Annotated in this window: 103 protein-coding genes (2 of these 103 cut by a window edge); 51 read left to right on the top strand and 52 right to left on the bottom strand. The window is 60.5% G+C overall.

The features are described 5' to 3' along the window. Positions 1–400, top strand: partial view of an SDR family NAD(P)-dependent oxidoreductase gene (locus tag BK667_RS30655; RefSeq protein ID WP_123511447.1) — the 3' portion only. Its footprint begins 398 nt before the window's first position; 400 of the gene's 798 nt are visible here — the last part of the coding sequence; its start codon lies off the left edge, out of view; it ends in the stop codon at positions 398–400. A gap of 28 nt (positions 401–428) precedes the next feature. Continuing rightward, on the top strand, positions 429–839 hold the full coding sequence (locus BK667_RS30660) for an SRPBCC family protein (RefSeq protein ID WP_123511449.1): 411 nt from the start codon (positions 429–431) through the stop codon (positions 837–839). A gap of 257 nt (positions 840–1,096) precedes the next feature. Here BK667_RS30660 and BK667_RS30670 read toward each other — a convergent pair whose 3' ends face one another. Together BK667_RS30670 and BK667_RS30675 are read right to left on the bottom strand one after the other, a co-directional pair. After that, a complete protein-coding gene (locus tag BK667_RS30670; protein WP_123511453.1) occupies positions 1,097–2,491 on the bottom strand; it encodes a sensor histidine kinase in 1,395 nt (464 codons plus the stop codon). Further along, positions 2,469–3,152: a response regulator transcription factor gene (locus BK667_RS30675; protein WP_123511455.1), complete on the bottom strand. Its 684-nt coding sequence runs from the start codon at positions 3,150–3,152 to the stop codon at positions 2,469–2,471. Before BK667_RS30675 ends, BK667_RS30670 begins: the two co-directional genes overlap by 23 nt. 200 nt (positions 3,153–3,352) lie before the next feature. Here BK667_RS30675 and BK667_RS33760 point away from each other — a divergent pair, with 200 nt between their 5' ends. The 6 genes from BK667_RS33760 (at position 3,353) to hcnC (ending at position 8,856) form a co-directional block, all read left to right on the top strand. Continuing rightward, entirely contained in the window at positions 3,353–3,655 is a 303-nt protein-coding gene (locus tag BK667_RS33760; protein ID WP_123599920.1) for a YdcA family protein, read from the top strand. Positions 3,656–3,865: 210 nt separating this feature from the next. After that, on the top strand, positions 3,866–4,804 hold the full coding sequence (locus BK667_RS30685) for a hypothetical protein (protein WP_123511457.1): 939 nt from the start codon (positions 3,866–3,868) through the stop codon (positions 4,802–4,804). 299 nt (positions 4,805–5,103) lie between these two features. Then, on the top strand, positions 5,104–5,643 hold the full coding sequence (locus BK667_RS30690) for an FUSC family protein (protein WP_123511459.1): 540 nt from the start codon (positions 5,104–5,106) through the stop codon (positions 5,641–5,643). Positions 5,644–5,883: 240 nt separating this feature from the next. Then, on the top strand, positions 5,884–6,198 hold the full coding sequence (gene hcnA, locus BK667_RS30695) for a cyanide-forming glycine dehydrogenase subunit HcnA (protein ID WP_123599830.1): 315 nt from the start codon (positions 5,884–5,886) through the stop codon (positions 6,196–6,198). Continuing rightward, positions 6,195–7,604, top strand: coding sequence for a cyanide-forming glycine dehydrogenase subunit HcnB (gene hcnB, locus BK667_RS30700; protein ID WP_123599831.1), 1,410 nt, complete (start codon positions 6,195–6,197; stop codon positions 7,602–7,604). The genes hcnA and hcnB overlap by 4 nt, the downstream gene beginning before the upstream one ends. Continuing rightward, the gene (hcnC, locus tag BK667_RS30705) at positions 7,597–8,856 is read left to right on the top strand and encodes a cyanide-forming glycine dehydrogenase subunit HcnC (protein WP_123599832.1); all 1,260 of its coding nucleotides are present in this window, start codon (positions 7,597–7,599) and stop codon (positions 8,854–8,856) included. The genes hcnB and hcnC overlap by 8 nt, the downstream gene beginning before the upstream one ends. Positions 8,857–9,097: 241 nt before the next feature. On the opposite strand, the gene BK667_RS30715 is transcribed toward hcnC, so the two are convergent. After that, positions 9,098–10,909, bottom strand: coding sequence for a monovalent cation:proton antiporter-2 (CPA2) family protein (locus BK667_RS30715; protein WP_123511467.1), 1,812 nt, complete (start codon positions 10,907–10,909; stop codon positions 9,098–9,100). A 417-nt stretch (positions 10,910–11,326) separates the two neighbouring features. On the opposite strand from BK667_RS30715, the gene BK667_RS30725 reads away from it, so the two are divergent. Next, positions 11,327–12,241 carry a LysR family transcriptional regulator gene (locus BK667_RS30725; RefSeq protein WP_123599834.1) on the top strand — a complete coding sequence of 305 codons (915 nt, stop codon included), beginning with the start codon at positions 11,327–11,329 and terminating at the stop codon, positions 12,239–12,241. Here BK667_RS30725 and BK667_RS30730 read toward each other — a convergent pair. From BK667_RS30730 to BK667_RS30745, 3 genes are all read right to left on the bottom strand, one after another. Then, entirely contained in the window at positions 12,231–13,001 is a 771-nt protein-coding gene (locus BK667_RS30730) for a substrate-binding domain-containing protein (protein ID WP_123599835.1), read from the bottom strand. The two genes, BK667_RS30725 and BK667_RS30730, sit on opposite strands and share 11 nt — an antisense overlap. Positions 13,002–13,028: 27 nt before the next feature. Continuing rightward, positions 13,029–14,321 carry an MFS transporter gene (locus BK667_RS30735; RefSeq protein WP_123599836.1) on the bottom strand — a complete coding sequence of 431 codons (1,293 nt, stop codon included), beginning with the start codon at positions 14,319–14,321 and terminating at the stop codon, positions 13,029–13,031. A 689-nt stretch (positions 14,322–15,010) separates the two neighbouring features. Continuing rightward, a complete protein-coding gene (locus BK667_RS30745) occupies positions 15,011–15,616 on the bottom strand; it encodes a DJ-1/PfpI family protein (RefSeq protein WP_123599838.1) in 606 nt (201 codons plus the stop codon). A 149-nt stretch (positions 15,617–15,765) separates the two neighbouring features. Between BK667_RS30745 and BK667_RS30750 the strand changes: the two genes are divergently transcribed. Continuing rightward, positions 15,766–16,074: an RcnB family protein gene (locus tag BK667_RS30750; protein ID WP_123599839.1), complete on the top strand. Its 309-nt coding sequence runs from the start codon at positions 15,766–15,768 to the stop codon at positions 16,072–16,074. Between the two features lie 36 nt (positions 16,075–16,110). Here BK667_RS30750 and BK667_RS30755 read toward each other — a convergent pair whose 3' ends face one another. Further along, positions 16,111–17,184 carry a sensor domain-containing diguanylate cyclase gene (locus BK667_RS30755; protein ID WP_123599840.1) on the bottom strand — a complete coding sequence of 358 codons (1,074 nt, stop codon included), beginning with the start codon at positions 17,182–17,184 and terminating at the stop codon, positions 16,111–16,113. A 173-nt stretch (positions 17,185–17,357) separates the two neighbouring features. Between BK667_RS30755 and BK667_RS30760 the strand changes: the two genes are divergently transcribed. From BK667_RS30760 to dmeF, 3 genes are all read left to right on the top strand, one after another. After that, positions 17,358–17,696, top strand: coding sequence for an FKBP-type peptidyl-prolyl cis-trans isomerase (locus BK667_RS30760; protein ID WP_123511482.1), 339 nt, complete (start codon positions 17,358–17,360; stop codon positions 17,694–17,696). Positions 17,697–17,942: 246 nt separating this feature from the next. Beyond that, on the top strand, positions 17,943–18,218 hold the full coding sequence (locus BK667_RS30765) for a metal/formaldehyde-sensitive transcriptional repressor (protein WP_054054437.1): 276 nt from the start codon (positions 17,943–17,945) through the stop codon (positions 18,216–18,218). 10 nt (positions 18,219–18,228) lie between these two features. Next, the gene (gene dmeF / locus BK667_RS30770) at positions 18,229–19,155 is read left to right on the top strand and encodes a CDF family Co(II)/Ni(II) efflux transporter DmeF (protein ID WP_123599841.1); all 927 of its coding nucleotides are present in this window, start codon (positions 18,229–18,231) and stop codon (positions 19,153–19,155) included. A 292-nt stretch (positions 19,156–19,447) separates the two neighbouring features. Here dmeF and BK667_RS30775 read toward each other — a convergent pair whose 3' ends face one another. Next, the gene (locus tag BK667_RS30775; protein WP_123599842.1) at positions 19,448–20,551 is read right to left on the bottom strand and encodes a cytochrome P450; all 1,104 of its coding nucleotides are present in this window, start codon (positions 20,549–20,551) and stop codon (positions 19,448–19,450) included. A gap of 82 nt (positions 20,552–20,633) precedes the next feature. Here BK667_RS30775 and BK667_RS30780 point away from each other — a divergent pair, with 82 nt between their 5' ends. Beyond that, positions 20,634–21,392 (top strand): ArsR/SmtB family transcription factor, encoded by a 759-nt coding sequence (locus BK667_RS30780; RefSeq protein WP_123599843.1) that lies wholly within the window; start codon positions 20,634–20,636, stop codon positions 21,390–21,392. Here BK667_RS30780 and BK667_RS30785 read toward each other — a convergent pair. Further along, positions 21,338–21,679 carry a hypothetical protein gene (locus tag BK667_RS30785; protein WP_123511492.1) on the bottom strand — a complete coding sequence of 114 codons (342 nt, stop codon included), beginning with the start codon at positions 21,677–21,679 and terminating at the stop codon, positions 21,338–21,340. The two genes, BK667_RS30780 and BK667_RS30785, sit on opposite strands and share 55 nt — an antisense overlap. A gap of 158 nt (positions 21,680–21,837) precedes the next feature. Here BK667_RS30785 and BK667_RS30790 point away from each other — a divergent pair, with 158 nt between their 5' ends. Continuing rightward, entirely contained in the window at positions 21,838–23,058 is a 1,221-nt protein-coding gene (locus BK667_RS30790) for a putative DNA modification/repair radical SAM protein (RefSeq protein WP_123511494.1), read from the top strand. Continuing rightward, a complete protein-coding gene (locus tag BK667_RS30795) occupies positions 23,055–23,906 on the top strand; it encodes a TIGR03915 family putative DNA repair protein (RefSeq protein ID WP_123599921.1) in 852 nt (283 codons plus the stop codon). Before BK667_RS30790 ends, BK667_RS30795 begins: the two co-directional genes overlap by 4 nt. Positions 23,907–24,011: 105 nt before the next feature. On the opposite strand, the gene BK667_RS30800 is transcribed toward BK667_RS30795, so the two are convergent. The 5 genes from BK667_RS30800 to BK667_RS30820 all read right to left on the bottom strand — a co-directional run bounded on the left by BK667_RS30800 (position 24,012) and on the right by BK667_RS30820 (position 30,230). Continuing rightward, positions 24,012–25,031, bottom strand: coding sequence for a branched-chain amino acid aminotransferase (locus BK667_RS30800; protein ID WP_123508694.1), 1,020 nt, complete (start codon positions 25,029–25,031; stop codon positions 24,012–24,014). Between the two features lie 242 nt (positions 25,032–25,273). Further along, positions 25,274–26,656: a dihydrolipoyl dehydrogenase gene (gene lpdA, locus BK667_RS30805; RefSeq protein ID WP_123599844.1), complete on the bottom strand. Its 1,383-nt coding sequence runs from the start codon at positions 26,654–26,656 to the stop codon at positions 25,274–25,276. 3 nt (positions 26,657–26,659) lie between these two features. Next, on the bottom strand, positions 26,660–27,934 hold the full coding sequence (locus BK667_RS30810; protein ID WP_123599845.1) for a dihydrolipoamide acetyltransferase family protein: 1,275 nt from the start codon (positions 27,932–27,934) through the stop codon (positions 26,660–26,662). Next, a complete protein-coding gene (locus BK667_RS30815; RefSeq protein WP_123599846.1) occupies positions 27,935–28,993 on the bottom strand; it encodes an alpha-ketoacid dehydrogenase subunit beta in 1,059 nt (352 codons plus the stop codon). A gap of 1 nt (position 28,994) precedes the next feature. Further along, a complete protein-coding gene (locus BK667_RS30820) occupies positions 28,995–30,230 on the bottom strand; it encodes a 3-methyl-2-oxobutanoate dehydrogenase (2-methylpropanoyl-transferring) subunit alpha (protein ID WP_123508690.1) in 1,236 nt (411 codons plus the stop codon). Positions 30,231–30,416: 186 nt separating this feature from the next. Between BK667_RS30820 and bkdR the strand changes: the two genes are divergently transcribed. Continuing rightward, positions 30,417–30,902 carry a Bkd operon transcriptional regulator BkdR gene (gene bkdR / locus BK667_RS30825; protein WP_123408806.1) on the top strand — a complete coding sequence of 162 codons (486 nt, stop codon included), beginning with the start codon at positions 30,417–30,419 and terminating at the stop codon, positions 30,900–30,902. A 136-nt stretch (positions 30,903–31,038) separates the two neighbouring features. Here bkdR and BK667_RS30830 read toward each other — a convergent pair whose 3' ends face one another. Then, the gene (locus BK667_RS30830; protein WP_123599847.1) at positions 31,039–31,902 is read right to left on the bottom strand and encodes an MBL fold metallo-hydrolase; all 864 of its coding nucleotides are present in this window, start codon (positions 31,900–31,902) and stop codon (positions 31,039–31,041) included. 104 nt (positions 31,903–32,006) lie between these two features. Between BK667_RS30830 and BK667_RS30835 the strand changes: the two genes are divergently transcribed. The 5 genes from BK667_RS30835 (at position 32,007) to nahK (ending at position 38,413) form a co-directional block, all read left to right on the top strand. Then, positions 32,007–32,342: an ArsR/SmtB family transcription factor gene (locus tag BK667_RS30835; RefSeq protein WP_123508688.1), complete on the top strand. Its 336-nt coding sequence runs from the start codon at positions 32,007–32,009 to the stop codon at positions 32,340–32,342. A gap of 40 nt (positions 32,343–32,382) precedes the next feature. Next, the gene (locus tag BK667_RS30840; protein WP_123599848.1) at positions 32,383–33,627 is read left to right on the top strand and encodes an NAD(P)/FAD-dependent oxidoreductase; all 1,245 of its coding nucleotides are present in this window, start codon (positions 32,383–32,385) and stop codon (positions 33,625–33,627) included. A gap of 9 nt (positions 33,628–33,636) precedes the next feature. Then, positions 33,637–34,443, top strand: coding sequence for a sulfite exporter TauE/SafE family protein (locus BK667_RS30845; RefSeq protein ID WP_123508686.1), 807 nt, complete (start codon positions 33,637–33,639; stop codon positions 34,441–34,443). A gap of 243 nt (positions 34,444–34,686) precedes the next feature. Then, the gene (gene nosP, locus BK667_RS30850) at positions 34,687–35,850 is read left to right on the top strand and encodes a nitric oxide-sensing protein NosP (RefSeq protein ID WP_123599849.1); all 1,164 of its coding nucleotides are present in this window, start codon (positions 34,687–34,689) and stop codon (positions 35,848–35,850) included. Further along, positions 35,819–38,413: a hybrid sensor histidine kinase/response regulator NahK/ErcS' gene (nahK, locus tag BK667_RS30855; RefSeq protein WP_123599850.1), complete on the top strand. Its 2,595-nt coding sequence runs from the start codon at positions 35,819–35,821 to the stop codon at positions 38,411–38,413. Before nosP ends, nahK begins: the two co-directional genes overlap by 32 nt. A gap of 120 nt (positions 38,414–38,533) precedes the next feature. On the opposite strand, the gene BK667_RS30860 is transcribed toward nahK, so the two are convergent. From BK667_RS30860 to pedA1, 6 genes are all read right to left on the bottom strand, one after another. Continuing rightward, the gene (locus BK667_RS30860; protein WP_123508683.1) at positions 38,534–39,199 is read right to left on the bottom strand and encodes a response regulator transcription factor; all 666 of its coding nucleotides are present in this window, start codon (positions 39,197–39,199) and stop codon (positions 38,534–38,536) included. Between the two features lie 56 nt (positions 39,200–39,255). Further along, positions 39,256–39,813: a PQQ-dependent catabolism-associated CXXCW motif protein gene (locus BK667_RS30865; protein ID WP_123599851.1), complete on the bottom strand. Its 558-nt coding sequence runs from the start codon at positions 39,811–39,813 to the stop codon at positions 39,256–39,258. Positions 39,814–40,035: 222 nt separating this feature from the next. After that, positions 40,036–40,827 carry a lanthanide ABC transporter permease protein PedC gene (gene pedC, locus BK667_RS30870; RefSeq protein WP_123508681.1) on the bottom strand — a complete coding sequence of 264 codons (792 nt, stop codon included), beginning with the start codon at positions 40,825–40,827 and terminating at the stop codon, positions 40,036–40,038. Then, positions 40,824–41,555 carry a lanthanide ABC transporter ATP-binding protein PedB/LutE gene (gene pedB, locus BK667_RS30875; RefSeq protein WP_123599852.1) on the bottom strand — a complete coding sequence of 244 codons (732 nt, stop codon included), beginning with the start codon at positions 41,553–41,555 and terminating at the stop codon, positions 40,824–40,826. Before pedB ends, pedC begins: the two co-directional genes overlap by 4 nt. Beyond that, on the bottom strand, positions 41,552–42,511 hold the full coding sequence (locus BK667_RS30880; protein WP_123508679.1) for a YVTN family beta-propeller repeat protein: 960 nt from the start codon (positions 42,509–42,511) through the stop codon (positions 41,552–41,554). The genes pedB and BK667_RS30880 overlap by 4 nt, the downstream gene beginning before the upstream one ends. Positions 42,512–42,550: 39 nt before the next feature. Beyond that, entirely contained in the window at positions 42,551–43,735 is a 1,185-nt protein-coding gene (gene pedA1, locus BK667_RS30885; protein ID WP_123508678.1) for a lanthanide ABC transporter ABC transporter substrate-binding protein PedA1, read from the bottom strand. A gap of 240 nt (positions 43,736–43,975) precedes the next feature. Here pedA1 and pedF point away from each other — a divergent pair, with 240 nt between their 5' ends. The 12 genes from pedF (at position 43,976) to BK667_RS30955 (ending at position 57,310) form a co-directional block, all read left to right on the top strand. Further along, entirely contained in the window at positions 43,976–44,437 is a 462-nt protein-coding gene (gene pedF / locus BK667_RS30890) for a cytochrome c-550 PedF (protein ID WP_123599853.1), read from the top strand. 3 nt (positions 44,438–44,440) lie between these two features. Then, positions 44,441–45,316 carry a substrate-binding periplasmic protein gene (locus BK667_RS30895; protein ID WP_123599854.1) on the top strand — a complete coding sequence of 292 codons (876 nt, stop codon included), beginning with the start codon at positions 44,441–44,443 and terminating at the stop codon, positions 45,314–45,316. Further along, on the top strand, positions 45,316–46,077 hold the full coding sequence (locus tag BK667_RS30900; protein ID WP_123599855.1) for a quinoprotein dehydrogenase-associated SoxYZ-like carrier: 762 nt from the start codon (positions 45,316–45,318) through the stop codon (positions 46,075–46,077). The genes BK667_RS30895 and BK667_RS30900 overlap by 1 nt, the downstream gene beginning before the upstream one ends. Before the next feature lie 15 nt (positions 46,078–46,092). Next, positions 46,093–47,034 (top strand): quinoprotein relay system zinc metallohydrolase 1, encoded by a 942-nt coding sequence (locus BK667_RS30905; protein ID WP_123599856.1) that lies wholly within the window; start codon positions 46,093–46,095, stop codon positions 47,032–47,034. 246 nt (positions 47,035–47,280) lie between these two features. Then, positions 47,281–49,059, top strand: a complete 1,779-nt coding sequence (locus BK667_RS30910; protein ID WP_123599857.1) for a PQQ-dependent methanol/ethanol family dehydrogenase — start codon at positions 47,281–47,283, stop codon at positions 49,057–49,059. Between the two features lie 360 nt (positions 49,060–49,419). Further along, the gene (gene exaC, locus BK667_RS30915; RefSeq protein ID WP_123599858.1) at positions 49,420–50,940 is read left to right on the top strand and encodes an acetaldehyde dehydrogenase ExaC; all 1,521 of its coding nucleotides are present in this window, start codon (positions 49,420–49,422) and stop codon (positions 50,938–50,940) included. Positions 50,941–51,148: 208 nt separating this feature from the next. Then, positions 51,149–51,220 (top strand): pyrroloquinoline quinone precursor peptide PqqA, encoded by a 72-nt coding sequence (pqqA, locus tag BK667_RS30920; RefSeq protein WP_003253598.1) that lies wholly within the window; start codon positions 51,149–51,151, stop codon positions 51,218–51,220. Positions 51,221–51,275: 55 nt separating this feature from the next. Beyond that, a complete protein-coding gene (gene pqqB, locus BK667_RS30925) occupies positions 51,276–52,190 on the top strand; it encodes a pyrroloquinoline quinone biosynthesis protein PqqB (RefSeq protein WP_123599859.1) in 915 nt (304 codons plus the stop codon). Positions 52,191–52,317: 127 nt separating this feature from the next. Next, positions 52,318–53,070 (top strand): pyrroloquinoline-quinone synthase PqqC, encoded by a 753-nt coding sequence (gene pqqC, locus BK667_RS30935; RefSeq protein WP_123599860.1) that lies wholly within the window; start codon positions 52,318–52,320, stop codon positions 53,068–53,070. Then, the gene (gene pqqE, locus BK667_RS30940; RefSeq protein WP_123599861.1) at positions 53,067–54,200 is read left to right on the top strand and encodes a pyrroloquinoline quinone biosynthesis protein PqqE; all 1,134 of its coding nucleotides are present in this window, start codon (positions 53,067–53,069) and stop codon (positions 54,198–54,200) included. Before pqqC ends, pqqE begins: the two co-directional genes overlap by 4 nt. Before the next feature lie 235 nt (positions 54,201–54,435). Continuing rightward, positions 54,436–55,599 (top strand): alcohol dehydrogenase-like regulatory protein ErcA, encoded by a 1,164-nt coding sequence (ercA, locus tag BK667_RS30950; protein WP_123508668.1) that lies wholly within the window; start codon positions 54,436–54,438, stop codon positions 55,597–55,599. Then, on the top strand, positions 55,583–57,310 hold the full coding sequence (locus BK667_RS30955) for a PAS domain-containing hybrid sensor histidine kinase/response regulator (protein WP_123599862.1): 1,728 nt from the start codon (positions 55,583–55,585) through the stop codon (positions 57,308–57,310). Before ercA ends, BK667_RS30955 begins: the two co-directional genes overlap by 17 nt. On the opposite strand, the gene BK667_RS30960 is transcribed toward BK667_RS30955, so the two are convergent. The 4 genes from BK667_RS30960 to BK667_RS30975 all read right to left on the bottom strand — a co-directional run bounded on the left by BK667_RS30960 (position 57,307) and on the right by BK667_RS30975 (position 61,673). Next, positions 57,307–58,173, bottom strand: a complete 867-nt coding sequence (locus tag BK667_RS30960) for an aldose 1-epimerase (RefSeq protein ID WP_123599863.1) — start codon at positions 58,171–58,173, stop codon at positions 57,307–57,309. The two genes, BK667_RS30955 and BK667_RS30960, sit on opposite strands and share 4 nt — an antisense overlap. Before the next feature lie 116 nt (positions 58,174–58,289). Next, positions 58,290–59,180, bottom strand: a complete 891-nt coding sequence (locus tag BK667_RS30965; protein ID WP_123599864.1) for an SMP-30/gluconolactonase/LRE family protein — start codon at positions 59,178–59,180, stop codon at positions 58,290–58,292. A gap of 26 nt (positions 59,181–59,206) precedes the next feature. Further along, entirely contained in the window at positions 59,207–60,025 is an 819-nt protein-coding gene (locus tag BK667_RS30970) for an NAD-dependent epimerase/dehydratase family protein (RefSeq protein WP_123599865.1), read from the bottom strand. Positions 60,026–60,377: 352 nt separating this feature from the next. Continuing rightward, the gene (locus tag BK667_RS30975) at positions 60,378–61,673 is read right to left on the bottom strand and encodes an OprD family porin (protein WP_123508663.1); all 1,296 of its coding nucleotides are present in this window, start codon (positions 61,671–61,673) and stop codon (positions 60,378–60,380) included. Positions 61,674–61,963: 290 nt separating this feature from the next. Between BK667_RS30975 and BK667_RS30980 the strand changes: the two genes are divergently transcribed. After that, complete coding sequence (locus BK667_RS30980; protein WP_123599866.1) at positions 61,964–63,628, top strand: MFS transporter; 1,665 nt, start codon at positions 61,964–61,966, stop codon at positions 63,626–63,628. Then, positions 63,625–64,770, top strand: coding sequence for an HlyD family secretion protein (locus BK667_RS30985; protein ID WP_123508661.1), 1,146 nt, complete (start codon positions 63,625–63,627; stop codon positions 64,768–64,770). The genes BK667_RS30980 and BK667_RS30985 overlap by 4 nt, the downstream gene beginning before the upstream one ends. Positions 64,771–64,878: 108 nt before the next feature. On the opposite strand, the gene copD is transcribed toward BK667_RS30985, so the two are convergent. Next, on the bottom strand, positions 64,879–65,733 hold the full coding sequence (gene copD / locus BK667_RS30990; RefSeq protein WP_123599867.1) for a copper homeostasis membrane protein CopD: 855 nt from the start codon (positions 65,731–65,733) through the stop codon (positions 64,879–64,881). A gap of 3 nt (positions 65,734–65,736) precedes the next feature. After that, on the bottom strand, positions 65,737–66,090 hold the full coding sequence (gene copC / locus BK667_RS30995; protein WP_123508659.1) for a copper homeostasis periplasmic binding protein CopC: 354 nt from the start codon (positions 66,088–66,090) through the stop codon (positions 65,737–65,739). 146 nt (positions 66,091–66,236) lie between these two features. Here copC and BK667_RS31000 point away from each other — a divergent pair, with 146 nt between their 5' ends. Continuing rightward, positions 66,237–66,857: a TetR/AcrR family transcriptional regulator gene (locus tag BK667_RS31000; protein ID WP_123508658.1), complete on the top strand. Its 621-nt coding sequence runs from the start codon at positions 66,237–66,239 to the stop codon at positions 66,855–66,857. A 110-nt stretch (positions 66,858–66,967) separates the two neighbouring features. Here BK667_RS31000 and preA read toward each other — a convergent pair whose 3' ends face one another. From preA to hydA, 3 genes are all read right to left on the bottom strand, one after another. Beyond that, positions 66,968–68,242, bottom strand: a complete 1,275-nt coding sequence (gene preA / locus BK667_RS31005; protein WP_123508657.1) for an NAD-dependent dihydropyrimidine dehydrogenase subunit PreA — start codon at positions 68,240–68,242, stop codon at positions 66,968–66,970. Then, positions 68,243–69,610 (bottom strand): NAD(P)-dependent oxidoreductase, encoded by a 1,368-nt coding sequence (locus tag BK667_RS31010; protein ID WP_123599868.1) that lies wholly within the window; start codon positions 69,608–69,610, stop codon positions 68,243–68,245. It abuts the gene before it with no gap. 158 nt (positions 69,611–69,768) lie between these two features. Continuing rightward, positions 69,769–71,208: a dihydropyrimidinase gene (gene hydA / locus BK667_RS31015; RefSeq protein WP_123599869.1), complete on the bottom strand. Its 1,440-nt coding sequence runs from the start codon at positions 71,206–71,208 to the stop codon at positions 69,769–69,771. Between the two features lie 621 nt (positions 71,209–71,829). Between hydA and BK667_RS31020 the strand changes: the two genes are divergently transcribed. Then, a complete protein-coding gene (locus BK667_RS31020) occupies positions 71,830–73,314 on the top strand; it encodes an NCS1 family nucleobase:cation symporter-1 (RefSeq protein WP_123508654.1) in 1,485 nt (494 codons plus the stop codon). A gap of 132 nt (positions 73,315–73,446) precedes the next feature. Continuing rightward, complete coding sequence (locus tag BK667_RS31025; protein ID WP_123599870.1) at positions 73,447–74,730, top strand: Zn-dependent hydrolase; 1,284 nt, start codon at positions 73,447–73,449, stop codon at positions 74,728–74,730. A gap of 52 nt (positions 74,731–74,782) precedes the next feature. Here BK667_RS31025 and BK667_RS31030 read toward each other — a convergent pair whose 3' ends face one another. The 3 genes from BK667_RS31030 to BK667_RS31045 form a co-directional block, all read right to left on the bottom strand. After that, entirely contained in the window at positions 74,783–75,547 is a 765-nt protein-coding gene (locus BK667_RS31030; RefSeq protein ID WP_123508652.1) for a hypothetical protein, read from the bottom strand. A gap of 23 nt (positions 75,548–75,570) precedes the next feature. Next, complete coding sequence (locus BK667_RS31035; RefSeq protein WP_123599871.1) at positions 75,571–77,070, bottom strand: metallophosphoesterase family protein; 1,500 nt, start codon at positions 77,068–77,070, stop codon at positions 75,571–75,573. A gap of 396 nt (positions 77,071–77,466) precedes the next feature. Beyond that, complete coding sequence (locus tag BK667_RS31045) at positions 77,467–78,369, bottom strand: NmrA/HSCARG family protein (RefSeq protein WP_123599873.1); 903 nt, start codon at positions 78,367–78,369, stop codon at positions 77,467–77,469. Positions 78,370–78,548: 179 nt separating this feature from the next. On the opposite strand from BK667_RS31045, the gene BK667_RS31050 reads away from it, so the two are divergent. The 3 genes from BK667_RS31050 to BK667_RS31065 all read left to right on the top strand — a co-directional run bounded on the left by BK667_RS31050 (position 78,549) and on the right by BK667_RS31065 (position 81,651). Further along, complete coding sequence (locus BK667_RS31050) at positions 78,549–79,472, top strand: LysR family transcriptional regulator (RefSeq protein WP_123599874.1); 924 nt, start codon at positions 78,549–78,551, stop codon at positions 79,470–79,472. A 239-nt stretch (positions 79,473–79,711) separates the two neighbouring features. Then, on the top strand, positions 79,712–81,208 hold the full coding sequence (locus BK667_RS31060; RefSeq protein ID WP_123508648.1) for a helix-turn-helix transcriptional regulator: 1,497 nt from the start codon (positions 79,712–79,714) through the stop codon (positions 81,206–81,208). A gap of 194 nt (positions 81,209–81,402) precedes the next feature. Continuing rightward, positions 81,403–81,651, top strand: coding sequence for a DUF1652 domain-containing protein (locus tag BK667_RS31065; RefSeq protein WP_123508647.1), 249 nt, complete (start codon positions 81,403–81,405; stop codon positions 81,649–81,651). Between the two features lie 721 nt (positions 81,652–82,372). Here BK667_RS31065 and BK667_RS31075 read toward each other — a convergent pair. The 3 genes from BK667_RS31075 to BK667_RS31085 all read right to left on the bottom strand — a co-directional run bounded on the left by BK667_RS31075 (position 82,373) and on the right by BK667_RS31085 (position 85,620). Next, positions 82,373–83,488, bottom strand: a complete 1,116-nt coding sequence (locus BK667_RS31075; protein WP_123599876.1) for a Gfo/Idh/MocA family protein — start codon at positions 83,486–83,488, stop codon at positions 82,373–82,375. A gap of 271 nt (positions 83,489–83,759) precedes the next feature. Further along, positions 83,760–84,527: an SDR family oxidoreductase gene (locus tag BK667_RS31080; RefSeq protein ID WP_054047414.1), complete on the bottom strand. Its 768-nt coding sequence runs from the start codon at positions 84,525–84,527 to the stop codon at positions 83,760–83,762. Between the two features lie 25 nt (positions 84,528–84,552). Further along, positions 84,553–85,620: a phosphotransferase family protein gene (locus tag BK667_RS31085; RefSeq protein ID WP_123508644.1), complete on the bottom strand. Its 1,068-nt coding sequence runs from the start codon at positions 85,618–85,620 to the stop codon at positions 84,553–84,555. 190 nt (positions 85,621–85,810) lie between these two features. Between BK667_RS31085 and BK667_RS31090 the strand changes: the two genes are divergently transcribed. Beyond that, a complete protein-coding gene (locus BK667_RS31090; RefSeq protein ID WP_054047418.1) occupies positions 85,811–86,203 on the top strand; it encodes a DUF4280 domain-containing protein in 393 nt (130 codons plus the stop codon). 143 nt (positions 86,204–86,346) lie between these two features. Here BK667_RS31090 and BK667_RS31095 read toward each other — a convergent pair whose 3' ends face one another. The 11 genes from BK667_RS31095 to tssB all read right to left on the bottom strand — a co-directional run bounded on the left by BK667_RS31095 (position 86,347) and on the right by tssB (position 99,368). Continuing rightward, positions 86,347–86,889, bottom strand: a complete 543-nt coding sequence (locus tag BK667_RS31095) for a toxin-antitoxin system YwqK family antitoxin (RefSeq protein ID WP_123599877.1) — start codon at positions 86,887–86,889, stop codon at positions 86,347–86,349. A 14-nt stretch (positions 86,890–86,903) separates the two neighbouring features. After that, positions 86,904–88,913, bottom strand: coding sequence for a type VI secretion system Vgr family protein (locus BK667_RS31100; RefSeq protein ID WP_123599878.1), 2,010 nt, complete (start codon positions 88,911–88,913; stop codon positions 86,904–86,906). A gap of 84 nt (positions 88,914–88,997) precedes the next feature. Further along, positions 88,998–89,579 carry a hypothetical protein gene (locus BK667_RS31105; RefSeq protein ID WP_123599879.1) on the bottom strand — a complete coding sequence of 194 codons (582 nt, stop codon included), beginning with the start codon at positions 89,577–89,579 and terminating at the stop codon, positions 88,998–89,000. Positions 89,580–89,896: 317 nt separating this feature from the next. Then, complete coding sequence (locus tag BK667_RS31115) at positions 89,897–90,886, bottom strand: hypothetical protein (protein WP_123599881.1); 990 nt, start codon at positions 90,884–90,886, stop codon at positions 89,897–89,899. Positions 90,887–90,954: 68 nt separating this feature from the next. Continuing rightward, positions 90,955–93,498: a type VI secretion system ATPase TssH gene (gene tssH, locus BK667_RS31120; RefSeq protein ID WP_123599882.1), complete on the bottom strand. Its 2,544-nt coding sequence runs from the start codon at positions 93,496–93,498 to the stop codon at positions 90,955–90,957. A gap of 2 nt (positions 93,499–93,500) precedes the next feature. Then, positions 93,501–94,526 (bottom strand): type VI secretion system baseplate subunit TssG, encoded by a 1,026-nt coding sequence (gene tssG / locus BK667_RS31125; RefSeq protein WP_123599883.1) that lies wholly within the window; start codon positions 94,524–94,526, stop codon positions 93,501–93,503. After that, positions 94,490–96,283, bottom strand: coding sequence for a type VI secretion system baseplate subunit TssF (gene tssF, locus BK667_RS31130; RefSeq protein ID WP_123599884.1), 1,794 nt, complete (start codon positions 96,281–96,283; stop codon positions 94,490–94,492). The genes tssG and tssF overlap by 37 nt, the downstream gene beginning before the upstream one ends. Beyond that, entirely contained in the window at positions 96,267–96,710 is a 444-nt protein-coding gene (gene tssE, locus BK667_RS31135; RefSeq protein ID WP_123599885.1) for a type VI secretion system baseplate subunit TssE, read from the bottom strand. Before tssE ends, tssF begins: the two co-directional genes overlap by 17 nt. Before the next feature lie 15 nt (positions 96,711–96,725). Next, positions 96,726–97,223, bottom strand: a complete 498-nt coding sequence (locus tag BK667_RS31140; protein WP_018929664.1) for an Hcp family type VI secretion system effector — start codon at positions 97,221–97,223, stop codon at positions 96,726–96,728. Positions 97,224–97,300: 77 nt separating this feature from the next. Beyond that, positions 97,301–98,782: a type VI secretion system contractile sheath large subunit gene (gene tssC, locus BK667_RS31145; RefSeq protein ID WP_123508632.1), complete on the bottom strand. Its 1,482-nt coding sequence runs from the start codon at positions 98,780–98,782 to the stop codon at positions 97,301–97,303. Positions 98,783–98,810: 28 nt separating this feature from the next. Continuing rightward, complete coding sequence (gene tssB / locus BK667_RS31150) at positions 98,811–99,368, bottom strand: type VI secretion system contractile sheath small subunit (RefSeq protein WP_123599886.1); 558 nt, start codon at positions 99,366–99,368, stop codon at positions 98,811–98,813. Positions 99,369–99,594: 226 nt separating this feature from the next. Here tssB and BK667_RS31155 point away from each other — a divergent pair, with 226 nt between their 5' ends. Genes BK667_RS31155 through tssA form a run of 5 tightly spaced genes read left to right on the top strand, consistent with a single transcriptional unit; the run spans position 99,595 to position 107,110 of the window. Then, positions 99,595–100,044 carry a type VI secretion protein gene (locus tag BK667_RS31155; protein ID WP_177332704.1) on the top strand — a complete coding sequence of 150 codons (450 nt, stop codon included), beginning with the start codon at positions 99,595–99,597 and terminating at the stop codon, positions 100,042–100,044. 57 nt (positions 100,045–100,101) lie between these two features. Next, on the top strand, positions 100,102–101,433 hold the full coding sequence (tssK, locus tag BK667_RS31160; protein WP_123508629.1) for a type VI secretion system baseplate subunit TssK: 1,332 nt from the start codon (positions 100,102–100,104) through the stop codon (positions 101,431–101,433). An 18-nt stretch (positions 101,434–101,451) separates the two neighbouring features. Beyond that, positions 101,452–102,219 carry a DotU family type IV/VI secretion system protein gene (locus tag BK667_RS31165; protein ID WP_123599887.1) on the top strand — a complete coding sequence of 256 codons (768 nt, stop codon included), beginning with the start codon at positions 101,452–101,454 and terminating at the stop codon, positions 102,217–102,219. Continuing rightward, positions 102,216–106,034 (top strand): type VI secretion system protein, encoded by a 3,819-nt coding sequence (locus BK667_RS31170; RefSeq protein ID WP_123599888.1) that lies wholly within the window; start codon positions 102,216–102,218, stop codon positions 106,032–106,034. The genes BK667_RS31165 and BK667_RS31170 overlap by 4 nt, the downstream gene beginning before the upstream one ends. After that, on the top strand, positions 106,031–107,110 hold the full coding sequence (tssA, locus tag BK667_RS31175; RefSeq protein ID WP_123508626.1) for a type VI secretion system protein TssA: 1,080 nt from the start codon (positions 106,031–106,033) through the stop codon (positions 107,108–107,110). The genes BK667_RS31170 and tssA overlap by 4 nt, the downstream gene beginning before the upstream one ends. A gap of 667 nt (positions 107,111–107,777) precedes the next feature. Here tssA and BK667_RS31200 read toward each other — a convergent pair. From BK667_RS31200 to BK667_RS33175, 5 genes are all read right to left on the bottom strand, one after another. Next, complete coding sequence (locus BK667_RS31200; RefSeq protein WP_123508625.1) at positions 107,778–108,743, bottom strand: 2-hydroxyacid dehydrogenase; 966 nt, start codon at positions 108,741–108,743, stop codon at positions 107,778–107,780. A gap of 214 nt (positions 108,744–108,957) precedes the next feature. Continuing rightward, on the bottom strand, positions 108,958–109,575 hold the full coding sequence (locus BK667_RS31205; RefSeq protein ID WP_123599922.1) for a TetR/AcrR family transcriptional regulator: 618 nt from the start codon (positions 109,573–109,575) through the stop codon (positions 108,958–108,960). Between the two features lie 80 nt (positions 109,576–109,655). Next, on the bottom strand, positions 109,656–110,576 hold the full coding sequence (locus BK667_RS31210; RefSeq protein ID WP_123599889.1) for a DMT family transporter: 921 nt from the start codon (positions 110,574–110,576) through the stop codon (positions 109,656–109,658). A 37-nt stretch (positions 110,577–110,613) separates the two neighbouring features. Then, complete coding sequence (locus tag BK667_RS31215) at positions 110,614–110,997, bottom strand: tautomerase family protein (protein WP_123508623.1); 384 nt, start codon at positions 110,995–110,997, stop codon at positions 110,614–110,616. 68 nt (positions 110,998–111,065) lie between these two features. Then, on the bottom strand, positions 111,066–111,407 hold the full coding sequence (locus BK667_RS33175) for a hypothetical protein (protein ID WP_148060180.1): 342 nt from the start codon (positions 111,405–111,407) through the stop codon (positions 111,066–111,068). 369 nt (positions 111,408–111,776) lie between these two features. On the opposite strand from BK667_RS33175, the gene BK667_RS31225 reads away from it, so the two are divergent. From BK667_RS31225 to BK667_RS31235, 3 genes are all read left to right on the top strand, one after another. After that, positions 111,777–112,907: an EAL domain-containing response regulator gene (locus BK667_RS31225; protein ID WP_259698284.1), complete on the top strand. Its 1,131-nt coding sequence runs from the start codon at positions 111,777–111,779 to the stop codon at positions 112,905–112,907. A gap of 160 nt (positions 112,908–113,067) precedes the next feature. Continuing rightward, positions 113,068–113,694: a response regulator transcription factor gene (locus BK667_RS31230; protein WP_123508620.1), complete on the top strand. Its 627-nt coding sequence runs from the start codon at positions 113,068–113,070 to the stop codon at positions 113,692–113,694. Position 113,695: 1 nt separating this feature from the next. Beyond that, positions 113,696–115,343, top strand: partial view of a transporter substrate-binding domain-containing protein gene (locus BK667_RS31235; RefSeq protein ID WP_123599891.1) — the start only. Its footprint extends 2,003 nt past the window's final position; the window shows 1,648 of its 3,651 coding nt (coding positions 1–1,648); the start codon lies at positions 113,696–113,698; its stop codon lies off the right edge, out of view.

Consider the following 115,343-nt stretch of genomic DNA (forward strand, 5'->3'; position numbering starts at 1 on the left):
GGGCCGGGTGATCTTCCTGTCCTCGGAATCCGGGGTGGCGATCCCGGCCGACATGATCAACTATGGCGTGACCAAAAGCGCCAACCTGGCGGTGTCCCATGGCTTGGCCAAACGCCTGGCCGGCACCGGCGTCACCGTCAATGCGATCCTGCCCGGCCCGACCTTCACCGACGGCTTGGAACAGATGCTCAAGGACGCCACCGCCGAGTCCGGCCGCAGCGCCCGGGAAGAAGCCGACGCCTTCGTGCGCAAGGCCCGCCCGAGCTCGATCATCCAGCGTGTTGCCGATGTCGAAGAAGTCGCCAACCTGGTGGCTTACATCGCCTCGCCACTGTCCTCGGCCACCACCGGCGCGGCGTTGCGGGTGGATGGCGGCGTCGTCGACAGCATGGCAATCTGAACCTGAATTCATAGAGAGAAATTAATTCATGGCAACTGCATCAGCATCTATCGACATCCCGGCCTCGGCCGATGACGTGTGGCAATTGATCGGCGGCTTCGACTCGCTGCCGGATTGGCTGCCGTTTATTGTCAAAAGCGAATTGAGTGAAGGCGGACGCGTGCGCAGCCTGCAAACCGCAGATGGCGCGGCGGTGATTGAGCGTCTGCAAGCGTTCGACAATGCTGCGAAAACCTACAGCTACTCGATTGAACAGGCACCGTTCCCGGCGACTGATTACCTGGCGACATTGCGCGTAGAAGCCCAAGGACAGGGCGCACGAGTGACCTGGTCCGGTCGGTTTACCGCCAAAGGCGTGACCGATGAAGAAGTGGAAGCGCTGTTTGACGGCATCTACAAGGGCGGCCTCGAAGCCCTGCGGGCCAACTACCCAGCCTGAGCCAAAGCACCACAAAACCCGGTGGGGGCGGGCTTGCTCGCGAAAGCGGAGTGTCAGGCAATAAAGATGTCGGCTGACACACCGCATTCGCGAGCAGGCTCGCTCCCACATTGGTTCAGTGCCATACACAATGATCGTTCCCACGCTCTGCGTGGGAATGCCTCAAGGGACGCTCCGCGTTCCAGGTCTGGAAAGGGACGCGGAGCGTCCCGGGCTGCATTCCCACGGGTCGCGTGGGAACGATCAGGTCAAGTGAGTCAGGTCTGCGGGATCAGGCTCTGCCGACAATCCAGCGCCAACCGCGCACCACCGTTATCGCTGGTGCCAACGTCCAGGCTAAACCCGTGCAGGCTGACAATCGCCGCAACAATCGAAAGCCCCAAGCCAAACCCGCTCTGTTGATTACCACCTTCAGCCCGATAAAACCGCTGAAACACGGCTTCCCGTTCAGACGGTGGAATCCCCGGCCCTGAGTCGAGTACTTCGATCCGCGTATGCCCGCCCTGATTAACCCCGCGCAAGATCACTTGGCCACCGGGCGGGGTGAATTTGATCGAGTTGCTCAGCAGGTTGGCAATCGCTTCGAACAGCAACGCCCGATCACCATTCAGCGACGGTAAGGACTCAGGCAGTTGCAGCTGAAAAACCAGTTCGCCTTCTTCCGCCAGCGGTAGGTAAAAGTCATGCAGCTCGCGTAGCAACGGCACCGGATCAAGCTGCACAAAACCCGAACGGCGCTGACGATCCTCCAGCTCGGAAATCCGCAGCAACCCACGAAACCGCGCCATCAAGGTATCGGCCTCGGCCAGCACCGAATCCAGTTGTTGCGACAGCGGCGAACCATCGTCGGCCTGTTGCTGGATCCGGTATAGCTGCGCCCGCAGGCGGGTCAGCGGGGTGCGCAGGTCATGGGCAATGTTGTCGCACACGCCTTTGACTTCGTTCATCAAGCGCTCGATGCGTTCGAGCATGGCGTTGACGATGGCGGCGAGCATGTCCAGTTCGTCGCGGCGGTTGGACAGCGGCAGACGGTGGGTCAGGTCACCGGCGACGATGGCTTCGGCGCTGGCCTGGATCGCGCGGATGCGCCGCAGCGGGCGGCGGCGCAACAGATGCCAACCGGCGATGCCGGGGAGGATGGTCAGGGACACGCCCCAGAACAATGCGTGGAGGATGATCTGGGTCACGGCAAACAACGAACCGTTGTCGCGTACCAGCACCAACCAGCGGCCGTCGAGGGTCGGGGTGGCCACGGCGTCGCAGCTGTCGGCGGGCAGGGTCGGGTCGTCGGACTCGGCGCAGTTGTCGAGCATGTGAATGCGGCCATCCAGCGGCAGGTCCGCCGGGATATCGCGCAGGGCGCCACTGAGGTAGCGATGCTGGGCGTCGAACAGGCCATAGGCGTCGATGCCACGGATGTCGAAGGTCATGCTGGCGGCGAGGGCGTCCACCAGTTGTTCGCCCTGGAAGCGCGAAAACAGGTGCTGGCGCTGCATCAGCGAATGTTTGGCCAGGTTGTCCAGGTAGCCGGAGACCTCGTAATACATGACCCCCATCAGGATCGCGGACCAGGCCACGAACAGTGAACTGTAAAGCGCCAGCAAACGGCTGCTGGAAGAGCGCCAGCCTTTAGAAGGGTTCAGCAATGACATACCCCGAGCCTCGCACAGTCCGGATCAGTGGGACGTTGCCGGGTGGGTCGATCTTCTTGCGCAAGCGGCCGATGTGCACGTCAATCAGGTTGGTGCCGGGGTCGAAGTGATAACCCCAGACCTCTTCGAAAATCATCATCCGTGAAAGGATTTGCCCGGTGTTGCGCATCAGGAATTCCAGCAATTTGTATTCGGTGGGCAGCAGTGTCAGCAATTCACCGTCGCGGCTGGCTTCGTGGCTGATCAGGTTCAGCTCAAGATCCGCCACCCGCAACGTGGTGGCCTGGGCGCTGACGGTGTTCTGGCGGCGCAGCAACACTTCCACCCGCGCTGCCATTTCATCGGTAGCGAAGGGTTTGGTCAGGTAATCGTCGCCGCCGGCACGCAGGCCACGCACGCGCTCGTCGACGTCGGAGAGGGCGCTGATCATCAGGATCGGTGTGACCACGCCCATGGTCCGCAGCGTGGTGACGATGGCCAGGCCATCGAGCTCCGGCAGCATGCGGTCGAGGGTGATCAGGTCGTAGTCCCCGCTCACGGCCCGCGCCAGGCCTTCACGGCCATTGTCGACCCAATCCACATCCAGACCGTGGCTGCTCAATTCAGCCACAATCTCCCGGGCGGTCACGGCGTCGTCTTCGATGGTCAAGATGCGGGTCATAGGGCGGGCCTGCTATTCGGTTCGTTACAGAATGAGGGCATTTTGCCAAGAAATGCGCGCGGCTTATTAAATTAACTTTCATGTTGGTTCAGGAACCTTGCGCGTGCGGCGTTTATTTGCGCGGAAGGTTGATATCATCGGGCCATGATTTTGAGAGGAGCTGCACCGTGCGTACGTTGATTCGTCGTGGCTGGATGCCGATGTTTGTACTGTTGCTGAGCGTTATCAGTTCCGCCACCTGGGCCGGCAATACCCCGTGCTCAGGGAAGAAGGGTGGCATTGATCGCTGCGACGGCGAGTTGTTTCTATGTAATGACGGCTCAATCAGCGCTTCAAAGAAGAGCTGTTCGGCGATGTATGGCGGCCAAAACCAGGCGCGGCCCCAGTCGTTTTTGCAGAACAGTGACGGTTGCGCATGCGGCACCAGCTCGTTTTGCACCGGCCCTCGAGGTGGCGCGTATTGCCTGACGCCAAGCGGTAATAAAAGCTACAAACGCAAGTAACCCGGCGAACGCCAAACGGACGTATTGAGCTCAATGCATAAAACCCGCTGATATTCAGCAGCTATTGCAAAATGCATGGTCCTAGGAAATTTAGGATTTTTAACCAATTGATTTAGAACGATTTATTAAAAGTCAGCGACTGGCACGGTGCCTGCAATTCCTCCCTCGAAGAGTTGTAACACCATCTTTCATGCCTGGAGCTGAACAATAATGAATAGATCCTCTGAGGGTTTTTATCCTGCCGCAGAAGAATCAAGCACGCTCTCGGGCGTGTCCTGGGGCGCGATCTTCGCCGGGGCTGCTGCCGCAGCGGCGTTGTCGCTGATTCTGGTGTTGCTCGGCTTCGGCCTGGGCTTTTCGGCTGTCTCACCGTGGGCCAACGAGGGCGTCAGCGCCAAGGGCCTGGGCATTTCCACGATTATCTGGCTGGCCGTGACGCAAATCGTCGCTTCGGGGCTTGGCGGTTACATTGCCGGTCGCTTGCGGGTGAAGTGGGCCAACATGCACGGCGATGAAGTCTATTTCCGTGACACGGCCCATGGCTTCCTGGCCTGGTGCGTAGCAACCCTGGTGACCGCGACCCTGGTGGTCGGCTCGGTCAGCAGCATCGTCAGTGGTGGTGTGCAGGCCGGGGCGAGTGTCGCCGGTGGCGCTGCAACGGCCATGACTGCGGCTGCCGGCACGGCCGCCGCCAACACCAACAGTGACCAGTACGGTTATTTCGTCGACAGCCTGTTCCGTGACGATCGTCCAGCCGCCGTCAGCGATGACGCCGCCCGTGGCACCGTGACTCGCATCTTTGCGCGCAGCCTGAGCAATAACGGCTTGTCCGCTGACGACCGGACCTACCTCGCGCAAATGGTCGCCCAGCGCACCAACCTGACTCAGGCTGATGCCGAGCGTCGTGTGGATGAGGTCTACGCCCGTACCCAGAAAGCCATTGCCGACGCCAAAGTGGCCGCTCAACAAGCCGCTGACACCGCCGCCAAAGTCGCTGCCTGGACCGCGTTGTGGATGTTCATCGCGCTGCTGGCCGGTGCGTTCTTCGCCAGCCTTGCCGCCACCTATGGCGGTCGTCGTCGGGATGCCGTGGTGTATCTGGAATCGGATGCCTACGTGACCACTACCACTCTGCCACCTGTTCGCTAACCCGGGAGAATCATCATGCGCTCATTACTTCTGTTCTTTCTTGGTGTGCCAATCCCGATCATTATTTTGATCGCCCTGTTCATGCACTGATCCCTCTGAGGCTCACGCCTCTGCCGCTTCTGCCTTTGGTAGAAGCGGCGTTTTGCTTTCTGGGGCAATATGTAACGCGATTTGTACCTGTGGGAGCGAGCCTGCTCGCGAAAGCGGTGTGTCAGTCAGCATTAATGTTGAATGTTGCATTGCTTTCGCGAGCAGGCTCGCTCCCACATTAACGTTGTGTTGTAACAGGGAGAATTGAGTTGGATAAGAAGGAAATCAAACGGCAAATCGTGGCGATGCTCGATGCCGGGCGCTCGAAAACCGAGACGTTCAAGACGTTCTCCGGCGGGGCGATCAAGGATCGGGTGCTGGCTTACTGGATCGGCTCGCACTCGGACCCGGCGCGTACCGCGCAGCATCAGGGCAAGATCAAGACGCTGCTCGGGCTGACCATCGCTCAAGCTGTGCTCGGGGCTGTGGCGGGGTTCTTTCTGGGCTCGATGATCGGGCCGAAAGCGACGCTGTTTTTCACCCTGTTCGCCGGGCTGGTTCCTCTGTGGTTCGCATACGGTTTTTACAAGAATCTGGCCCAGTTCTACACCGTCTACGTCATCCTCTCTCTCAGTCAATTCCCGCGACTGTTCAAAGACTTTGCCGAGGACCCGGTGACGACGCTGATCGGTGCCGCGATCACCTTGGGCATGGTGTTTTTCGTGGCTTACTTGAAGACGCTATTGTTCCCGGACCTGGGTTTTATCGGTCCGAAAAAAATCAAGGGCCAGTTCGTCTTTTCCAACTGATGCACGGTGTAGCGCCGGGGGGGCTTTCACTGGCGTGGATCAATATTTCATTCTGAAATATCGCTTAACTTAAAAGTTCGAAGCCCTCGCTGCGGTATCGACTAAAGTGCTTCGGCGCGCCGCCCGTGCGCTGCCGAAGACCCCGTGCAGACCTCCTCATTGTTGAGTACCAGTTGGCCCGCAAGGTTAGTGCAGCATGGAGCTGACGAACCCACTTGAATCTTTCACGGAAGAATCGCAATGCAACGCTTAGACAGACCTTTCGATATCCAGCCGCTGGTTCGGGCGGATATGACCGTGCAAATCAATGGCCAACCGGTCAGCGCCGCGATCGGCGAAACCGTCCTTACGGTCATTCAATCCCTTGGCCTGCGTCAGGTCGCTCGTAACGATCACGATCAAATCAGCGGTGCCTATTGCGGCATGGGCGTGTGCCAATGCTGCCTGGTGAAAATCAACGGACGGCACAAGCGTCGCGCCTGCCAGACCCTTGTGCGCGACGGCATGATCGTCGAAACCCAGGTCAATCGCATCGCCGAGCAGGAGGTCTTATGAGCCTGCATCCGGTGATCGTCGGTGGCGGGCCGGCGGGCATGGCCGCGGCCATTGAGCTGGCCCGGCATGGCGTGCGCTGCACCTTGCTGGAAGAAGCTTCGCGACTCGGCGGTGTGGTCTATCGCGGGCCGTTGCGCGATGGCGTTCAGCTCGACTATCTGGGGCCGCGCTATTCCGAAATCCTGAGTCGATTGCACGGGGAGTTTCAGGAGCAGTCGGGGCTGATCGATGTGCGACTCAATCATCGCGTGGTCGGTGCCGAAGGTACGCGCGCGCTGGTGGTGCTGGATGCTGATGAACGCTTGCACGAAATCGAATATCCGCAACTGCTGTTGGCGGCGGGCTGCCATGAACGCAGCGTACCGTTTCCGGGCTGGACCTTGCCCGGCGTGATCCTGCTGGGCGGGCTGCAGCTGCAAATCAAGAGCGGCGTGGTCAAGCCCCAGGGGCCGGTGGTCATTACCGGCACCGGCCCGTTGCTGCCGCTGGTGGCGTGTCAGTTGCACGCCTCTGGCGTCACTGTCGCCGGAGTTTACGAGGCCTGCGCGTTTGGCAAAATCGCCCGGGAAAGCCTGGCGCTGTTGAACAAACCGCAGCTGTTTCTCGACGGCTTGAGCATGCTGGCGTTCCTGAAACTGCACGGCATCCCCATGCATTACGGCTGGGGCGTGGTTGAGGCCCAGGGCGATGGCGAGTTGAAGTCGGTCACCGTGGCGCCGTATTCCCGCACCTGGGAGCCGGACCTGAGCCGCGTACAAACCATTACCGCCCAGACCCTGGCGGTCGGCTACGGTTTTATCCCGCGCACCCAACTCAGTCAGCAAATGGGCCTGAACCACGGCTTCAGCGACGACGGCTACCTGCGGGCCAACGCCGATATCTGGCAACAAAGCAACGAGCCCCACGTGCACCTGGCTGGGGATATGGGCGGGATTCGCGGTGGCGAAGCCGCGATGCTTGCCGGGCGGATCGCGGCGCTATCGATCCTGTTGCAACGGGATGTACTGGATACGGAGCTGGCACTGGTCAGGCGTGACCGCTACCTGTCGAAACTCAAAGCGATTGTGCGCTTTCGGGCCGCAGTCGATCGCTACACCGAACGCGGCGCCGGGCAGACTGCATTGCCCGCCGCCGACACGGTGATCTGCCGTTGCGAACACGCGACCCGCGCCGACATCGACCGGGCGCTGGAGCAGGGCGTGCAAGACATGGCCAGCCTGAAAATGCGCACCCGCGTCAGCATGGGCGACTGTCAGGGGCGGATGTGCGTCGGCTATTGCAGCGATCGCCTGCGTGAAGCCACCGGGCGCCAGGACGTGGGCTGGTTGCGCCCGCGCTTTCCCATTGATCCGATCCCGTTTTCAGCTTTCCACAATGCCGCCACGGAGGCCGCCAATCATGAGTAAGTTCTATGACGTGGTCATCGCCGGTGGTGGCGTGATCGGGGCGTCCTGCGCTTATCAATTGTCCAAGCGCAAAAACCTCAAGGTGGCGCTGATCGACTTCAAGCGCCCGGGCAATGCGACCCGGGCCTCGGCTGGCGGTTTGTGGGCTATCGGTGAGTCGGTGGGGTTGGGCTGCGGGGTGATTTTCTTTCGGATGATGTCGGCCAATCGCAAGCGCGAAGCCCACGGCTCGGCGGTGGTAGTGGACTCCAGCACGCCGCACATCCTGCCGCAGTCGTTCTTCGATTTCGCCTTGCAGTCCAACGCCATGTACCCGGCGCTGCACAAGGAGTTGCAGGACAACCACGGAATGGATTTCAAGTTCGAGAAGACGGGGCTGAAGTTCGTGATCTATGACGACGAAGACCGGCTCTACGCCGAGCATATCGTCGCCTGTATTCCCCACTTGGCCGATCAAGTGCGCTGGCTCGACCAAGCGGCATTGCGCGTAGCCGAGCCGAGTGTCAGCCATGAGGCGAGGGGGGCGCTGGAGTTTCTTTGTGATCACCAGGTCAGCCCGTTCCGCCTCGCCGACGCTTACACTGAAGGCGCTCGGCAAAATGGTGTGGACATGTACTTCAATACCAACGTCACCGGGGTGCTGCACCACGGTTCGCGGGTCACCGGCGTACAAACCGCCGAGGCCGGAGTGTTTCACTGCGACACCCTGATCAACGCGGCGGGTGCCTGGGCGGCAGACCTGAGCGAACAAGCGACCGGCATTCGCATACCGGTGAACCCGGTGAAGGGCCAGATCCTGCTGACCGAACGCATGCCGAAGATCCTGCGTGGTTGCCTGACCACCAGCGATTGCTACGTGGCGCAGAAAGATAATGGCGAAATCCTGATCGGCAGCACTACCGAGGACAAAGGCTTCGACGTCACCACCACCTACCCGGAAATCGCCGGGCTGGTGCAAGGCGCGGTGCGTTGCATTCCAGAACTGGCTGACGTCAACCTCAAGCGCACCTGGGCCGGGTTGCGTCCGGGATCGCCGGATGAGTTGCCGATTCTTGGGCCGATGAAGGGGGTGGAGGGCTACCTGAATGCTTGCGGGCATTTCCGTACCGGCATCCTGACGTCGGCGATTACCGGGGTGTTGCTGGATAAGCTGGTGAACAATGAACCGTTGCCGCTGGATATCACCCCGTTTTTGGCGGATCGGTTTGAGGTCAAGGCCGGGGTAGAGGTGAAGGCGCTGGAAATGGCGTAACCATTGTGGGAGCGAGCTTGCTCGCGATAGCGGTGGGTCAGATAACGATGATGCTGACTGATTCTCCGCCATCGCGAGCAAGCTCGCTCCCACATTTGATCGGGGTTGACTCAGGTATTGATCGTTCCCACGCTCCGCGTGGGAATGCAGCCCGGGACGCTCCGCGTCCCTTTCGAGAGCTGGAACGCGGAGCGTCCCTTGAGGCATTCCCACGCGGAGCGTGGGAACGATCAGGTCAGGATCAAACCTTCCCCGATTCCTGCTCTTCCAGCTGATCCGCCTCAAACAACTTGGCCAGTTCTGCCCGGGCTTCCTGCGCCGTCTGCAAGACTTTCGCCGCATCGTCATAAACCGCATGCTGCGCCTCCAGCACCTGTTCATCGTGATGTTTGAAGCGTTTGATCCGCGCATCAGCCTGGGCCTGGGTCAACCCCAATCCCACCAACGTACGACGGCTCATTTCAAGACTGGAGTAATAGGTTTCCCGAATCGCTTCGGCGCCCAGGTCCACCAACCGGTGAACGTGCTGGCGGTTGCGTGCCCGGGCGATGATTTTGATGTGCGGGTACAAGCGGTGCACCACTTCGGCGGTCTTGATGTTGGTGTCCGGGTCATCGGTGGCAATCACAAAGTATTCCGCCTGCTCGACCTTCGCCGCGCTGAGGATTTCCGGGCGCATCGGGTCGCCGTAGAACACCGGCACACCGCCGAAACTGCGGGACAGCTCGATGGTTTCCACCGAGGTGTCCAGCGCGACGAACTTGATGTTCTGTGCCCGCAAAATCCGCGCAACGATCTGGCCCATCCGGCCCATGCCGGCGATCACCACACGTGGGGCGTCAGTGTCGATATCGCGGAATTTTTCCGGCACCACCACCGGTTGTACTTTCGGCGTATACAGCCGCGCGCACAGCAGCAGCAACAGCGGCGTGACAGCCATGGACAAGGTAATCGTCAGCACCAGCAAGTCGTACAGGCGCGGTTCGAACAAGCCTTGGTCGCGGCCGATCTTGAACACCACAAATGCAAACTCACCACCGGCCGCGAGCACGATACCAAGGCGAATCGCGCTGACCTTGCCCAAACCACCGGCCAGGCGCCCGACGACAAACAGCAGCGGCAACTTGATGGCGATCAGCAGCAACGTCAGCCCCAGCACCGTGATCGGTGCGCTCAGCAGCAGACTCAGGTTGGCGCCCATGCCGACGCTGATAAAGAACAGCCCCAGCAGCAAACCCTTGAACGGTTCGATCTGCGCTTCCAGTTCGTGACGGTACTCGGAGTCCGCCAGCAGCAACCCGGCGAGGAACGCGCCCAACGCCATGGACACGCCGACCAGGTCCATCAGCCACGCGGTGCCGATTACCACCAGCAATGCGGTGGCGGTGGAGACTTCCGGCAGGCCGGTCTTGGCCACCACTCGGAACACGGGTCGCAGCAGGTAACGTCCGCCGATCACCACCACGGCAATGCTGCCCAGGACACGCAAACCGTGGTTCAAGTCCTCGGCGGCGCTGGTGGTGTGATCACCGCCGGCCAGCAGCGGCACCATGGCAATCAACGGGATTGCGGCGATGTCCTGGAACAGCAGAATCGCGAACGCCAACCGCCCGTGGGGGCTGGTCAGTTCCTTGCGTTCCGCCAGGCTTTGCAGGCCAAACGCGGTGGACGACAACGCCAGGCCCAGGCCCAGCACAATTGCGCTGTTCAGCGACTGGCCGAACACAAACAACGCCAGCACGCCAATCACCGAACCGGTCAACAGCACTTGCGCAAGGCCAACGCCGAACACCGATTTGCGCATCACCCACAAGCGTCGCGGTGACAACTCCAGACCGATGATAAACAGCAGCAACACCACCCCCAGTTCGGAGATATGGCTGACGCTTTGCGGATTGCCGATCAATCCCAGCACCGACGGTCCGATGATCACACCGGCAAACAGATAACCCAGCACCGCGCCCAATTGCAGGCGTTTGGCCAAAGGCACGGTGAGCACCGCCGCGAACAGAAACACGACAGCGGCTTGCAACAGGTTGCCTTCATGGGGCATGGCGAAACTCCATAGACTCGGTTCGGCGGGGGTGACAAGGATAAAGGCTGGGGCTGCGTGCGTCAGCCAGGCAGATGAAATGAGATTGCCTGACACACCGCTTTCGCGAGCAGGCTCGCTCCCACAGGGAGATCAATGTCGTATACAAAATCGGTGTACGACACAAATCTACGGTGGGAGCGAGCCTGCTCGCGAAAGCGCCGGGTCAGGCAACAGAGATGTTGAATGAGATAGCCTCTTCGCGAGCAAGCTCGCCCCCACATTGGATCTTGGTTGTACCCAAGTTCTGCATCCACTAAAGAGCCCTGTGGGGGCGAGCCTGCTCGCGAACGCGGACTGGCAGTTAGTTACATTTAGCATCAATTGGTTACACTCATAGGATAAGCTGATCAATCACCCGTCCCACGAGCGCGCCCGATGGCCATCAATTTCGACCTGAACGATCTGCAAGCCTTTCGCGCCGTGGTCGAGCAGGGCAGCTTTCGCAAGGCCGCCGACACGGTGCGCATCTCCCAGCCCGCCCTGAGCCGGCGCATCGAAAAGCTCGAAGACGCCCTCGGTGTAAAACTCTTCGAACGCACCACCCGCAAAGTCAGCCTGACCCAGGCCGGACGCGGTTTCATTCCCAGCGTCGAACGCCTGCTCGACGATCTGGACGTGGCGTTGCTCGGCATCAGCGAAGTCGCCTCGACCCGACTAGGCCATGTCACCGTCGCCTGCGTGCCGTCGGCGGCGTACTACTTCATGCCGCGAGTGATCGCGCACTATCACCGGCAATTTCCTCGGATCAAGGTCAAGGTGTTGGATTCCAGCGCTCACGATGTCCTCAGCGCTGTGGTCAACGGCGAGGCGGATTTCGGTCTGAGTTTCATGGGCACCCTCGAAGCCGAGGTCGACTTTGAACCCTTGGTGCAGGAAGGTTACGTGGTGGCCTGTCGCCGCGATCACCCGTTGGCCGGGCGTAGCAGCGTGACCTGGGATGAGTTTTACCAGCAGGACTACATCTCGCTCGACAAGACCTCGGGTAATCGCTTCTTGCTGGATCAAGCGCTGGCCGGCGTGGTGCCGCAACGGCCAAGTATCTGCGAAACCCGTCACGTCACGACGATGATCGGGTTGGTGGAGGCCGGGCTGGGCGTGGCGGCAGTGCCGTTGATGGCGATGCCGGCGCAAGATCACCCGATTCTGACCCGAGTGCCACTGACCGATCCGCAAGTGATGCGCAGTGTCGGGCTGATCAAGCGCCGGGGTCGCACCTTGACCCCGGCAGCCCTGGAACTGGAGCGGCTGGTGGTGGAAATGAAAGTCCAGCCGCCGACGGTCAACGGCTGACCGAGTCCAGCCCTGTGGCTTGCACCTGTGGCTGAACGGCCGGGGAGGCCAGGTAAGTCAGCAACGCCCTGGCCTCGGCCGGGTGTTGCGCGCCTATCGGGATGCCCGCAGCGAACCGCGTCACCGACTGCACCGACTCGGGAATTTTCGCGACGAAGCTCACCCCAGGCACCGGAAGCAACTCGCTGACCTGCTGGAAGCCCAGTTGATAGTCGCCCGTGGCAACCACCGAGCCCACGGGGATTTTCGGGATCATCTTCGACTTCGGCTTGAGCTGGTCTTCGATGCCCAAGCGCTTGAACAACTGCTGCTCGATGTACACGCCGCTGGCGCTGTCGGAGTAGGCCACCGACTGCGCGCCAAGCAAGGTCTTTTTCAAACCCTCCACCGAGCTGATGTCGGGTTTCGTTGCGCCTTCGCGCACCACCAGGCCGATCCGTGAATCCGCCAGTTCCACCCGTGAAGCGGGGTCTACTTTGCCTTGTTTGATCAGGTCGTCGAGGGCATAGCCGACCATGATCACCACGTCGGCTTTTTCACCGTTGGCCAAGCGATTGGGGATCGCTTCCGGCGCCTTGCCCATCGACGGGCCGAGGGCGGTGCTCAGGGTGTTGCCAGTGGCTGCGGCGAATTCAGGGCCGAGGATTTTATAGGCCGCAGTGAAGCCACCGGAGGTCATCACGCGAATTTCTTCGGCCTGGGCGAAGGTGCTCAAACTCGCGATGAGAACCAGCGCGGCATAGTTGAAAAGCTTTTTCATCGAATAGGTCTCGCAGTCAAAGGTCGGTCACGAAAGGGCCGGTTGCAGGCGGCCGGTTGAGCGGCGATACAGAAACAGCGTCGCGCACAGGGCACAGAGCGCCGCGAAACTCATCCAGTAACCGGGTGCAGCCTTGTCGCCGGTGTACTGGATCAGGAAGGTCGACATCGCCGGGGTAAAACCACCAAACACCGCCGTCGCCAAGCTGTACGCCAGGGAGAACCCGGCGACCCGCACTTCCACCGGCATGATCTCGGTGAGTGCGGCGACCATCGCGCCGTTGTACAAGCCATAGATGAACGACAGCCACAGCAACACCAGCAGCATGTTGATAAAACTCGGCGCGTTGACCAGATAAGTCAGCGCCGGATACGCCGTGGCCAGGGTCAGCAACGCCATGGCAATCAACACCGGACGGCGGCCGATGCGATCGGACAAGGCACCGCCAATCGGCAGCCAGAAGAAATTGGAAACGCCGACCAGTAGCGTGACCAGCAACGCATCGGAAGTGCTCAGGTGCAGCACGGTTTTACCGAAGGTCGGCGCGTACACGGTGATCAGGTAAAACGCGGTGGTGGTCAGGGCGACCATCATCATTCCGGCGAACACGATCACCCAGTTCTGTGCCAGGGTGCGGAACACATCGCCCATGCTCGGACGGTGTTTGCGCGCGGCGAACTCGGCGGTTTCTTCCAGGTTACGGCGCAGGAAGAAGATAAACGGCACGATCATGCAACCGACGAAAAACGGAATCCGCCAGCCCCAATCGGCAATCATTGCCGGCGCCATCCATTGGTTCAGGCCATAGCCCAGCGCTGCTGCGACGATGATCGCCACTTGCTGGCTGGCCGACTGCCAACTGGTGAAAAAGCCTTTGTTGCCCGGCGTGGCGATCTCCGAGAGATACACCGAGACACCGCCCATTTCCGCACCGGCCGAGAAGCCTTGAAGCAAGCGGCCGATCAACACGATGGCGGGGGCGAACAGGCCAATGGTTTCGTAACCGGGCACCAGAACGATAAGAATCGTGCCGCTGGCCATGATCGACAGCGTGACGATCAGCCCTTTGCGCCGGCCCACATCATCGATGTACGCGCCCAGTACCACGGCGCCCAGCGGACGCATCAAGAACCCGGCGCCGAACACCGCGAAGGTCATCATCAGGGAGGCGAATTCGCTGCTGGCCGGGAAGAAAACGGCAGCGATTTGTGTGGCATAGAAGCCGAAAAGGAAGAAGTCGAACTGTTCCAGGAAGTTACCCGAGGTCACCCGGAAAATCGCACTGGCCCGGGAACGCCCGGAGGGAAGTGATGCTGTCATTGACCTGTACTCCACCGCTTTTATGACGTGCGCCGCGTGGGGGCTGCGCACGGTTCTTATTGGGGCGGATAGTGGGGCAGGGGCATCGATATGTTAATTGCATTGTCGGCATGCATTGATGCGTGGGGTGGATCAATGTGCTTGGGGATTGATATTGCCTGACACACCGCCATCGCGAGCAAGCTCGCTCCCACAGGGTTCTCTGGTGGATGCAAAACTTGGGTACAACCGAAATCCCATGTGGGGGCGAGCCTGCTCGCGAAGAGGCCATCCAATTCAGCATCGATGTCGCCAGACACACCGCCATCGCGAGCAAGCTCGCTCCCACAGGGTTCTCTGGTGGATGCAAAACTTGGGTACAACCGAAATCCCATGTGGGAGCGAGCCTGCTCGCGAAGAGGCCATCCGATTCAGCATCGATGTCGCCAGACACACCGCTTTCGCGAGCAAGCTCGCTCCCACAGGGTTCTCTGGTGGATGAAAAACCTGGGTACAACCGAAATCCCATGTGGGAGCGGGCTTGCTCGCGAAGAGGCCATCCGATTCAGCATCGATGTCGCCAGACACATCGCTTTAGCGAGCAAGCTCGCTCCCACAGGGTTCTCTGGTGAACGCAAAATCTGGGCATACCGAGATCCATTGTGGGAGCGAGCTTGCTCGCGATGGCGCTCGAACAGTCAACCCATCCGTCAGATGTACGCCTCGATATGCGCCATCCCCCGAGCCACATATTCGTCTTTCTCACCCACCGGCGCGAAGTAGTGCAGCACCTCCCGCGCCGCTTCAACGCCCTTGAGCCGCGCCAAAAACCACGCCGACAAGTATTGCGATGAGAAGCAACCACCCGCCGTGGCAATGTTGCCGTTGGCGTAAAACGCCTGATTGACGATATTGACCCCAGCCGCCTGCACCCAAGGCTTGCTCGTGGTGTCAGTGCACGCCGGGGCATCACCGAGCAGGCCGAGTTTGGCCAGCAAAAACGTGCCGGAGCATTGCGCCCCCAGCAATTGCCGCGCCGGGTCGAATTTGAGTTGAGCCATGATCGTCGGATCGTCGGCCACGTCGCGAGTCTTCCTGCCGCTACCGAACAGCACCGCATCGGCGCCACAGGCTTGCTGCAGATTGATGTGCGAATCGATGGTCAAGCCGTTCATCGACGTCACCCGAGGCGTCGGCGACGCGATGCTCACCTGCCAGCCCTGGTCCCCCAGCAGCGAAATCCGGCTGAGCATCCCATAGGCGATCAGCGAATCCAGTTCGTTGAAGCCGTCGAAGGTCAGAATGGCGATGTGCATGGCGAATCCCGCTGGTTTTTTCGCAGACTACGCCGACCCGGCGCGACACCTCCGGTACAGTCGGTCGCAGAATCATCGCTACAGTAAGGAATGATTCGCCACCCGCGCAGTCGGAACTCAGTAGTTACGACATCCCAAGAGGTTCACCGATGAACAGCAAAACCCTTATCGCCAGCCTCGCCCTTGTCGCCGGCATCGCCGCAATCAGCCCCGTCGTCCAAGCCGCCGAAACAGCGCAGAAAACCGTCCAGCCCGGCGCCAACAACGCCCGCAGCCTGGTGAAAGGCGACCGCGCGCCGGAGGTTTATCAACGCAGTGAAAAGGCTGTGAAGAACTGGAAGGCGAGAGGTCTGAAGGCCCCGGAGTCTGACGCGCAGTGGGTGCAAATCAATGACAAGTACATGATGGTGTTGATTACCAGCGGCACGATTGTGGATGTCACGCCGGTGGAGCGTTGAGTCGTAGAGCTGGTTTCCTGGAACGCGCTCGGGGAGTTACTCGCTATGAACGCGCGCCGGGCTAGTGGTCCCCAACCGATACTGATTATTCCCACTGCGCTTGGCCTCATACATCGCCAGATCCGCGATATGAATCAACCGATCCATGCTCGGCGCATGATCCGGGAACACCGCCACCCCAAGGCTGGTGCCAATGTGCCGCTGATCATTGCCAATCGTGACCGGCGGTGAGAGCTCGACGAAGATTTTCTGGCAGATACTGCGTGCTTCGTCCTGCAGGTTGATGCCTGGAGGCAAGCCTTGCAGGATCACCACGAATTCGTCGCCGCCAATCCGGGCGACGGTGTCGGTTGAGCGCAGGATGCGCTTGAGTCGTGTGGCCGTGGTGACCAGCACCCGGTCGCCAGCCGCATGACCGTAATGGTCGTTGATCGCCTTGAAACCATTGAGGTCGACAAACACCAACGCCACTCTGGTTGCACTGACCCGCGCCTGCTCAAGCGCCTCGGACAGGCGTTCTTCCAGCACCAGGCGATTGGGCAGGCCGGTCAGCGGGTCGTAGTGGGCCAGGTGTTGCAGGTAACTGGCGGAGGCTTTTTCTTCGGTGATGTCGCGTACCACGCCCATCATTTTGATCGTGGTGTCGTGGTCGTTCTTCACCACATTGCCGGTCTCGCGCAACCAGCGCAGGGTGCCGTCGGGCCAGACCACGCGGTATTCCTCGTCATGGTTCTCGCCGGTTTCCAGGCAACGCAACTCACCGGCGCGGACCTTGGCCCGGTCGTCCGGGTGTACGCAGGAACAGAACAAGGCGTAGGAGGGCGTGACTTCGCCGATCTTGAACCCGAACATGCCGTAGATCGCCTCCGACCAATAGAGCTTGTCGGTGTCCACATCCCAGTCCCATGTACCGATGCGAGCGAAATACTGACTGCGCTTGAAGCGCTCGGCGTCACCGTCCAGGTGAATGTTTTGTCCTTTGGACAGACTGGCAATCAGCGCGCGGCATTCGGTGAGCTGCTGTTGCAGGGAATACTGGCGACAGAGCAGCGCGACCAGCAGGGCAAGCATCACGGAGCCAATGACAGCGCTGATCCAGAGGAAACTCATTCAGGGATGGCCGTCATGGCGTATTTAACCGTCGGGGTAATGCTGCTTATCTTAGTTCACGCTTACGACCGGAAACAGAGCTAAACCGCGCCGAACGGTTGCCAATGGCTCGCAATTCTGGGAAAACGACGCCCATGAGCCCTTGCGGGGGAGTGAACAGACGAGTGCATGTAATGAATGATGAGCTTCAGGTAATCGACCTTGAACCGGGTGACGGTAAAGCCGCGGTCAAAGGCGCGTTGATCACTACTCAATATCGCGGGTGGCTGGAGGACGGCACCGAGTTCGATTCTTCCTACAGCCGAGGGAAGCCTTTTCAGTGCGTGATCGGGACTGGCCGGGTCATTAAAGGCTGGGATCAAGGAATCATGGGCATGCAGGTGGGTGGCAAGCGCAAGCTATTGGTGCCGGCGCACCTGGCGTATGGCGAGCGGACGATGGGCGCGATTGCGCCGAATTCGAATTTGATCTTTGAGATTGAGTTGTTGGAAGTGCTGACGCGGGATGATTGATTGCTCGCATGAGGTTTAAACGACGAACCCCGTCGTTATATCCCGAATCATGCGTTGTTTGTCAGGCCGTCTTCGCGAGCAGGCTCGCTCCCAAATTGGGTCGGCGTGAACACAAGTCCCTTGTGGGAGCGGGCTTGCTCGCGAAGAACGATCACGCGGTCCACCTGAAGAAACCTGAAGCCACTCCTTGCTACCTCGGACACTATCAGCGACGATGCTCGCCATATAGGGGTAGGGGGTATAGGTATGTCGCACATTCACGAACACAAAGACGATCTGCTCAACCGCGTCCGGCGCATTGCCGGGCAGGTGCAAGCGGTGGAAAAGGCCCTGGAATCCGACGCTGATTGCGCCAAGACTTTGCACTTGGTCGCGGCGATCCGGGGCGCAGTCAATGGTTTGATGGATCAGTTCATCGACGCCCACGCCCGTGAGCACGTGGCCCATCCCGACCTCAGCAACGAACAACGCGCCCAAGGCGTGGAAGAGTTGCTGCAAGCCATCCGCCGTTATTCCAAGTAGACCGAACACCATGACACTGACACCCCAGGCTTCATCCTTTGCCCACGACCACATGTTCCTCGGCGCTTCCCATGATGAAAATGGCCGCCGCACGTTATGGGTGGTGGCGCTGACCTTCGTGATGATGATCGGCGAAATTGCCGCCGGTTACGTGACCGGTTCCATGGCGCTGCTGGCCGACGGTTTTCACATGGCGACCCACGCCGTGGCCCTGGGAATCGCGGCGGCGGCCTACGGGTTTGCCCGACGCCACGCCAATAATGAGCGATTCAGTTTCGGCACTGGCAAGGTCGGTGATCTGGCCGGGTTTGCCTCGGCCATGGTGCTGGGGCTGGTGTCGCTCGGGATTGCCGGCGAGTCGATTCTGCGGCTGTTCCAGCCGACCACCGTGGCCTTCACCGAAGCCACGATCATTGCCGTGGTGGGGTTGGCGGTGAACATCGTCAGCGCCTTCCTACTGGCGGGCAATCATGGGCATCACGGGCATGATCACGGCCACAGCCACGACCATGCTCATCATCACGACAACAATCTGCGTTCAGCCTATGTCCACGTACTGGCCGATGCGTTGACCTCAATCCTCGCCATCGCCGCGTTGCTGGCCGGTCGCTATCTGGGGTGGGTCTGGCTCGACCCGGTGATGGGCATCGTCGGCGCCGTCGTCATCGCGAAATGGGCCTATGGCCTGATGCGCGACAGTGCCGCCGTGTTGCTCGACACCACGGACGAACACGTGGCCGAAGAAATCCGCGAGCTGCTGGAAACCCCCGGCGACGTGACCATCAGCGACCTGCACGTCTGGCAGGTCGGCCCCGACGCCCGGGCGGCGATCGTCAGCGTAGTAGCAGCGGCCAACGTGACCGCCGACGCCATCCGCGAGCGTCTGGCGCCGGTGCACGAGTTGTCTCACCTGACAGTGGAACACCGCACTGCGTAAGCAATCAGGCTTGAGCCGACGAGTCAGGTGAACATCGCAATGTCATCAAGTGTGTCGGCAACGGTTGCTTCAAGTGTGGGGAATGTCTTCTTCGCTGTATTTCACACCTGTAAAGGATGTCCCCGGTTTCTACCCGAGCAAGCCCGCTCCCACAGGGGATTGGCGGTAGTAGCAAGATTTTCGACCCACACTGGACACTGTGGGAGCGGGCTTGCTCGCGAAGAGGTCGGCACATCCAGCATGGATATCGATTGACACTCCGCCATCGCGAGCAAGGGTTTTGTGTCGGTCGTTAGGCCTCGACGATCAGCGGAATCCGGCCATTCAGGGAAGGGCGGTAGTGCCACGTCAAACCGTGCAATGCGGGATTCATCGCCAGTATCTGCGTCAATGTTGCGCTGGCGATGCTCAAGGCCAGTGTCTGCCCCGGACATTGGTGGCGGCCGCTGCCAAAGGTAAAACTGCGACGATTTGGGCGGTCCAGGATGAACGCGTCAGGGGCGTCGTTAAGCTGCGGATCGCGATTGGCCGAAGCCAGCAACACCAGGATTGTGTCGCCAGGGTTCAAGCGAATGCCGTCGATTTCACACGCCGCGGCAACGAAGCGGCGGGTGTTCTGAACTGAAGGATCGAAGCGTTGGACTTCGGCCAGAAACGAATCAACGTTGCCCAGCAACAGCGGATCGCGAATCAACGTCACCAAAGCATTTCCAATCAACCCCGCCGTGGCTTCATAGGTCTGCGAGCACAGCCCGATCAGGTTGGCGATCAGCCTTTCACTGTCCGAAGAAGCGAACCGCTGTTTGATGCCGTTCAACAATGAACTGTTCAAGTCCGGGTCATCCAGCAACTCAATGAAGTAACCCCGCAACTGTTCCGCCGCCCCATGCGCTGCGTCCAATTGAGCCTGATGACTCAGGGGCGACAGGCAAGCCACAAAATCAGCGGTCAGCTCGCTGACGACTCGGGCCTGAGCCGGGGAGAACCCCAGCAACGCTGCGACCACGCACACCGGGCCGCGAAACATCGCTTTGGACAAACCCTCGGCGTCCGGGGTGATCAATCGCGCACTGACCAACGCTTTCACTTCATTCACATCAATCAACGCCAACTCCGGTTCAATCGCCGACCGAGGGCAGTGCTGCCGTTCGCCTTCATTCATGCGCATCAAGCGACCGAACACCTCGCCGGCCAAACCATCGGCAATCGCCTTGGGCACCGGTTCACCCAAAGGACGCACATGGCAATCAGGATGCCCCAACACCGCCGCCACAGCCGCGGCACTGCTGGCCACCCACAGATTCAGACCTTGATGAAAAACCAGTCCACCCTCGGCGCGTAGTTGTGCGTAATAAGGATAAGGATCGGCATGAGTCGCAGCGATGATCGGGTCCATGGGTCGCAGCCTTGTTCGTGGTGGGGAAAGTGTTGCTACTATCTCCAGTCCAACAAGGTCTTGATTCGTCCGGGAGCGAAATATGAACGTTGAACAACACGACATCGGCGTCTCTCAGGTGGCTGCCGCGATCGCGGAGCCGGCCCGGACGAAGATCCTCTGTTCGCTGATGGACGGCCACGCCCGTACCAGCACCGAGCTGGCGGCGGTTGCCGAGGTCAGCGCGTCCACCGCCAGCGCGCACCTGGCCAAACTCAAGGAACTGGCGCTGGTGCGGTTGCACGTGCAGGGTCGCCATCGTTATTACAGCCTCGCCGACAAACGGGTGGCCCAGGCGTTGGAGGCGTTGATGGTGATCGGCCAGAACGCCGCGCCAACCTTCAACCCGCGCACGCCGGATCGCCTGCAATTTGCCCGCACTTGCTACGATCACATGGCCGGCACCCTGGCGGTGTTGCTGCATGACCGGATGATCGAGGCGGGATGGTTGCTGGAAACCGACGAGCAGGTTTATCAGTTGAGCGACAGCGGCGAGGCGTTGTTCGAAGGGCTGGGCATCGAGGTCAAGGATTTGAGCACGATGCGCCGTCGCTTCGCCTGCCCGTGCCTGGACTGGAGCATGCGCCGGCCGCATTTGGGCGGCTCGTTGGGGGCGGCGTTGTTGCAGTTGGCGATCAAGCGCAAATGGGTGACCCAGGACCTGGACAGTCGGGCATTGGCGTTGACGGCGGCGGGGCGCAAGGAGATGGGGGCGCGGTTCGAGCTGGTATTGCCGGTGGATCTTTCCTACGCCCGAAAATCCCAGACGTACTCCACCACCCGCACCGCCAGCACCAGGTAGATCAAAAACAAAATCACCTGGAACGCCGTGTGATACGGCAGTCGGGACAAGCGCCGCAAACCGTCGCTGACGCTGAGCAGCATCAGTAGCGCAGACACCGCAATCAGCGCCCAGCCCGCCACGTCCGAGGTGAGCAGCCCCATGTACGGATGGTGCTCGCTGTGCAGGGCATTGGTGCCCGCTGCGAACAGCAACGCGCACACCAGCAGGTTCTTGATGTTGTCGAACACCTGCGTGGTGAAATCGGTGTCCAGCAAGGCCAGATACTTTCGCCAGAGTTTACCCATGGTTTTCTGACACCTGTCGATTGCGAGTGCTCGCGGCAAGTCTAGTGACGAATTGATAAGCGTGCCGATTTCATCCGGTCCGATGAGAGGTACGCTTGCACCTTGTGCCTGCCATGCTGACGCTATACTGTATATCTGAACAGTATCAGGCGTTGCCCATGGAACTCATCGACAAGCTCAGCATTCTCGCCGACGCGGCCAAGTACGACGCGTCTTGCGCCAGCAGTGGCGCGCCAAAGCGCAGCTCCGAGGGTAAAAGCGGGCTGGGTTCCACCGATGGCATGGGTATTTGCCACAGCTACACACCGGACGGTCGTTGTGTTTCGCTGCTGAAAATTCTGCTGACCAACTTCTGTCTTTATGACTGCCAGTATTGCGTTAACCGTCGCTCCAGCGATGTGCCCCGGGCGCGGTTTACACCTGAAGAAGTGGTCACGCTGACCCTGGATTTCTACCGGCGCAACTGCGTCAGTGGGTTGTTTCTCAGTTCCGGGATCATTCGTTCGGCGGACTACACCATGGAACAACTGATCCGCGTGGCCAAGTTGCTGCGCGAAGACCATGAGTTCCGTGGCTATATTCACCTCAAGACCATTCCCGAAGCTGATCCAGCGTTGATCGAGGAAGCGGGGCGTTATGCAGACCGGCTAAGCGTCAATATTGAATTGCCCACCGATGCCAGCCTGCAGACCCTGGCCCCGGAGAAGCAACTAGGCTCGATCAAGCAGGCCATGCAGACGATCTACACCGGCGAGCAAACCGTACTCAACGAACCTCGTGCACCGAAATTCGCTCCGGCGGGGCAAAGCACGCAGATGATTGTTGGCGCTGATGACACCGATGACAGCACCATTCTGCACAGTGCTCAGGCGTTGTATGGCAACTACCGTTTGCGTCGGGTTTATTACTCGGCGTTCAGCCCGATCCCCAACAGCCCGAAAAGCGTGCCGCTCGCCGCGCCGCCGCTGATGCGCGAACACCGCTTGTACCAGGCCGATTTTCTGTTGCGCAGCTACGGGTTTACCGCTGGCGAGTTGTTCAAGGGGCCGGGCCATCTGGCATTGGACATGGACCCGAAACTGGCCTGGGCGTTGGAGAATCGCGAGGTGTTTCCACTGGACCTCAATCGCGCCGCAGCATCGTTGATCGCCCGTATTCCCGGGATTGGCCTGCGCACCACCGAGCGTCTGGTGGAACTGCGCCAGCAACGGCGTATTCGCTATGAAGACCTGGCGCGCATGCGTTGCGTGCTGGCCAAGGCCAAACCGTTTTTTATCACCAGCGATTACCACCCGCAGCAAGCGGAAGTCACCAGTCATTTGCTGTATCAGCAACTGCGTGACCGGCCGCAGCCGCAACAGATGGGGTTATGGGGATGATCAACCTGGATTGCGACGAACTGTTCGATACCTGGCGCCAGCAGGCGCGGTGGCTGCTCAGCCATGAGGTCGATCCGAGTCTGGTGAGCTGGGCGTCGGAGGGTGTCCGTGACCTGTTCGCCAGCGATGATGCGCCTCCCGCCGACAATGGCCCGTTTCAGGCGCGCATCCCGTTGGCGTTGCTAGGCACCCTTGAAAGCGCCGCACGTTATCGCGGTGATCAGCGCTGGAGTTTGCTCTATGAGGTGTTGTGGCGGGTCAGTCATGGTGACCGAACGGCAATGCTGGCCGGCGACAGGTTAGGCAGTGAGCTGCAACGTCGGATCAAGCAAGTGCAGCGCGAAGCCCATCATCTGCATGCGTTCGTGCGTTTCGTCGAGCGACCTCAAGCCACCGAAGGCCCGCAATACGTCGCTTGGCATGAACCCGCCCACGACATTTTGCACAGCGCCAGCGAGCATTTCGTCGCCCGCATGGGCCGCCACCGCTGGTTGATCGCCACGCCTCGCGACGGGGTTTATTACGACGGACAGCAGTTGATCCACCAACGGCAGTGCCCGGTTGAATGGCAACGGCTGGCGCACGTCGACGACCCTCACGGCGATATGTGGCTGACCTACTACAGCCACATCTTCAACCCGGCGCGATTGAACCCGAAGGTCATGCAAGGGCATTTACCGGCGCGATTCTGGAAAAACCTGCCTGAAGGGGTGTTGATTCCGGGGTTGATCACCCAGGCGCGCACGGGCAAGCAACAGGATGGGCAGGCGAGCGGGATCAAGGGAAGGGCGGGGAAGCGGATTGCGTTGGGAGATAGCGAGCGCGGTTCTGCGGTGAATACGGAGTAGATGTCGACCGGGCTTAAAATGTGGGGGAACATCGTTGTATTCGGGGCGGATAAAAAAGCCCCCCATTGCCAGGCAATGGGGGGCTTTTGTGCAACTGGCGTCAGATCAAACCTTGACGATCCAGCCCGCTGGCGCTTCGATGTCGCCGGTCTGTACACCGGTCAGCTCTTTGTAGAGCTTCTGGGTGACCGGGCCGACTTCGGTTTCGCTGTGGAACACGTGCAGGTGGTCGTTGTAGCTGATGCCGCCGATCGGGGTGATCACGGCAGCGGTACCGCAGGCACCGGCTTCCTTGAAGTCCGACAGCTTGTCGATGAACACGTCGCCTTCGATCACTTCCAGGCCCAGACGTGTTTGTGCCAGCTCGATCAACGACAGACGGGTGATGCCCGGCAGCACCGAAGGGGACTTCGGCGTGACGAATTTGTTGTCGTGGGTGATGCCGAAGAAGTTGGCCGAGCCGACTTCTTCGATTTTCGAGTGGGTCATCGGATCCAGGTAAATGCAGTCAGCGAAGTGCGCCTTCTTGGCCTGGGAACCTGGCATCAGGCTGGCGGCGTAGTTGCCACCGACCTTGGCCGCGCCGGTGCCTTGTGGGGCGGCGCGGTCGAAGCTGGAGATCAGGAAGTTGTGCGGGGTCAAACCGCCCTTGAAGTAGGCGCCGACCGGAATCGCGAAGATCGAGAAGATAAACTCGGGGGCGGTACGCACGCCGATGTTGTCACCTACGCCGATCACGAACGGGCGCAGGTACAGCGCGCCGCCAGTGCCGTAAGGCGGGATGAAACGCTCGTTGGCGCGAACCACGGCCTTGCAGGCTTCGATGAACTGCTCGGTTTCCACGAACGGCATCAGCAGGCGTGCGCAGCTGCGTTGCATGCGCAGGGCGTTCTGGTCGGGACGGAACAGATTGATCGAACCGTCCTTGCAACGATAGGCCTTCATGCCTTCGAAGCACTGCTGGCCATAGTGAAGGGCAGTCGAGCCTTCGCTGATGTGCAGCACGTTGTCTTCGGTCAGGGTGCCTGCGTCCCACTCGCCATTGCGCCAGTACGACAAGAAACGCTTGTCTGTCTTGATGTAGTCAAAACCCAGCTTGTCCCAATTGATGCTTTCGTTACCCATGACACCCTCTATCACTTAACAACCGCCGAAACGGTTCAAGGCTTCTGACGTTTTTTGGATGGGGACAACAATACTTCATTCCGGGGTGGTTTCGCAGCCCGGAATGCGTTCCTTTGATCGTTCCCCGCGCGCTGATCGTTCCTACGCTCTGTGTGGGAATGACTCAACGGACGCTCCGCGTTCGCTTTTGGAACGCAGAGCGTCCCGGGCTGCATTCCCACGCGGAGCGTGGGAACGATCGGTCAGAGATGCAGCGCATGCCCCAAGGCACGCAACGCCGCTTCCTGCACCGCCTCGCCCAGCGTCGGGTGCGCGTGGATGGTGCCGGCGATGTCTTCCAGTCGGGCGCCCATCTCCAGGCTCTGGCCGAATGCGGTCGACAACTCCGAAACCCCGACACCGACCGCCTGCCAGCCAACAATCAGGTGATTGTCCCGACGCGCGACCACTCGCACGAAGCCGGTTTTCGATTCCAGGGTCATCGCCCGGCCATTGGCCGCGAACGGGAAGCTGGAGACGATGCAATCCAGACCGGCAGCTTCGGCCTCAATCGGCGTCTTGCCGACCACCACCAATTCCGGGTCGGTGAAGCATACGGCAGCGATGGCGGTCGGGTTGAATTCGCGGGTTTTACCGCTGATCAGCTCGGCGACCATTTCGCCCTGGGCCATGGCCCGGTGCGCCAGCATCGGTTCGCCGCTCAGGTCGCCGATGGCGTAGACGTTGCGCATGCTGGTCTGGCAGCGGTTGTCGATTTTGATCGCCGAACCGTTCATCGCCAGATTCAGCGCTTCAAGGTTCCAGCCCTGAGTGTTCGGCTTGCGACCGACGGCGACCAGTACCTGATCGGTTTCAAGATTCAGAATGTCGCCATTCGGATCAAGCACTTGCAGCGTATTGCTAGCAGAATCAAAGCCTTGCACGCTGTGTTTCAAGTAAAGCTTCACGCCAAGATGCTTGAGCGCTTCGTGCACCGGATGAGTCAGTTCGGCGTCGTAGGCTGGCAGGATGCGATCCTGAGCCTCGACCACGCTGACTTCGGCGCCGAGCTTGCGATAGGCAATCCCCAACTCCAGACCGATATAACCACCACCCACCACGATCAGCCGTTTAGGCACGGACTTCGGCGCCAGGGCTTCGGTGGATGAAATGATCGGCCCGCCAATCGGCAGCATTGGCAGGTTGACGCTTTTCGAACCAGTGGCCAGCACCAGGTGCTCGCACTGGATCCGCGTGTCGCCGACTTCAACGGTCTTGCCGTCGATCACCTTGGCCCAGCCTTGAACAACCTGGATCTTGTGTTTCTTCAGCAGCGCCGAGACGCCGGTAGTCAGGCGATCAACGATGCCATCCTTCCACTCGACGCTTTTCGAGATGTCGAGGGTCGGCGCTGAAACGCTGATGCCCAACGCCGAATGCTGGCTGTGGTGTTGCGTCTGGTGAAACTGTTCGGCGACGTGAATCAGCGCCTTCGACGGAATGCAGCCGATGTTCAGGCAGGTGCCGCCCAAGGATTCGCCTTCCACCAGAATGGTCGAAATGCCCAACTGACCGGCACGGATCGCCGTCACATAGCCGCCAGGGCCGCCGCCGATGATCAGCAGCGTGGTGTTCAAGTTTTGCATTGCTTACTCCACAAACAAGGTTGCGGGTTGTTCGAGCAGGCCACGAATGGCCTGGATGAATTGCGCCGCGTCCATGCCATCGACCACGCGGTGATCGAAGGAGCTGGAGAGGTTCATCATCTTGCGAATCACGATCTGGCCTTTGACCACCATCGGGCGTTCGACGATTTTGTTCACGCCGACGATCGCCACTTCCGGCAGGTTCAACACCGGCGTGCTGACGATGCCGCCCAACGCGCCGAGGCTGGTCAGGGTGATGGTCGAGCCGGACAGTTCATCGCGACTGGCCTTGCCATTGCGTGCAGCGGTGGCCAAACGCGAGATTTCCTGAGCGCTGTCCCACAAGCTGCGGGCTTCAGCGTGACGCACCACCGGCACCATCAAGCCAATATCGCTTTGGGTGGCGACGCCGACATGCACCGCGCCGAGGCGGGTGATGACCTGGGCTTCGTCGTCGTAACGGGCGTTGATCTGCGGGAAGTCGCGCAGGGCGACGACCAAGGCGCGGACCAGGAACGGCAACAAGGTCAGCTTGCCGCGGCTCGCACCGTGTTTTTCGTTCAGGTGTGCGCGCAGTTCTTCCACGGCGGTGACGTCGATTTCCTCGACATAACTGAAGTGGGCGGCGCGCTGGGTGGAGTCCTGCATGCGCTGGGCGATCTTGCGGCGCATGCCGATCACCGGGATTTGCTCTTCGTCGTTACGCTGGGCGTACGCGGCTATCGGTGCCGAAGCATTCGACTGACCTTCGGCCAGATAGGCATCGAGGTCTTCGTGCAACACTCGACCCGCAGGACCGGTGCCACGCACCAGACGCAGCTGGATGCCGAGGTCGAGCGCATGTTTGCGCACGGCCGGGGAGGCCAGCGGACGTTCGTCGGCCTCGCGAGCTACCATCGGGCCTTGGCAAACGGCGGCTGGACGAGACGCCGCGACCGGTTTGCTCGCAGCCACTGCTTCAACTTTAGGCGCAGCAACCGGTGCTGCCGAAACTGCAACAGCCGCAGGCTGCGCGGACTCTTTATAGTTACCCGCGCCTTCCACTTCAATGCTGATCAGGATGCTGCCAACCGCCATCACTTCCCCCGGCACGCCGCCGAGGGAAATGACCTTGCCATGCACCGGCGAAGGAATATCGACCATCGCCTTGTCGGTCATCACATCGGCCAGTACCTGATCTTCGACGACCATGTCGCCGACCTTGACATGCCACACCGACAACTCAACTTCTGCAATGCCTTCGCCAATGTCCGGCATTTTAATAACGTGCGTGCCCATTCAGACCTCCATAACCCGTTTCAACGCCGCGCCCACTCGGGACGGCCCTGGGAAATACGCCCACTCTTGCGCGTGCGGGTAGGGGGTGTCCCAACCGGTGACGCGTTCGATCGGCGCTTCCAGGTAGTGGAAGCAATGCTCTTGCACCAGGGCGACCAGTTCGGCGCCGAAACCACAGGTGCGGGTGGCTTCGTGAACGATCACGCAGCGACCGGTTTTTTTCACGGACTTGACGATGGTTTCAAGGTCCAGCGGCCACAGGCTGCGCAGGTCGATGACTTCCGCGTCGACACCGCTTTCTTCAGCGGCGACTTGCGACACGTAGACCGTGGTGCCGTAGGTCAGGATCGTCACTTCCTTGCCCGGACGGGCGATGGCAGCAACGTCCAGTGGCACGGTGTAGTAACCGTCCGGCACTTGCGCGGCGGGGTGTTTCGACCACGGGGTTACCGGGCGGTCGTGGTGGCCGTCGAACGGGCCGTTGTACAGGCGTTTTGGCTCAAGGAAGATCACCGGGTCATCGTTTTCGATGGAAGCGATCAGCAAACCCTTGGCGTCGTACGGGTTGGACGGCATGACGGTGCGCAGGCCGCAGACCTGGGTGAACATCGCCTCGATGCTCTGGCTGTGGGTCTGGCCGCCGTAGATGCCGCCGCCGCAAGGCATGCGCAGGGTCATCGGGGCGGTGAACTCGCCGGCCGAGCGATAGCGCAGACGGGCGGCTTCGGAAATGATCTGGTCCGAGGCCGGGTACACGTAGTCGGCGAACTGAATCTCGGCCACCGGCCGCAGTCCGTAGGCGCCCATGCCCACGGCGACGCCGACGATCCCGCTTTCGGAGATCGGCGCATCGAACACCCGGGAGGTGCCGTACTTGCTCTGCAAGCCTTCGGTGCAACGGAACACGCCGCCGAAATAGCCCACGTCCTGGCCGAACACCACGACGTTGTCGTCGCGCTCAAGCATCACGTCCATGGCCGAGCACAGGGCCTGGATCATGGTCATGGTGGTCGTGGTCATGGCGGTTTCCAGCTCGATATTATTGTTGTGGTCGTTCATGTCAGATCCCCAACTCTTGACGCTGGCGCTTCAAGTGCTCCGGCATCTCTTTGTAGACGTCTTCGAACATGGTCGCGGCGCTTGGAGTCTGGCCACCGGCGAGGGTGCCGTACGTTTCGGCTTCTTTCTGCGCGGCAATCACTTCGGCTTCCAGCTCGGCGCTGACGGCGGTGTGTTCCTCTTCGGACCACTGGCCGATCTTGATCAAGTGCTGTTTAAGGCGTGCGATCGGATCACCCAACGGGAAGTGGCTCCAGTCGTCGGCGGGACGGTATTTCGAAGGATCATCGGAGGTGGAGTGCGGGCCGGCGCGGTAGGTGACCCATTCGATCATGGTCGGGCCGAGGTTGCGGCGCGCCCGTTCGGCGGCCCAGGCAGAGGCAGCGTAGACCGCGACGAAATCGTTGCCATCGACCCGCAGGGAGGCAATCCCGCAACCAACGCCACGGCCAGCAAACGTGGTGGCTTCACCACCGGCAATCGCCTGGAACGTGGAAATCGCCCATTGGTTGTTGACCACGTTGAGGATCACCGGTGCCCGGTACACGTGGGCGAAGGTGAGGGCGGTGTGGAAGTCGGATTCAGCCGTGGCGCCGTCGCCGATCCAGGCCGAAGCGATTTTAGTGTCGCCCTTGATCGCCGACGCCATGCCCCAGCCCACACCCTGTACGAATTGGGTGGCGAGGTTGCCGGAAATCGTGAAGAAGCCGTGATCGCGCACCGAGTACATGATCGGCAACTGACGACCCTTGAGCGGATCGCGCTCGTTGGACAGCAGTTGGCAGATCAGGTCCACCAGCGGCACTTCGCGCGCCATCAGAATGCTTTGCTGACGGTAGGTCGGGAAGCACATGTCGTCGATGTTCAAGGCCAGGGCCTGGGCGCTGCCGATGGCTTCTTCGCCGAGGCTTTGCATGTAGAACGACATTTTTTTCTGACGCTGGGCGACCACCATGCGGTTGTCGAAAATCCGCGTCTTGAGCATGGCGCGCATGCCTTTACGCAGGATTTCCGAGGGTACGCCTTCGCCCCATGGGCCAAGAGCGTTGCCCTGGTCATCGAGCACGCGAATCAGGCCTTTGGCCAGATCTGCCGTGTCGGCCGGTTCAACGTCGATTGGGGGTTTGCGCACCAGGCCTGCGTCGGTCAGATGCAGGTAGGAAAAGTCGGTTTTGCAGCCGGGACGGCCCGAGGGTTCGGGAACGTGCAGGCGCAGCGGTTCGTACGCTTGGTTCATGGCTTCTACGCTCGATCTTGTGAATTTCTTGTAGTGAGCTGACGGTCATTCCATGGGTGATGGAAATCTTGTCCTACAAACATCATAGGCCCGGCGCAGGAGAATATTTATCTGTGTTTCGTTGCGTTGGTGGTCATTTGAGGATAAAAAATCTGCATTAACAAAAATAACAGGTGGTTTTGTCTCATGCGCAAATTGGATCGTACCGATATCGGGATTCTGAACAGCCTTCAGGAGAACGCCCGCATCACCAATGCCGACCTCGCACGCTCGGTGAATCTGTCGCCGACGCCGTGTTTCAACCGGGTCAAGGCAATGGAAGAATTGGGGCTGATTCGTGAGCAGGTAACCCTGCTGGATGCCGACCTGCTGGGGCTGCATGTGAATGTGTTCATTCACGTCAGCCTGGAGAAACAGGTGGAAGAAGCGTTGGCGCATTTCGAAGAGGCGATTTCGGATCGGCCGGAAGTGATGGAGTGCTACTTGATGGCGGGGGATCCGGATTATCTGATTCGGGTGTTGGTGCCGACGATTCAGTCGTTGGAGCGGTTTATGATGGACTTCCTGACCAAAGTCCCCGGGGTTGCCAACATTCGTTCGAGCTTTGCGCTCAAGCAAGTGCGCTATAAAACCGCGCTGCCATTGCCAGCGAACGGGTTGACCCTTGCATAACGAACACCGGACCTGTCACTGATCGTTCCCACGCTCCGCGTGGGAATGCATCCCGTGACGCTCTGCGTCACATCCGAAGCGGAACGCGGAGCGTCCCTGGCGGCATTCCCACGCAGAGCGTGGGAACGATCGGCCGTTAGAGTTTGTTGATGGGGATCTTCAGGTAGGTGACGCCATTGTCCTCAGCCGGCGGCATATTCCCCGCCCGCACATTCACCTGAATCGCCGGCAGCAACAGATTCGGCATGCCCAACCCGGCATCACGTTGCGTGCGCATGGCGACAAACGCCGCTTCATCGATGCCGTCATGCACATGAATGTTGCTCTGCCGTTGCTCACCCACGGTGGTCTGGCACTGAGGTTCACGACTTTCGGGTGGGTAGTCATGGCAAACATAAAGCCGCACGCCAGCGGGGAAAGCCAACAGCTTGTGGATCGAGGCGAACATCTGATTGGCGTTGCCGCCGGGGAAGTCGCAACGCGCCGTGCCGACATCCGGCATGAACAGCGTATCGCCCACCAGAATCACGTCCCCATCGATCAAATACGCCATGTCCGCCGGTGTATGACCCGGCACATGCAGCGCGGTGGCTTTGAGGTTGCCGATCATGAACGACTCGTTCGGCGCGAACAGGTGATCAAACTGCGAGCCATCCACACAGAATTCCGGCTCCAGATTGAACAGGGTCTTGAACACGCCCTGGACCTTGCTGATCGATTGACCAATCGCAATCTTCCCGCCCAGTTCCCGGCGCAGATACGGCGCGGCGGACAGGTGATCGGCGTGAGCGTGGGTTTCCAGCAGCCATTGCACTTGCAACTGGTGTTCACGGACGAAAGCGATGATGCGATCAGCCTGGACGGTGGTGGTGCGCCCGGCCGCCGGGTCGTAATCGAGCACCGGGTCGACGATTGCGCAGTGTCCGCCGTTCTGCTCGTAGATGACGTAGCTGTAGGTCGACGAGGCGGGGTCGAGGAAGGCTTCAATCAGCGCGGGCATGGGACACGGACCTGTGAAAAGGGTGGGAAGACAGTAACCGGTTGCAACACTTTATGTTTACACATAATGTCTGCAGCTTAAGTGACGTCGAAGGCATCCTGCAAATGCAATCCAGTCTGACCGAATGTGAAGTCGCCCAATTGCGGGCATCGGCCTCCAAAGCTTGCGCGCTGCTCAAGGCTTTGGCCAATGAGGATCGCTTGCTGATTCTCTGCCAGTTGACCCAGGGCGAACGCAACGTCGGCGAACTGGAAACCATGACCGGCGTGCGTCAGCCCACACTGTCCCAACAGCTGGGTATTTTGCGCGATGAAGGCCTGGTCGCGACCCGTCGTGAGGGCAAATACATTTTCTATGGCCTGGCCAGTCACGAAGTCATTCAAGTGATGAAAACCCTGTCCGGCCTGTATTGCGGGGCGGTACTGAAAAGCTGGGGCTGAACCCCGCTAAATGCGTGCAGCAGTAAAAAGGGAACAACCAATGAACGATCAACACTGGGGCCCAACCATCAGTGCAGACATCGTGGTGATAGGCGGCGGCACGGCAGGGATTGGTTTTGTCGCCAGCCTGCTCAAACGCGATCCGTCGTTGCACATCACCGTTATCGAACCCAACGCCCAACACTTCTATCAGCCGGCCTGGACCTTGGTCGGTGGTGGCGCCTACAAGGTGCAAGACACCGTACGCCCGATGGCCAGCGTCATGCCGCGCCAAGCCACGTGGCTGCAGGCGTCGGTCACTGACATCGCCGCCGACAGCAAACACCTGACCCTCGACGACGGCCGCACCGTCGGCTATCAAAACCTCATTGTCTGCCCCGGCCTGCGCCTGGCGTGGGAGCAGATCGAAGGCTTGCAGGAATCCCTCGGCCAGCACGGCGTCACTTCCAACTACAGCTACCAACACGCGTCCTACACCTGGGAACTGGTCAAAGGTTTGCGTGGTGGCAAGGCGATCTTCACCCAGCCGCCGATCCCGATCAAATGCGCCGGGGCGCCGCAAAAGGCCTTGTACCTGTCCTGCGATCATTGGTTGAAAAGCGGCGTGCTGAACAACATCGACGTCGAGTTCAACCTGGCCGGTGCGGCACTGTTCGGCGTGCCGACCTTCGTCCCGCCGCTGATGAAATACATCGAAAAATACAACGCTCGGCTGGCCTTCACCTCCAACCTGATCAAAGTCGATGGCCCGGCGAAAACAGCGTGGTTTGAGGTCAAGGATGCTGCGGGCGAAGTAACAACGCAGGCTAAAACCTTCGACCTGTTGCACGTCGTACCGCCTCAAGTGTCCCCGGATTTCATCCGCCAAAGCTCCTTGGCCGACGCCGCCGGCTGGTGTGAAGTGAACATGCACAGCCTGCAACACGTGCGCTATCCCGAAGTGTTCGGCCTGGGCGATATCTGTTCCACCAGCAACGCAAAAACCGCCGCTGCGGTGCGCAAGCAGATCGTGGTGGTCGCCGAAAACCTGCTGGCCCTGCGCAAGCAACAACCGCTGCCGCTGAAGTACGACGGCTACGGTTCCTGCCCGCTGACGGTGGAGAAGGGCAAGGTGATCCTCGCCGAGTTCGGCTATGCCGGTAAGTTGCTGCCGACCTTTCCCCTCGACCCGACCGTGCCCCGTCGTTCGGCGTGGTGGCTCAAGGCGACGCTGCTGCCGTGGTTCTATTGGAACGGCATGCTCAAGGGTCGCGAGTGGCTGACGGCTGTGTCCAAGGTCGATTGAGAGAACCCTATGCTGCTGGCAAGTTTTTTTGGTGTGCTGATGGGCCTGGTCCTCGGTCTGACCGGGGCTGGAGGCGGGATTCTCGCGGTGCCGGCGTTGGTGCTGGGGCTCGGCTGGACCATGACCCAAGCAGCGCCGGTTGCGTTGTTTGCGGTGGGCAGTGCGGCAGCGGTCGGCGCCATCGACGGTTTGCGTCATGGCTTGGTGCGCTATCGCGCGGCGTTGCTGATCGCCTTGCTGGGCGCGGTGTTTTCCCCGGTGGGCATCTACTTCGCCCATCAGTTGCCGGAGAAAATCCTGATGATCCTGTTCAGCCTGCTGATGGTCATGGTGGCCTGGCGGATGTTGCGCCGGGAACGCCAGGACGAAGGCCCGAGCGACCATGGTCACGCCAACTGGGGCCAAAAAAACTGCATGCTCGATCAACAGACCGGGCGCTTTTCCTGGACCGCCAAATGCACCGCGACCCTCGCAGCTCTCGGCGCGGTGACTGGCGTGGTGTCGGGGTTATTGGGCGTCGGTGGCGGCTTTCTGATCGTCCCGGCGTTCAAGCAACTGACCGATGTGCAGATGCGCGGGATCATCGCCACGTCCTTGATGGTCATCAGCTTGATTTCAGCCATTGGCGTGATCGGCGCGTTCCATGCGGGGGTGCGAATCGACAGTCTGGGCGTGGCATTTATCGTCGCCAGCATCGTCGGCATGATCATTGGCCGCCAGTTATGTGCCCGGGTTCCGGCTCGTGCGCTGCAAGTCGGCTTCGCCAGTGTCTGCATCGTGGTCGCCGCTTACATGCTGTTTAAAGCGGGCGTCTAGGCACTAGCCGCCCCTGTAGGAGCGAGGCTTGCCCGCGAAAGCGGTGTGTCAGGCGACATGGATGTTGAATGTGACGGCCTCTTCGCGGGCAAGCCTCGCTCCTACAAAGGTTCTGTGTGGTTTTCACATCTGACACCACTCTCATCCCATGGAAGCGCCTGACCGCTACCCAAGTAGCATACGTCCCGGCCCGCAGGCTTCGTACACTCGCACCTCATACATGCGCACCTGCGGGAGGCGACGATGCAGCAGGTCCAGAGTGAAGGCGTGGTCAGCGCGATGTCCCAGGCTATCGATGCGCAGCAGGCGGCTCAGGAGTTGGCGCGACAGTTATTACATCCGCACCTGGGCTTCGTGCTGTTTTTCTGTTCCGCCGAATACGACTTGCAGGCGCTGGGCCAGGCCTTGCAGCAAAGTTTCGGCGGGATTCGTCTGGTGGGGTGCACCAGCGCCGGGGAAATTACCCCGCAAGGCTACGGCCGCAATTGCGTGACGGCGGTGGGGTTCGATCATCGGCACTTTTCCATCGCCATCGAATTGATCGACGAAATGGAGCGCTTCAGCCTGATCGACGCCCAGCAAATGGTTGAACGCCTGGTGGGCGGCTGTCGCAGCAACACCCTGGCGCCGATCAAGGGCAACAGCTTCGCACTGACCCTGCTCGATGGCCTGTCCAGCCGTGAGGAAATGGTCCTCGCCGCGTTGAGTGCAGCCTTGGGTGACATCCCGCATTTCGGCGGTTCCGCCGGCGATGACAATTACCTGACCCACACCCACGTCTACTTTGATGGCGCGTTCCACAGCGGCGCAGCGGTGGTGGTGCTGGTCAACACCTGGCTCGATTTCGAAGTGTTTACCACCCACCACATCCTGCCCCGGGCGGAAAAACTGGTGGTCACCGGGGCCGACAGTGCGTCGCGACGGGTCTTCGAACTCAACGCCGAGCCCGCCGCCGAGGAGTACGCCCGGCACATCGGCGTGCCGGTGGCCGAGCTCGATCACCGGATCTTCGCCGCGCACCCGTTGGCCGTGCGGATCAACGATCAGTACTACGTGCGCGCCATCCAACAGGTGCACCCGGACCTGAGCCTGAGTTTTTACTGCGCCGTGGAAAACGGCATCGTCCTCACCGCCATGACCCCCGGCCCCATGCTGCCGAACCTGCAAGCGCTGTTCGAAGGCCTGGAAGAACGCCTCGGCGATTTGCTGCTGACCATCGGTTGCGACTGCTTTTTGCGGCGCCTTGAACTGGAAGATCGCGGCAGCCTGGAGCCGATCGGGGCGTTTTTGCGTGAGCATCGGGTGATGGGTTTCAACACCTACGGAGAACAGTTCAATGGCATGCACATCAACCAGACCTTCACCGGGGTTGCCATTGCCCGAGGCCGTTCCCCTGGACACCGTTGAGCTCCAGGCGCAGATCGCCAGCCTGCAGCGCGACAATCAAAAACTGCAGCGCATCAACGGCGCGCTGATCGAGCGCATCGAATCCGGCATCACCCGCGGCAACGACCCGTATGCGGCGTTCCAGCATTCGGTGGTGCTGGCCGAGCAGGTCCGCGAACGCACTGATGCGCTGAACCAGGCCATGGCCGAGCTTAAGGCCGGTAACCATTTGCTCAGTGACGCACGGCTGCGGGCGGAAACGGCGCACCAACATTTGATCGATGCCATCGAGAGCATTTCCGACGCCTTCGTGCTGTTCGACGAAGACCAGCGCATCGTGCTGTTCAACAGCCGTTTCAAGGCGTTTTGGGGCAATAGCCGGGTGCGGATCATCGCCGGTATGCACCTGGCCGAGGTCAAGCGGCTGATGACGGCCACCGGGTTGTTCACCGAAGAACCCCGAGGCCACGCCGACCAGAATCTGCTGTATCGCCTGCAAAATGGCCGCTGGCTGCAAGTCAGCGAACGACCGACCCAGGAAGGCGGGCGGGTGATTCTGTTTACCGACATCACCGACGTCAAACTCAGCGAAACCGTGCGCCGCGAGCAAGCCGTGGCGCAGAAATCCCATCTGCTGCAACGGGCCGTGGACAACCTGTCCCAAGGCGTGGCGATGGTCAGCGCCGACGGCATTCTGGAACTGTGGAACCGGCGTTTTCTGGAACTCAGCGGCCTCGCGCCAGTGGCGGCCCATCGGCCGTTTGCCGAAGTGATCGCCGACAGTGAATTGAACCTGCTGACCCCGGCCAGTCGCGACAGCAACGGGCGGTTGGTGCAGGAATGCGAACAGCGCCTCTACGATGGCCGGGTCCTGGAAATCCGCACCCATCCATTGCCCACGGGCGGCTTCGTCAACACCTTCACCGACATCACCGAACGCTACCAGCACGCCGAAGCCCTCAGCGAAAGCGAGCGCTGGATTCGCCTGATCACCGACCATGTACCGGCGCTGATTGCCTACCTGAACGCCGATCTGGTCTACGAATTCACCAACAAAGTCTACGAAGAATGGTACTGCTGGCCCCGGGGCGTGATGCTCGGGCAGAGCCTGCGGGAAGTCCACAGCGAACAGCATTACCAGCGCCTGGAAGCCTACGTCGCCCGGGCCCTGGCCGGTGAGAGCGTGACCTTCGAGTTCGCCGAAACCAACATCAACAATCAGGAACGCTACATGCTGCGTTCCTACGTGCCCAATCGTCTGGCTACTGGTGAAGTGGTGGGGATTTTCGTGTTGATCCGCGACATTACCGAGCGCCGCCGCACCGCCGAGGCCTTGCATCAGGCCTATCAAAACCTGGAGTTGCGGGTGCGCGAACGCACGGCGGAACTGACGACCCTGAACGATCAGCTGCTGCGCGAAATCGATGAGCGCCGTCGCGTCGAATCACGCCTGCGCGAAGCCAAACTTGAAGCCGAGCAGGCCAACCTGTCGAAGACCAAGTTTCTCGCTGCCGTCAGCCACGACTTGCTGCAACCGCTCAACGCCGCGCGGCTGTTTACCAGCGCCTTGCTCGAACGCCGAGAGCCGGTGGCCAACGCGATTCTGGTGCGCAACGTCAGCAACTCCCTGGAAGACGTGGAAAACCTGCTGGGCACCCTGGTGGATATTTCCAAACTCGATGCCGGTGTGATCAAGGCCGACATCGCGCCATTCGCCCTCAGCGAATTGTTGGAAAACCTCGCCGCCGAGTACACCCAAGTCGCGCGCAGCGAAGGGCTGGAACTGCATTTCATCCCGTGTTCGGCGCTGGTGCGCAGTGACATTCAGTTGCTGGCGCGGATCCTGCGCAATCTGCTGAGCAACGCGATTCGCTACACCTACAGCGGCCGTGTGGTGCTCGGTTGCCGGCGCCATCATCAGCGTTTGTCGATTGAAGTCTGGGACAGCGGCATGGGCATCGCCGAAAACCGGCTGGAGGAGATTTTCCAGGAGTTCAAACGTGGCGATGTGCAGCGCCCGGATCAGGATCGCGGATTGGGCCTGGGGTTGGCGATTGTCGAGAAAATCGCCGGGATCCTCGGGCACCGGATTCACGTGCGCTCGTGGCCGGGCAAGGGCTCGATGTTTTGCGTCGAAGTGCCGCTCAGCGCCACGGCGCCCAAGGCGTTGCCGAGCCTGTTGATGAGCGAGCCGATGCTTGAGCGCCTGCGCGGGGCGCGGGTGTGGGTGCTGGACAACGACGCAGCCATTTGCGCGGGGATGCGCACCTTGCTGGAAGGTTGGGGGTGCCTGGTGGTGACGGCGTTGTCGGAGCAGGATTTGGCCCGGCAAGTGGACAACTATCACCAGGAAGCGGACCTGCTGATTGCCGATTATCACCTGGACGACGACCAGAACGGCGTCGATGCCGTGGCCCGGATCAATGCGCGGCGGGGTTCGGCCATCCCGGCGATGATGATCACCGCCAACTACAGCAATGAGCTGAAGCTGCAGATCCGGGAGTTGGGGCATACGTTGATGCATAAGCCGGTGCGGCCGATGAAGCTCAAGACTGCAATGAGTCATTTGCTCGGTAGACCCTGATCGCCTGATCTGATCGTTCCCACGCTCTGCGTGGGAATGCCTCACCGGACGCTCTGCGTCCGCTCTTGGGACGCGGAGCGTCCCGGGCTGCATTCCCACGCGGAGCGTGGGAACGATCAGTTAGCGTCGTAAGTAAGACCCGAAATCTATGTCCCCAGCACTGAGAATGGCCTGTACCCGGTTGTGCACATTCAACTTGCGCAGGATCGCCGAGACGTGGGCCTTGACCGTGGTTTCGGCGATTTCCAGGGTGTAGGCGATCTGTTTGTTGGACTCGCCCTTGGTCATGCGCTCAAGCACCAGCAACTGCTTGCGGGTCAGGGCCTGGAGCAGTTCCGGCGGGAAGCTCGGGTTGTCATTCATGCGCCGATGGGTGCCGGGTTTTTGTGTGCGGATGATGTCCGGCGGCAGGTACACATTGCCGTTGAGAATCTGCTGGATCGCCTCGGTCATTTGCAGGCGTGGCGAAGACTTGGTGATGAATCCCACGGCGCCATAGGTGATGGCTTGCAGCACGATCTGTTTGTCCTGCTCGGCCGAGACGATCACCACCGGAATGGTCGGCGCCTCGTTGCGCAGGTTGATCAGGCCATTGAGGCCGTGCATGCCGGGCATGTTCAGGTCTAGCAGGATCAGGTCCAGGTCGTCGTGTTCCTGGGTCAGCAGCAAGGCGCTGTCCAGGTCGGCGGTTTCCATGACCTCGCTACCGGGGAAACCGTCGCTGATGACGTTATGAATGGCTTCGCGAAACAGCGGGTGATCGTCGGCAATCAGAATTTTGTACATGGCCATTCACCTCATTATTTTGATTTTTGGTGGGGCAACATCGTGCACGTGTTCAGTCAGGGAAAGGGCTCGGGCTGGGCTGGCGCAACGGGCAGGTTCGCCGCTTGCCAGGCGTCCAGGCCATCGCGATACCAATACACTGACTTATAGCCCATGGCGGTGGCGCGTTTTACTGCGTTCCAGCTCAACCAGCAATCGGAGCGACAGTAGAACACCAGCGGTTGCTGGTGGTCGCCGTCGGTGAATTTATCCAGATTACGCGCAAAGTACGTCTGCCAGTCGAGTGTCAGGTCGCCGTCACCGGTATTCGCCAGCCAGTGGCTGCCGGGCAGGTTTTCGTGGGGCTGGTCTTCGATGAATTGACCTTGCAGCCATTGGCGGCGGTAGACGTCGATCAGCACCGGGCGCGGCGTCTGGTTGAGCAGGGTTTGCAGGGCGGGGGTGTCGAGGATGGTCGCGCCTTGCAACTGAGTGGGCGTCGGGCTGCGGTACAGGCCGATGCGGTAACCGTCGGCGGAGAACAGCGGGGTTTCGGCGTGCGCGGTGCTCAGTAGCAGGCTAAGCGACAGGGCAGCGAGGCAAGGGCGTAACAGACGACGTCGGGCACGCGGCATGGGGGTTCAATCCTTATCGTTATGAACCTATTACATGCCAGTCCTGATGCGATGGGAATGCGACGATAGACAGGTAAAGCAGTACTAAAGTAGTAATTTCAGGCGCTGATCGTTCCCACGCTCCGCGTGGGAATGCAGCCCGGGACGCTCCGCGTCCCTCCAGAGCCGAACGCGGAGCGTCCGTGGAGGCATTCCCACGCGGAGCGTGGGAACGATCATCAGTCAGGTGGCTTTGCGCACGGCGGCGTGTTGCGGGTTGAAGGTGAGTACCGCGAGCAGCACGAACACCAGCGTCAACCCTACGCACACCGCCAGCGCCAGCGGATTGAAACGCTCATACAGCGCAAACCGCACCAGCTCCACCGCGTGGGTAAACGGGTTCAACGCGCACAGCCAATACAACCACTCACTGGACTCGCGCATTTTCCACAGTGGATACAGCGCCGAGGACAGGAAAAACAGCGGGAAGATCACGAAATTCATCACCCCGGCAAAGTTTTCCAACTGGCGGATCGCATTCGACAGCAACAGCCCCAACGCACTGAGCATCAACGCCACCAGCAGCAATGCCGGCAAGGCAATCAACAGGCCCATGGCCGGCGGTTGCACGCCATACACCCAGGCAATCGCCAAAAACGCATACACCTGCAACAGCGAAATCAGCGACGTCGCCAACAGCTTGCTGCACAGCAAAAAGGTCCGGGGCAGGGGGCTGGTCAGCAGCACGCGCATGCTGCCCATCTCCCGGTCATAGACCATCGACAGTGACCCTTGCATGCCGTTGAACAGCAAGATCATGCAGGCCAGCCCCGGAATGATGTACACCTCGTACGGAATGTAGGTGTCGTAGGGTTCGATGATCGCGATGCCCAGCGCCGCGCGAAACCCGGCGGCGAACACCAGCAGCCACAACAGCGGCCGCACCAGTGCACTGAGAAACCGCGTGCGCTGCAACACAAAACGCAGCCATTCGCGCAGCACAATGCCGCTGAAACACTGCCAATACGCATTCATCGGGCGGCTCCTGAAGTGGTCAGTCGAGTGAAGGCCGAGCCGAGGTCGCCGCCGTGTTTCAGGCTCAGGGCATCGGCTTGTCCACTGGCGACCAGTCGTCCCTGATGAAGAATCAGCAAGTCGTCACTGGGTTGCACTTCATCGAGCAAATGCGTGGTCCAGAGCACGCTGATGCCTTGCTCGCGGCACAGGCTGCGGATGTGTTGATTGAGCGCCAGGCGACTGGCCGGGTCGAGGCCGACACTGGCTTCATCCAGCAGCAACAAACGCGGTTCGTGGAGCAAGGCGCGGGCAATTTCCACCCGGCGCCGGTGGCCGCCATTCAGTTCGCGGACTTTTTCGCGACGGCGTTCGGTCAGGGCCTGACGCGCCAGTTCGGCCTCGACCCGCAGGCCGGTCTGGCGCCGGGACATACCGTGCAGCGCGGCGTGATAACGCAGGTTTTGCTCGACGCTGAGGTCCAGGTCCAATGTGCTTTGCTGGAACACCACGCCCAATTGCCTGAGCGCCGGGCGCGGTGTATCGCGCAATGAACAGCCACCGACCCGGATATCACCGCGCTGCAAATCATACAGCCGCGTCAGCAGGGCAATCAGCGTCGACTTCCCGGCACCGTTCGGCCCCAGCAACGCCGCAAAGCGTCCGGGAACCAGGCTGAAACTCACCTGGCGCAACGCTTCTTTCGCACCATAAGCGAAGCTCAGTTCGCTGACTTCCAGTGCGTTCATGGGGTCACCACCACACCCCACGGATAACGCCCGACCTTGATCGATTTGCTGACCTTGAGGCTGTCAACGTCAATCACCGACACATCGCCGCTGACGCCGTTGGTGGCGAGCAATTGCTTCTGATCCGGGGTGAACGACATCTGCCACACGCGCCGACCGACCAGCAAATAATCCAGCACTTCAAACGTCTTGGCATCGACCACCGCCACATGGTTGGCCGGGCCGAGGGCGACGAAACCGTATTTGCCGTCGGCGCTGAGCTTGATCCCCACCGGTTGCACCTTGTCCGGGTGCACGCCTTTGATCTGGAAGTTCACGGTCTTGAGGATCTTGCGCGTCGCCACATCGAGAATCGTCACCGTGCCGCCGATTTCCGCCGAGGCCCACAGCTGTGAGCCGTCCGGAGAAAATTCGACGAACCGTGGGCGCTGATCCACCAATGTGCTGTCGGCCAACGTCTGGGTGCTGGTGTCGATCCAGTGCAGCATGTTGGTGGTTTCGCTGGTGTTCACCGCCCACTTGCCATCAGGGCTGACCGCCATGCCTTCGGGCTCGACGCCGACGTTGATTTGACTCAGCACCTTGGAGGTTTCGGTGTCGATCACCGTCACCAGCGCATCGTCTTCGTTGGAAACGTACAACCAGCGATTATTCGGGTGCAGGGCGAATTGCTCGGGGTCTTTGCCCGACGGCAGTTCCTTGATGATCTTGCGCGTGGCCACGTCCATCACCTGGACCCGATCAGAATCACTGGCGCAGATGTACAGCAGCTTGCTGTCGTGGGACAGCAACAAGCCGCGCGGGCGCTGTCCGACGGGCAGGGTGTCAGTGACTTGCAGGGTCTGCATGTCGATCAGGCTCAGGCTGTTGTCCTTTTCGTTGGAGACCCAGGCGGTGCTGGCCACGGCGTGCCCGGCGGCGAGCAGCAGGGCGCATGAGAGCAGGGTACGGCGCATGGCGGATTCCTTTTTATTGTCGTTGAGGTGGCGGAAAAATCAGGGAAAGCGGCAGGTCACTTCCGGCTTGTCGTAGCCCAGGCTGTCCATTTCGTTGAAGGGGTGCAGGAAACCGTCCTGAGGTGAAGTGCTGACCAGCGCGCGCGGTTGCACGATGGGGATCGGCTGACGCAACTGGCCGTTCCACGGTCGATAGCTGAGCTTGCGACCCTTGAAACCGTCCAGCGGCAATTGATCGCTGATCTCCAGCGCACGGATGGCCATCGGATCGACCTGGCGCAACTTGCTCACCGCGCTGGCGATGCTGCGCACGGCCATCCACGCGGCGAAATCCCGGTCATTCATCCAGCGCCCGGCCATGGCCTCGAAGCGTTTTTGCAGTTGCGCGGCGCCGTAGGTTTCCACGGTCTTGTGCCAACCCACCGGGGTCAGGCCCTGAGTACCGGCGACCGGGCGCGGGTACCAGGTCTGGTAGGGCACGTATTCGCCGAAGTCGCCGCGCTCGTCGGCCACCAGCACCACGTCGTACTCGGCGGTCTGGGTGAACAGTGGCATGTCAGCCTGGGCGCTGCGGCGTTGATCGTTGTCGAAGCTCCAGGCTTTTTCCGCCACCAGTTTCAGGCCGAAGCGTTTGGCGGCGCGGCGCAGGGCGGCGGCGTAGGCTTGATCGTCCGGGGTCGGGCCGACGATCAGCAGCGCCCGTTGCCATTTGCGCACTACCAGAAATTGCGCCAATGCATCGGCGAGCATCGCCCGGCTCGGCAAGCTGTGCAGCACGTTCGGCAAGCAGTCGGTGGTGCGCAGGCTGTCATCCGGGCTGCCGGCGTTGAACAGCAAACTGTCGGTCAGTACCGCGCTGAGGCGGCGCAGGGTTTCCACCGGAGCATTCACCACAAACAGGCGCAGGCCTTGTTCGTGTTGGGCCTTGGCCGCGTCGATCAGCGCATCGGCGTTATCGGTACTGGCGCTGACCAGGCTGTAGCTGTGGTTGAGAAAACGTCCGGTGCTGTTGCTGTCGGTGATCGCCAGTTCGGCGCCGCGCAGCCCGGCATCGGTCGGCTCGGGAATGACATTCGACAGCAGCGGGCCCGGATCGGGGCGATAGCCGAGGTAACCGATCTGCACCTGCAACGGCGCGTCCGCAGCCTGGCTCTGGGTTGCCAATCCGGCGGCGCAGGCAATCGCCAGCAGGTAGATCAAGGCGTAAGGGGCGAGCTGGCGCATAAGGCACTCCATGACGGGTAGCGCCAGCATAGGAAGGCTGCGGGTTCGAGGAAATATGCAGAAAGTACCGGAGAGCCAGTACCAAGGTCGTAATTCGCGGCGACGGTGCGCCACAAGCCCTACTACCAAGGTACTGGGCGGCGGCCACCAAAGCAGCATGGGGCTGGCGCAACGGGGTTCCTAAGATGGGGGCCATAGCCTCTTCCCGGAGGTTTTGCGTGCAACCCTGAGGGCATAACAATGACAACAAAACGCAACGCCTTGCTTGTTGCCGGACTGCTGGCCGGTTTTATCAGCGCAGGTCCGATCTGGGCCCACGGCAACGTGGTGCCACAAGCGGTGGAAACCCCGGGCCTGACCCCGATCAAAGACGCCGGCGTGCCGGTGGATGGCGATGGCTGGGCGACGGTGAACCCGTATCGCAACTCCCCGCAGCACGATAAAGCGCTGGAAATCGGCTCATCGGCCTACAACCAGAATTGCGCGGCCTGCCATGGTCTGGAAGCCAAGTCCGGCGGGATTGCCCCGGACCTGCGCCTGCTGGATGTCGGCGACGCCGGTGATGAATGGTTCGTTGAACGAGTGCGTCATGGCGCCGTACGTGACGGCCGGGTCTACATGCCGAAAATGGCGGATTACTTGAGCCAGGAAGCCTTGTGGGCGGTGCGTACCTACCTGGACAGCGTGCACTCCGAGGAGTAACCCATGCGCCTGCTCGCTGTGTTGATCAGTGCTGTGCTGCTGTGCTGCCAGGTGGCGCAGGCGCAGGTTCGGACCTATGACCAGATGATCGCCGCCGGGGAGTTGAAAGTCGCGGTGTACAAGGACTTCGCCCCGTACAGTTTTGAAGATGCCGGCCAGCCGCGAGGCGTGGATGTTGACCTCGCACAGGCTTTGGCCGCGGCGCTGGGCGTGAAGCTCAAACTGATCTGGGCCCCGGCCGGCGAGAAGCTCGACGACGACCTGCGCGACTACATTTGGCGCGCCAGTCAGTTGCACGATCAGCAACTGGCGGACCTGATGATGCGCGTGCCTTATGACCGGGATTACTCACAAAAACGCAACGAACTCGGCGAGCTGGAAAACGATCATGTCGTCATGTTCGGGCCGTATCAGAACGAACAATGGCAAGTCGCCTATGACCGCCGCCGGCTGGACTCGGTGGGCAGCGTCGCGGTGTTCGAGCAGCACCCGATCGGCGTCGAAGTCGATAGCGTGCCGTCGTTTTACCTGACCTCGGTGTTCAACGGCATGCTCGCCGCCAAGACTCACCACTATCCCGGCGTGCCCCAGGCCTTTGCGGCGATGAAGGACGGCGAAGTCGATGCGGTGATGGCGATGCGTGGCGAAGTCGATTGGCAGGTGCATGAAGCCCACGACCCGCAAGTGGCGCTGGCGGAAAACGCCTACCCGAACATGGGCAAGCAACGCTGGGAGATCGGCATGGCGGTGCATGAAAGCAACCGGCAATTGTCGTATGCCCTGGAGGAGGCGCTGGAAGCCATGATCCGCGAGGGCTCGGTGCAAGCCATTTATGCCCGTTACGGCCTGCAGTACGAAGTGCCGGAGATGTATCAATAGTGAACTGGCGAGCGAGTTGCCTGCTGGCCTGTTGGCTGCCGTTGGCCGCCCATGCGGTGGACATCGATCCGGGCCAGGACCCGGTGCCGTCGGTGATGTGGGCCTTCTATCACAAGCAAATGCTCGGTGATGCCCCGTTCGTGTTCGACGAACGGGTCAAGCTGCTCGCGCCGCCATTCGCTGAGGACGCGCGTCAGGTACCGCTGGAAATCGACGCTCGGGCGTTCAAGGGCGAGGTGGTGAAAATCCTCGCCTGGGCTGAGCTCAATCCTTTGCCGAAAATCGTCGATTTCCAACCGTTGGACCGGGTGTTGCCGTGGCTGTCGATCCGCATCCGCATCGAACAGGCCACGCCGTTGCGTGCGGCGGTGCTGACCCGCGACGGCGTCTGGCACGTCGGCTCGACCCTGATCGATGCAGCGGGCGGCGGCTGCACGGCACCGAGCGTGGTACGCACCCAGCCCGGCTGGGAGGAACACATTGGCGAAGTACTCGGTGGGCGTTATCCCCGTGGCGAATTCAGCCGTGTGCGCTTGCAGGTGGCGCACCCGATGGACAACGGCATGGTCAGTGGCATCCCCGAATTCTTTATCAACCACGCCGAACTGCGCGATCAGAACGATCAACTGCTGGCGCGCCTGGAACTGTTTCCCGCCGTCAGCGAAAACCCCAACCTGGCCTTCGACATCGAAGGGGCAGGGCAGACGCGCCTGTTGCTGCGCGACAACAGCGGCAATCAATTTGATGCGGCCATCCCCTGAGCCAAGGAGCGCGTCATGCGTTGGATATTGCTGTTGTTCATCGGTTTGAGCCTGCCGGCGTTGGCGGAGCTTGAGTACGCACTCAAGCCGCGGCTGATTGCGCCAGACACCTGGCTGCTGGAAGGCAGCACCGACAATTTCGCCAAGGCCAACGGTGGCAACATCGTCAACACCGGGTTCATCGTCACCGAACGTGGGGTGGTGGTGATCGACACCGGGCCGTCGAAACGCTACGGCGAGGCGATGCGCAAGGCGATTGCCGCGGTCACCGATAAACCGGTGATTGAAGTGCTGCTGACCCACCATCACCCCGATCATGCGCTGGGCAATCAGGCGTTTACTGACGTGCCGATCGGCGCGCTGGCCGGCACCACCGAACTGCTGCATCAGCAGGGCGATGCCATGGCCGAGAACATGTATCGGCTGGTGGGCGACTGGATGCGCGGCACCGAAGTGGTGTTGCCCACCGAGGTGCTGACACCGGGGCTGAAAAGTTTTGGGAACCACGATCTGCGCCTGCTAAGCCTGGGTGGGCATACCGGCGCGGATCTGGCTATTCTCGACCAGCAAACCGGCGTGCTGTTTGCCGGGGATCTGGTGTTTTACCAACGGGCCCTGACCACCCCGAACAGTCCGGGGCTGGCGGTGTGGCTGGCGGACATCGCCACCCTGCAAGCCTTGCCCTGGACGCTGATCGTGCCCGGCCACGGGCCGCTGGCCACCGATGCCAAACCCTTCGAGCAAATGCGCGACTACCTGACCTGGCTTGACCAACTGCTGCGCGACGGCGCCGCCAATGGCAGCGACATGTCCGAGATGATCCGCAGCCCCATTCCCGAACGCTTCGCGGGTATCAACCTGAGTCACTACGAACTGATCCGCAGCGTCAGCCATTTGTACCCGGGCTATGAGCGCGCGCAAATGACCCGCATCGACTCCACCGCGACCAGACAATGATCGTTCCCATGCTCTGCGTGGGAATGCAGCCCGGGACGCTCTGCGTCCCATCAAGAGCCGAACGCGGAGCGTCCGTTGAGGCATTCCCACGCAGAGCGTAGGAACGATCTTCTCAAGGGGACCCGGTACTAAGGAACTAGCAATCTCAACACTGCGGGCAATTGTTGCCAGGGCGGCGGCGGCGAAGAATCTGCATCAGACCGGGAAAATCCCCCGGACATAATAAAAACCGCAGAGGTAGCCGTCATGACCCAACCCGCACGTCGCCAACCCTTCGTCTTGAGCGCGTTTCTCAGTGCCATGCTGCTGTCCGGCTCGGTATTGGCTGCCGTCAGCGACCAGGACATTCTCCAGGACCCCAAGAACCCGGAGCAGATCGTCACCAACGGTTTGGGCGTCCAGGGTCAGCGCTACAGTCCGCTGGACACCCTCAACGTCGACAACATCAAGGAACTGCGTCCGGTCTGGGCCTTTTCCTTCGGCGGTGAAAAGCAGCGCGGCCAGCAAGCGCAGCCGATGATCAAGGACGGCGTGATGTACATGACCGGTTCCTACTCGCGGGTGTTCGCGGTGGATGCGCGCACCGGCAAGAAGCTTTGGCAATACGACGCGCGCCTGCCGGATGACATCCGTCCGTGCTGCGACGTGATCAACCGGGGCGTGGCGTTGTACGGCGACCTGGTGTTCTTCGGCACCCTCGACGCCAAGCTCGTGGCCCTGAACAAAGACACCGGCAAAGTGGTGTGGAGCAAGCAGGTGGCCGACCACAAGGAAGGCTATTCGATCAGCGCCGCGCCACTGGTGATCAACGGCAAACTGATTACCGGCGTGGCCGGTGGCGAGTTCGGCGTGGTCGGCAAGATCTCCGCCTATGACCCGAAAAACGGTGACTTGCTGTGGGTTCGCCCAACCGTCGAAGGTCACATGGGCTACGTCTACAAGGACGGCAAAGCGATAGAAAACGGCATCTCCGGCGGCGAAGCGGGCAAGACCTGGCCCGGCGATTTGTGGAAAACCGGCGGCGCCGCGCCTTGGCTGGGCGGTTACTACGACCCGGAAACCAATCTGCTGCTATTCGGCACCGGCAACCCGGCACCGTGGAACTCGCACCTGCGTCCTGGCGACAACCTCTACTCGTCGTCGCGCCTGGCACTGAACCCGGACGACGGCACGATCAAATGGCACTTCCAGAGCACCCCTCACGACGGCTGGGACTACGACGGCGTCAACGAGCTGGTGTCGTTCAACTACACCGAGGGCGGCAAAGAAATCAAAGCCGCCGCCACCGCTGACCGTAACGGCTTTTTCTACGTGCTCGACCGTACCAACGGCAAATTCATCCGGGGTTTCCCGTTCGTGGACAAGATCACCTGGGCCACCGGTCTGGATAAGGATGGCCGGCCGATCTACAACGAAGCCAGCCGCCCGGGCGCACCGGGCACTGAAGCCAAGGGCAGTTCAGTCTTCGTCGCACCCGCGTTCCTCGGCGCGAAAAACTGGATGCCGATGGCCTACAACAAGGACACCAAGCTGTTCTACGTGCCGTCCAACGAGTGGGGCATGGACATCTGGAACGAAGGCATCGCCTACAAGAAAGGCGCGGCGTTCCTCGGTGCCGGTTTCACCATCAAACCGTTGAACGAAGACTACATCGGCGTGCTGCGCGCCATCGATCCGGTCACCGGCAAGGAAGTCTGGCGCCACAAGAACTACGCGCCGCTGTGGGGCGGGGTGCTGACCACCAAAGGCAACCTGGTGTTCACCGGCACGCCGGAAGGTTTCCTCCAGGCGTTCAACGCCAAGACCGGCGAAAAGGTTTGGGAATTCCAGACCGGTTCCGGCGTACTCGGCTCGCCTGTGACCTGGGAAATGGACGGCGAACAATACGTCTCGGTCCTCTCAGGTTGGGGCGGCGCCGTACCGCTGTGGGGCGGCGAAGTGGCCAAGCGCATCAAGGACTTCAACCAGGGCGGCATGCTCTGGACGTTCAAGTTGCCGAAAGACCTGGTCGTCGCCAAACACTAACCCCGAGCCCACCGCATAACCCCCCTGTGGGAGCGAGCCTGCTCGCGAAAGCGGTGTGTCAGCCAACATCTTTGTTGAATGTACCGGACCCTTCGCGAGCAGGCTCGCTCCCACACTGGTTTGTGTGCTGATCGTTCCCACGCTCTGCGTGGGAATGCCTCTTCGGACGCTCCGCGTTCGGCTCTTGATGGGACGCGGAGCGTCCCTGGCTGCATTCCCACGCAGAGCGTGGGAACGATCACCTAGTACCAAATAACGAGAGTCCCCCTGCCAACGGCGCATTCGCCGGGCACGCGGGGCTCTCTACTATCGATGCATCGCCTGTTTGCCCGACAGGCACCGACCAGACAGAGGCCCACCATGATCTACGCACAACCTGGCACCCCCGGCGCCATCGTTTCCTTCAAGCCGCGCTACGGCAATTTCATCGGCGGTGAGTTCGTGCCGCCGGTCAATGGCGAGTACTTCACCAACACCTCGCCGGTCAACGGTGAGGTGATCGCCGAGTTCCCGCGCTCCAGCGCCGCCGACATCGACAAAGCCCTCGACGCCGCCCACGCGGCCGCCGATGCCTGGGGCAAGACCTCGGCCCAGGACCGTTCCCTGGTGCTGCTGAAAATCGCTGACCGGATCGAACAAAACCTGGAAATCCTCGCCGTCACCGAAACCTGGGACAACGGCAAAGCCGTGCGCGAAACCCTCAACGCCGACGTGCCGCTGGCCGCCGACCATTTCCGCTATTTCGCCGGGTGCATTCGTGCGCAGGAGGGCGGCGCCGCTGAAATCAACGAGCTGACCACCGCCTATCACTTCCACGAGCCGCTGGGCGTGGTCGGGCAGATCATCCCGTGGAACTTCCCGCTGCTGATGGCTGCTTGGAAGCTCGCGCCGGCCCTGGCTGCCGGCAACTGCGTGGTGCTCAAACCCGCTGAGCAAACGCCGCTGTCGATCATGGTCTTCGCCGAACTGATTGCCGACTTGCTGCCGGCCGGCGTGCTGAACATCGTCCAGGGTTTCGGTCGCGAAGCCGGCGAAGCCCTGGCCACCAGCAAGCGCATCGCCAAGATCGCTTTTACCGGTTCCACTCCGGTGGGCGCGCACATCATGCATTGCGCGGCCGAGAACATCATTCCAAGCACCGTGGAACTGGGCGGCAAGTCGCCGAACATCTTCTTCGAAGACATCATGCACGCCGAGCCGCAGTTCATCGAGAAAGCCGCCGAAGGCCTGGTGCTGGCGTTCTTCAACCAGGGCGAAGTCTGCACCTGTCCATCGCGAGCGCTGGTGCAGGAGTCGATCTACGACGACTTCATGAAAGTGGTGATGACCAAAATCGCCAAGATCAAACGCGGCGATCCGCTGGACACCGAAACCATGGTCGGCGCCCAGGCGTCCGAGCAGCAATACGACAAGATTCTCTCGTACCTGAAAATTGCCCAGGAGGAGGGTGCCGAGCTGCTCACTGGCGGCGCGGCCGAACGACTTGAGGGCGACTTGTCGACGGGTTATTACATCCAGCCGACTCTGCTCAAGGGCCACAACAAAATGCGCGTGTTCCAGGAAGAAATCTTCGGCCCGGTGGTGGGCATCACTACCTTCAAGGACGAAGCCGAAGCCCTGGCCATTGCCAACGACAGCGAGTTCGGCCTGGGTGCCGGCCTGTGGACCCGCGACATCAACCGCGCCTACCGCATGGGCCGGGCGATCAAGGCCGGGCGCGTGTGGACCAACTGCTACCACCTGTACCCGGCCCACGCCGCGTTCGGCGGCTACAAAAAGTCCGGGGTTGGCCGTGAAAACCACAAGATGATGCTCGACCACTACCAACAGACCAAAAACTTGCTGGTGAGCTACGACATCAATCCGATGGGGTTCTTCTAAACCCGACGCGGGACCGCGTAACGGCCATCGCGGGCAAGCCTTGCTCCTACAGGAGCGAGGCTTGCCCGCGAATGGTTGCGCCTGACACCCCGCAACACCCCCTACCAACGCACGCCGCCATCTCCTTCGAAAGTAGCATTCGGGCCCTTGGCGCCCCGTGCATTAATGGCTTTACCGGAATTGCCCGGCACAAGAAGAGGATTGACCCATGTGGACTAAACCCGCGTTTACCGATCTGCGCATTGGCTTCGAAGTGACGATGTATTTCGCCAACCGTTGATTGATCACCCGGCCAGCCGACGCGTTGGCCGGGCCTGCCTTCTGGAGCATTGCTCATGCACATCCGCGTTCTCGGTTCCGCCGCTGGCGGTGGTTTTCCGCAATGGAACTGCAACTGTCGCCAATGCGCCGCCATGCGCAACGGCAGCCTGCGCGCCCAACGGCGCACGCAGTCTTCGATTGCGGTGAGCGACAACGGGGTGGATTGGGTGCTGTGCAATGCTTCACCGGACATTCGTGCGCAACTGGAAAGCTTCCCGGCGTTGCAACCGGCGCGCCGGTTACGCGACACCTCCATCGCCGGGGTGATCCTGATCGACAGCCAGATCGACCATTGCACCGGCCTGTTGAGCCTGCGCGAAGGGTGCCCGCATTCGGTGTGGTGCACCGAGCGGGTTCATGAAGATCTGAGCAGCGGGTTTCCACTGTTCAGCATGCTCAAGCACTGGAACGGTGGCTTGCAGTGGCAACCGATCGAACTCGACCGCGAGCCGTTCAGCATCGCCGCTTGCGAACACCTGCAATTTCGCGCGATTCCCCTGATCAGCAACGCACCGCCGTACTCGCCCAATCGCGGCAATCCGCAACCGGGCGACACCATCGGCCTGTTTATCGAAGACCTGCGCAACGGCGCCTCGGTGTTCTATGCACCGGGCCTTGGGCAAGTTGACGAGGAAGTATTGAGCTGGATGCAGCGCGCCGATTGCCTGCTGCTGGACGGCACGTTGTGGCGCGATGATGAAATGCGCGTGTGTGAGGTCGGGCAGAGTCTGGGCAGTGAAATGGGGCATCTGCCGCAAAGTGGTTCTGGCGGGATGCTTGAGGTGCTGGAGGGATTTGACCGCCAGCGCAAGGTGCTGATCCACATTAACAACACCAACCCGATCCTTGATGAAGACTCGGCTGAGCGGGCGTTGCTGGAGCGGCGTGGGGTTGAGGTGGCGTTTGATGGCATGAGTCTTGTGTTGTAGCTCATGTCGCCTTCGCGAGCAGGCTCGCTCCCACAGTAGATCTGTTGCGCACACAAATCCCCTGTGGGAGCGAGCCTGCTCGCGAAGGCAATAGGCCAGTCACCGCAAAACGCCCAGGAGAACCACAATGACCAACACCCCCATGTCCCCAGCCGAATTCGAACAGGTCCTGCGCGCCAAAGGCGCCTACTACCACATCCATCACCCATTCCACCAAGCCATGTACGCCGGCCGCGCTACTCGCGAGCAGATCCAGGGCTGGGTCGCCAATCGCTTCTACTACCAGGTCAACATCCCGCTCAAGGACGCCGCGATCCTCGCCAATTGCCCGGACCGCGACGTGCGCCGGGAATGGCTGCAACGCATCCTCGATCACGACGGCGAGCCGGGCAGCGAGGGCGGGATCGAAGCCTGGTTGCGCCTGGGCGAAGCCGTGGGCCTGGACCGCGAGCAAATTCTCTCCCAGGAACTGGTGCTGCCCGGCGTGCGTTTCGCCGTGGACGCCTACGTCAATTTCGCCCGTCGCGCCTGCTGGCAGGAAGCGGCCAGCAGCTCCCTGACCGAACTGTTCGCCCCGCAGATCCACCAATCCCGGCTCGATGCGTGGCCCACCCATTACCCGTGGATCGAGGCCGGCGGCTACGACTATTTCCGCACACGTTTGAGCCAGGCGCGGCGCGATGTCGAGCACGGTTTGCGCATCACCCTGGCGCACTACGTCACGCTCGAAGGCCAGCAACGGATGCTGGAAATCCTTCAGTTCAAACTTGACGTGCTGTGGAGCATGCTCGACGCGATGAGCATGGCCTACGAGCTGGAGCGCCCGCCGTATCACACCGTCACCTCCTCGAACGTCTGGCATCGGGGGATTGCCCTGTGAGTCTGATACCTCAGCCGCCGGGCCCGCCACTGTGGCTGTTGGCGGAACTGACTTATCGCTGCCCGTTGCAATGCCCGTATTGCTCCAACCCGTTGGACTTTGCCCAATCCGGCGAAGAGCTGAGCACCGAAGAATGGATTCGCGTATTCCGCGAGGCCCGGGACATGGGGGCCGCGCAACTGGGCTTCTCCGGTGGCGAGCCGCTGGTGCGCCAGGACCTGGCCGAGCTGATCAACGCCGCGCGGGACATGGGTTATTACACCAACCTGATCACCTCCGGCATCGGCCTGACCGAGCAGAAGGTCCGCGATTTCAAGGTGGCCGGGCTCGACCATATCCAGATCAGCTTCCAGGCCGCCGACGAAGCGGTGAACAACATGCTCGCCGGCTCGCGCAAGGCCTTCACCCAGAAACTCGCCATGGCCCGCGCCGTAAAAGCCCAGGGCTACCCGATGGTGCTGAACTTCGTCACCCATCGGCACAACATCGACCGGATCGACCGGATCATCGACCTGTGCCTGGAATTGGAGGCGGATTTCGTCGAATTGGCCACGTGCCAGTTCTATGGCTGGGCCGAACTCAACCGCGTCGGCCTGCTGCCGACTCGCGAGCAATTGCAGCGCGCCGAGCGCATCACCAATGAATACCGTGAACGGCTTGAGGCCCAGGGCCACCCGTGCAAGCTGATCTTCGTCACCCCGGACTACTACGAAGAGCGGCCGAAAACCTGCATGAACGGTTGGGCCAACCTGTTTCTCGACATCACCCCGGACGGCACCGCGTTGCCATGCCACAGCGCCCGCCAGTTACCGGTGCAGTTTCCCAATGTGCGCGAGCACAGTATTGAGCACATCTGGACCGATTCCTTCGGCTTCAACCGCTTTCGCGGCGACGACTGGATGAAGGAACCGTGTCGCTCCTGCGATGAAAAACACAAGGACCTGGGGGGCTGCCGCTGCCAGGCGTTCATGCTTACCGGTGATGCCGAAAACGCCGACCCGGTGTGCAGCAAGTCGCCGCACCACGGGGTGATCCTCAAGGCCCGCGAAGAAGCCTACGCGCCGGGGCAGGGCATGGAACACCTGACGTTGCGCAATGAGAAGGCTTCGCGGCTGATCTATCGCGGATAAAGCATCAAACGCAGAACCCCTGTGGGAGCGAGCTTGCTCGCGATAGCGGTTTCACATTCAACATCTGTGTTGACTGACATTCCGTCATCGCGAGCAAGCTCGCTCCCACAGGGGATTTGTGGTGGATACAGGATTTGGGGACACCCCAACGTGCTACCCATTGGTCTGATTGCATTCACCACCGGATGGGTTAGTGTGGCTGCTACCTTCCAAAACAATAAAAACAGGCTTTCCAATGAGCCAAAATCTCAGCCAGCTGCGTAAATTCGTTTCGCCTGAAATCATTTTTGGTGCCGGTTGCCGGCACAACGTCGGCAACTACGCCAAGACCTTCGGTGCCCGCAAGGTGCTGGTGGTCAGCGACCCCGGGGTGATTGCCGCCGGTTGGGTCGCGGATGTCGAGGCCAGCCTGCAAGCCCAAGGCATCGATTACTTTTTATATAGCGACGTCTCGCCCAATCCCCGGGTTGAAGAAGTCATGCTCGGCGCCGAGCTGTACAAGGAAAACCACTGCGATGTGATCGTCGCGATCGGTGGCGGCAGTCCGATGGATTGCGGTAAAGGCATCGGCATTGTCGTTGCCCACGGACGCAGCATCCTCGAGTTCGAAGGCGTGGACACCATCCGCGTGCCGAGCCCGCCGCTGATCCTGATCCCGACCACCGCCGGCACCTCGGCCGACGTCTCGCAATTCGTGATCATTTCCAACCAGCAAGAACGCATGAAGTTCTCCATTGTCAGCAAAGCGGTGGTGCCGGACGTGTCGCTGATCGACCCGGAAACCACCCTGAGCATGGACCCGTTCCTGTCGGCCTGTACCGGCATCGACGCCTTGGTGCATGCCATCGAAGCCTTCGTCTCCACTGGCCATGGCCCGCTGACCGACCCCCACGCCCTCGAAGCGATGCGCCTGATCAATGGCAACCTGGTGCAAATGATCGCCAACCCGACCGACATCGCCCTGCGCGAGAAAATCATGCTGGGCAGCATGCAGGCCGGGCTGGCGTTCTCTAACGCGATCCTCGGTGCCGTCCACGCGATGTCCCACAGCCTCGGCGGCTTTCTCGACTTGCCCCACGGCTTGTGCAACGCGGTGCTGGTCGAGCACGTGGTGGCGTTCAACTACAGCTCGGCGCCGGAGCGGTTTAAGGTGATTGCCGAGACGTTCGGCATCGATTGCCGAGGCCTGAATCACCGGCAGATCTGCAAGCGCCTGGTCGAGCATTTGATCGCGTTGAAACATGCCATCGGCTTCCACGAAACCCTGGGCCTGCACGGGGTCAGCATGGCGGACATTCCATTCCTGTCGCAGCACGCCATGCATGACCCGTGCATCCTGACCAACCCGCGCGAATCCAGTCAGCGTGATGTCGAGGTCGTCTATGGCGAAGCCCTCTGACGAGCAGCAACGGGCGCTGGCCGGGTTGCTGGGACTCGGCAGCCACTCGGCGCGCAAGAGTCACTACCCGGAACTCAACGCGCGCCTCGACGAGCTCGAAGCCGAGCGCAATCGCTACAAATGGCTGTTCGAAAACGCCGTCCACGGGATCTTCCAGGCCAGCCTTTTGGAAGGCATGCGCGCCGCCAACCCGGCCCTGGCGCGGATGCTCGGTTATGACGATCCACAGGAGGTGCTGTTCTCCTTGGCGGATCTGGCGAGCAACCTGTTTGTCGGCGGTGCCAGGGAGCTGGCCAACATCGGCGAAATCCTCAAGACCGAACGCAGCCTGCACGGCTATGAAACCCAACTGCGGCGCAAGGACGGCAGCAGCCTCGACGTGCTGATGAACCTGTTGCTCAAGCCCGATCAGGAAGGGCTGGTGGAAGGCTTTGTCGCCGACATCACCGAACGCAAACTCGCTCAGGAACGCTTGCAGCAACTCAACGACGAACTGGAACAACGGGTCACCGCGCGCACCGACGAATTGCTCGAAGCCAATCGCAACCTGCAACAGCAGATCACCCAGCGTAAACAGATCGCCCAGGCCCTGCGCGATGCCCGGGACGCCGCCGAGGCCGCCAACCGCAGCAAGGACAAATACCTCGCCGCCGCCAGCCACGACCTGCTGCAACCGCTCAACGCCGCGCGTCTGCTGATCTCGACCTTGCGCGAACGCAAGTTGCCCGATGTCGAGCAGGTGCTGGTGGAACGCACGCACCAGGCATTGGAAGGTGCCGAGGACTTGCTCACCGATTTGCTGGATATTTCCCGTCTCGATCAGGCCGCGGTGAAACCGGACGTTGCGCTGTATCGGCTGGATGAATTGCTCGCGCCACTGGTGTCGGAATTCCAGTCGGTGGCCGAGGCGGCGGGGCTGAACCTGCGGGTACACATGGGCGACTTTGCCATCAGCACGGACCTGCGCCTGATGACGCGGATTTTGCGCAACTTCCTCAGCAACGCCTGCCGCTACACCGACGAGGGTTGCATCCTGCTCGGAGCACGCCGCCGGGGTGAAATGCTGCGCCTGGAAGTCTGGGACACCGGGCGCGGGATCGCGGCGGATCGGCTCGACTCGATCTTCCTCGAGTTCAATCAACTGGACGTTGGCCGCGCCGCCGACCGTAAAGGCGTGGGCCTCGGCTTGGCGATCGTCGAGCGCATCGCCAAGATTCTTGGCTACCGGATTCAGGTGCGCTCATGGCCGGGACGCGGGTCGGTATTCAGTATCGACGTGCCGATTTCCCATGAGGTGCCGCTGCCAATCAGCCTGGCCGTACCGCAACCGGGCGCCGGTAATCCGTTGCCGGGCCGACGCTTGCTGGTGCTGGACAACGAAGTCAGCATCCTTGAAAGCATGAGCGCTTTGCTTGGGCAGTGGGGCTGCGAAGTGGTCATCGCCACCGATGAGTTCTCGGCGTTGGCGGCGTTGCAGGGGCGGGCGCCAGAACTGATCCTGGCGGACTATCACCTCGACCATGGGGTGGTGGGTTGTGACGTGGTACGCCACTTGCGCGAGCATTTCGACCGAGCCATTCCGGCGGTGATCATCACCGCCGACCGTACCGACCAATGCCGGCGCTCGCTGCAACGACTCGAAGCACCACTGCTGAACAAACCGGTGAAACCCGGCAAGTTGCGCGCGGTGCTGAGTCAATTGTTGGCTTAGGCGAGTGCGCGGTATTGCAGGCTCAAACCCAGTTCAGTGGATTGACCTTGCTCCAGCAAACGCAAGCCTGGCCGGCCGGGCAAGTGATGCGCGTTGACCGGGTGACTCACCGGTTCGATGCAGAAAAACCCCAGGCCCACCGGGCAGTAGAGCAGGTAGTAATCGCTGCCGGTGGCCTGGCATTCCAGTTCATAACCCAGCTCCGGTTGCTGGATCAGGCAGTGGCCGTCCCATGCGCAGAAGCCGTTGTCCACCAGCGTGTCGGGCAAGGCCTTGAGCTGCTGGAAATCCCATTCTTCGGGAATCGAACTGAGCTGGGTCGGCAGTTTGGCGGCGTCGCACAGCCAGACTTGCCGGGCGCTTGCCTGCAACCGGGTGTGTGCGGTGCGTGGAAAGTAAGGGTGCAAACCGAGGCCGTGCCACACCGCGTGTTCGCCGAGATGAGTGACCTTTAGATCAATGCTCAAACGTCCTTCACTCAGGTGGAAACGCTGCTCGGCGCGGTAGGCGAAGGGCGATGTGCAATCGAGTTGCAGGATGGCTTCGTTGGGCGATTGGGAAACCACTCGCCACGGCTGTTGCCAGGCGCTGCCGTGGATGGGCAGGGGATCGGTGAGGCTGTTGGGCTTCAGCGCGAGCCAGCCTTCGGGGCACTCGAAACCGCCCTCGGAAATCCGGTTTGACCACGGGGCCAAGGGGTAGCAACCGAGTTTGCCTGGCAGGCCGGTGTTCAGCGCTTGGGCGTCGCTGTGGCGCAGCAGCGGTTGGCCGGTGCTGCGAACCGTCCAGTTGACGATGCTTGCACCGAGTTCCGGGGCGAGGGTGAGGTGGGTGAAATCGTCTTCGAGTTCCAGAAGTTTCATGAGATCTCGTTCTGCGTTGGCGGGTTGAAAAGATCGCAGCCTTCGGCAGCTCCTACAGAATCGGGTTTCCACGCGGTCAATGTAGGAGCTGCCGAAGGCTGCGATCTTTTAGGGTTTCAACAATCTTGAAACAGAGGCTCAGGCAAGCCTTTCACGCCGGGATCAAGGGCGAACACCCCACCCGCCAACGATTGCTCGTCATGGTCATCCCCAGGGCGAATCGAGGTCACGAACAACGTATCCAGTCCACTGCCGCCAAACGCGCACATGGTAGGTTTTTTCACCGGTACGGCAAGGGAACGATCCAGTCGCCCATCCGGGGTAAACCGGTGAATCAGCCCGGCGTCGTTGGCGCAGATCCAGTAGCAGCCCTCAGCATCGACCGCCGCGCCGTCGGGGCGACCGCAGAAGTGATTCATGTCGACGAACAATCGACGATTGCTCGGCGTGCCGCTGTCGATGTCGTAGTCGAAGGCCCAGATCTGCTGGGACAGGGGATGGGAGTCGGACAAATACATTGTCAGTCCATCCGGACTGAAACCCAGGCCATTGGGGACGATGAAACCGGAGAGTTGGGGTTCGAGCGGCCCGCGCTGCCCATGGCTGTAGCGATACAACGTGCCTTCAGCCGCGTTGGCGCCCATGTTGAGCACCATGCTGCCGGCCCAGAAACGCCCTTGGCGATCACAACGGCCATCGTTCAGGCGCATGTCGGGGCGGGCGTGATCGACGTGTGCCAGCAGTTCGCTGTCGAGGCTACCGTCGTTGTGCGGGCGCAGATGAAAGAACCCGCTTTCCATCCCCGCGACCCAGCCACCGTCGCGGTGACGGGAGATGCAAGCGAGCATTTCCGGGGCGGTCCAGGCATCGACGTGGCCGGTGGCGGCACTCCAGCGCTGCAAGCCCCCGGCGGGAATATCGACCCAGTACAGGGCGTTTTCCTCGGGGACCCAGACCGGGCATTCACCGACCGCGTTACGGGCATCGACAATCAATTCGGCTTGCATGGACGCTCATTCCCTTGGAGGTTGGCTCAATCGCCGAACGGACCGGACGCCACAAACGCGCCACCCTGGTAAACCATCGCCGGATCATCCGCAGCGGGCATCGGTTGGGCTTCGATTTTTTCGCGGAACACTTCGGAGTTGTCCTGGGGCACATAGCCCAGGCCAGCGGCGTAGCGGTTGTCCCACCAGACGTTCTTGTTGTCGGACACGCCGTAGACAATGGTGTGCCCGACATCCGGTGCGTACAACGCACGTTCGAGCAACTGGGTCAGGTCACCGAAGCTCAGCCAGGTGCTCATCATCCGGCGGTTTTGCGGTTCCGGGAATGAGGAGCCGATGCGCACGCTGACGGTTTCGATGCCGTAGCGATCGAAGTAGAAACTGGCGATGTCTTCGCCGTAGGACTTGGACAAACCGTAGTAACTGTCCGGGCGGCGAGGGGAGCGGGCGTCGATCACTTCGTCCTGTTTGTAGAAACCGATGACGTGGTTGGAACTGGCGAAAATCACCCGCTTCACGCCATGCCGGCGCGCGGCTTCGTAGATGTGGAAAACGCCGCAGATGTTGGCGCCGAGGATCTCTTCGAACGCGTGCTCGGTGGAAACGCCGCCAAAATGCAGAATCGCGTCCACGCCTTCGACCAGTTGGTGCACGGCGTGTTTGTCGGCGAGGTCGCAGATGACGACTTCTTCGCGGTCATCGATGGCTGGAGTGATGTTGGCGATGTCCGACAGGCGAATCACGTTGGCATAGGGGCGCAGGGTTTCGCGCAAGACTTTACCGAGGCCACCGGCGGCGCCGGTCAGGAGCAGGCGATTGAAAGGGGCAGGGGAAGTTGTGGTCATGGTGGTTCCTGAATATTGAGTCATTGCAGTTGTTGTAAGTTGTCGTATGACTTGGGCGAAGTATCGTTAGGCTTTCCGGTGGTTGTCAACGCGTTGGTGGTTGAAATTGACGGAGGGTACATAGGCTGCGCAGTGATCCTGTGGTGAGATCGCTTTTGTGGCGAGGGGCTTGCCTGTGGTGAGGAGGCTTGCCTGTGGCGAGGGGGCTTGCCCCCGTTGGGTCGCGAAGCGGCCCCGGCGGTTCTTCAGACTCACCGGGTCGAAAGGTTTCACGACTGCTTCGCAGTCGAACGGGGTGATGCGGCATTCCGACAAGCCCCCTCGCAACAGGATTGATGTCAGCCTTGGCGCCTCACAACAACGAAATCGGATAGCTCACAAAGATCCGGTTCTCATCAAATTCATTCGTGCTGAAATCCTTGCGAATACTCGCATTGCGCCACTTGACGTTGAGGTTTTTCAGCACACCACTCTGCACGGTATACGCCAGTTCGCTCTCGCGGCCCCATTCCTTGCCATCGGTGATCGCCCCGGTGTGCACGTTATCGCCGCTGATGTAGCGGTTCATCATGGTCAGACCGGGAACGCCGAGGGCGACGAAGTTGTAGTCGTGGCGCACTTGCCAGGATTTTTCCTTGGCGTTGTCGTAGCTGGAGTTGTAACTGTCGTTGGCCAGGGTGCCGCCGCTGGTGCCGTTGACGCGCATCCAGACGCTGTCGCCGGTAAGTTTTTGCAGGCCGACATAGAAGGTGCTGCCGCCGTATTTGGCCGAGAGCATGGCGAATGCGGTTTTGTTGTCGAGGTCGCCGGCCAGGGCGCTGCCGTCTTCCTTGCCGATGAAGTAACCGAGGTTGGCGCCCAGGGTCCAGTCGCCGATGGGCTGGCTGTGGCTCAGGTTGAAATATTTCTGCTGATAAATGTCGCTGAGTTCCGAATACCAGACGCCGACCAAGGTGCGCTTTTCATTGAAGGTGTATTCACCGCCGCCGAAGTTGAAACGGTCGGAGGTGAACGCGGCTTTGCCGTTCATCGACATGTCGTCCATGCTCGAATCGTTACGCGGGCTGTTGGCGCGGAACTGGCCGCCGTAGAGCTTCAGGCCATCGATTTCGCTGGAAGTGACCTGCCCGCCGCGAAAGGTTTGCGGCAGGGAGCGACCGTCGTCCGAGCGCAGCACCGGCAGCACCGGCATCCATTCGCCGACCTTCAATTCGGTCTTCGACACCTTGGCCTTGAACGCCACGTTGGTGCGACCAAAGTTATCCGCCGGGCGCCCGTCGTGATCCAGCGGCAGCAGTTGCGTGCCACCGGTGCCTTTGCCGCCATCGAGCTTCACCGAGTACAACCCCAACACGTCCACACCGAAACCGACGGTGCCTTGGGTGAAACCGGACTTGGCGTCGAGAATAAAGCTTTGCGTCCACTCTTCAGCCTTGCCCTGGGGGTAGGCCGGGTTGGTGAAGTTGCGATTGAAGTAGGCATTGCGCAGGTTCAGCGTGGCGCTGGCGTCATCGACGAAACCTTCAGCGTGGCTGGTCATCGGCAGGGCGAGGGCCAGGCTGCTGCAACTAATCAGGCTTAGGGTATGACGGCGGACGAAGGTGAGGCGAGGGGTGCAGACGGAGGAATGGCGGACGAGTTTGCTCACAGTGACGTTCCCTTTGCTTCTTGTTGTTTTTATTTTTGTCATACGTCGTCGTACAACATGGCGGCGATTATTTGCGAGGCTTTGCGGGAAAGTCAATCAGAAGTTGTACGATGACATGCTGATCTAGAATCCAAATCTGTAGGAGCAAGGCTTGCCCGCGATTGCGATCTACCATTCAACATTGAAGGCGGCTGAGAGTCCGTCATCGCGGGCAAGCCTTGCTCCTACAGGTATGTGTGTTGTCTGCGCTTTTGCGGCAAACTGGCGCCATCTCAACACAAGGCCCTTGAATGGATCATTACGCCCCGCGCGACTGGCAGCCCCACGAGCGGCCCAGTTTGCCCGGTTCCCCCTCGACGCCGTTGCACTCCACGCCCAAGCGCCTGGCCTATGCGCTGGTGGGTTTGCTGGTGGCGTTGACCGGTGGCCTCGGCAATTCGCTGGTGATTGCCAACCTGCCTTACCTGCAAGGTGCGCTGGGGGCGACCACCGCCGAGATGGCGTGGCTGCCGGCGGCCTATGTGATGACCAACGTCTCGATGAACCTGTTGCTGGTGAAATTTCGCCAACAGTTCGGCTTGCGCGCCTTCACCGAAGTGTTTCTGGTGCTCTACGCCCTGGTGACCTTCGGCCATTTGTTCGTCAACGACTTGAGTTCCGCCATTGCCGTGCGGGCGGCTCACGGTATGGTCGGCGCGGCGCTGAGTTCGCTGGGTCTGTATTACATGATCCAGGCGTTCCCGGCGAAGTGGCGGATGAAGGCACTGGTGCTGGGGCTCGGCGCCTCACAACTGGCGCTGCCCCTGGCCCGGTTATTCTCCGAAGATTTGATGCAAATCGCCGAGTGGCGCGGCTTGTATCTGTTCGAATTGGGCATGGCGCTGCTGACGCTGGGCTGTGTGTTCCTGCTGAAACTGCCGCCGGGCGACCGTTTCAAGACCTTCGAAAAGCTCGATTTCCTGACCTTCGCCATCCTCGCCACAGGCGTGGCCTTGCTCTGCGCCGTGCTGTCCCTGGGGCGTATCGACTGGTGGCTGGAAGCGCCGTGGATCGGTATCGCCTCGGCGGCTTCCATCGCGTTGATTCTCGCCGGCCTGGCCATCGAACATAACCGCAGCAACCCGCTGCTGATGACCCGCTGGCTCGGCAGCGGCGTGATGATTCGCCTGGCCCTGGCGGTGATCCTGATTCGCATGGTGCTGTCGGAGCAATCCACCGGTGCGGTCGGCTTTATGCAGGCGCTGAACATGAGCAGCCAGCAACTGCACAGCTTGTACGTGGTGATGTTGCTCGGCAGCATCGCGGGTCTGGCCACCAGCGCCCTGACCATCGACCCCAAACACCTGTTTATGCCGCTGATCGTGTCCCTGGCGTTGATGGCGGTCGGCTCGGTGATGGACAGTTATTCGAACAACCTGACCCGCCCCGAAAACATGTACTTCAGCCAGTTCCTGCTGGCCTTCGGCGGCACGTTTTTCCTCGGCCCGACTATGGTTCTCGGCACGCGCCGGGTGTTGACCAACCCGCGCAACCTGGTGAGTTTCTCGGTGTTGTTCGGGATCTGCCAGAACCTCGGTGGCTTGATCGGCGCGGCGTTGCTGGGCACGTTCCAGATCGTTCGGGAGAAATTCCATTCCAGCAACATTGTTGAACACCTGACGATGCTTGATCCGCGTGTCGCAGCGCGGGTGCAGAGCGGCGGCAACGCGGTGGGCTCGATGATCGCCGACCCGAGCCTGCGCAACCTTCAGGGCATCCGAAGCCTGGCCACGGCCGCCACTCGCGAGGCCAATGTGCTGGCCTATAACGATGTATTCATGCTGATCGCCGTGATTGCGGTGCTGACCATGATCTGGATTTCCATTCGCGCCCTGTGGCTGATGAGCACCACCCAAGCCGTCGCCCCAGCGCCTGCCACTCCTTCCGTTCAACCCAGCGGTGCCACTTCTTCATGACCGAACCGACCACCACGACCACCAACGCCATCGCCGCCACCCCCGAAGGCGTCGCGCCACCGTCCACGCCGGCCACCGAACCGCGCTCGTTGCGGGTGCGGATTATCTCGTCCATGGGCTTTGCGGCGATTGCTCTCGTCGGTGTGCTGATCGTGTTGTACGCCTGGCAACTGCCGCCATTCAGCAGCGCGGTGGAAACCACCGAGAACGCGCTGGTGCGCGGCCAGGTAACGATCATCGGCCCGCAGCTTAGCGGTTACGTGTACGAAGTGCCGGTGACGGACTTCCAGTTTGTGAAGGCCGGCGATCTGCTGGTGCGTCTCGATGACCGCATCTACAAGCAACACCTCGATCAATCCCTGGCACAACTGGCGGTGCAGAAAGCCGCGCTGGCCAACGTGGTGCAGCAACGCAACAGCGCCGAAGCGACCATCAAGTTGCGTCAGGCGGCGGTCGCTGACAGTCAGGCACAGCAGCGCAAGAGTGAAGCCGATCTGCGCCGCAACAAGGAATTGATCAACGACGGCTCGGTGTCCAAGCGTGAGCTGGACGTGACCCTGGCCGCGAATGCCCAGACCATCGCGGCGGTAGCGCAGGCCCAGGCCAATCTGGAAATCGCCCGGCAGGACTTGCAGACGGTGATCGTTAATCGCGGCTCACTGGAAGCGGCGGTCGCCAGTGCCGAAGCGGCGGTGCAACTGGCGCGGATCGACCTGTCCAACACCCGTGTGCTGGCCCCACGTGACGGTCAGCTCGGGCAGATTGGCGTGCGCCTCGGTGCCTACGTCAACTCCGGCGCGCAGTTGATGGCGTTGGTGCCGAACCAGTTGTGGGTGATCGCCAATATGAAGGAAACCCAGATGGACGACGTGCGGGTCGGCCAACCGGTGAGCTTCACCGTCGATGCCCTCGACCATCGCAAATTCAAGGGCAAGGTGCAGCGGATTTCACCGGCCACGGGGTCTGAGTTCAGTTTGTTGCAGGCTGACAACGCCACCGGCAACTTCGTCAAAATCGCCCAGCGGGTGCCGGTGCGGATCACGGTGGATGAGGGGCAGGAGCAGAGCGAGCGGTTACGGCCGGGGATGTCGGTGGTGGTCAGCATTGATACGGCGGCAGAAGGGCATACCGATAACCCCTGACCCACACCGTCCCGTGTAGGAGCAAGGCTTGCCCGCGATGGCGATCTAACATTCAACACAGCGTTGACTGACAGGCCGCCATCGCGGGCAAGCCTCGCTCCTACAGGGCTAGGCGGCAATCATCGGCGGCAGGGTGCCCAGTAGCGAAACCGCCGCCACCGCGCCCATCCCCAACAACCATTCCAGCATCACACTGGTTTTTAGTGCTTCAGCCCGCCGCTCGCAGTCCTTGATCCGCAACCGATTGAACAACGCCAACCCCAGCATCACCGCCACCAGCAGCACCTTGATCAACAGAATCAAGGCAAACCCCGACAACAACGGCGTCGGCCAGAACGCGCCGGTGAGCACGCGCACGTTGATCAAACCGGTGATCACCAGTCCCGCCACCAAGCCGTAACCGACCCCACTGAAACGCCGCAGGATCGTGCTCAACGGGTGGCCGGTCGGTTGCCGCAGGATCATCACCAACAGCATCAAACCGCCGAGCCAGGCACCGACGCAGGTCAAGTGAACGATCTGATTGAGGATCAGCAACTGGCCACTGAGCCCATCAAGCATCGCGCCGTGACCGACCGGTGCCAGGGTCGCGAGCAGCAAGCCGCTGAGGATCAATCTCAGCGACACGTTCGCGCGCAGTGGCGTCAACAGCAACCCCATCAGCACGACGTTGAGCAGCAGGTGCCAACTCCACACCTGGCCGAAAAAGGTGTTGTGCAGCACCAGGCCCAGGGTCGACGGATCGAACGCCGCGTCCCAGGCGCCGGCCATGCTGGCGGTGATCAGCAGCAGCCAGGTCACACCGCTGACCAGTGCCACGGCGGTCAGCCAACGGGTGACGCGCATGAGGCGCCGATCCAGCGTGTCAGCGTTCGACAGCAGGGGTTTGAATACCCAAGCCCCGAACAGCATCAACACCACCACAAAATGCAGGAAGCGGCACAGCACCAGCGCGTCGGTCATGAATTACTGGCCAACCTTGAAGCTGTAGGCGCCTTCGCTTTTGTGGGTGTCGACCGACACCGCGTGCCATTCGACCTTGTACTCACCCGCCGTTAACGGTGCGGCAGGGGTGACGATCAGGGTTTTCTTGTCGTTGCCTTCAGTGGCCAGTTTTTTCACCTCCACGCCGTTGATGGTTACTTTGGTGAACGTCGCTTCAACACCTTCGGAAAACACCAAACGCAGTTCCGTCGGCGCGGCCACGGTGCTGTCGGCGGCCGGGGTCTGGCTTTTCAGATGCGCATGGGCGAACACCGACGAAGCGGCGAGCAGCGAGCCGAGCAGGGCGGCGGTGGTCAGGGCTTTTTTCAGCAGCATGGTCAATTTCCTTCCGGGGCAGATGAATGGGCGTCACTTAAGCATGAACGGTAGACGCCAGGAAATGTTTACGCGGCAAAAAAGGTCTGTCGCCGCGACCCAGAGCGGATGCTAGTCTTGGGCAACGCTGTTGTCAGGGAGCCCTCATGGGCAATCACAAGATCGAGATTCGTCGCAGTAACGTCGAGAAAATCCTGCTGGGGGCCGAGAAGGTCTTCGCCGAAAAAGGCTTCGGCAGCACCGCCATGGCCGACATCGCCGCTGAAGTGCAACTGCCGCGCTCCAATCTGCATTACTACTTCAGCACCAAGGGCGAGTTGTACAGTGCGGTGCTGTTCGACCTGCTGGAAGTCTGGAAGCAGGACGCCTTGTGCTTCGAAATGTTCGACGACCCGCGGGTGGTGCTCAGCAGTTACATCCGCGCCAAGATGAACCATTCCCGCAGCCGGCCGTACGGTTCGAAAGTCTGGGCCAATGAAATCATCCACGGTGCACCGACGTTGGGTGAGGCGCTGGACGTCAGCCTGTACGACTGGGCCAAGATGAAAGAAGCGAAAATTCGCCAGTGGGTGGAGGACAAACGCATCCTGCCGGTGGAGCCTTCGGCGCTGCTGTACATGATCTGGGCCTCGACCCAGCATTACGCGGACTTTGATCACCAGGTGAATATCCTGAATGAGCATCAGCCGTTGTCGGACATGCAGTTCGAGCGGGCGGTGCAGACGGTGACCAGTGTGATTTTGCGCGGGATTGGGTTGGAGCCCTAACCCGATCGTTCCCACGCGACCCGTGGGAATGCCTCAAGGGACGCTCTGCGTTCCAATGGGACGCGGAGCGTCCCGGGCTGCATTCCCACGCAGAGCGTGGGAACGATCAGTTACGGCGCGACGTGGTAGGGATTGCGCGGATCATGATTCCAATCCAGAAACGGCTTGCCGGTATCCATCGGCACCATTTCAATGCAATCCGCCACCGGGCAGGTGATCTGGCACAAATTGCACCCCACACACTCATCATCAATCACTTCATATTTATGCGTCCCGTCCGCCTGCTTCAGGCTGGCAATCGCCTGGTGCGACGTATCCTCGCAAGCAATGTGGCAACGCCCGCAGCCAATACACGCCTCCTGATCAATCTTGGCGATCACCTGATAGTTGATGTCGAGGTACTTCCAATCCGTCGTATTACCCACCGCCCGCCCGGAAAACTCCGACACGCTGGCGTAACCCTGGCTGTCCATCCAGCGGGATAAACCGTCCTTCATTTCATCGACGATGCGAAAGCCATGCAGCATCGCCGCCGTGCACACCTGCACCGCGCCGCTGCCCAACGCGATGAATTCTGCCGCGTCGCGCCAACTGCCGATGCCGCCAATACCGCAGATCGGCAGGCCTTGGGTCTGCGGGTCGCGGGCGATTTCGGCGACCATGTTCAGGGCAATCGGCTTCACTGCCGAGCCGCAATAACCGCCGTGGGTGCTTTGATGGCCGACGGTGGGGATGGCGACCATTTGTTCCAGGTTGACGCTGGTGATCGAATTGATGGTGTTGATCAACGACACCGCATCGGCGCCGCCACGGTGGGCCGCGCGGGCGGCGACGCGGATGTCGGTGATGTTCGGCGTGAGCTTGACGATCACCGGCAGCGAGCAATAGGTCTTGCACCAACGGGTCACCTGTTCGACATACTCCGGCACCTGGCCGACCGCCGCGCCCATCCCGCGTTCCGGCATGCCGTGGGGGCAACCGAAGTTCAGCTCGATGCCGTCCGCGCCAGTGGCTTCCACCAGCGGCAGGATGAATTTCCACGACTCCTCGACGCACGGCACCATCAGCGACACGATCAACGCGCGGTCCGGCCAGTCCTTTTTCACCTGGGTGATTTCCCGCAGGTTGATCTCCAGGGAGCGGTCGGTGATCAGCTCAATGTTGTTGATGCCCATGACCTCGCGGTTGGCACCAAAGTGCGCCGAGTACCGCGAAGACACGTTGACCGCCGCCGGGTCTTCACCCAGGGTTTTCCAGACCACGCCACCCCAACCGGCCTCGAAGGCGCGGACCACGTTGTAGGCTTTGTCGGTGGGCGGCGCGGAGGCCAGCCAGAACGGATTGGGGGCTTTGATACCGGCGAAGACAATCGAGAGATCGGCCATTTACGCAGCCTCCACGTTGAGCATGAGTTGGGCGTTGATCGCTTCGGCGGCGAGTTTTCCGTGTTGCACCGCTTGTACGGTCAGGTCCTGATCGAGGCTGGTGCAGTCGCCGCCGGCATACACGCCGGGGATGCTGGTGCGCAGGTTTTCGTCCACCTGAATGCGCTCGCCCTGGCGCTTGAGTTCCCGGGCCAACGGGTCGGCGAGGGCGCTGCCGTCGAAAGCCTGGCCGATGGCTTTGAAGATCGCGTCGGCGGCCAGCTCAAAGGTTTGCCCAGTGGTTTGCAGACGACCTTCGACCATGTGCGTGCGGGCGAAACGCATGCCGCGCACATTGCCTTGAGCGTCGAGCAACACTTCCTCCGGTTGCGCCCATGTCAGCAAGCGCACCTGATTGGCCTTGGCGATGTCCTGTTCATGACCGGTGGCGCCCATGTCCTCAACGCCACGGCGGTAGACCAGATTGACGTCATGGGCGCCGAGGCGGGCCATTTGCACGGCCATGTCGATCGCGGTGTTGCCAGCGCCGAGGACAATGCAATGGTCGGCCAGCGGCAGTTGCGTCAGGTCATCGGCCTGACGCAGTTCGCGGATGTAATCGGTGGCGGCGACCAGGCCCGGTGCATCTTCGTGGTCCAGACCGAGTTGTTTGCTGGCGGCCAGGCCGAGGCCGAGGAACACGGCGTCGAATTGCTGATGCAGTTCGCTCAGGGTCAGGTTCTCGCCGAGTTTCTGTCCGTGGCGGATTTCGATGCCGCCGATTTGCAGGAGGAAATCCAGTTCCTTTTGCGCGTAATCGTCCACCAGTTTGTACTTGGCGATCCCGTATTCATTGAGGCCGCCAGCCTTTTCCTTTGCTTCGAAAATCACCACCTCATGGCCGTGCATGGCGCTGCGGTGAGCGCAGGACAAACCCGCAGGACCGGCACCGACCACGGCGATGCGTTTTCCCGTAGCGGCGGCGCGCTGGAACGGGTGCTCGCTGAAGTGTGCGTTGTCCACGGCATAGCGTTGCAACAGGCCGATCAGCACCGGCGCACACTCATGATCGTTGTTGCGCACGCAGGCTTGCTGACACAGGATTTCCGTCGGGCACACCCGGGCGCAACTGCCGCCAAGGATGTTCGCCGAGAGGATTTTCTGCGCGGCGCCCTGGACGTTTTCCGTGTGGATGTTGCGGATGAACGATGGGATATCGATTTCGCTCGGACAGGCATTCACGCAGGGCGCGTCGTAGCAATACAGACAGCGCGAGGCTTCCAGATGCGCCTGACGGTCGTTGAGCGGCGGCGCCAGGTCGGTGAAATGGCCGGCGAGGGCGGCCGCATTCTCATAGGGATGCGGGAGGTGGTTCAGGGTCTTGATCACGGTTTAAGGCCTCATGTTTTTTGAGGTGTCTGCCTCTGGTGGGCAGTGGGTTTTTTGTTGTCTGGGCCGGCCTCTTCGCGGGCAAGCCTCGCTCCTACAGGGGGACGCATTCCAAATGTAGGAGCGAGGCTTGCCCGCGAAGGCCGAAGGCCTCGATCTCAGCGTTTCACTGCAACTGGTTTATTCAACTCAGCCCGCTTACTCAGCAAATCAAACACCGCCGGATACGCCGGCCGTTCGATATACCGCCCGGCCCCACGCTCGGCGCGCAGGTCGCCATCGGCCCAGACCACGCGGCCCTGGCTGATGGTGTGGCTGGGCACGCCGCGCACGGTTTTGCCTTCGAAGATGTTGAAATCCACCTGTTGATGGTGGGTCTTGGCGGAGATGGTGCGCGTACCTTCCGGGTCCCACAGCACCAGATCCGCATCAGCGCCGACACGGATCGCGCCTTTGCGTGGGTAGAGGTTGAAGATCTTCGCGGTGTTGGTGGAGGTGAGGGCGACGAAGTGCTGCATCGTAAAGCGACCGGTGTTCACCCCTTCATCCCAGAGCACGGCCATGCGGTCTTCGATGCCGGCGGTACCATTCGGGATCTTGCTGAAATCGTCCTTGCCGGCGGCTTTTTGCTCGGCGCAGAAACAGCAGTGGTCGGTGGCGGTGGTGTGCAGGTTGCCGGATTGCAGGCCATGCCAAAGCGCTTCCTGATGACCGCGCGGGCGGAACGGTGGGCTCATCACGTAACCGGCGGCGGTCTGCCAGTCCGGGTGTTGATAGACGCTGTCGTCCAGCAGCAGATGCCCCGCGAGGACCTCGCCATACACAGGTTGGCCCTTGCTGCGGGCGTAGGTGATTTCGTCGAGGGCTTCCTTGGTCGAGACGTGGACCAGGTACAGTGGCGTGCCGATGGTTTCGGCGATGCGGATCGCTCGGCTCGCCGCTTCACCTTCCACTTGCGAAGGCCGTGACAGTGGATGCGCTTCCGGGCCGGTAATGCCCTGAGCCATCAACTTGCGTTGCAGGTGATAAACCAGCTCACCGTTTTCCGCATGCACGGTCGGTACCGCGCCAAGTTCCAGGCAGCGCTCGAAACTCGCCACCAGGGTGTCGTCGGCGGCCATGATCGCGTTCTTGTAGGCCATGAAATGCTTGAAGCTGTTGATGCCGTGATGGCTGACCAGCTCGGCCATTTCCTCGCGTACTTGCTCGCTCCACCAGGTGATCGCGACGTGGAAACCGTAGTCCGACGCTGACTTCTCGGCCCAGCCACGCCACTGATGAAACGCTTCCATCAACGACTGCTGCGGGTTGGGAATCACGAAGTCGATGATCGACGTCGTACCCCCGGCCAGACCTGCTGCGGTGCCACTGAAAAAGTCTTCACTGGCCACCGTGCCCATGAAGGGCAGTTGCATATGCGTGTGGGGATCGATGCCGCCGGGCATCAGGTATTGACCGCTGCCGTCGAGCACTTCGGCTCCGGCGGGAACATCGAGGTTTTCACCAATGGCTTTGATCACGCCGTCGGCGCAATACACATCAGCACGGTAACTTTCATCATGGGTAACAACGGTGGCGCCACGGATCAACAGAGACATTCCGAGTTCCTCGCAGGCATGACCGACTTATGCCGGTTCTAAATGTTTTATATGAAGCTGACGCAAACAGGTGTATTCCTGTCAGCGCTGTCAGGAATAGACGCTAGCTGGAGTTTAACGAATGAGCAAGATTATTTTTTATAAGCTTATATCTGTATTAACTGTATGAAAAATAACGATTAAATGTAGGAATCACCAAAATGGTGAGGCCTCTCACCATTTTGACGCACTTGACAGGATCGAAAAAAAGACCAGATTTCCTATGTGAAATCAGCCGCTTGAGGATGGTCTATGGTTGATGCGCAACTTTGAAAAAAAGATCAATGCACCAGATTGAGTCCTGACTGTTCGGACAACTTGCTGCACATTCCGCCTGAGTGGTGTGGCAAGTAATCGAAGACTCAATAGTTGAATGAATAAAACTGATAAACATCAGTTGTTTAGCAAAGTTTTATGGCACGGCAAGAGGCGCCAGCGGGGACCCCGGCACGTTTATTGATGCCGCCGCTGACACCTTGGCCGGTCCGTAAAAGTTGTCAGTTCCTCCGGCCATCGTCGGCTCGCGCTACCAGGCGCCAGCCCCTGATGAGCAAAAATAATTCAAAGAACAGTGGAGTGGCCATGCAACAGATCAGATCGCAAGTGACCGAGCGCGACGGCTTGTTTGAGCTTGAAGCCGGCACCGACGTCCTCGACAGTCCCCGTTACAACCACGACATGGCACCGACCAAGGTGCACGAACGAACCTGGAACAAATGGCACATCACTGCGCTGTGGATCGGCATGTCGGTCTGCGTGCCGACCTATACCCTCGGCGGTGTGCTCACTGCCTACTTCGGTTTGAGCGTCGGCGAAGCGTTGCTGGCGATTCTGCTGGCCAACCTGATCGTGCTGATCCCGCTGACCCTCAACGCATTCGCCGGGACCAAGTACGGCATTCCTTTTCCGGTGTTGCTGCGCTCGTCCTTCGGCATCCTCGGTTCCAATGTGCCGTGCCTGATTCGGGCGTTGGTGGCGTGCGGCTGGTTTGGCATCCAGACGATGTTCGGTGGCCTGGCCATTCACTTGTTTTTGGGCTCGATTTTCGAAGGCTGGAAATCCCTCGGTGGTACCGGTGAAGTCATCGGTTTCATGATCTTCTGGTCGCTGAACCTGTGGGTCGTGCTGCGCGGCGCCGAGTCGATCAAATGGCTGGAAACCCTGTCCGCGCCGTTGTTGGTGGCCGTGGGCATCGGCCTGCTGGTGTGGGCGATGCCCAATGTTTCGATGACTGAGTTGTTGGCGATCCCGGCCAAACGTCCTGAAGGCGCGAGCGTGGTCAGTTACTTCGCTGCCGGGCTGACGGCGATGGTCGGCTTCTGGGCCACGTTGTCGCTGAACATTCCGGACTTCAGCCGCTACGCCAAAAGCCAGAAGGACCAGATCCTCGGGCAGATTTTCGGCTTGCCGCTGACCATGTTCCTGTTCGCTTCCCTTGGCGTGATCATGACCGCCGCGTCGGTGAAACTGGTGGGCGTGACGGTTTCTGATCCGGTCAGCCTGATCGGCCATATCCAGAGCCCGGTCTGGGTTGCGGTGGCCATGGCGCTGATCATCATCGCCACGCTGTCAACCAACACCGCCGCCAACATCGTCTCGCCGACCAACGACTTCCAGAACATCGCCCCCAAGGTGATCAACCGCACCAAAGCAGTGATGCTCACCGGCCTGGTCGGGTTGCTGCTGATGGGGCATGAACTGCTGAAAAAACTCGGGCTGATCGTCTCTGACGTGAGCCTGGAAACCGTGTATTCCAACTGGTTGCTGGGCTACTCCAGCCTGCTCGGGCCCATCGCCGGGATCATGGTGGTGGACTATTTCCTGATCAAGAAACAGCAACTGGATTTGGCCGGGCTCTATCGCGACGACGTGTACCCGGCGTGGAACTGGTTTGGTTTTATCGCGTTTGGCGTGCCGGTGGTGCTGACCTTGCTGTCGCTGGGTAGCGATGCGTTCAGCTGGTTCTACAGCTACGGCTGGTTTACCGGATCGGCGCTGGGCGGGTTGATTTATTACGGGTTGTGTTCGATGCGCGGCAGCCCTGTTCTGGCCAAGTCCCCCTCGTAATGATCGTTCCCACGCGACCCGTGGGAATGCAGCCCGGGACGCTCCGCGTCCCAACAGCGGACGCAGAGCGTCCATGGATGAATTCCCACGCAGAGCGTGGGAACTATCAGAAAAACAACTGAGGAGATCCCCATGAACGCTGCCGTAGACGTTCTGCAATCCACCCATCAGCACATCAACCGCGACCGCTTGTGGCAGTCGCTCATGGAACTGGCCAAGCTCGGCGCCACGGCCAAGGGCGGGGTCTGTCGCCTGGCCCTGACCGACCTCGACCGCCAGGCTCGGGATATTTTCGTCAACTGGTGCGAAGAGGCCGGTTGCACCGTCACCGTCGACGGCATCGGCAACATCTTCGCCCGCCGCCCCGGCCGCAACCCGAACCTGCCACCGGTGATGACCGGCAGCCACATCGACACCCAACCCACCGGCGGCAAGTTCGATGGCTGCTTCGGCGTACTCGCCGGCGTCGAAGTGCTGCGCACCCTCAATGACCTCGGCGTGGAAACCGAGGCGCCGCTGGAAGTGGTGGTCTGGACCAACGAAGAGGGCTCGCGCTTTCCGCCGTGCATGATGGGCTCCGGCGTGTTCGCGGAAAAATTCACCCTTGAAGAAACCCTGGCCAAGGTTGATGTCGACGGAGTTTCGGTCGGCGATGCGCTGAACGCCATCGGTTACGCCGGCCCACGCCAGGTCAGTGGCCATGCGGTCGGCGCCTATTTCGAAGCGCACATCGAGCAAGGCCCGATCCTGGAAGACGAACACAAAACCATCGGCATCGTCATGGGCGCCCTCGGCCAGAAATGGTTCGACCTCAAACTGCGCGGCGTCGAAGCCCACGCCGGCCCGACCCCGATGCACCTGCGCAAGGACGCCCTGGTCGGCGCCGCCGTCATCGTAGGCGCCGTCAATCGCGCCGCCCTCGGCCATCAACCCCACGCCTGCGGCACCGTCGGTTGCCTGCAAGCCTACCCCGGCTCACGCAACGTCATCCCCGGCGAAGTGCGCATGACCCTCGACTTCCGGCATCTGGAACCGGCGCGCCTGGACTCGATGATCGCTGAAGTGCGCGAAGTCATCGAAACCACCTGCGAGGAACACGGCCTCACGTTCGAGCTGACACCGACCGCCGACTTCCCGCCGCTGTACTTCGACAAGGGCTGCGTCGAAGCAGTACGCGGCGCCGCTCAAGGTTTGGGCTTGTCGCACATGGACATCGTCAGCGGAGCAGGGCACGACGCAATCTTCCTCGCCGAACTCGGCCCGGCCGGGATGATCTTCGTGCCGTGCGAAGGCGGGATCAGCCACAACGAAATCGAAAACGCCGCGCCGGATGATTTGGCCGCCGGGTGTGCGGTGTTGTTGCGGGCGATGCTGGCGGCTTCAAAGGCGATTGCTGAAGGTCAACTCTCGGCTTGAGCTGAAACCCTTCGATTGTTCATGCCCCGACGAGGCGTGAACAATCAATGGCTCAGCGGGTTTCCTTGATGTCGTAGGTGTGCTGGATATGGAAGAACCCGCGGGGTGCCTGCTGGGTGCCCAGTTGCTGATAGTAGGGATACCAATATTTGGCCATGATCCACAGGTATTCCGGGCACGCCGCCCGGGATTCCAGCCCCGGCGTGACATCGAATTGCGCCGTGTTGTAGACCGCTTCCAGCATGGTCGCCCCAGGCATGCCGATGCCTTCGTGGATGGGGTTTGGCGTGCGATCAGCGCCCCAGGCGTAGGCCAGCCAGCGCAGGATGTGCTCAAGACTGTCAACCGGCGAGCGTGAATGCTTGAAGCGTTCAATGGAGTCGCGAATGGTCTGTTGCGGCACCGGCAGTGCAATCACACAGATGTTTTCCCAGTGCGTGGCATCGGCAAAGTGGCTCAAGGGTTGTTCCACCACGCCGTTGCGTTTGGTCGCGAACGCGGCCTGTTCCGGCTGGAACAGTGGCACATGGATCGCCGTGGTCTTGGCCGCCGAGCGCGGGGCCACGTTGATAAACGCGGACTCGGACCAATACGAGGGCAGCAGGTCGTTACGCAAGTGTGATTGCGCCACTCGCAAACGGAACGCGAGGATGTCGATGGCGCCGAACAGCGCGATGAACGACCACGCTTTGGGGTCCAGGTCGAGCTTCTGAATCGCCCGCAGCACCCAGGCGTCATTGCTTTCCTGCTTGGTGCGTCTGAGCTGTACGAAATCCGGGTTTTTATCCTTTGCCGAAGAGTTGCGCGCATGCGCCATGGCAGATCTCCTGTCGGATCGATTCAATAAAAGCGTAAGAGGTAATTGGCGGTGGACTTGGGTTGCTTGAGGCGACTGTCGTTGCTGACACCGAAGAAAGTCACCTGCATGTCAAGGCCAAAACCTGATCGGGTGAATTGCAGCACCGCAATCTGGTTGCCGTTGCACTGGAAGTAATTGTCTTGGGTGGTGCGGGACACGACGAAACTGTTGCGGCTGCCGAACTTGTTCGTCAGGTCTTTTTCTTCCGGCGCTTCGGGGTAACCGGGCCAGTCCTTGCCGCGCAATTTGTCCAGGCCGATGTCTATCACCGAAGAGCGCGCAATCATGGTCGACGGCGAGCAGATCACTTCGTAGAGCATCGGCGTCGGTTGTGAACCGTGGCGAGCCGCACACACGCGGCTCCAATGCACATCACCGGTCAGAAACACTACCGGGATGCCCTGGCTGGCGAGTCGCTCAAGCTGCACCTCGATCAGCTCGAATTGCTGATAGTTGGCCAGGTCGGCATCGACGTATTTTTTGCTGAAGTCCCCGGGCGGTTTGGTAAACAGCGGTTGGCCTGCCGACAACACACCGACCTTGGGCGATTTGTTCTGCTTGGCCAGGATCAGGTCGTCGGCCCATTGCTTGAGCGCCGCCACGGCATCGTCGGGCATCAGTCGGTCGAAGTCTTCGTCGCGCCGGGTACGGGTGTCGAGCATCAGAATGATCAGCGGATCGACTTCGATGCGCTGGAAACCGGGGATGTCCTGGGGCGTCTTTGCGGGGCCGCCTAACTGGAAGCCCGCATACAAATCCATGGCCGTGTCAGACCAGTCCTGCTTGTTGACGAAGGCCAGGGGCGGCAACTGAAACTGGTCCAGGGGGTAGTTGTTCCAGAACTCGTGATCATCCGGGATGCAAGCGGTCGGTGCGGTTCTGAGCACCGATTGCAGGCCACCGGTGCCCAGCGTGTCGGAACACCAGTTCTTGTAATACTTCTGGCCGATCAGCTTTTGCACGCCCTCCAGGCTGAAACGCCAGGACGGAATCACCGGCACGTCCAGGTAAACCTGATCGCCGACCATCAGGCTCAGGTGTGGTTTGAAACCAGAGGGCAGGTGAGCGACGGCGTTTTCCAGGGCCTTGTCATCGCCATTGGGTTGGTAATAGCAGGAGGTCAGCAGAATATTCAGCGGGGCGCCGGTGGTGGGCACTGCGTCGGGCTGGGAAACGAACGCCAAGGGGGAGGTCACGCCATTGGCGACGATCCGAAAACAATGATTGAGACCGGCGCCGAGACGGGGAAAACTGAACACGCCCTGATGATTGAGCGGCTTGCCGGCGGCGTTTTTTACGCCATCGTCGATCGGATACAGTTTTTCGTCGGGGGCGGGTGTGGCCGGGCTCTGAGAGTTCGGGGTCAGGCCGAGAAAAAACGTCGGCAACGCCGGATTATCAATGCCAAACAGGCCAACCCAAAGCTGCACGGTGCCTTTTTCCGCGGGGGTGCTGATCAACGGGCGAGCGACCAGAATCATCGGCTGTCTCCTTTGCCTGCCTGGGTGTCCATACAAAGCCAGGGCCGGACACTGCTTGAAGTCGGGCGGGTGTGTCCATCAACTTTAGAACAGAGTGGGGCGGGTATCGGAAAAAAGATCGAAAGGACTACCGCGTTGTAACCCCCCCGTCAAATTGTGGGAGCGGGCTTGCTCGCGAAGAGGCCGGCACATTCAACATCGCTGTTGCCTGACACACCGCCTTCGCGAGCAAGCCCACAGGGGAAAAAGATCAGCCGCAAAACCTGGGTTCGACCGGGATCAAACTGTGGGAGCGAGCCTGCTCGCGAAAAGGCCGGCACATTCAGTATCTTGGCTGAATGACACACCGCCTTCGCGAGCAAGCCCGCTCCCACAGGTTCTATGCGATTGGGGTTTTCAGGCAGATGCCGCAATCACAAAGTTCGCCCGAGCCCACGTGACAAAATTTGTTGGCTGTCGGCCGGCGACTTTGTTGGCCAGCGCAATGGCGTCGCGCGAGTCTGTGCCGAGGTAGGTGTGGGCTTCGAAGTAGGCGAGCATTTCCCCGACTTCCTTGGCGCCCGGGAACCAATCGGCAAAAACCTCTGGCGGGACTTGTTTGAACGAGAGCGTGTGGCCCTGTTGATTCAACGTGGCGATGACCTCGTTAAAGCTCAGGAAGTCGCCCACCAGCGGCAGATGCTCACCGTGCCCGGCGATTTCCGGCTGTGCGAAGGCGCCGACCACAACCTGGCCGAGTTCGCTGATGTCGCCCATGTGAATGACGCGTTTGTGCGGATCAAGTGGCATCGCCCAGCCCATGCCACCATCCGCTTGCTGCGGGGCCATGACGCCGAGCAGATTCTGATAGAAGAACGGCGCGATCACGAACGTGTGGTGCGCAAATCCTGCCTCTTTCACCACATGGTCGATTTTTGCTTTGTCGGTGAAGTGCGGGACATCGAGCTTACCGTGGCTGATCGTTTCCACGTTCGGCAGTGTCGACCAGATGAAATGCTGAACGCCGGCCTCTTTCGCCGCCTGAACGGCTGCGAGTGCTTGCGCGCTCTCGTCCGAGCCCGGCTCCCAGAAATTGGTGACTAGAAAAACCCCGTGTGCGCCGGCAAACGCGGCTTTCAGGGTTTCTGGACGATTCAAATCCGCCAGCACCACTTCTTCAGCCAATTGCGGATGGCTGGCTGGATTGCGGGTCAATGCGCGAACCTTGAATTGACCGCTCGCTTGCAGTGCGCGCACTACGGCACCGCCCTGATGGCCGGTGGCGCCGACGACGGCGATGAGTTTTTTGCTGTTTGTCATGTTCGTTCTCCAATGAATGGTTTCGGTTCGGTGCATGGCTTCAGGCTGACCCCTCCCATCACCAGGGCAAGCGGCCGTGGGTGAAAAGCTCGGTGGTTGAACATTAGGTTTTGGCCGATTAGTTGACTAGCCGATAGAATTGGATTGCACTCGTCCATCCAACACAGGAATTGCCGCCCATGCTCGACCTCAATGACATCGCCATGTTTGTGCAGGTGGTGCGCAGCGGCAGCTTTGCAGAAGCGGCGCGGCGCCTGGGTTTGCCGCCCAATACCGTGAGCCGCCGCGTTCAACAGCTCGAAGCGCATCTCGGCACACGGCTGCTGCAGCGCTCCACCCGCAAACTCACGCTCACCAGTACTGGCCAAAGCTTTCATGAGCGTTGCACGGGAGCGGTCGACGGCTTGCTCGAGGCCGGACAGGAATTGATGACGGGCAGCAGCGAACCCAGTGGCCTGGTGCGCGTGGCGGCGCCGGCTGACTTTTTCGATCTTTTCCCGATGGAGTGGATTGCCGAATTCCTGGCCGCATATCCGCGAGTACGACTGGACTTCGTGCTCAGCGATGGGAAGGCCGACTTGATTGCGGAACAGATAGACGTGGCTTTTCGCGGTGGGCCCATGCGCGATTCAGGTTATGTCGGTCGTCAAATCGTCGCCGCCCTCGGCGACGGATTGGTGGCAAGCCCCGCTTACCTCGCCACGCACGGCGCACCACGCACGTTGCAGGATCTGGTGAACCATGACTGCGTGATCTCGACGCACCCCAGCGGCCATGCCACCTGGCGATTGGTCGGCCCCAATGGCGAGGAAGAAGTGCAAGTCGCCGGACGCTTCAGCGGCAATACCGCTCAGGCACTGCGCAAGGCCACTGCGGCCGGGCTCGGCATCGCGCTGCTACCGCCGGCGATGGCCACGCTCGACATTCAGGCGGGCGTACTTGTCCCGGTGCTGGCTCAATACCAACGCACCGGCTACGGACTGAGCGTGCTGTATCCGAGCCGTCGACACCTGCCGCTCGCGGTATCGGCGTTCATCGGGTTGGTGACCCGCAAGATGAATGCGGGCGATGCGCCGCAGGTGGAGCAGCCGGCGGGGCGTTGATCACCAACGCAACGGGCTGCACACATCCAATGTGGGAGCGGGCTTGCTCGCGAAGGGGCCATCACCTTCAACATCTTTATTGACTGACACTCCGCCTTCGCGAGCAAGCCCGCTCCCACAAGGGAACTGTGTTTACCCTCAGGGCCAAGGCGCTTCGGCTGCACTATCCCAACCCCCCGCGGTCGTAATCTTCACAGGGCGGCGCGTGACAGCGCCGCCGCACTTTTTGTGGAGATCCAATGAGCCAGGACGTCCTGACCACCGAAACCAATCGTCGTCAGTTGCAGCAGATCATCGCCGGTTTGTCCGACGGGGTGATTTTGCTGGAGCTTGATCAGACCATTCTCTGGGCCAATGACGCCGCGCTGGCCATGCACGGGGTCAAACGGATCGATGAGTTGGGGGCTAATGCCGAGGAGTACGCCCAGCGTTTCGCCTTGCGCTATCGCAACAATCACCCGGTGCCGGCGGGCAACTACCCGATCAACCGGATTGCCCGGGGCGAGATTTTCAGTGATGTGCTGGTGGAAGTGATGCCGGCCGACGACGAAGAACGCATGCGGGTTCACAGCGTTCGCAGCATGGAACTGGCTGACGGCGCAGGTAAGGTGGAATCCCTGGTGCTGATCATGAACGACGTCACCGAATGGGCCAGCGCCGAGCAGCGTTTCGAGAAAACCTTCAACGCCAACCCGGCCCCGGCGGTGATTTGCCGTCTCAGCGATTTGCGTTACATCAAGGTCAACCAGGGCTTCCTGGAAATGACCGGTTACAGCCGTGACCAGGTGATCGGCATGTCGACCTATGAGCTGGACATTCTGGACGGCGCGGAAAAGAAAGACCTGGCGATCGAGCGCCTGCGCCAGCACGCGACGATTCCGCAGATGCAGGCCGAGTTGAAACTGCCTGAGGGCGGCAGCAAGCAGGTGATCGTGGCCGGGCAACCCCTGGAACTCAACGAGGAAGATTGCATGTTGTTTTCCTTCGTCGATATGGAGCCGCGCCACAAGGTCGAAGTCGCCCTGCGCCAGAGCGAGGAACGTTTCGCCAAGGCCTTTCGCCTGACGCCGGTGCCGACGCTGGTGTGCAGCGCCGAGAATCAACTGGTGATCGACGTCAACGAAGCCTTCCTCGATACCTTGGCCTATCCCAGCGAAGAAGTGCTCGGCAAGACCGTGGCCGAGGTCGACTTTATCGATGACAAGGGTGCGCGTGCACGGCTGTTTGCCGCGCTGGAGAAGGCCGGCAGTCTGGACCGTGTCGATGTGCGAGTACGCAAGAAGGGCGCCGAGCTGATTGAGTGCACCGTGTCGGCCGACACCGTGAACATTCAGGACAGCCCCTGCTATCTGCTGGTGTTCATGGACATCACTGAGCGCAAACGCACCGAGCTGGAATTGGTGTCGGCGATTGAAGAAGTGATGAAGGACGCTTCCTGGTTCAGTCGCACCCTGATCGAAAAACTCGCCAATGTGAAAAGCGTCAATTCGCCGAAGCTGCCCAGCGTGTCGTTCACCGACCTCACGGCCCGGGAGCGCGATGTGCTTGGCCTTATCTGCGAAGGCCTGGCCGACAAGGAAATCGCCGCGCGCCTGAAGCTGGCGCCGAACACCGTGCGCAATCACGTCTCCACGGTGTATTCGAAGCTGGATGTGCACAGCCGCAGCGAGGCTATTGTGTGGGCGCGGGAACGCGGTTTGTTCTCCAGCGAGTGGCGACCAAAGGGGCAGCGATAAGGTGCAAATGCACTAGTGGTGACGGTGCAAATGTATGTTTTGGGCGGGGGTGACAGTTCTTAGTCTGTGAGGGTGCGGTAGGCGACTTCGGAGCGCTATCGCGTCCCCTTCGAAACAGCTAAAGGAACAGCCACATGGGTATCGAACAGTTCGCCAGTGAATTCGATTTTGCAGCGTTGGTCGGGTGAATCGGAATGATCTATCTGACGCAATTGCGTACTCAACTGGAGAAGAGTTTTTCGCCGCTGGCCTGTGATTGCACGCTGACGGGCGACAACTCCTTGACCGTGAAGCTTTATCACCCGGTATCGGGGCAGGTGGATCTGGTGGTCAGCGGATTGAGTATCGCGAACCTCAGAAGCCCGGAAGCGGTGGTGGCGTTGATCGAAGAGCTGCGGTATGAGCTTGAAAGCAATGGCCTGCATCGCCCCGAAACCTCATAAGCCACATCCTTCCCTGTGGGAGCGAGCCTGCTCGCGAAGAGGCCTTACCATTCAACATCACTGTTGACTGGTACACCGCCTTCGCGAGCAGGCTCGCTCCCACATTAGATTTGTGTCAGCCCCATCATTTGTGATCGATACAAACCTCCGTTTCAAGGTGTTTACTGGCATTGGCCGGCGGCTAGGCTATAAGAAATGCGTGGTACTTATTTTTCTGTGACCGGTCCGCGGCTGCGCGGTGTTATTTCGTGTCGCGGAAATACGTCGATTCGCCACCGCAGGTCAGCCTATGAACAGTCTTGGGAAACGCCGTTTTACGCCACTGTCGCTCGCATTCTGCGCCGTGATTTTAAGTGGTTGTGCCAGCCCGCCGCCTCCGCCCCCCATTACGCCGCCGCCACCACCGCCTGAACGTACCTGTGAAACCCTGGATAAAACCGATGTGAGGGGCGATGCGCGCATGGACGAGCAGGTGACTCGGGTTACCACAACCACACGCTGCGTGACTCAATAATCAAGTGGACACCCAATAACCTGTGGCGAGGGAGCTTGCTCCCGCTCGGCTGCGAAGCAGTCGTCAATCCAGGCGACTCGGTTGATCTGAATGATTGCCGGGGCCGCTTCGCGACCCAGCGGGAGCAAGCTCCCTCGCCACGGGTTTCGTGCCAGCCTTAAGCGCCCTCGCCACAGGTTCATTACCAGCCTTAACTGACAGGTATTCTCATACCTCCTCGATTCTGACCCAGCGCGATTCGTTGGCGGCCATCCGTATCGCCGTCGCCAGCCGTTCGACTTCCCACGCTTGCTCGAAATCCGTCCCGCCCTGGCTGAGCCCGGCCAAGGCCATTACCAGATCATGCACCTCCAGCGTCTTGAGTTCGTTGTAACCCAGCTGATGCCCCGGCGCCGGGCTGAACGCCGCATAACCCGGCAAGTTCGGCCCCGCCAGCAAGCGCTGGAAGCCTTCCTGTCCGGCACGAAACAGGCGCAATTCATTCAAGCGTTCCTGATCGAAGGTCAGGGTGCCTTTGGTGCCGCTGATCTCGAAACTCAGGTGATTCTTGTAACCGTGCTTGAGCCAACTGCTGCTGAACGTGCCTCGGGCGCCGTTGGCGAACCGCAGCAGGGCATGGACCTGATCGTCCACCGCGATGGTGCGCTGTTCCTGGCTGCCGGCCGTGGCCGGGCGCTGCGGGTGCACGGTCTGAGTGTCGGCGCACACCGCTTCGACATCCCCCACCAGATAACGGGCCATCGCCAATAAGTGACTGCCCAGGTCCGCCAGCGCACCACCGGCATGCTCGGCGTCGCAACGCCAGGACCAGGGCGAGGCGGGGTCGGCCATGAAATCTTCGCTGAACTCACCCTGGAAACTGATCAGGTCGCCCAGTTCGCCGTTCTGAATCAGTTCCCGCGCCAGGCCAATCATCGGATTGTGCTGATAGTTGTAACCGACCCGCGTCACCACGCCCGCGGCTTTGGCCGCCAGGCGCATGGCGCTGGCCTGCTCGAGGCTCACCGCCAACGGCTTTTCGCAATACACCGGTTTACCGGCGGCGAGAGCGGCCATGGCCATGGGGTAGTGCAGGTGGTTGGGGGTGGTGATGGCGATCAGGTTGACCTTCGGGTCATCGATCAGTTGTTGCCAGTCACTGTGGGCGCTGTCGAACCCCCAGGCCTCGGCACACTGCCGGGCGCGCTGCGGATCAGCATCGGCCAGGGCGGCGAGTTTGAGCTTAAAGGGCAGCTCGAAGACCGCGCTGACATTGCGAAACGCCAAGGCGTGGGCACGGCCCATGAAACCTGTGCCGATGAGTCCGATACCGAGTTCGCGCATAGCCGGGGTCCTTTTGGATTGTTGTTTTCAGGAGGGCTATTTATGGAATAAATATTCGATATTTGCAAATGCTGGAATTAAATTTCTTTAGTCCGATCGTTCCCACGCTCCGCGTGGGAATGCAGCCCGGGACGCTCCGCGTCCCATCCAGAGCCGAACGCGGAGCGTCCGAAGAGGCATTCCCACGCAGAGCGTGGGAACGATCAGTGATGACGGTGGAAATGGAAAAAGGCAGCTCTAGGGCTGCCTTCTGTTTGTCCGGAAAATCAAATCAGGACAGGAAACCCCCATCCACATTCAACGAAACCCCAGTCGTATAGCTGGAAGCATCACTCGCCAGATACAGCACCGCACCCGCCATCTCACTTGGATCCGCCACGCGCTTCAACGGAATCTGCTGCAACGCAGTCTTCAGAATCGCATCGTTCTTCACCAGCGCCGAAGCAAACTTGGTGTCGGTGAGGCCCGGGAGCAGGGCGTTGCAGCGGATGCCGAACTGCGCGCATTCCTTGGCGAAGACCTTGGTCATGTTGATCACCGCAGCCTTGGTCACCGAGTAGATGCCCTGGAAGATCCCCGGCGAGATGCCATTGATCGACGCCACGTTGATGATGCTGCCGCCGCCGTTGTCGCGCATCAGCTTGCCGGCTTCCACGGACATGAAGAAGTAGCCACGGATATTCACGTCGACGGTTTTCTGGAAGGCGCTGAGGTCGGTGTCCAGCACGTTGCAGAACTGCGGGTTGGTCGCGGCGTTGTTGACCAGGATGTCCAGGCGCCCGAATTGTTCGCGGATGGCGGCGAAGACTTGGGTGATCTGTTCCATTTCGCCGATGTGGCAGGCGATGGCAGTGGCTTTGCCGCCGGCGGCGATGATCGCGTCGGCCACGTGTTGGCAGCCGTCGAGTTTGCGGCTCGAAACGATCACATGGGCGCCTTGTTGGGCCAGCAGTTTGGCGATGGCTTCACCGATGCCACGGCTGGCGCCGGACACGAAAGCGATCTTGCCGTCGAGGTCGAACAACTGAGTCTTGGACATGATGTTTCCTTGTTATGGAGCCGAATCAGAGGCTGGATTTCTGGATGACCTGCAAGCTCATCTGCTCCAGCAGCTTGTTCATGTGAATGAACTGCGCGAAGCGTTTGTCCTGGGTCTGACCATGGAAGAAGCGGTAGTAGATCTGCTGCACGATGCCGGCCAGGCGAAACAGGCCGTAGGTGTAGTAGAAGTCGAAATTGTCGATCTGGATGCCGGAGCGCTCGGCGTAGTAATCGACGAATTCGCGGCGGGTCAGCATGCCCGGTGCGTGGCTCGGCTGGCGGCGCATCAACTGCACCGGCGCCGGGTCACTGGCTTCGATCCAGTAGGCGAGGGTGTTGCCCAGGTCCATCAGCGGATCGCCGAGGGTGGTCAGTTCCCAGTCGAGCACGCCGATGATCTGCATCGGGTTGTTCGGGTCGAGGATCACGTTGTCGAAACGGTAGTCGTTGTGGACGATGCTCGACGTCGGGTGGTCGGCCGGCATCTTGTCGTTGAGCCAGGCCTTGACCACGTCCCACTGCGGCGCGTCTGGGGTCAGGGCTTTCTCGTAGCGTTCGCTCCAGCCTTTGATCTGCCGCGCCACGTAGCCTTCGGGTTTACCCAGATCGGCCAGGCCACAGGCCTTGTAGTCGACCCGGTGCAGCTCGACGAACTTGTCGATGAAGCTTTTACACAAGGCTTCGGTCTTGGCCGCGTCCAGGCCCAGTTCCGGCGGCAGTTCGGAGCGCAGGATGATGCCGTTGACCCGTTCCATCACATAGAACTCGGCGCCGATCACCGATTCGTCGGTGCAGTGCACGTAGGCTTTGGGGCAGTACGGGAAGCCGTCCTTGAGCTGGTTGAGAATGCGGAATTCGCGGCCCATGTCGTGGGCGGACTTGGCTTTGTGGCCGAACGGCGGGCGTCGCAGCACGAATTCCTGTTCGGGGTATTCCAGCAAGTAGGTCAGGTTCGACGCGCCGCCGGGAAACTGGCTGATCGCAGGCTCTCCGCTCAAGCCCGGAATATGGGCCTTGAGGTACGGATCGATCAGGCTGGCATCAAGTTCTTCGCCGGAGCGGATACGGGTGGACTGATCAGTAAGCGCCATGCTTATCCCTTCTGCTTATTTTGGAGGCCAGACATCATTGGCTAATCTAATGGTGAGACGGGCGTGCCACAAGCGCGGCTCGGTCTTATAGGTTAGCGTGTTGCTGGATAATCAGCGTTCCTGATGTGCGAGAACGGCTGCCGCGGGCTATGGTTCAGGGGATGCAGCGCTTCCAGGAAGGAGGTTTGAAATGGGCTGTCCGCAAGTGTGTGCCACCGCAACCCTGCAATGCAGCTTCGGCGCGGCGCCCGCCGTGCTCAATGTGTTGCCCGTGAACCGAACCCTGACCGGCGGGATGCCGGCGGCCAACATCATGGATCACATCCCGTTGGTCAACGTCATGCCCTTTGGCGTGTGCATGAGCATGGCCAACCCGATGGTCGCGGCCGCCACCGCTGCGGCGCTCGGCGTATTGACCCCGATGCCGTGCATCCCGGCCACCGCCTCACCGTGGCTCCCCGGTGCGCCAACGGTATTGCTGGGCAACATGCCGGCGCTGGATGCCAACAGCATCCTGATGTGCAACTGGGCGGGGGTGATCAAAATCGCCATGCCGGGGCAGATGCAGATGTTGATTCCCTGAAGATTGATGGTGCGCCGACTGGCCTCATCGCGGGCAAGCCTTGCTCCTACGGGTTATGTGTTCGCCACAAATTTTGTGAACGACACATAACCCGTAGGAGCAAGGCTTGCCCGCGATGAGGCCCTGATATCCAACACAAAACCTCAAACCTGCGCCGGATCCGTCCACCGCCGAACCCACCAACGCACCCGGGAAATCGGTTTGCCCTCGGCATCCAGCGGTCGTCCATCGCTGGCAAAACCCTGTTCCGGTTCGACCAATTGCCCATTGAGATAACGCGCATCCACCGCCGGTTTGCCGTTGGGGTGAAAGCGCTGGTAACGCCCCTCACGCACACCATCGCGGTAAAACTCGGCCTCGGCCAGTTGCCCGTCGGGGAAGTAATTACTCGCCTCACCATGCAGCAAGCCCCGGCGATAGCTGGCCTTGCGCTGCAACCAACCTTCAGGCGCATAGAAACTGGCAATGCCTTGCAATTTGTCCCGCACAAAGGGCAAATGCGCCGAGACCTTGCCGTTGGGGTGGTACAACAAACTCGTGCCTTGCAATTCACCCTGGCTGTAATTCAGATCCGCCTGGGGCCGTCCCGCTTCCTTGATATGCAGCGGGCCTTCCAGTCGGTCATCGATCAGGCGACCGTCCATGTGACTGTCACCGCGGTCCAGGTCCACTTTGCTGGATGACATCGTCGTAAACCTCCTCAGTTGACCTTCACCAAACCACCCTTGATGGTCAGCATGCCGCCGCCGTCCACGGTCTGCTCGGCGCCGCCCTTGTTCATCAGGCTGACCCCGGCGTCATTGGTCAGGGTGGTGCCGGCCTTGTTGGTCAGTTCAGTTCCGGCGGTATTGCTCAAGGCGGTTCCCGCCTTTTGGCTGACCGACGTGCTGGCCTCGGCGGCCAGGTCGGCACCGCTCTTGATCGAGAAACTGCCGCCGCTTTGCAGGGTCAGGGTGCCGCTCACCTTGATCGTCAGGTTGCCGTCCACCGTCAGGCTGTAATTGCCGGTGACCTTATGCTCGAAGTTGCCGCCGGTGCTGTGGGTCTGGTCGGCGCCGACCTTAACCGTGCGGCTGTCCTTCACATCGAGGGTGTCGCTGCCGGTCTGGATCGTCACGCTGCGTTTGCCTTTCTCCAACGTCACCGTCTCGTCGCCTTCCTTCACCGTGCGCGTGCGCGCGTTTTGCACGGTCAGGGTTTCGTCGTGGCCGACCGTGGCGGTGGTGTCGTTGAGTACGTTGATCTTGAAATCCTTCTGCGCCTGCAAAAACACCTCTTCGGCGTCCTTCTTGTCCTCGAAGCGCAACTCGTTGAACCCACCACCGCCCTTGGACGACTGGGTCTTGATCCCGGACTGGGTCTGATTCGCCGGCAGCGCATAGGGCAGGGCGTTGTCGCCGTTGTAGACGCAACCGGTGACCAGCGGCCGATCGGGGTCGCCATCGATAAAGGTCACGATCACTTCCTGGCCGATGCGCGGGATGAACTGCATACCGAAACCTTTGCCGCTCCAGGGCAACACCACCCGCACCCAACAGGAACTGGTTTCATCGTTCTTGCCGTCGCGGTCCCACGGAAACTGCAACTTGATCCGGCCGTATTCGTCGGTCCAGATCTCTTCGCCGGACTTGCCGACGACGATCGCGGTTTGCGTATGCATCCGTGGTTTGGGCGTGGTTCGCGCCGGGCGAAACGGCGTGGCTTTGGGGATGGCTTCGAAGCGATTGCGATAATCCTCGTGACTGGCTTCGTGAGTCACCGCCGTCACCACCCAATCGATGTTCAACGTCGCGTCGTCATGCCCGGCAAGGGTGAACCAGTGCCCCGGCACCAGCCAACGGCAGTCGCTTTCACCGACAAAACGCTTCTCCTGACTGCGCAACCCGTCGACCCGCTGCTTGGTCAATGCATCACCCCGTGCCTTGGCGTTGTAGCCGCCGGGATGTTCATACATCGAACGCGGCCCGGCCACCGCTTCGGCCTGGCCGTAGAGTGACGTGGTCGGCGTGGTGAACTCGTAATCCGTCGCGCGATACACCCCGGCGACCGCTTGCATGCACACCTGGCCGGAACGGATGCCATGCAGTTCGCGCTCACCCAACTGCTGGCCGAGATAGTTGACGGTCGGCCCATTGGGAATCTGCGCAAATGCATCGTTACTGTCACCCAGCACCAACGTGTGTTTGCCGGCCTCGTGGGTAAAAAACCAGAAAATTCCTTCCTCTTCCAGCAACCGCGAGACGAAGGCGAAATCGGTTTCGCCGTACTGCACGCAATACTCACGCGGGGTGTAACTGCCGCTGAGCTTAAGCGTGAAATCGGTGAAACCGTGGGCCTTGAAAATCGTGGTGACAATGTCCGACGTGGCGAGGTTCTGGAACACCCGATTGTTACTGGCCAGGGTCAGCCACCAGAGCCACGGCCTCAGAACAAGCTGATAGCGCTCGGCGGTGGCGTCAGCGGGGAGTTGGCGGATTTCAGCGACCAGTGCGTCGAAAGGACGGAGCAGGGCGTCGTTGTGCAGCGTGGTGGTGACGTGGGTGGCGACAGCGGTGGTCAGGGTGAGGGAAGTGCCGTCGTTGAGGCCGTTGAGGGTTTGTGAACCGAGTGAGTTGAGCGATTCCTCGCCGGACAATGATTCAGGGTAAAGCGCCGACAGCGAAGTGGCGGTGAGGGAAAGGCTGGTGTTGCTGTCGGTGGTGCGTGGCATCGGATGACCTCAAAAAGGGGACAGATTTATTTGTTTATGTGCGCGGCAAAATAAATCTGTCCCCCTTTAAACAAGGAGGGTGGCTTACCACTTGAACGTGCCGCCTTTGGCGTGTATTGCAGCCTGGTTGTCACTGACCCAGGAATCCATTTCGCGGTCTTGCCCATAATCGTAGCTATACATCAATACCGAGTTTCCGACATAGGGCGCGAGTTGCGGTCCACACAGTTGACAGGGGCTTAGTTCTATATAGACACGAGTAACGAAGTTACCGTAATCACCGTCAGGAAGCGCGACGCTATTGATCGCCTGGACCAAGGCGCTGATTTCTGCATGTCCGCGTAAGGTCGTGACGACTTTCTTGGTCGTGGTGGTGTAGTTTCCGAGGAGGTCCAGCTTCAATGCACTGTCGCCGAATTTGTACATCAGTACGCCCCGTGAGGCATCGAAATGTTCAATCAGTGCAAAACAGGTTCCGTGCGACGCTCCCGAACCGGACAAGGCGCGACGGGTTGAAGAGGACTCATGGCAAATACTGGCCAAGTCTGGAACGGTGCCGCCGTTAGTAGCTTGGTTGGCCGCCAGCCAAGTGGCGTATAGAGGGTTTGCTCCTGTCATCGCCACGTTACCGCCTGAGTAACGACCGACCTTATGTACTTCCGTCATATCTATCTCCTGTTAAAAATGCTCGCCGGGTTACGCCCTCTGTGTCTATCGCCTGTGTTTGAATATTCTCCTGTCAAGAAGGGAGTGGTGATGCTTTCAATTGCTTTTAAATGCGTACTAGCCACTGTGCCCGAAATGGATGTCGCCATAATTAGTGTCTTCATACAATAGGATGCCGGCGGCAGCGGTGTGTTGATGCCCCCTTTTTCTGGCGGCCAATTCAACTAAAACCTGCTGTTTTATTTCGTCAGATATCATTTTCAATGACCTCACGTACTTAATTGTTTTTTTCACCATTACGTTAAAGGGTGTTACGGCTATTTCGGATCCTTTTCTTCTCTTTTACCTTCTTCGGGTGGTATGACTGAAAGCGTTGCAGTGCCGGGGACAATCGCTGTGGTGGTGGAAGAGCTGGATGAACTGGATGAACTATCGTCCGGTTGAAAGGTTGATAACGGCTGCCACGCCTGGCTGTCCAACCACTCACTTCCAAGCCTGCTGTTCACCACATCACTCTCAAGAAGCCCGCATACAAAGCTAATGTCTGCGGTGAGTATCGTAAGTCTCGAAATTAATGCATTGCCTTGACCTGGGTCGTCGCCGATTTTAGTGCCAAAGAGTTCCCTGAGGATCCGTAGAGTGGCAACTTGAGTAATATTGCCCCTGCCCGTTTTTTTTGCGTAGGTTCCATAATTTATCTTGTAGTGTTTTTCACTGAACAGATAAATATGTTCGCGTGTAACCATTTCTTCAGCTTGATAGTGGCTGGCTTGATAAAAGCGTGCAAACTTGAGAATGAAGTGGTTTGTGTCCGTTGCTATAAAATTGTCGATGTCCGATTGCCATGTGGCTTTAAAATCGGCTAATTTTTTGGCTGGCTTTTTACTGCTACTGCTACTGCTACTGCTACTGCTACTACTGCTGGATGTGTCTACGGTTATTGGCTTTGTGCCCAGATAGGCAAAATAGTTCGTGTGAGCCTCTCTTTCAAGTGAGGCTAACTTTGCTTTGTCTACGTTGTTGACGTTGGCTCCACTTCCGGTTACTTCTCCAGTGAATGCCATGGTCGGTAGGGGGATTTCGTTTCCAGGGAGCGCAGTAATCCGGGAAAAAGTGATGTCGTGTTGGTACAAATAGAAGAAAAAGCTCGAGCAGCATTCTTCTAAGACTCTGTTGCCAGCCTCTCTTTTGTCCTGCTCGGTCGCCCCAGGGATTGTGCCGGTTGGTCTTCGGGATAGGGGGGCAAACCCGTGTTCTTTTATCGAGGCGAGATTACCCTTGTTGGTGACGTGATAGAGATATTCCATGACCGATCCCGTTGAAGTAAGTTAATCAACACTCGTTGGTCGGCGTCGTATGTCCATGCTCAGTAAGCTCACTCAAGCACCCACTCCGCCAACTTCCCTGTCACCTGCGTCATCAATACATTCTCAACATCCCGTGCGCCGGCCGCGCTGCACTTGGCCAACACCGCCTGCACAATCCCTGCATCAAATTCAAACTGCTTGCCAGTCGCCGCCTTATACCGGCCACGCAACTTCTCAAGCTTGGCCAACACAATCCCTTCCAGCGTCGCCTCATCCAGCGGCCGATACGCGACCACTGTCATCCGCGCCAAAAACGCCGGTCTGAACGCTTGCAGCAGCACTTTATGCAACGCCTCGTTAAAGGCATCGGTGCCGAGTTGTGCGACAGGCGTATCCAGCAGCAACTCCGCCCCGACATTGCTGGTGGCCAACATCACGGTGTTCTTGAAATCCACCACCAACCCGGTCCCGTCCTCCATCACGCCTTTATCGAACACGTTGTAAAACGCCTCCAGTACATCCGGGTGGGCCTTTTCGATTTCATCCAGCAACACCACCGAATACGGCTTTCGCCGCACGGCTTCGGTGAGCACGCCGCCACTGCCATAACCGACATAACCGGGCGGGGCGCCTTTGAGTTGGCTGACGGTGTGGGCTTCCTGGTATTCGGAGAGGTTGATGCTGATCAGGTTGCGTTCGCCGCCGTACAGGGCGTCGGCCAAGGCGTAAGCGGTTTCGGTTTTGCCCACGCCGGTGGGGCCGACCAGCAGGAACACGCCGACCGGTTTTTGCGGGTCGGTGAGGCCGGCGCGATACGCCTGCAAACGCTGGGCGATGGTGCCGAGGGCGATGCTTTGACCCATGACCCGTTGGCCCATGCGTTGGCCGAGGGTGCGCACGGCGTGGGCTTCGTCGGCGAGCATTTTGCCGACCGGGATGCCGGTCCAGCCGGCGATCACGGCGGCGACGGTTTTGGTGTCGACCTGTTCCGGCACCAGTGGATCGTCCTGGCGAATCGCATCCAGTCCCGCTTCCAGGCGCACCAGTTCGGCGGCCAGGTGATCGATGCGGCTGTCGGTGCCTTCGTCCGGTTTATCGCTGTCGGCGCGTTCGCTCAAGGCGAGCAGTTCGCGGCGGGTTTCCAGCAGTTCACGCACGGCAACCCGTTCTTCGTTCCAGCGTACTTCCAGTTCGCGGATGGCCTGCACATTGCTGACGGATTCGCTTTCCAGCAGGGTGATGCGCTCACGGTGATCGAGCCCGGTGGCCTGTTCCCGGCGCAGGCGTTCGACTTCATCCTTGAGGCTGTTCTGACGGTGCCGCAGGCTTTCCAGCGGCGGCGGCACATCGTGCTGACCGAGGGCGACCCGGGCGCACGCGGTGTCGAGCACGCTGATGGCTTTGTCCGGCAACTGACGTCCGGAGATGTAGCGATGGGACAGCTTCACGGCTTCGTGAATCGCGGCGTCCAGCACCTGCACACCGTGATGCTGTTCCAGTTTCGCCGCGACACCACGAAGCATTTCCACGGCGGTGATTTCATCCGGTTCCTCGACTTGCACCAGTTGAAAACGCCTCGCCAATGCCGGGTCTTTCTCGAAATATTTTTTGTACTCCAGCCAGGTGGTGGCGGCCAAGGTGCGCAACTCGCCTCGGGCCAGGGCCGGTTTCAGCAGGTTGGCGGCATCGCTGCCACCTTCCGCACCACCGGCGCCGATCAGGGTGTGGGCTTCGTCGATGAACAAGATGATCGGTTTTTCCGCGTTGCGTACCGCGTCGATCACGCCTTTGAGGCGCTGCTCGAACTCGCCTTTGACCCCGGCGCCAGCCTGCAACAGTCCGAGATCGAGCACCCGCAAACTGACTTCCTGCAACGACGGTGGCACATCCCCGGCGGCGATGCGCAGGGCCAGGCCTTCGACCACGGCGGTTTTGCCCACGCCCGGCGCGCCCACCAGGATCGGGTTGTTCTGCCGGCGGCGCAGCAGGATGTCGATGCACTGACGGATTTCGCCGTCGCGCCCGACGATGGGATCGATGCGCCCGGCGTGGGCGTCGGCGGTCAGATCCTGGGTGTACTGGTCTAGCACTGAATCCTGTTTTGGCGCGGCATGACCGGCCACGACAGGACGCGCTCCGCCGACGTGCTCGCGAGAGCTTTCAGTCCATTCCAGCAAGTTGCTGCGTAGCGCTTCCCGGGGAATTTTTAGCAGCGATGAAGCACTGTTGAGCAACAAGCTGCGGCGTTCATCGCGGTCAATCAGCGCCAGCAACAACAGGCCCGAACGAATGCTGTCCAGCCCCAATACGCTGGCCTGGACCACGGCGTCTTCCAGCAGTCCGGTTGTGTGGGTTGACAGCGCGGGCGTGCGGGTGCTGCCGGATTTGAACAGCTCCAGGGCCTTGTTGATTTCGGCGGTCAGCGCGTCGCGTTCGAGGCCGAAGCGCGGCAACAGATAGGCGAAGTCACCGCCCTCGATGTCCAGCAACTCCAGCAACAAATGCTCGATTTCGACGTAATGATGACCCCGTTGCAGGCAGCGTTGCGCGGCCCGTTCCAGGGCGCGGCGGTTGTCCGGGTTGAGGCGCCCGATCAGGCTGGCCAGTTCCATATTCAGGTGATCTCCAGCTGGCGAAGGCGGGTTTCGATGCGTTGCACGGCGAGGCTGGTCTGACGTTGCAAGCCGCCGTTCCAGCTCAGCAGCGGCGGTGCTTCGCGACCCAGTTTCATCGGGCCGGCACCGCGCACCAGCAACACCAGGGTGCAATCCAGATCGGGACCAAAATACAGGGCGCTAAGGCTGGCCAGTGCCGGGTAGGATTCGCCGTCCGGCAAAAATTTTGCGGCTTGGGCCGAGGACAAAGGACCGAGCGTCAGGCGATAACCTGCGTGCTCATCCCAGACCCGAGTGCCGGCCACCGCTGTGCGACCCAGTTGCAGATTGCGGCCGCCCGGGATCATGCGACTGCGACTGGCGGGCGGGATCTCGCGCCAGGCGCCTTCATAGGCGCTGAGTTCCACCGGCAGTTCGAAGTGTTCGCGCACCACAGCGGCGAAGCCGGCGAGTGAGCGGCGGCCGTCGGCGAACAACGCGCTGCACGCCAACACCGCGGAGTCGGGCATGGCCCCGCGTTCCTGCAAAGCCTTGGGCAGCAGCCCGGTCAACGCGCGCAATTGCGCCTGAACCGGCGAAGCACCGGGAACCGTGAAGCCCACGGCAATCCGGTGTTTGCGCATCACTTTGTACAACAGGCTCAGCAGGCGATGCTGGAACAGATCGAGGAATTCGGCCGGCGCATAGTCCTTGGCCCGGGCCCGTTGTTGCAGCCATTCCTGATAAGCGTAGGGCAGGGGGCCGTCCGGCCCACCGAGGCCAAACACCGGGGTGCTGAGGGTCGGTTGTTCGCCGGTTTGCTGAGTCAGGCTTTCGATTTCGCTGGCGGCGAACAGCGGCGTCAACGGTCCGCGCAGGCGAATGGCTTCGGCTTGGGGCGAGGTGCCGCTGCCCAGGGATTCGGCCTGCGGGTGTTCCCGTTCCAGCAGCAACAAGGCCTGTAAAAGCTCAAATGCTTGTGGATCACGCCGCAGTTTTTCACTCAGGTTCAGAGGGACAGCGGCATTCCAGCTTGGGGTTGCCATGTTTTCACCTCCTTGTCTGACTGGACCAACACCGTGCGCACAAAGCGGTTAGCCGTGGCATACAGGGAAAAGAATTGCGCCAGCACGGCCGAAAACAACACCGCGCTGCTGCCGACAAAATGCTGCGCATCGAGTTGTAATTGCACTTCCAACCCATTGCGCCAACCGCGCCAGGCGTCTTCGCCGACATGGCCGATCACTCGCTCACACGAAAGACTCAGCAAGCCTTCGATCTGCCGTAAAGCGCTGGCCTCGTCCCGCAGATTGTGCAGTTGCAGGATTTCCTTCAGCGCGTCCAGCGCCTGGGGTCCTTCGACCAGAGAGAGATGATTGAGGGTCAGTTGCGACACCAGCCGCCAGCGCGATTCACCGTCCAGTCGCGGCAGGCTCTGCGGGCTCGGCGGGTTGCGTAATCGCGCCGAGGCCACCGGCCCCGGCCGCTCAAACCCCAGCGGTGTTCCGGCGCTTAGGCTTTGCGCCAGGTGTCGATTGGTGCACAGCAGTTCGGCGGTGAGGCTGAATTCGACGAACTCCGAGAGCGGGTCGAGCCGGGTGTCGACCAGGCTGAGCATCAGGTCGGTGCCCAGCCGATTTGGGGTCATGCCGCTGACCCGTCGCGCATGCCAGTAGCACTGTTTTTCGCCGCCGCCGTGCTGGCTGCCGTAATAGGCCGGCACCCGTTGCACGCCTTGGCGGGTCGTGGCGCGCACCCCCCGGATGCTGTGGATCTCGACGCTGTTTTCCCGGTGGCTGTCGGCGATCAAGCGGTATTCACTGCGAGTACCGTCCGGACGCAAGGGCTCGGAGGTGCGCGGGAACAGGTTGATCACCGGCGCACAACCAAGGGCGATATCGCTGGCCTGAAGGTGCATGCGACTGGTGGGCGGACGGTCGAAGACGACGTACACAAACAGCGCTTGGCTGTCGCTGCTGGCGCCGGCCAGTGGCAGGTCGAAGAAGTTGAATTTATCCGGGAAGGCGAAGTACTCGGCGAGCAGGCGCATGCCTGGATGCACGCCGTCTTCGTCCGGCAACAACACTTCATCACTGGCAAACCCGACAATCTGCGGCAGCCCCGCCAACACTTTTGGCACGCTGCCCGCCGGCCCGGCCAGCACCTTCACGGCATGGGCGCCGAGCAGGTCATACAGGCAGGCGTTGATCACCGGGGACGCGGCCAAATGGATGCGCAGATGCTGGATGCTCAACTCCGACCACTGGCTTTCACCCAGGCAACGCAGACTCAGGCGCAACGCCGAACGGGCCTGGGGCACACCGGTCAGGGCCTGGGCTTCATCGCTGCCCAGCAGCAAGGCTTCATTGATTTCCACCGGCCACAATCGCACGGCGGCGCTGGTGCGAAAGTGGATGCTTTCGCCCTTGCTGGTGGTGACGAACAGCGGCGTGTCCCGTGGCAAGGGATAACCACCCGCGATGTTGCCTTTGCTCGGGTCCGGCTGGAATTGCACGATCGCGCAGGACGGCAGCGGACGCATGGCCAACGGGTAAAGTTGTTCCAGCAAGGCATCGCTGAATTCGGCGTAGTCGTCATCCAGGCGCCGTTGCAGGCGCGCCGCCAGCAGCGCAAAGCCTTCCAGCAAGCGTTCGACGTGCGGGTCGGGGCATTCGCCGGGGGACAGTTCCAGGCGCCGGGCAACCTTGGGATAGCGCTCGGCGAAAATGCTTCCGGCATGCCGCAGCCAGGTCAGCTCGCGTTGGTAGTAGTCGAGCAGTTGCGGGTCAATCGAGTCGCTCATGACGTACCTCAAGGCCATCGCTGGCCTTCTCGATGACAAACGCCACGGGCCAGTGCTGCTGGCCGCTGCGCAATTCGCCCAGCAGACGAATGCTCAGTTGCTGCGGCTGACCGGGGACTGGATTGACCTGAACCTCGCCCAGTTTCAGGCGCGGTTCGAAATGGGTGATGGCCTCGCGCACTTCCCGCGCCAACTGACGACGGTCATCGCTGCGCTGCTGTTGCAGGGCGGTCCAGTCAGCGATGCCGTAGTCGAGAATGCTCGGCGGGGAGGTCAGCGGGCGTTGGCCGCGTCGGGTGTTGAACAGGCGCAGCAACTCCGCTTGTACCGAGTCGAGCAAGTCCTGGCGATCGAACACTTGCACAGTGTCGGCCTCGCTTGAGGTGAGACGCTCGAACAACGGTGGGAGGATGCCGGTGCCTGCCATGGCCGACGCGCCCGCTTACTTGACGAGCTTGTTGGCGGCCATGTCCCAGGTCGAGGCGGCCGTGCCTTCCTTGGTACCGTCGTCTTTCTGGGCGGTGAGTTCCCATTTGATCTTGGTGAAGTTCAGGGAAATGGTTTCCACCGGTTTGCCACCCGTGCCGCCACTGACGCTGACGTTGGACAGCACCACGTTGGTCAGGGTGTAGATGATGAACGGCATCAACTTGCCGCTGCCTTCGGCGGCGTTACGGCCGATGGTGATCTTGGCTTCGGGGATCGGTTTGCCTGCGCAGCAGTATTCGTTGAGGGACGGCGTTGAGCTGTCGACGAATTTGGTCAGGGTAAACTCGCCGATGTGCGGCTTGCCCGAGGTCCGTTCCGAGTTGCTGACGTCGTTGGTCACCTGCATGGCCACGTTGTGGCTGTAGGACATGACTTCGATTTTGTCCTTGTAGCCCTCGAGCAGGCTGTCGCCTTTGATGTCGCCGCCGAGGTCGAGAATAATTGCATCCATCGCATGAAACTCCTGAAGGTTATCGCGCTAGATAAACGGAGAACTCCCGCCGGGTTGGCCGGCGAGAGTGAAGCAGGTCAGGCAGCTACCGGTGGCGGCAGGGTGGCGACCAGGCGGATCGACGCGGTCAGTTCTTCGAGCTGGAAGTGCGGTCGCAGGAACACCGTGGCCTTGTAGGCACCGGGCTTGCCGGCGACTTCGGTCACGTCCACCCGGGCTTCTCGCAACGGGTACTGCGCCTTGATCTCTTGCGGCGCGTTGTCGTTGATCAGCACGTAGTCGGCGATCCAGTTGTTGAGGTAGGTCTGCACGTTGTCGCGGGTCATGAAACTGCCGACCTTGTCGCGCATGATCACCTTCAGGTAATGCGCGAAGCGAGATGCGGCGAGCACGTACGGCAACATCGCCGAAATCCGCGCGTTGGCATTGGCTTCGTTGGTGTTGTAGAGCTTGGACTTGTTGGTGGTCTGGCCACCGAAGAACACCGCGACGTCGCTGTTTTTCTTGTGGCACAAAGCGATGAAGCCAAGGTCGTTGAGCTCTTTTTCCCGGCGGTCGGTGATCGCCACTTCGGTCGGGCATTTGAGCGACAGGTCGCCGGAACTGGTGCGGAAGGTATGCGCCGGCAGACCTTCGACCGCGCCGCCGCCTTCAGCGCCGCGAATCGCCGCGCACCAGCCGTACTTGGCGAAGGCTTCGGTGATGCGTTGCGACAAGGCCCACGCGGCGTTGCCCCACAGGTATTTGCTGTGATCGCTGCCGTTGACGTCTTCAATGTAGGTAATGCCTTCCACCGGCGACGTTTCCGGGCCGTACGGCAGGCGCAGCAGGAAGTGCGGCAACACCAGCGACACGTAGCGTGAATCTTCGCTTTCGCGGAAGGAGCGCCATTTGATCAGCTCCTGGCTCTCAAAGACTTTCGACAGGTCACGCGGCACCGCCAGTTCGGTGAAGCTGTTCATGTCGAACAGCCGTGGGCTGGCGGCGGCAATGAACGGCGCGTGTGCAGCGGCGGCGACGTTCGACAGTTTCTCCAGCAGACCGATGTCCTGCGGGTGCCGGCCGAAGGTGTAGTCACCCACCAGCAGACTGAACGGGTGGCCGCCGAAGGTGCCGTATTCTTCTTCGTAGATCTTTTTGAACAGCGCGCTCTGGTCGAACTCGACGGCTTTCTCCAGGTCGTTTTGCAGCTCTTTCTGGGTCACGTTGAGCAGGCGCAGTTTGAGCCGGGAACTGGTCTCGGTGTTTTGCACCAGCAGGTGCAAGCCACGCCAGGAGGCTTCGAGTTTTTGCATCTCGGGGTGGTGCAGCACTTCGTTGAGTTGCGCGCTGATCAGCTTGTCGATCTTGCTGATGCGGTCGTTGATCATCGCCACGGTGTCCTTGTCGATGGCCATGCCTTCGTCGAGTACCTGGGTGGCGAATTCCGCGAGCATGTCGCGGGCATAGTCTTGCTGGCTGTCGTCATGGGCCATGCGGCCTTCGGCGATGATCCGGTCTAGCAGGGACAGGCTTTCTGTGGTGCTTTCACTGGTTTTGGCGGCGGCTGAAGCGGGCATGGCGACTTCTCCCTAAGTGAATGATTGATCAGGCTTGCGGTTCGGCCGGTGCTTCACTGTCGCCCGCAGCGGCGGGAGCAGCGGGAGCAGCGGTGTCCGGACGCGCAGACTTGATCTCTTGCAGGCCCTCGGTGTTGGCGATGACATCGCGCAACAGCTTGTCCAGATCATCGTTGCCGTCGAGCTTGGTCAGCAGGTCGCGCAGACGCTGGCGGGCTTCGAACAAGCGCCGTAGCGGGGTGATTTGCTCGACCACTTTCACCGGATCGAAGTCGTCGATGTGCTTGAAGTTGAGCTCGATGTTGAGCTTGCTGTCATCGCCGGTAAGGGTGTTGGTGACCTGCAAGGTGGCGCGGGGAGCAATCGAGGCGAGCACTTCGTTGAAATTGTCGCGGTCGATCTCGGTGAAGCGTCGTTCTGTCAGCTTGGGAAGGGCGTTGAGGGGTTTGCCGGAAAGGTCGGCGAGAATGCCCACCACCAGCGGCAACTCTTTTTTCTCGATGGCGTTGCCGATTTCGACGTCGTAGGTGATTTGCACCCTCGGTGGGCGAACCCGGTCGAGTTTGTGCTGAGTACTTTCTGCCATGTTGGATGACTCCGATGCATGAGCGGGCGCAATGCATCGGGAGGCCCGTTCATCGCTTTCCCTTGCTGGACCGTAGGTTAGAAAGGGTGGCAGATGGACCTGTCGTTCCTTTGACAAACCTTCCTCATTCGCCGTGTGGGCCGAACTACCCAAGACGCTAGAACAGGACTATAAAAAAGCAAGGGAAAACCTTTTTAGGACTGTCATGAGAAAAGGAAAATTCATTTTGTTTGCACGTTTTTTTGCCTGCGCCGTGTTTTTGTCCCTCGCCGGATGTTCGCTTTTCGGGCCACGGGTGGACCTCGACAACCTGACCCTGGACGTCGCGCCAAGGGCTAACGACGACACCCCGATTGCCGTGGATTTCATCGCCGTCAACGACCCGGACCTGCTCAAGCAGCTGTCGGGCATCACCGCCCGCCAATGGTTCACCGAGCGTGAGCAGTACCAGCGCGACTACCGGCAGCTGATGACGGTCTGGGGCCTGGAGCTGGTGCCGGGGCAATTCATCGACAAACAACCCTTCCCGCTGGGGGGCAAGCGGGCGGCTGGACTTTTGGTCTTCGCCAGCTATAACACTCCCGGAGCACACCGGTTGCGGCTGGATGACCAGAGCAATGCCTGGCTCAAGTTCGACAGTCGTGAGATGACGCTGGTGGGCGACAGCGCGAACTGACTGCCTTGCAAAAAACGCCCCTGTGCGCGGCGACACTTAGACGTCGAAAGGAATCGTATGAGCCTGTTACCTGACGCGGTTTGCTGGCACGAGGGCATGCAGTTATTGCCCCAGCATTTTCAGTTGCAAGGGCTGCGGGCCGAGGCGCTGGTGGCGCATTTTGCCCAAGCGTGCAATCCGTGGTTCTGGGGCGTGAACCGTATCGAGGTCGACCCCGGCGCACTCAGTGCCGGGCTGGTGCGGCTGATCAATCTGCAAGCGACGATGCCCGACGGATTGCCGGTCAACCTGCTGGCGGGTGTCGGTCCGACTCTGGAACTCGATGTCGGTCCAACCATCAACGACACCGAGGACGCCACGGTCACGGTTTACCTGGCGGTCAGCCCGTTATGGCGCGCCGGTCAGCTGTTGCCGCTCAAGGGTCGGTTGCAATCGGTGGTCGGTGATGCGCTGCCGGATTTGACCAGCGGCGAGTACCCCGAATCGATCACGGTGTGGCGGCCGAACCCACGGTTGTGCACGCAGTTGAACAAGGCCGATTCCATCTGTCTGCCGCTGCTGAAAATCCGCAAGGAGGGCGGCGGTTTTATCCCGCTGCCGTACACACCACCGACGCCAATCCTGTTGCCGGAATCCGTCATTGGCCGGCGCGTCGCCGGTTTGTGCGCCAGGGCGCGCGAGAAATGCATGTTCCTTGGTGGCCGATTGCGTCAGGCCCAGCAGGCCGGTAATCAGGACGACGTGCTGGAAATTCGTCGCCAGTTGACCGCGCTTTGGGCCAGGCTGCCGGAAGTCGAAGGCGCGTTGGGCAGCCGCCAGGCCAACCCGCAAACCCTGTATGGCGGCTTGCTCGGGCTGGCCGGTGCCTGGTCGGCGCTGGACCCATTGGCCGGTGTCCCGCCGTTCGCTCCGTTGGATTTCCTTGAGCTGCAACGCGGCTATGAAGCCGTCCTCGACTGGCTGGAAAAAACCCTCGAACTGATTCGCGCCGGCTATCGCAGCCTGCCGTTTGCGCGCAGCGAGCAGAGCTTCTCGATTCAACTGCCCGACGATCAGCCGAGCCAGCGTCTGGTGATCGGTTTGCGCATGCCCAACGGTGTCGGCGAGCAGGCCGCCAGCGAATGGCTGAGCGGCGCGATCATCGCCTCGCAGCCGCACATTGCCTTGCTCAGCCGTCAGCGCATGAGCGGTTTGTCCCATCAGGCCATGAGCCGCAACGAGCAGGTGGCCTACAGCGTCGGCGACGATACGCGATTGTTTGTGGTGACGGCCGAAGGCCAATGGTTCGACGGGCAGTTGCCGTTGCTGATTGCCGCGCCGGCCTCGAAACCGGCGAGCAGTCCATGGCAAGTGGTGTTGTTCGTGGCCCAGGCCAGTGAAAGTGCTTGATCAAGGAAGGGGCGTCGTATGTCTGAAGGGAATGCCGGGGCGGGTACACGGGGCCTCCACGAAGCACCGTTGAGCAGCGCCTTTCGCCAGGCCTGGTTGCAGTGGTCCGAAGAGTGGACCGGGTTGCCCAGGGACAGTGAAGACGAGGCGCTGGTCGAGGCCGTGGTCGATCTGTCCACGCAGATTTCCCAGCGCCTGTGGCGCACGGCATTTGCCCGGGTCGGCGATGCGGCGACCGAGCAGGTCAAGGCACTGATTTATGCCTTCGTTGCACTGATCGATGAAACCCTGCTGTTTACCCCGTGGCCGGGCCAGTCTGCCTGGCAGGACAAACCCCTGGAATCGAGAATGTATTCCAGCCGTCAGGCCGGTGAGCGGCTGCCGGCGGCGATCAAGGCACTGCTGGACGCGCAGATTCCCACCACCCGCGACCTCGCCAATGTCTATTTGCAGTGCCTGGTGCTGGGGTTTCAAGGACGGCTGCGGGGCGAGCACGGTCAGGTCCAGCATGAGAAATTGCGCCAGGCGCTATTCACGTTTGCCTGGCAGCACGAACCGGATTATGCCGACGTCAGCACCCGGCTCGCGCAGCCTGCGACGGTGCCACCGGTGCAGTTGCCGGTGCGCCTGTCGTTGCCCGATGGTTTTCGCCTTGGCTTGGGGATTGTCGCCATGGTGCTGTTGTTGACCGGGCTGGGGCAGTTGTTCTGGCGCGATATCCGTCAGGAACTGGAGCCGGTGTTGCAGATGACCGACTCGGTCGCCGCGTCGGAGCAAGACTCATGAGCACCTTGCAGATCGTCGGACTGGTCATCGCGCTGCTGGTGCTGCTGGCCCTTATTGTCGTGGCGCTCTGGTGGTTGCGCACCCAGAGCGGCGCGGCAATCCGCAGTTTCTACGCGGCTGTGCGGCATATGGAGCAGGAGCAGGGCGCGCAGGATCGCTACCAGATTCCCTGGTTGCTGATGCTCGGCAACGAAACCCAGGGCACCCAATTGTGCAGCCAGTGGCGCTTGCAACCGACCGACAAACCGGCCTGGTTCGGGCGCTGGTGGTCGGACCCTGAAGGCGCGGTGCTGGTGGTGCCACAAGCGTTGTTCCTGCCCGATGAAGGCATGAACCTGCAACGGGGCGGCTGGTGGCGCTTGCTCGGCTTGATCCTGCGCTTGCGCAGCAAACGGCCACTGGACGGGGTGATCTGGACCGTACCGGTCAGTCGCCTGGGCAATGTCGAACAGGCGGCGAACCTCGGGCTGGCGGCGCGTCGGCGCTTTATCGACTTACTGCAACGCTTCGGCCTGAGCCTGCCGGTGTACGTGGTGATTACCGGTATGGAAGAACTGCCGGGCTTTCAGGAACTGATCAGCGCGTTGCCCCAAGAGAGCCACGAGCGGGCGCTGGGCTGGTCTTCGCCCCACGGCCCCGAGGCGATGTGGCAATCACAATGGAGCGATCAGGCGCTGGATCAGGTCAACCGGGCCTTGTCGGAATCGATCATTGAACTCGGCACGTTGTCCGGCCATTTGAGTAGCGATTTGTACGGTTTGCCGGAACGCCTGGAAGCCTTGCGCCGCAACCTGCAAACCCTGCTGGAGCCGGTGTTCCAAGGCAATGCTCAGGGCGAGGCACCGCGTTTTCGCGGGGTATATTTCACCGCCAATCAGCCCTCAGAGGATGCTCTTGACGGGTTTTCCGCCGATGACAGCGACCTGCAGCAAAGTGTTTTCGCCCGGCAGTTGTGGCAGCGGCGAGTGGTCGCCGAGCGGGGGCTGGCTCAGGTCGTGCCGCGCCTGTTGCGCCTGCGCCAGCGCTGGCAGCGCCTGACCGGGGCGATTGCGCTGGTGGTCGGGGTGATCTGGATCGCTTGCATGCTCTGGGTCTGGCAGGACTCGGTCAAGGATGCCCATGAACTGTCACGCCTGCTGCAAGGCGCGCAAAAGAATTATGTGGCGGTCACCGATGAATCCCATCGACAGGACGCGACCCGGCGCAATGTCCAGGGGTTCTGGCGGGTTCTGGAAAAGGCGCCGCGCTGGACCTTCACCTCTTTGGCGTTTCCTACGTCCTGGTTTTCACCCCTGGACGTGCAACTGGAAAATGAACTGCGCACCACCGCCAAGAGCCACTTGCTGGAGCCGTTGCATGAATTGCTGGACGCGCAGCTGACGCAACTCAAGGCCATCCGCAACACCGAGCGCCGGGGCAATGTGGAAAGCGAAGACCCGGCGCAATGGCAAAACTACGTCAAGGCCAAGGATCTGGTGGGGCGGGCGGTACGTCTGGAGCAACAGAACCAGTGGTTCAATCAGGCCCTGAACAACCCCAAGGCGCCTCTCGAAGATTTGGTGTCGCTGAGCAATAACGCGTTGTCCCTGAACCTGAATGTCGGCACGTTGCGCCGCGCCGCTTTTTACAATCGGGTGCTGCTGGATGCCGATGACGGCAACTTGAAAGCGCTGGACCTGAGCCTGGAACGCCCGGCGATCGAGGAAAACTTCTCCGGGCTGATGGAACGCTGGCTGGATCAGTATTTCCTTGCCGACAACTTTGTACGTCAGGCCGGTTATCTCAAGTTGCACCTGGAGCGACTGGAGGCCGGTGGCAGCAATTCACTGCCGGAACTTGAGGATCTGCGGGCACTGATCGACGACCTGCAAGCGCTGATTGGCCTGACCAACTCGGCGTGGAGTCGCGGCAAGGGCCAGGATTTGGTGCCCGGTTACCGCGAGATGATGGACAAGGTGCGCCAGAGCGTCGTGCTCGGCCCACAGGTCGAACAGCAACTGGATCAGCAAGCCTCGAAACTGCAGCAGAGTTTCCGCGATCAGTGGATTGCCCAGGCCGGTTCCAGGGGCAACTTGCTGGTGCAACAAGGCAGCGGGCAGTTGGTGTTGCAGGAACATGTCAGCCAGTTGAATAACGCGGTGCAGGCCTTGTTCAAGCGTGACTTCGTGGCGCTTGCCTTGCGTGCGGATGAGTCGGGTGATGTGCAGGGGCAGAACGTCGATGGCGATGACCTCAACGGTGCGCTGAATTATTTCGCCAGTTACAAGAGTTACGCCGCTGAAGAGTTGCCGCGTATTCCGCCGGCTTATCGCGGCGCCGTGCTGGCCGCCGCCGAAAGCGCGGCCGCCAAGGCCATGTGGCTGAGCCTCAAGGACCAGGATGACCAATCCCATGCCTACGGGGTGTTCAACGTGCAGGCGCCGCAAGCGGTGGCGTTGCAGAAGGCCTTTGTCGATTTACGCCGAGGTGATCTGGCAACGCGTCTGCAAAGTGCCTTGAACCGGCGAGCCATGGATCAGGTGGTCGGTGGCCTGAGTGAAATCACCGCCCAGCCGCTATTCAGCGGGCGCACCGAAATCAGCCAGTGGGACGGTTCGAAAAACCTTGGCCTGCAACTGTATGGCGCCAGCGATGTGCAGGATTTGAAACTGAGCCTCAAGCAACAATTCAACACCATGCTCGGCATCACCGAACGGCGCACCTCGGCGCTGGAATGGCTGAAAACCCAGCAGCAGAATCTCTCGGCGCTGGACTACGAGCGGGTGACGCAATTCAGCGCACTCAATGACGAACTGCTCAAGTACAAGGATGCGAATCCCGCCAGTTCGCCGGCGCAGATCGAGCAGTTAGTCAGCCGCGACTTCATCGAAATGGATGCCACGTCCTGTGGCCAGATCCTGCAAACCGCCAGCCTGTCCGGCGGGCGCGGAACGTTGGCCTTGCGCGCCCTGGACCTGCAACAAACCGCCATGCAACGTTGCCAGTTCCTGCAACAGCAACAGGCTGCGGCGGCGTGGAACGACCTGGCCAACTATTTCAACCAATACCTGGCCGAGCGCTTTCCGTTTGCCAATGGTGTGCAGGCGACCGACGCCGATCCGGCGCGGGTCCAGCATTTCCTTGAGCTGATCGACAAACGCCTGCCGGTGGCCCAGGCCGGTTTGGTCCTGAGCCAGACCCCGGAGCGCCTCGCCGCCGAAGACTTTCTCAACCGCTTGAAGCAGGCGAGTACCTGGCTGACGCCGATGTTTGTACGGGACAAGAGCGGCATCCTCGGGGTGGAACTGGACGTACGCTGGCGCACCGATCGCGAGGAAGAGCGGGGTGCCGATCAGGTTATCGCCTGGGGATTGAATGCCGGTAATCAGCAGATCAGCTACCCCGGCGAGGCCCAGCCGAACCTGCGCTGGATGGTCGGCCAACCGGTGCGGCTGACACTGCGTTGGGCGCGAAATGGCTCCCAGCGCCCGGCCAACGATCAGTTGCAACCGAACCTGGTGGTGCGTGATCTTGAAGCCGGTTGGGAATACGGCGGTCCCTGGTCGTTGCTGCGCATGATGCGTTCGCATCAGTCGGTGCAGCGTCAGCCGAACATGGATTACACCGACTTTCCGCTGACCTTGCGCCTGCCGGTCACGGCGCCCTCCAGTACGGCGGAGCAAACCCTGATGTTTGTGCGCCTGTCATTGATGAGCCAGGGTTCGAAGCTGCCGCTGTCCATCCAGCCACTGCCGACCCGGGCCCCGCGCTCGCCGTTCATGCAGACCCGGGCGACCGCGTCTGCCACCGCCATGACTCAGGAGGAGGGCTTGTGAATATGCCTTCAACGCCGTTGCCGGAACTGATTGACCGCTTGCTGGAACCGATCAGCAGCGAGGCGCCCTGTGGCCAGGATTTGCGATATGAGCGTGAGTTCGACCAGGCGCGGGAGCTGCGCCGGGAGGACGATACGAGCCTGCCGACGGGGGTTTGGCAGTCGTCGATCAAACGCGCGCAATGGCCGGAGCTGGAAAAACTCACCACCAGCCTGCTGCTGGAGCGCAGCAAGGATTTGATGCTCAGTGCCTGGCTCGGTGAGGCGTGGTTGCATCAGGACGGTCTGGAAGGGTTGCCGGGCAGTCTGGCGCTGGTCGCCGGGTTGTGCGAGCGCTATCCCGAGCAGCTTCACCCGCAGGCGGAGGACGGTGATCAGTCTTGGCGGGTGATCCCGCTCGAATGGCTGGCCCGGCGCTACACCGAAGTGCTGCTGACCCGGGTGCCGTTGCTCGACCCGCGTAACGGTGAGTTCGATGGTTTGTGCCTGGACGCCTGGCGGCGTTTGCAGGTGCAGCAGGTGCAGACCAATGACAGCAAGGTCGCGAAAACCTCGGCGGAAAACGCACGCAGCGAACAGAAGAAAATCACCGAGCAGATTCGCGCCACGCCGCTGTCCTTCTGGTTGCACAGCCAGGGCAGCCTGCTGTTGAGCCTGCAGCATTTGCAACGGCTCGAAGCCTGGAGCGACGCCTACCTCGGCAACCAGGCCCCCGGTTTCAAAGGCTTGCAGGATGTCATCACAGCGTTATTGACGCTGGTTCAGGAGTTCATCGCCATGCACCCACGACAGTCCACCGAGGTTCCTGTTGAAGCAGCGCCGGTGGTGGCGTCGGGTCCGGCCGATGTGACTGCACCGCCCCAGGTTTTTCGCGAGCCGGCGAGTCGCGAAGAGGCCTATCGGCAATTGTTGTTGATCGCCGAATACCTGGCCCGCACCGAACCCCACAGCCCAGTGCCGTACCTGATCCGGCGGGGAGTGGAGTGGGGCAATAAGCCGTTGAGTGAATTGCTGGGAGAGTTGATCTCGGCGGATGCTGAATCCCGGAGGCTTTGGACGCTGCTCGGCGTTCTCTAGCTTTTGTGGGAGCGAGCCTGCTCGCGAAAGCGGTTTAACAGTCAGCATTGATGTTGAATGTGATGGCCTCTTCGCGAGCAGGCTCGCTCCCACAGTTGTTCTGTTGTGTGTCGGGAGTCTGCGTACACCGCATTCCCCCTGTGGGAGCGAGCCTGCTCGCGAAAGCGGTTTAACAGTCAGCATTGATGTTGAATGTGATGGCCTCTTCGCGAGCAAGCTCGCTCCCACAGTTGTTTTGTGGTGAGTCGGGAATCTGCGTACACCGCAATCCCCCTGTGGGAGCGAGCCTGCTCGCGAAAGCGGTTTAACAGTCAGCATTGATGTTGAATGTGATGGCCTCTTCGCGAGCAAGCTCGCTCCCACAGTTGTTTTGTGGTGAGTCGGGAATCTGCGTACGCCGCAATCCCTTGTGGGAGCGAGCCTGCTCGCGAAAGCGGTTTAACAGTCAGCATTGATGTTGAATGTGATGGCCTCTTCGCGAGCAGGCTCGCTCCCACATTTTGTTTTGTGGTGAGTCGGGAGTTTGTGTACACCGCATTCCCCCTGTGGGAGCGAGCTTGCTCGCGATAGCGGACTATCAGCCAATATAAATGTTGACTGACAAGACGCCATCGCGAGCAAGCTCGCTCCCACAGGGAATTGATGGTGTGGTTGGGATTTGTGTCGTTCAGACCGTCCGGGTCACCACGGATATCGGCAAGGTAATCGGCGTCAACACCGGCCTGCCGGCGAAAAACGCCACGAGGTTTTGGCCCACCAGTTCCACGGTGCCTTGGGTCGCTTCCGGGGACAGGCCGGCGACATGGGGCGTCAGGATCACGTTGGTCAAGGCCTTGAGGGCGTCGGGCACTTTGGGTTCGTGGTCGAACACATCCAGCGCGGCGCCGCCGATCCGCCGTTGTTCCAGGGCGCTGATCAGGTCCGCCGTGACCACCACGCTGGCCCGGGCAATATTGACCAAAAAGCCGTTGGGCCCCAGCGCATCCAGCACTTGACGGTTGATCAGGTGCTGGGTGCCCACTCCGCCGGGTGTGGCGACGATCAGGAAATCCGACGCCCGGGCCAATTCCGTCGGCGTCGAGCAGTAGCTGTACGGCACGTCACTGCGATGCTGGCGGTTGTGGTAACTCACGCTCATGTCGAAACCATTGCCTGCACGCTTGGCGATGGCCATGCCGACTGCCCCCAGCCCAAGAATGCCCAGGCGCTTGCCGGCCAGGGACGGGCGCATGATTTTCGGCCATTCGCCACGGCGCACGGCGGCATCGGCCCGGGGAATATCGCGTACCAGCGACAGCAACAACGCCATCGCGTGATCGGCCACCGAAGAGGCATTGACCCCGGCGCCATTGGTCACGGTGATGCCGCGGTCGCTGGCGGCTTGCAGGTCGACGTGTTCGTAACCGGCGCCGATTACGCAAATGATTTGCAGGGCGGGCAGGGCGGCAATCTCTTCGGCATACAACCCCAGCGGACCGCGCGTCAGCACGGCATCGATGCGCGCACCGTGGGAAGCAATGGCCTGGGCGCGCTCGGCGGGCGTAGGCGCCAGAATCAGGTGAAAGCCCTGATGTTCGAGAATCGGCAGATAGTCATTGATGGTTTCAACCAATACCAGGACGGTTGCAGTCATGCTGGGCTCCTGTGGGCATCGAAATGTCGGGGGCTCGAAAGTCGTTTCAGATTGCTGATTCCAGAGCGGTTTGGCAATTACCAAAGATCATAGGCTATGGGTTGACGTGCCGTGAGAGGAGGCGCCCCGAATCCGACGCCGAGCAGGGCCCCGTAGGAGCAAAGCTTGCTCGCGATGGCGATTACGAGGACGCCATCGCGAGCACGCTTGGCTCCTACAAGGTCGGCGTTGCCGGTTTCTCGGTGGTTTCGTCCACCGTCAGGAACGCCCGTGCCGCCTCCAGGATTTCCTCGGACAAGCCATCGCCGCGAGTCGCCCGAGCCAGAGTCAGCGCACCAACCATCAGCGAATAATCCACCAGCGCGCGCTGCCGATTGGCCTCGGGCTGATCCGCGCCCATCAGCGGGGCGAGCATCTGCAGCAAGGCTTCCAGGCCCAGGGTGTAGGTCTGGTGTAAGCCGCTTTCGGCCGTTTCGTGGCACATGTCGCCGGCAAACGCCGTCACCGGGCAGCTTTCCCCCGGATTGTCGCGATTGGCCACCGACAGGTAAGGCGCGATGATGCTGGCGCGGGCCGAGAGGTGGTCGCCGCTGTTGTCGATTTTCTGCTTCCAGCGTTCCATCGATTGGGTGAACGCCCGGCTGCAAGCCTCTTGGGCCAGGGCTTCCTTGGACTCGAAGTGCCCGTAGAAACCGCCGTGGGTCAGGCCGGCGGCGCCCATGACGTCGACGACGCTGATCCCGTGCAGGCCGCGCTCGCGAAACAGCCGCGTGGCGGCCTCGACGATGATTTCGCGGTTGAGTTCGGCTTGTTTGCGGGAGACTCGGGGCATGGGTTGCTCACATTCTTTAAACGTATCGATGACCGGCATCTTAGGGAACTGCCGGCGCCGTGTCTCCCTGACAGGGTGCTTCAGGTGCTCGGTTTCGGCACCACCGTTGGCGGTGTCGTGGGGTTTTTCTTGCCCGATTGCAGCACGTAGACGCCGCCGAGAATCAGCAGCATCGCCAACAGGTCCAGGCTCTTGATCGGTTCACCCACCAGCAGGGTGCCGATCAACAAGGCAACCACCGGCGGAATGTAGGTGACGCCGGAAGCGGCGAGGGCGCCCAGGCGTTGCACGATGAAGTAATAAAGGATGTAGGCGATGCCGGTGCCGGCCAGGCCCAGACCGAGGATCACCCCCGTCAGTGCCACCGGATCGGCGCTGATCGCGCTCATGCCATGCATGTCAGTGATCAGCGTGATCAACACCAGGGCCAAACCGATCTGGTAAGTCGACAGCGCCAGCGGCGACAGGCCCAGGGGCGTAATGAAGCGCCGCGCATACACGAACGAACAGCCCACGCTCAGGGATCCGGCAATCATGTACAACACGCCACTGACATCGACCCCTGCCGCGAGGCTGTTCCATGGCCGGGCGATCAGGATCACCCCGACAAACCCGAGGAAAATGCCGAAAGCGGTGCGACGATTCAACGGTTCGGCCCGCAGGAACAGCCATGCCGTCACAAACGAAAACAGTGGGATCGCGCCGCTGAGCATCCCGGCCACGCTCGATAACAGCAGCGAAGTGCCTTTGGCGAAGGCGTAGTAGTAAATCACTGTCGCCAGCAGCGCCATGACCAGGAAGTGATGGCTATGGCGCAGGTGCGACCAACTCAGGCTGCGGCGCACCAGGGCGAAGATCAGGATCGGCAGGAACCCGAATAACACCCGCAGGAAAACGATCTGGGTCGGGGTAATCCAGGCGGCCGCCCACTTCATGAAAATGAAGTTGGTACCCCAGATCAGGCCGAGCAATGCGAACGCGATATACGCGGCCTGTTTCATGGTGGTACTCCCGCAATGGTGTGAAAGGTTGGACCGTTTAAACGGCGAATTGACCTATGCCATTGCCGAACGACCAGTTCTCGCGCTTGACCTCTACCAGATTGATAAACACATCTTCCAGACGCACGGCCAGCTCGGTATTGAGGCTCTCGGCGATGGTTTTGTAGAGCAGTTTTTTCTTCTCGGTGGTGCGACCTTCCATCAGGGTGATCTGGATGATCACCAACCCGTCAGTGCGATTGATGCCCATGAAGGTCGGGTCGTAGATGAAGTGGTTTTCATCGTGTTCGGCGAGGATCTGGAAATTGTCGTTCTCGGGAACATCGATGGCGCTGTGCATGGCGGCGTAAACCAACTTGCCGACACGTTTGGCGAAGGTCGGGTCCTGGTGTTTTTTGATGTCGATGCGCACGAGTGGCATGGGAAGGCTCCGCGAGTGAGGCTGCCGGTCAGCAGGTGAGATCGAAAATACATGACGGCTGTCTTTTATTAAATAGATTTTTTTAAACATCTATTTAATCCCGACGTAAGGACACCGTCACTTCGTGCAAAACAGCGTCGTTCAGCTTGGGCGTGACAGGGTGTCAACCTTCGCTCAATGCTCAGTCGGCGCTCCAGCTGATACTTCGCAAACAACTCATCAATCATCCGTCGGGTATCCAGTTCCTGAGGATAGGAAATGAACGGTTCACCGGACAGGTATTCGCCAGCCACGCACACGCCGAACAACCCACCCTTTACGTCGCGGTTTTCGGCGGCTCTTTCGAGCAGTTGCTCAAAGAACAGATCGTGCCGCCATTCGAGAAAACCACCGGTAGCAATCACAGTCATTGCCGCCGCCTGATGCCGATCAATTAAGCCGCCTCACGCTCCGTAGCAGCTGGCAAAGCCTGCGTTAGGCTGCGCAGCAGTCGTCAAACCTGAGCACACGGTTTTTCTGAACCACCGCGCCACCTGATTTCACGACGACTTCGTCGCCGAACGCAGCCTCGTGCCTCGGCAGCTGCTACGGAACTGCTTTTTGGTTGGAGCCTTCCATAGGCTCAGCCCTAGGAAATTTCCTACAGATCAGGGAGATAAATCCTTCGTTGGAAGTGTCATGACATGGCCACAATTCTGGCTTCACGTTGTTGCAGAGTAATCGGTTAGATGGACTCCCCTAGCGTTCTCGTTTTAGAAAATCACTCGTTTCAACGCGGTGTGTTGGTCACGGCTTTGCAGCATTTGGGTGTCATCGATATTTTGCAGGCGGATAACAGCGAAGGGGCGATGGCGCAAATACGCCGGTCGGGCGGCGTGGATATTGTGCTCTGTGACCTGAGCAATACGGCCCTTAACTGCCTGGACTTTCTGCATTGTGTCGGGCAGAACGGCATGGTGCGTGCGGTTGCCCTGTGCAGTGAGATGCGACCGGAGTTGCGCCGCGCAGTCGGACAGATGACCCGCTTTTCGGGACTGCAGTTGCTCGGTGTCCTGAGCAAGCCCACGCAGTTGCATTCGTTACAAGGCATCTTGCAGCGCTATTGTCACCGGCGCCTTCCAGTCACCGTTGACCCGTTGCCGTCGACCAGGCTGCCCAGTGAAGAAGACGTTCGCCGAGGCCTGGCTTTGGGGGAGTTCAAAGCCTGGTTCCAGCCCAAGTTCGAGATGAACAGCGCGGTATTGGCCGGGGCTGAAGCGTTGGCGCGTTGGGAACACCCGGTCCGGGGGCTGCTGTTGCCCAAAGACTTTCTGGCGGCTGTGCTTGCCTATGACCTGGTTGATGAAATGTTCAAGCAAATGCTTGAGCAAGGCATGAGTGTGTTGCGTGCTTTGCACCAGTGCGGTCTGGGGCTGGAATTGGCGTTCAATCTTCACGCTTCGCAACTGGTCCGCAATGACCTGACCGACCACATTCACAGCGTTTTGAAGTGCCAGCATTTCCCGGGCTCGACGTTGCTGTTCGAAATTGCTGAAAACGGCTTGCTCGACACGCCTCAAATAACCCGGGAAAACCTGCAACGCCTGCACAGGATGGGGTGCAGCCTTTCGATCGATGACTTTGGCATGGGGTTTTCCTCGTTGAGCCTGCTCTGCGAACTGCCCTTCAACCAACTCAAGCTCGACGGGCAACTCGTCCAGTCGATTACCGACCCGCGCACCCGGGCAATGGTCACCAGTACTCTGGCGCTGGCCCAGGCGCTGAACATGAGCCTGGTGATCGAGGGCGTCAGCAGCCAGGTGATCCGGGATGGATTGGTGGAGATGGGCTGTTCATTTGGCCAGGGTTTCCATCTGGCTCGTCCCATGGATGCGCAACGGTTTCTGCAATGGTTGCAGACCCCGGAATAACCCACCTGAATGTGTCGTTCCCAGGGTCTGAAGCATCCGATATGGCTGCCGGATTACGTAGTGCTGTGGCTACATGAACTGGTGATTTGATCCATACTAATTTGATGCATGGCCCTTCCAGTCACTGGCATCTGCTGGTGCGTCTTAAAGAGAGGTTAAAATGCATAAAGCGTTGGTTGTAGACGATCATCCGTTCATTCGCGCGACTGTAAAAGTGCTACTTGAACGTGAGCAGTTCCAAGTCATCGGTGAGGCTGGCAATGGCGCCGATGCGGTGCAACTGGCTCGCCAGCATGAACCGGAACTTATCTTGCTGGATATCGCCATGCCCAGCCTGGATGGGCTGGAAGTCATCAGCCGGATCAGCGCGCTGAAACTGTCGAGCAAGATCCTGGTGTTGACCTCTCAATCTGCCGCGTTCTATGCCATGCGCTGTATGAAGGCGGGCGCTGCCGGTTATATCTCGAAAACCGATGAATTAAGCGAATTAAGTAAAGCGATCAAGGCGCTGATGGCCGGCTATACCTTTTTTCCCAACTTGGCGGGTAATTCCGTACGCCGCAGCGATATCGATTCCACTGAACTGGAAATGATTCGCGGCCTGTCCGATCGTGAACTAATGATTTTGCAGCAGCTTGCCCGAGGCATGAGTAACAAGGAAATCGGCGATGCGATGTTGCTGAGCAACAAGACCGTCAGTACCTATAAAACCCGACTGATTGAAAAGCTCAACGTGAAGTCAGTGGTGTATCTGGCCGACTTTGCCAAGCGCAATAGCCTGATCTGACATGAAAACTCTTCTGCGTCATTACCTGCTTGCGGTTTTATTGCTGGGTCAGTTGGGAGTTGTTTCGACCGTGCAGGCCGAGGTGCAGTCCCTGAACCTTTTCGGCCGGTCGAATGGCGAGAACTATGCCGTCGTTCTGGACGAAACGGACTGGCGCTGGCTGCGCAATAAAGGTTCGCTGCGCCTTGGCGTGTCGGCGCCGGACTATGCGCCTTTCGACATGATTACCGGTGGCCAGGATTACGAGGGCATCACGGCCGATTACGCCGAGCTGCTGGCCACGATGTTGCACGTCAAGATCGAGGTTCGGCGCTATGACTCGCGAGCCGAGGTGATCCAGGCACTCAGGCTCGGGGAACTGGACCTGGTGGGCACTGCCAACAGTTTCGATGGGGCCGATCCGGAGGTGGCGCTGACCAATGCCTATGCGCAGGCCCCGTCGGCGCTGGTGACCCGCACGGGTGCCGAGCAGATGTTGGCGCCAGACCTGTCCGACAATCGCCTGGCCTTGCTTGACCATTATCAGCCGACAGACGCAGTCAGCACCGCCTATCCCAAGGCGCAACTGCAGTTTTACCCTTCGGCCCAGGGCGCAATCGGTGCGGTGGTGTTCGGTCAGGCTGATGCTTATCTGGGTGATGCCATCAGCACCCATTATCTGGTCAACAAACACTTTATTAATGACGTGCACCTGACGACATTGCCGGGCGTCTACACCACGCATTTCTCCTTCGCCACGAACCAGGGTAATCGTCGTTTACTGCACATCCTCAATGCCGCGCTGGCGGTGATCCCCATCACCGATCGCATGACCATACTGCGCCGCTGGAGTGCCGGTGACATGAGCATTTCCGGGCTTCATCCCCTTCATTTCACGGCAGCCGAACAGCGTTGGCTGGAGAAACATCCGCGTCTGACCGTGGCGGTCAACGACAGCCTCGCCCCCATCTCTTTCTTCGATGAACAGGGCGCGTTCAGGGGCATCAGTGCCGAGGTCCTGGCCAAGGTCAGCCAGCGCACCGGTTTGAAATTCGATGTGCTGCGCGGCAACTCGATGGACACGTTGATCGAGCAGATCAGGGTCGGCAATGCCGATTTGATGGCGGCGTTCACCCCCAGCACCGAGCGAGAAAGCCAGTTGCGCTTCACCCGCCCTTATTTGACCAACCCGTTTGTCCTGGTGACTCGGGACGAGTCGCGCAGCCCCGAAAGACTGGAGGACATGGTCGGCAAAAAACTGGCACTGCGCCACGGCAATGCGCTGCATGATTTCATCAGCCAGAAATTTCCGGGCATTGAGTTGATTGAGACGACGGCTTCAGCCGATGCGATGGCGCTGGTGGCTGACGGGCAGGCGGACGGTGCCATCAATTCGCTGATCAACGGGCGTTACTTGATCGTGCGCAAGTACCGCGACCGCCTGCGCCTGGCTAATGTCGTCGGTTTGATATCGGCCCAGACCGGCTTCGCCACCGACCGCGGGGCGCTGGAGCTGTATTCGATCCTGGACAAGGCCCTGCAAAGCATTCCCCCGGAAGAAATGGATGAATTGGCAGGGCGATGGCACCACGACGTGGTGGTCGACAATGGTGGCTGGCTGCACAATCGCACAGCAGTCATTCAGGGGTTTGTCCTCTCCGCGTTGTTGT

Source organism: Pseudomonas frederiksbergensis (genome assembly GCF_003732705.1).
GTDB lineage: Bacteria > Pseudomonadota > Gammaproteobacteria > Pseudomonadales > Pseudomonadaceae > Aquipseudomonas > Aquipseudomonas frederiksbergensis_F.

Excerpts from the sequence above, each read along its gene's own strand:
- BK667_RS30660 (WP_123511449.1), top strand. The coding sequence starts at position 429 with ATGGCAACTGCATCAGCATCTATCGACATCCCGGCCTCGGCCGATGAC.
- BK667_RS30670 (WP_123511453.1), bottom strand. The coding sequence starts at position 2,491 with ATGTCATTGCTGAACCCTTCTAAAGGCTGGCGCTCTTCCAGCAGCCGT.
- BK667_RS30675 (WP_123511455.1), bottom strand. The coding sequence starts at position 3,152 with ATGACCCGCATCTTGACCATCGAAGACGACGCCGTGACCGCCCGGGAG.
- BK667_RS33760 (WP_123599920.1), top strand. The coding sequence starts at position 3,353 with ATGTTTGTACTGTTGCTGAGCGTTATCAGTTCCGCCACCTGGGCCGGC.
- BK667_RS30685 (WP_123511457.1), top strand. The coding sequence starts at position 3,866 with ATGAATAGATCCTCTGAGGGTTTTTATCCTGCCGCAGAAGAATCAAGC.
- hcnA (WP_123599830.1), top strand. The coding sequence starts at position 5,884 with ATGCAACGCTTAGACAGACCTTTCGATATCCAGCCGCTGGTTCGGGCG.
- hcnB (WP_123599831.1), top strand. The coding sequence starts at position 6,195 with ATGAGCCTGCATCCGGTGATCGTCGGTGGCGGGCCGGCGGGCATGGCC.
- hcnC (WP_123599832.1), top strand. The coding sequence starts at position 7,597 with ATGAGTAAGTTCTATGACGTGGTCATCGCCGGTGGTGGCGTGATCGGG.
- BK667_RS30715 (WP_123511467.1), bottom strand. The coding sequence starts at position 10,909 with ATGCCCCATGAAGGCAACCTGTTGCAAGCCGCTGTCGTGTTTCTGTTC.
- BK667_RS30725 (WP_123599834.1), top strand. The coding sequence starts at position 11,327 with ATGGCCATCAATTTCGACCTGAACGATCTGCAAGCCTTTCGCGCCGTG.
- BK667_RS30730 (WP_123599835.1), bottom strand. The coding sequence starts at position 13,001 with ATGAAAAAGCTTTTCAACTATGCCGCGCTGGTTCTCATCGCGAGTTTG.
- BK667_RS30735 (WP_123599836.1), bottom strand. The coding sequence starts at position 14,321 with ATGACAGCATCACTTCCCTCCGGGCGTTCCCGGGCCAGTGCGATTTTC.
- BK667_RS30745 (WP_123599838.1), bottom strand. The coding sequence starts at position 15,616 with ATGCACATCGCCATTCTGACCTTCGACGGCTTCAACGAACTGGATTCG.
- BK667_RS30750 (WP_123599839.1), top strand. The coding sequence starts at position 15,766 with ATGAACAGCAAAACCCTTATCGCCAGCCTCGCCCTTGTCGCCGGCATC.
- BK667_RS30755 (WP_123599840.1), bottom strand. The coding sequence starts at position 17,184 with ATGAGTTTCCTCTGGATCAGCGCTGTCATTGGCTCCGTGATGCTTGCC.
- BK667_RS30760 (WP_123511482.1), top strand. The coding sequence starts at position 17,358 with ATGAATGATGAGCTTCAGGTAATCGACCTTGAACCGGGTGACGGTAAA.
- BK667_RS30765 (WP_054054437.1), top strand. The coding sequence starts at position 17,943 with ATGTCGCACATTCACGAACACAAAGACGATCTGCTCAACCGCGTCCGG.
- dmeF (WP_123599841.1), top strand. The coding sequence starts at position 18,229 with ATGACACTGACACCCCAGGCTTCATCCTTTGCCCACGACCACATGTTC.
- BK667_RS30775 (WP_123599842.1), bottom strand. The coding sequence starts at position 20,551 with ATGGACCCGATCATCGCTGCGACTCATGCCGATCCTTATCCTTATTAC.
- BK667_RS30780 (WP_123599843.1), top strand. The coding sequence starts at position 20,634 with ATGAACGTTGAACAACACGACATCGGCGTCTCTCAGGTGGCTGCCGCG.
- BK667_RS30785 (WP_123511492.1), bottom strand. The coding sequence starts at position 21,679 with ATGGGTAAACTCTGGCGAAAGTATCTGGCCTTGCTGGACACCGATTTC.
- BK667_RS30790 (WP_123511494.1), top strand. The coding sequence starts at position 21,838 with ATGGAACTCATCGACAAGCTCAGCATTCTCGCCGACGCGGCCAAGTAC.
- BK667_RS30795 (WP_123599921.1), top strand. The coding sequence starts at position 23,055 with ATGATCAACCTGGATTGCGACGAACTGTTCGATACCTGGCGCCAGCAG.
- BK667_RS30800 (WP_123508694.1), bottom strand. The coding sequence starts at position 25,031 with ATGGGTAACGAAAGCATCAATTGGGACAAGCTGGGTTTTGACTACATC.
- lpdA (WP_123599844.1), bottom strand. The coding sequence starts at position 26,656 with ATGCAAAACTTGAACACCACGCTGCTGATCATCGGCGGCGGCCCTGGC.
- BK667_RS30810 (WP_123599845.1), bottom strand. The coding sequence starts at position 27,934 with ATGGGCACGCACGTTATTAAAATGCCGGACATTGGCGAAGGCATTGCA.
- BK667_RS30815 (WP_123599846.1), bottom strand. The coding sequence starts at position 28,993 with ATGAACGACCACAACAATAATATCGAGCTGGAAACCGCCATGACCACG.
- BK667_RS30820 (WP_123508690.1), bottom strand. The coding sequence starts at position 30,230 with ATGAACCAAGCGTACGAACCGCTGCGCCTGCACGTTCCCGAACCCTCG.
- bkdR (WP_123408806.1), top strand. The coding sequence starts at position 30,417 with ATGCGCAAATTGGATCGTACCGATATCGGGATTCTGAACAGCCTTCAG.
- BK667_RS30830 (WP_123599847.1), bottom strand. The coding sequence starts at position 31,902 with ATGCCCGCGCTGATTGAAGCCTTCCTCGACCCCGCCTCGTCGACCTAC.
- BK667_RS30835 (WP_123508688.1), top strand. The coding sequence starts at position 32,007 with ATGCAATCCAGTCTGACCGAATGTGAAGTCGCCCAATTGCGGGCATCG.
- BK667_RS30840 (WP_123599848.1), top strand. The coding sequence starts at position 32,383 with ATGAACGATCAACACTGGGGCCCAACCATCAGTGCAGACATCGTGGTG.
- BK667_RS30845 (WP_123508686.1), top strand. The coding sequence starts at position 33,637 with ATGCTGCTGGCAAGTTTTTTTGGTGTGCTGATGGGCCTGGTCCTCGGT.
- nosP (WP_123599849.1), top strand. The coding sequence starts at position 34,687 with ATGCAGCAGGTCCAGAGTGAAGGCGTGGTCAGCGCGATGTCCCAGGCT.
- BK667_RS30860 (WP_123508683.1), bottom strand. The coding sequence starts at position 39,199 with ATGTACAAAATTCTGATTGCCGACGATCACCCGCTGTTTCGCGAAGCC.
- BK667_RS30865 (WP_123599851.1), bottom strand. The coding sequence starts at position 39,813 with ATGCCGCGTGCCCGACGTCGTCTGTTACGCCCTTGCCTCGCTGCCCTG.
- pedC (WP_123508681.1), bottom strand. The coding sequence starts at position 40,827 with ATGAATGCGTATTGGCAGTGTTTCAGCGGCATTGTGCTGCGCGAATGG.
- pedB (WP_123599852.1), bottom strand. The coding sequence starts at position 41,555 with ATGAACGCACTGGAAGTCAGCGAACTGAGCTTCGCTTATGGTGCGAAA.
- BK667_RS30880 (WP_123508679.1), bottom strand. The coding sequence starts at position 42,511 with ATGCGCCGTACCCTGCTCTCATGCGCCCTGCTGCTCGCCGCCGGGCAC.
- pedA1 (WP_123508678.1), bottom strand. The coding sequence starts at position 43,735 with ATGCGCCAGCTCGCCCCTTACGCCTTGATCTACCTGCTGGCGATTGCC.
- pedF (WP_123599853.1), top strand. The coding sequence starts at position 43,976 with ATGACAACAAAACGCAACGCCTTGCTTGTTGCCGGACTGCTGGCCGGT.
- BK667_RS30895 (WP_123599854.1), top strand. The coding sequence starts at position 44,441 with ATGCGCCTGCTCGCTGTGTTGATCAGTGCTGTGCTGCTGTGCTGCCAG.
- BK667_RS30905 (WP_123599856.1), top strand. The coding sequence starts at position 46,093 with ATGCGTTGGATATTGCTGTTGTTCATCGGTTTGAGCCTGCCGGCGTTG.
- BK667_RS30910 (WP_123599857.1), top strand. The coding sequence starts at position 47,281 with ATGACCCAACCCGCACGTCGCCAACCCTTCGTCTTGAGCGCGTTTCTC.
- exaC (WP_123599858.1), top strand. The coding sequence starts at position 49,420 with ATGATCTACGCACAACCTGGCACCCCCGGCGCCATCGTTTCCTTCAAG.
- pqqB (WP_123599859.1), top strand. The coding sequence starts at position 51,276 with ATGCACATCCGCGTTCTCGGTTCCGCCGCTGGCGGTGGTTTTCCGCAA.
- pqqC (WP_123599860.1), top strand. The coding sequence starts at position 52,318 with ATGACCAACACCCCCATGTCCCCAGCCGAATTCGAACAGGTCCTGCGC.
- ercA (WP_123508668.1), top strand. The coding sequence starts at position 54,436 with ATGAGCCAAAATCTCAGCCAGCTGCGTAAATTCGTTTCGCCTGAAATC.
- BK667_RS30955 (WP_123599862.1), top strand. The coding sequence starts at position 55,583 with ATGGCGAAGCCCTCTGACGAGCAGCAACGGGCGCTGGCCGGGTTGCTG.
- BK667_RS30960 (WP_123599863.1), bottom strand. The coding sequence starts at position 58,173 with ATGAAACTTCTGGAACTCGAAGACGATTTCACCCACCTCACCCTCGCC.
- BK667_RS30965 (WP_123599864.1), bottom strand. The coding sequence starts at position 59,180 with ATGCAAGCCGAATTGATTGTCGATGCCCGTAACGCGGTCGGTGAATGC.
- BK667_RS30970 (WP_123599865.1), bottom strand. The coding sequence starts at position 60,025 with ATGACCACAACTTCCCCTGCCCCTTTCAATCGCCTGCTCCTGACCGGC.
- BK667_RS30980 (WP_123599866.1), top strand. The coding sequence starts at position 61,964 with ATGGATCATTACGCCCCGCGCGACTGGCAGCCCCACGAGCGGCCCAGT.
- BK667_RS30985 (WP_123508661.1), top strand. The coding sequence starts at position 63,625 with ATGACCGAACCGACCACCACGACCACCAACGCCATCGCCGCCACCCCC.
- copD (WP_123599867.1), bottom strand. The coding sequence starts at position 65,733 with ATGACCGACGCGCTGGTGCTGTGCCGCTTCCTGCATTTTGTGGTGGTG.
- copC (WP_123508659.1), bottom strand. The coding sequence starts at position 66,090 with ATGCTGCTGAAAAAAGCCCTGACCACCGCCGCCCTGCTCGGCTCGCTG.
- BK667_RS31000 (WP_123508658.1), top strand. The coding sequence starts at position 66,237 with ATGGGCAATCACAAGATCGAGATTCGTCGCAGTAACGTCGAGAAAATC.
- preA (WP_123508657.1), bottom strand. The coding sequence starts at position 68,242 with ATGGCCGATCTCTCGATTGTCTTCGCCGGTATCAAAGCCCCCAATCCG.
- hydA (WP_123599869.1), bottom strand. The coding sequence starts at position 71,208 with ATGTCTCTGTTGATCCGTGGCGCCACCGTTGTTACCCATGATGAAAGT.
- BK667_RS31020 (WP_123508654.1), top strand. The coding sequence starts at position 71,830 with ATGCAACAGATCAGATCGCAAGTGACCGAGCGCGACGGCTTGTTTGAG.
- BK667_RS31025 (WP_123599870.1), top strand. The coding sequence starts at position 73,447 with ATGAACGCTGCCGTAGACGTTCTGCAATCCACCCATCAGCACATCAAC.
- BK667_RS31030 (WP_123508652.1), bottom strand. The coding sequence starts at position 75,547 with ATGGCGCATGCGCGCAACTCTTCGGCAAAGGATAAAAACCCGGATTTC.
- BK667_RS31035 (WP_123599871.1), bottom strand. The coding sequence starts at position 77,070 with ATGATTCTGGTCGCTCGCCCGTTGATCAGCACCCCCGCGGAAAAAGGC.
- BK667_RS31045 (WP_123599873.1), bottom strand. The coding sequence starts at position 78,369 with ATGACAAACAGCAAAAAACTCATCGCCGTCGTCGGCGCCACCGGCCAT.
- BK667_RS31050 (WP_123599874.1), top strand. The coding sequence starts at position 78,549 with ATGCTCGACCTCAATGACATCGCCATGTTTGTGCAGGTGGTGCGCAGC.
- BK667_RS31060 (WP_123508648.1), top strand. The coding sequence starts at position 79,712 with ATGAGCCAGGACGTCCTGACCACCGAAACCAATCGTCGTCAGTTGCAG.
- BK667_RS31065 (WP_123508647.1), top strand. The coding sequence starts at position 81,403 with ATGATCTATCTGACGCAATTGCGTACTCAACTGGAGAAGAGTTTTTCG.
- BK667_RS31075 (WP_123599876.1), bottom strand. The coding sequence starts at position 83,488 with ATGCGCGAACTCGGTATCGGACTCATCGGCACAGGTTTCATGGGCCGT.
- BK667_RS31080 (WP_054047414.1), bottom strand. The coding sequence starts at position 84,527 with ATGTCCAAGACTCAGTTGTTCGACCTCGACGGCAAGATCGCTTTCGTG.
- BK667_RS31085 (WP_123508644.1), bottom strand. The coding sequence starts at position 85,620 with ATGGCGCTTACTGATCAGTCCACCCGTATCCGCTCCGGCGAAGAACTT.
- BK667_RS31090 (WP_054047418.1), top strand. The coding sequence starts at position 85,811 with ATGGGCTGTCCGCAAGTGTGTGCCACCGCAACCCTGCAATGCAGCTTC.
- BK667_RS31095 (WP_123599877.1), bottom strand. The coding sequence starts at position 86,889 with ATGTCATCCAGCAAAGTGGACCTGGACCGCGGTGACAGTCACATGGAC.
- BK667_RS31100 (WP_123599878.1), bottom strand. The coding sequence starts at position 88,913 with ATGCCACGCACCACCGACAGCAACACCAGCCTTTCCCTCACCGCCACT.
- BK667_RS31105 (WP_123599879.1), bottom strand. The coding sequence starts at position 89,579 with ATGACGGAAGTACATAAGGTCGGTCGTTACTCAGGCGGTAACGTGGCG.
- BK667_RS31115 (WP_123599881.1), bottom strand. The coding sequence starts at position 90,886 with ATGGAATATCTCTATCACGTCACCAACAAGGGTAATCTCGCCTCGATA.
- tssH (WP_123599882.1), bottom strand. The coding sequence starts at position 93,498 with ATGGAACTGGCCAGCCTGATCGGGCGCCTCAACCCGGACAACCGCCGC.
- tssG (WP_123599883.1), bottom strand. The coding sequence starts at position 94,526 with ATGGCAACCCCAAGCTGGAATGCCGCTGTCCCTCTGAACCTGAGTGAA.
- tssF (WP_123599884.1), bottom strand. The coding sequence starts at position 96,283 with ATGAGCGACTCGATTGACCCGCAACTGCTCGACTACTACCAACGCGAG.
- tssE (WP_123599885.1), bottom strand. The coding sequence starts at position 96,710 with ATGGCAGGCACCGGCATCCTCCCACCGTTGTTCGAGCGTCTCACCTCA.
- BK667_RS31140 (WP_018929664.1), bottom strand. The coding sequence starts at position 97,223 with ATGGATGCAATTATTCTCGACCTCGGCGGCGACATCAAAGGCGACAGC.
- tssC (WP_123508632.1), bottom strand. The coding sequence starts at position 98,782 with ATGCCCGCTTCAGCCGCCGCCAAAACCAGTGAAAGCACCACAGAAAGC.
- tssB (WP_123599886.1), bottom strand. The coding sequence starts at position 99,368 with ATGGCAGAAAGTACTCAGCACAAACTCGACCGGGTTCGCCCACCGAGG.
- tssK (WP_123508629.1), top strand. The coding sequence starts at position 100,102 with ATGAGCCTGTTACCTGACGCGGTTTGCTGGCACGAGGGCATGCAGTTA.
- BK667_RS31165 (WP_123599887.1), top strand. The coding sequence starts at position 101,452 with ATGTCTGAAGGGAATGCCGGGGCGGGTACACGGGGCCTCCACGAAGCA.
- BK667_RS31170 (WP_123599888.1), top strand. The coding sequence starts at position 102,216 with ATGAGCACCTTGCAGATCGTCGGACTGGTCATCGCGCTGCTGGTGCTG.
- BK667_RS31200 (WP_123508625.1), bottom strand. The coding sequence starts at position 108,743 with ATGACTGCAACCGTCCTGGTATTGGTTGAAACCATCAATGACTATCTG.
- BK667_RS31205 (WP_123599922.1), bottom strand. The coding sequence starts at position 109,575 with ATGCCCCGAGTCTCCCGCAAACAAGCCGAACTCAACCGCGAAATCATC.
- BK667_RS31210 (WP_123599889.1), bottom strand. The coding sequence starts at position 110,576 with ATGAAACAGGCCGCGTATATCGCGTTCGCATTGCTCGGCCTGATCTGG.
- BK667_RS31215 (WP_123508623.1), bottom strand. The coding sequence starts at position 110,997 with ATGCCACTCGTGCGCATCGACATCAAAAAACACCAGGACCCGACCTTC.
- BK667_RS33175 (WP_148060180.1), bottom strand. The coding sequence starts at position 111,407 with ATGACTGTGATTGCTACCGGTGGTTTTCTCGAATGGCGGCACGATCTG.
- BK667_RS31230 (WP_123508620.1), top strand. The coding sequence starts at position 113,068 with ATGCATAAAGCGTTGGTTGTAGACGATCATCCGTTCATTCGCGCGACT.